This window comes from Streptomyces sp. NPDC033178, assembly GCF_055577685.1.
In genome coordinates, this window is record NZ_JBVIPT010000004.1 from 1 (window position 1) to 112,643 (window position 112,643).

Below are 112,643 nucleotides of genomic sequence, written 5' to 3' on the forward strand. Positions count from 1 at the left end.
TCACCCTCTCGGGCTTTCCTCCGGGCGCTTCCCTTCGGTCTTGCGTTTCCGACTCTATCAGACCGTTTTCCGATCCGATTTCCTCGGTGCTTTCCGGCCTTTCGGCCTTCCGGCGATGTTGACTCTAGCAGATCCTTTCGGGCCTGACTCCCTGTCAACAGGGTTTGTCTTTGCGGCTGTTGGGCCGTTCCGACGTCCCAAACGTTAGCGGATCCTCTCGGCAGTTCCTAATCGGGCTGCCGACCCCAAATCGAATTGAATTCGGGCACGCCGAATTCGTCCCGTTGGGGAGATCGTGTTGATGGTTTGGTGTGCCGCTTCTGCGGCGGAGGTGCTGTCGCAGAACCGTTACGGCCCCGTGGCAACTCGAAGAACCTTACGGACCGGCGAGGGGAGTGTCAAGTCTCCCCCGGGCGGCCATCCGGCAAACCAGCGGCGGGCAGGAAGTCCGAGCCGGGGCCGAGCCCCAACTCGGGCCTCAGTCAAGGTCGGTGAGCCTGCCGCCGGCGTCCGGCTGGGCGTGCTCCACGCGGCGAAGCAGCCGGGTCAGTACCTCACCCAGGACGCCGCGCTCGTCCGCGGAGAGGTCCTGGAGCAGGTCCTCCTCGAAGACGGAGGCAAGGCGCATGGCCGCCAGCCACTTGGAGCGCCCCTCTTCGGTGAGCTCGACGATGACCCGTACACGGTTGGACTCGTCGCGTTCCCGGGTGACCAGGCCCTCCGCGACCATGCGGTCGATGCGGTGGGTCATGGCGGCCGGGGTGAGGCCGAGGCGCTTGGCGAGGTCGCTCGGGCCCATTCGGTAGGGGGCGCCGGAGAGGACGAGGGCCTTGAGGACCTCCCACTCGGCGTTGCTCATGCCGAGGGTGGCGGTCTGGCGGCCGTAGGCCACGTTCATACGGCGGTTCAGGCGGCCTAGCGCCGAGACGATCTTCTCGACCTGGGGGTCGAGGTCCTGGAATTCGCGCTGGTAGGCGGCGATCTGCTCTTCGATCGTCGGCTCGCTGACGCGGGGGGTGTCACCCATGGCCGCAGTATGGCACGCGCTCGCTTGGCGTTGAAGTCCTTCGAGATGTACTGTTTAGATCCTAACTTTAGCTTCGAAGTCTTCACCTCTAACTCCTGAGGTAGACGTAAGACTTCTCCTACCAAGGCAGGTGAAAGTGACCAGGGCGATGGGCGCTGAGATGCGCCGGATCCATGTGGGCAACGCACTCAGCGCGTTCGGGCTTGGCTTTACCGTCCCGTATCTGTACGTCTATGTGGCGCAGGTACGGGATCTTGGTGCGATGACGGCGGGTCTCGTGCTCGCCGTCTTCGCCGTGGCCGCGCTCGTGGTGCTGCCGTTCGCCGGGCGGGCCATCGTCCGCCGGGGCCCGCTGCCGGTGCTGCTCGCCGCCCTGCTCACCGCCGCCGTCGGAGCGCTGAGCCTCGGGCTCGCGAGCAGCTCGACAACCGTGCTGCTGTCCGCGGCCGCGCTCGGTGCCGGTCAGGCCGTGATGCAGCCGGCGCTCGCGACGATGATCGTGGACTTCTCGTCGGCCGAGACGCGGTCGCGCGCCTTCGCCACGCAGTTCTTCCTGCAGAACCTCGGGCTCGGGGTCGGCGGGCTCATCGGCGGTCATCTCGTCGATGCCTCGCGGGCGAGCTCGTTCACGCTGCTGTTCTCGATCGAGGCGGCGATGTTCCTGCTGCTCGTCGTGGTCATGGTGACGGTACGGATGCCGCGTACGGCCAAGGTCGAGGCGGCTCCGGGAGGGGCCAGGGGCAGCTGGAAGCAGTTGCTCGGCAACCGGGCCATGGTGCAGCTGTGTGTGGTCGGCTTCGTGCTGTTCTTCGCTTGCTACGGGCAGTTCGAGTCGGGGCTGAGCGCGTACGGCGTCGAGGCGGCGGGGATCTCCACGTCCGCGCTCGGGACCGCGCTCGCCGCGAACACGGCGATGATCGTGGTCGCCCAGTTCGCCGTGCTGCGGTTCGTCGAGCGGCGGAAGCGGTCCCGGGTGATCGCCGCGGTCGGCCTGATCTGGGCCTTCGCCTGGGTCGTCGCCGGGTACGCGGGGCTCGGGCACGGCAGCCAGACCATGGCGACGGCCGCGTTCGTGTCGACGTACGCGCTGTTCGGGCTCGGGGAGGCGATGCTGTCGCCGACCGTGGCACCGCTGGTCGCGGATCTGGCGCCGAGCGGAATGGCGGGGCAGTACAACTCCGCCTTCGCCCTGGTGAAGCAGCTGGCGCTCGCGGTCGGGCCCGCGGTGGGCGGGCCCATGGGGGCCTCGCTGCATGCTCCGTACGTCGTGACGTTCCTGCTGTTCTCGCTGGGGATCACGTTCCTGGCGGTGCGGCTGGGGAAGCAGCTCACTCCCCTGCAGAATCAGCCGTCGCTGGCGAAGAGCCGGGTTGTCGCGCGGGGCGGGGCTTCGGCCGAGTCCGTGCAGACCGCTGCCTGACGGGCGTACGAGGCCTGAGGAACTGAGGACGGCCGTCACCACGGGTGTGGTGGCGGCCGTTCTGTGTTCTGTGTGGCGGTGCTCAGTGGATGGCTGTCACCAGGGTGGACGTGAACGGGAGCGTTGCCGTGCCGTCGGGGTTCGTGTGGTCGGTGAGGGTCGCGGCCACCGCCTCGGCAGCCTGCGTGAGGGCTTCCGGGCCGCCGGCGTCCTCGATGGCCTGGCCCCAGGGGACGGCCGAGAGGTGGCCGCGGGCGAAGGCGGCGAGCTGGGGCAGGGTGATGCCGAAGGTGACCTCATGGCTGACCACGTCGTGGAAGCCCGCGGCGGTGAGGGCGGCCGTCAGGCGTTCGGCGGGGCAGGAGAAGGCCATCGCGAAGTGCGCCTCAGCCTCCGGGCCTCCGTACTCGGTGATGGCACGGTGGTGGGCCGCGAAGTACGGGGAGCGGTCCCGGGCGGCCCAGGCGGTGGCGGCGAAACGGCCGCCGACGCGCAGGACCCTGGACGCCTCGACGAGGGCCGCGCCGAGGTCGGGGAAGAACTGGACGCCCTGCTGGCAGAGGACGGCGTCGAACGTGTCGTCCGGGTGGGGGAGGCGGTCGGCGGGTGCCACGGTGAACTCGATGTCCGGGTACATGCGGGGTGCCTTGGCGGCGGCCACCTTGAGCATGGCCTCGTTGAAGTCGGCGGCCGCGACATGACCCGTGGGGCCGACCCGGGCCGCTGCCGCGCGGGCCACGAAGCCGGTGCCGGAGGCCACGTCGAGGACCTGGTGGCCCGGACACAGGTCCACGGCGTCGAGCAGCGCCTCGACGAACGGCGCCATGATCGGTGCGCTGTACTCCTCGTAGCGCTCGGGAGCGCTGCCTTTGAGCTGAAAGCCCGTTTCGTCTGCCTGGGGTGAGCTAGCCATGGGTGAGCTACTAGCACCGCTGGGCGGCTCCGACCAGATGGCGCGCGGCCTGTGGGTCGGATGGTGCGCGGCCCGTGGGTCAGATGGTGCGCGGCTTCCGGGTCAGGTGGTGCGGGGAAGTGCGAACTCGCACCACACCGCCTTGCCGCCGCCCGGGGTGCGGCGGGAGCCCCAGTTCGAGGCGATGGTGGCGACGATCGCGATGCCCCTGCCGGACTCGTCGGCCGGCTCGGCGCGGCGGCGGCGCGGGAGGTGGTCGTCGCCGTCGGTGACCTCGACGATGAGGCGCCGGTCGGTGCGGCGGAGTCTGAGGCGCATCGGCGGGGTGCCGTGCTGGAGGGAGTTGGCGACGAGCTCGCTCGCGGCCAGTACTCCGAGGTCGTGCAGGTCGGTCGGGAAGCGCCAGCTGGTGAGGACGCCGGAGGCGAAGGCACGCGCGCGTGGGGCCGCTTCGACTCCGCCGAGCAGTTCCAGGGCGGCGTTGCGGAAGAGCTCGCTGTCCGGTCCCGTACGGGCGGGGTGCTGGAGGACCAGGACGGCCACGTCGTCGTCGTGGTCGGCGGTCACGCCCGCCGAGCGGACCAGGCGGTCGCAGACCACCTGGGGGGTGCCCGTGGCGCCGGCGAGGGCGCGCTCCAGGGAGGCGATGCCCTCGTCCAGGTCCGCGTCGCGACGCTCGACCAGGCCGTCGGTGTAGAGCACGGCGGTGGAGCCGGGGCCGAGGGGGATCGAGCCTGAGGCGTGCATCCAGCCGCCCGTGCCGAGCGGGGGGCCGGTGGGTTCGTCGGCTCGCAGGACCGTGCCGCTCTCGTCGCGGACGAGGATCGGGAGGTGGCCGGCGGAGGCGTACACCAGCCGGCCCTCGTTCGGGTCGTGGACCGCGTACGCGCAGGTGGCGATCTGGTTGGCGTCGATCTCCATGGCGAGGCCGTCCAGGAGCTGGAGGACCTCGTGCGGGGGCAGGTCGAGGCGGGCGTACGCCCGGACGGCCGTGCGGAGCTGGCCCATGACGGCCGCCGCGCGGACGCCGCGGCCCATGACGTCGCCGATGACCAGGGCGGTGCGGCCGCCGCCGAGGGTGATCACGTCGTACCAGTCGCCACCGACCGCGGCCTCCGTGCCGCCGGGGTGGTAGGTGGCGGCGACGCGCAGGTCGTCGGGCTCTTCGAGCTCCTGGGGCAGCAGGGAGCGCTGGAGGGTGACGGCGGTCTCGCGCTGCCGGCGCTCGCTGGCGCGCAGCCGCTCGGCGGCCTCGGCGTGGTCGGTCACGTCGGCGGCGAAGATCAGTACGCCACCCCCTTCGGGGGTGGCCGAGACCTCGACCGGTGTGCACGTGAACGTGTACGAGCGGCCGCCCGGGGCCTTGCGGGACTTGACCGTACGGGGCTTGGAGCTGCGCAGGACCTGGTCGAGGAGCGGCAGCAGGCCGATCTCGGCCAGCTCGGGCAGCGCGACGCGCGCGGGCTCGCCGGCCGGGCGGACGCCGAAGGCCGCCACATAGGCGTCGTTCACATACGCGAGGCGGTGGTCCGGGCCCTGGACCAGGGCGACGAGGGCCGGGATGCGGTCGAGGACCTCGCGGACCGGCAGCTCGTCGACGACGGGCAGGAGCGCGGCGTCGGACAGCCGCTCGGCGCGTGCCGCGGGCACGGAGCCCTCCGAAGGGAGCGCCGTCGGCGAATCCTCGGTCCGCGCTGCCGCGCGGCGCTGCGTTCCGGGGAGCCGGGCGCTCCAGCGCGTGAAGTTCACAGTGGGACAGGCCTCGTGGGTTTGAAGGGCAAGCGGTCGGCCCGCCCATGGTGTGGACCAGTGTGTCCGACCGGACCGACATCCGTCAGACGCGGGCGCGGCCGGTGGAGTTCCTGGGTCCGGTCAGGACGACCCCTTCGGGTTCTGAGGAGGCTTTCCACCGGCCGCGAGTTCGAACTCCGCACGGGGATGTTCGAGCGAACCGAGTGAGACGATCTCCCTCTTGAAGAGCCCCGACAGGATCCATTCCGCGAGCACGCGGGCCTTGCGGTTGAACGTGGGCACCCTGCTCAGGTGGTAGACGCGGTGCATGAACCAGGCAGGGTAGCCCTTCAGCTTGCGTCCGTAGACGAACGCGACGCCCTTGTGCAGTCCCAGGGAGGCGACCGAGCCGACGTACTTGTGCGCGTACGTCTCCAGGGGCTCGCCGCGCAGGGAGCGGGCGATGTTGCCGGCGAGCACCTTTGCCTGGCGCACGGCGTGCTGGGCGTTGGGGGCGGTCTCCGTGCCGGGTTCGGCGGCGGTGACGTCGGGGACAGCCGCGGCGTCTCCCGCGGCCCACGCGTGCGTGGTGCCGTCCACGGTCAGCTGGGCGGTGCACTTCAGACGGCCGCGTTCGTTCAGCGGGAGGTCGGTGGCCGCGAGGACGGGGTGCGGTTTCACGCCGGCGGTCCACACGACCGTACGGGTCGGGAAGCGCGCCCCGTCGCTGAGGACGGCGACGCGGTCCGCGCAGGAGTCGAGGCGGGTCTCCAGGCGTACGTCGATGTTGCGACGGCGCAGCTGGGTGACCGTGTACTTGCCCATGTCCTCGCCGACCTCGGGGAGGATTCGGTTCGAGGCCTCGACGAGGATCCACTTCATGTCGTCGGGCTGGACGTTGTGGTAGTAGCGCGCTGCGTAGCGGGCCATGTCCTCCAGTTCGCCGAGTGCCTCCACTCCGGCGTAGCCGCCGCCCACGAAGACGAAGGTCAGGGCGGCGTCGCGGATCGCGGGGTCGCGGGTGGAGGAGGCGATGTCCATCTGTTCGATGACGTGGTTGCGCAGCCCGATGGCCTCTTCGACGGTCTTGAAGCCGATGGCGTACTCGGCGAGCCCGGGGATCGGGAGGGTCCGGGAGACGGAGCCGGGGGCCAGCACGAGTTCGTCGTACGTGATCTGCTCGGGGCCCGTGCCCTCCTCCTCGGTGGCGAGGGTGGTGAGGGTCGCGGTGCGCTTGGCGTGGTCGATGGACGCGGCCTCGCCGATGACGACCCGGCACTGGTCGAGGACGCGGCGCAGCGGCACGACGACATGGCGCGGTGAGATCGAGCCCGCGGCGGCCTCGGGCAGGAACGGCTGATAGGTCATGTACGGGTCGGGCGTCACCACGACGATTTCCACGTCGCCCCGACTGAGCTCGGGTTTCAGCTTCCGCTGAAGCCCGAGAGCGGTGTACATCCCGACGTAGCCGCCGCCGACAACGAGAATGCGCGCACGTTCCTTCACTCACCCATGACGCACCGGCTACGGGAGTTTGTCCACAGGCCCGTCAATTTGTGTGACCGGGCGCCTGAGACGCGCATGGTTGGCCGATTTGCCGGAGTGCGGGGAAGCTTCGCAGGTCAGCGGGTGTGAGCGGGGTGGAAGTAGGGGGCGCAACCGGGACGTAAGCGGCCCGTAGTCCGATCGGGGGGCGCTCCGTGCGGAACCTGCCCCTTCTGAATTGACCCCCACTCAACTATGTTCGTGTGTCATCGGGGTGTAGGGGGATGCGCTCGACGGGTCCGTGCGGCAAGACCGCGCGGCGAAGGCTGTTCCGCTCGCTCCGGCTGTCAATGGCGGGGAGAGTCTCCGGGGGGAGACGTCATTACCGGGGGAACACATATGCACATTCAGGACTCTCAATGGTCTTCCGCGTCTGCCATCGGAGCGGGCGGCGCGATCAGTGCGGCGGCAACGAACGGACGCGGCGTGGGAGACCCGTCGCGCACGACGCCACTGCGCGTGGACGCACAGCGCAATCTGGAGCACGTACTTCGCGCGGCGCGTGAGGTCTTCGGCGAGCTGGGGTACGGAGCACCGATGGAGGACGTGGCGCGGCGCGCACGCGTCGGTGTCGGCACGGTGTACCGGCGCTTCCCGAGCAAGGACGTCCTGGTCCGGCGGATAGCCGAGGAGGAGACCTCCCGGCTGACCGACCAGGCGCGCTCCGCGCTGGGCCAGGAGGACGAGCCGTGGTCGGCGCTCTCGCGCTTCCTGCGGACGTCGGTGGCCTCGGGTGCCGGGCGGCTGCTGCCTCCGCAGATCCTGCGGGTGGGCGTCGGTGACGAGGGAGCCGAGGGCACGGTCCTCGACGAGACGCGGGTGCCGCAGCAGCGGTCCCAGCCACTCTCGCCCGAACTGCGGCTCGTGGAGCAGCGGCCGGCTCCCCTGCAGGAGTCCGTCGAGGTCGTGTCGATCGAGGACGACGCCGGGGCGGCGCAGCTGCTGGAGGTCGTGGGGCGGCTCGTGGACCGGGCGCGTGCGGCGGGCGAGCTGCGTGCGGACGTCACGGTGGCGGACGTGCTGTTGGTGATCGCCACGGCGGCGCCGTCGTTGCCGGACGCGGCCCAGCAGGCGGCTGCGTCAGCTCGGTTGCTGGACATCCTGTTGGAGGGGCTTCGGTCGCGGCCGGCTTGATGCGCCGGGTGCCTCCGGCGGGGGGCGGGTGTCTTCGGCGGGGCGGGTGTGGGTTCGTTGTCGGGTGCGGGGCTGTGGGGGGCTTGTCGCGCCCACGCGCCGGAGCCGCACAACGTCCCGGCCCCGCACCCCTTGACGGGCGCTTTCGTCAACCTGCCTGACAGGGAAGGTGGTTGAGTCTTCCCCGTTCGGGTGAACGGTAGTGCTGTGGTTCGGCAAGTCTCCACGGACGAGTGGTTGGTCCGTTCCTCCGGGTAACAGCGGTGGGTCCGTATGGCACTCTTTCCCGGTGTTCGGGTCCGAGTGTGCAGGCGGGGGCTTTCCGCGATGAGCGTTGACGGACGGGACGAGTCACCCGATGAGGGTGGCGCGGAGGCCGGTGGGCTGCCGTCGCCGCAGGTGCCGAGCCAGGGCGGCCGGCCGAAGGGCACCCCTGCCGGATCCCCGGAGGACGTGCCGGTCAGAAGCGCCACACCGGCGGTCGGCGTTCCGGAGGTCGGCGTTCCGCCGCAGCGGGAGCGGCGCGAGTGGCACGACAGCGGCGTGCTGCCGCCTCCGATCGAGTTGCCGCCCGCCGACGCCGAGCTGATCGAGCGGATGCGCTCGGGCGACGACACCGCGTACGAGGAGCTGTTCCGGCGCCACGCGGACGCCGTCCGCCGGTACGCGCGCACCTGCTGCCGGGACGCCCACACCGCGGACGACCTCACGGCCGAGGTGTTCGCCCGCATGCTCCAGGCCGTACGCGGCGGGCGCGGCCCCGAGCACGCCGTACGCGCCTATCTGCTGACGACCGTACGACGCGTCGCGGCGAGCTGGACCAAGTCGGCGAGGCGCGAGCACCTGGTCGACGACTTCGCCGTGTTCGCGGCGCAGGCCGCACGCGGCTCCGAGGTGTCGGACGACGACACTCTGGACCTGGGCGCCGACGTACGGGCGATGCACGAGGCCGAGCAGTCGATGGCCATGCAGGCGTTCCGGTCGCTGCCGGAGCGGTGGCAGGCCGTGCTCTGGCACACCGAGGTCGAGGACGAGTCGCCGAGCGAGGTCGCCACGCTCTTCGGGCTGGACGCCAACGGCACGCGCGTCCTTGCCAGTCGGGCCCGGGAAGGCCTCAAGCAAGCGTATCTCCAGGCCCATGTGAGCGTCACGCTCACCTCCGACGAGGAGTGCGCGCGCTATGCCGACCGGCTCGGCGCGTACGCCCGCGGCGGGTTGCGCACGCGTGCCGAGCGCGGACTGCGCAAGCACCTTGAGGAGTGCGCCAAGTGCCGGCTTGCGGCCGGTCAGATCAAGGAAGTCGCCAGCGGGATTCCCGCGATCGTACCGATCGCCGTCATCGGTTGGTTCGGTGCCGCCGGGTACGCGAAGGCGGTCGCCCTCATCGCGGGCGGGGCCGGCGCGGGTGCGGCCGGTGCCGCGGGGGCCGCGTCGGCGGCGGGCGGCAGCTCCGGAGGGGCCGGTGCCGGTGGCGGGGCCGCCGCCGAGGGGCTCGGGGCGCCCGCGAAGGCGGGCATCGCGGCCGGTGTCGTCGCGGCGGCCGTCGCCGCGGTGGCGCTCGCGCTGGCCGGTGACGAGGTGAAGCCCAAGGACCCCGTGGCCAGGCCGGATCCGTCCCCGCCCGTCGTCGAACCGCTCGTACCGTCGCCTTCACCGAAGCCCCCGAAGGCGGAGCCCGCACCGAATAGGCCGGTGCCGATCGTGGCGCCCTCGCCGCGTCCTACGCCGAGCCCCACCCCGACGCCCACCCCCAGTCCCACTCCGAAACCGACTCCCCCACCAAGGCCGACACCCACGCCCACCCCTCCACCGGCCCCGAAGCCTCCCCCTCCGCCCGCTCCCCCGGCAGTCTTCCAGTGGAACCAGCTGGAGTACGGCGTCACCGGCGACGGCACCGAGCCCGAGATGCGGCTCGGCGAGAGCAGCTGGGTCTGGCAGCGGTACGGCATGTCGATCGCCGACACGTCGTACGCGAACGGTGTCACCGTCCACGGCGCCTCCTCGGTCACCATCGATCTCAACCGCACGTGCTCCTCGTACGACGCGGTGGTCGGTGTCGACGACATGACGATGGGGCTCGGTCAGGTGCGGTTCTCCGTGTTCGCGGACGGGGCCCGGATGTGGCAGTCGGGGCTGGTGCAGGGCGGTCATGGCGCGGTGCCCGTGCATGTGGATCTGACCGGCAGGAAAACGATCCGCCTGGTCGTCGAGCCGCATTCGCCCTTCGACTCGGTGGCGTTGGCGGACTGGGCGGATTCACGGTTCCGGTGCCAGTGAGGTCCCGCGCCTCCGCCGACGCGACCGGCCTTCTGCGCCGGTGACCGGTGCCGGTGTCAGCGGCAGTCGCTGTCCGTGGTGGCGGCCGTGGCTGCCATGGTGGCCGTGACCGATGCCGCGACGAGCTCTTTCAGGACGTCGTCCGGGGTGAGGGTCGCGCCGATGCGCCGCTCGGTGTCGTACGCCGGCCGGCCCAGACGGGACAGGGCGACGGCCTCGACGCGGTCGAACTCCTGACTGTAGGGCAACGGGCGGGGGTGGCCCTGGCGCCATTGGGAGCCGGCAGCGAGGAACCGGACCACGCGCGCGTGGTCGTCGAGGTCGCTGAGGACGCCCGCCGCCCGCTCGGTCAGCGTGGCGAGGACCACCTCCGAGCACCGCGCGGACGTGGCCTCGCGCAGGGTGTCGGCCAGTTTGCGCAGCCCCTGTCCGGGGCTCGCCTCAACCACGGTGAGCAGCGCGCCGAGGCCGTTCAGCGCGGCGAGGAACTGAGCCGGCGGTGTGCCGCGGCCCATCTCCGCGCGGGCCTCCTCGTGCAGCTCGCGGGCCCGTACGAAGTCCTGGTCGTCGAAGGCCATCTGCGACCGCATGAGAAGGACGAACGCCCTTGAGTCCGGCACCGCGTAGCGATCGGCCGCGGCCGTCGCCTCGTCGAGTGCGGCCAGAGCCTCGGCCCGGTCCCCCACGTAGTAGGCGATCTCGCCGAGGCGGGCGATGAGGAACGGCGTCTCCACATACGCCCCCACCTCGACCGCGAGCCGCATGGCTTCCTCGAACTCGGTCTTCGCCTCGTCGAAACGGCTGCGGGCCATGGCCGCCTCGCCGCCCGCGCTGCTCACCTGGGCGAGCATCCAGCGGTCCCCCGTGCGCCGGGCGACGGCTCGTAGCTCCGCGAGGGTCTCCTCGACGCCCTCCATGCCTCCTGGGCTGTCCACGGCCACATGGACACAGAACAGGAGGGCCGCACCGATCTCCCAGTCACCGCCGTGCTCCCGGCAGTTGGCGAGTGACATCTCCATGTGGTGGCGGATGCCCTCTGTGTTGCCGAGAACGAACGCCATCAGCGGCCAGATGATGCCGGGGAACCGCGCCGCGTCCGGACCGCCCCGCGCCATGGCGGCCCGCACACCCCTGGCGTACTCCTGCGTCCGCTCGTCGTTCAGCGGGATCTGGCCGAGCTCCGCCCGAAGGAAGAGATCCAGCATGCGTAGTTTCATGCGGATCCGGTGCGAGGGGTGGTCCTTCTCCCCCTCGGGGTCGGCGAGGTAGGCCTCCATGGGGTCGACGGAGTCGAGGTCGGGCAGCCCTTCCGGGATACGTCGCGGGGAGGGGTCTCGGAGCTCGGAGATGTCGGAGGCATCGGAGGTGCCGGAGGTCTCGGAGGTGCCGGAGGTCTCGGAGGTCTCGGAGGTCTCGGAGGTCTCGGAGGTCTCGGAGGTCTCGGAAGAGTGTTGGTCGAGGGCCGTGCCCAGGCGCAGGGCCTGGTCCGTCCAGGTCGCGCCCTCCCGGCGGAAGTTGCGCAGCCACCAGAACCAGCCCATGGCGAGGACTATGGAGCCCATCTCCGGCTCGTCGGCGGCGACGAGGCTCCGGTGGAGTGCCGCACGGATGTTGTCCAGGTCGGACTCCAGGCGGCCGATCCACCGGAGCTGGTCAGCTGACCGCAGGAGCGGATCGGCCTCCTCGACCAGCGCGCAGACCCACGCACGGTGCCGGCGCTCGGCCATGGCACGCAGCTCGGGGGTCTCGGCGGCGCGCTCAGCCGCGTACTCGTGGATCGTCTCCAGCATGCGGTAGCGCATGCCGCTGGTCCCTCGGCTGCGGGGTGTCGCGACGACGAGGGACTTGTCGACCAGCGCGCCGACGATCTCGGCCACGGGTCCGGTGCACACGGCCTCGGCGGCGTCCAGGTCCCAGCCGCCCGCGAAGACGGAGAGCTCGCGCAGGACCGTCCGCTCGGGCTCGTCGAGCAGGTCCCAGGACCAGTCGACGACCGCGCGCAGGGTCTGCTGACGGGGCAGCGCCGTGCGGCTTCCGGAGGTGAGGAGGCGGAAGCGGTCGTCGAGGCGGTCGGCGATCTGGCGCGGGGTGAGCATGCGCAGCCGGGCGGCGGCCAGCTCGATGGCCAGGGGCAGGCCGTCGAGGCGGCGGCAGATCTCGTCGACAGCGGCGGGGTCGTGGCTGGCGTCGGCGTCCGGGTACGCCGCGACCGCGCGCTCCGTGAAGAGGCGGTGCGCCGGGTCGGGGAGCAGGGGCTCGACCGGGCGCACGGACTCGCCGGGCACGCCCAGGGGTTCGCGGCTGGTGGCGAGGATCGTGAGGCCCGGGCAGTGGGTCAGGAGGGTCTCGGCGAGCTCGGCCGCGGCACCGATCACATGTTCGCAGTTGTCAAGGATCAGAAGCTGGCTGCGCGGGGCGCAGTACTCGATGAGCAGGGCGACCGGGTCGTCCTGCTGCACTGTCATCTCGTGGGTCATCAGCACGGTCTCGCGCAGACCGAGGGCACTGACGACCGCGCTGGTCACCGCCTCCGGACGGTCGAGCGGGGCGAGCTCGGCCAGCCATGCCTGTGGATGCCCGGCGGCGGCTTCCTCGGCGAGACGGGTCTTGCCGGATCCGCCCGGTCCCGTGAGGGTGACGAGACGGACCCTGTGCAATTCGGAACGGATGGCGTCGAGTTCGGGTTCCCGGCCCACGAAGGAATTCAGGCGGGGGCGGATGTTGCCGGTGCGGTCGGCTCTGGTGGGGGTGGTGGGGGTGTACGGGTTCAGGGGCGGCGTCGGGCTCGGAGCGGCGGCCGGGGCTGCCGGCCGAGGTGTCAGCAGTTCCCCGTGCAGGGCTCGGAGTTCCGGGCCCGGGTCGGTGCCGAGACCGTCCGCCAGCGCACGGCGGGCGCTCTCGTACGCGGCCAGGGCGTCCGCCGTGCGGCCGGTGTCGCGCAGGGCCCTGATGAGGAGGGCGTGCAGGGGTTCGTCGTACGGGTGGGTCTCGGTGAGTTCCCTCAGCTCCGGTACGGCGTCATGGGCGTGGCCGTTGCGCAGATCCGCCTCCACGCGCGCGCGTGTCGCCTCCTGGCGGAGGGATTCCGGGCGGGTCGCGGCCGTCGTACGGTCCGGGAGGTCGGCCAGGGCCGGGCCGCGCCACAGGGCGAGTGCCTCGCGGAGGGTGCGGGCCGCTGTCTCCGGGGCTTCGTCCAGTCGCGCCCTGCCCTCGCGGACCAGGCGTTCGAAGACGAACAGATCCACGTCCTCGGGGGTGGCGGCGAGGCGGTAGCCGCCGGGCTCCGATGTGATCGCGTCCTTGCCGAGGGCTCGGCGGAGGCGGGCGACGAGGGCCTGTAGTGCGGCGGGGGCGGCGTGTGGGGGGCTGTCCGGCCAGACCTCGTCGATGAGGGTCTCCGGAGACGTGCTTCGGCCTGCTCGCAGGGCCATGGCCGTCAGGAGTGCGCGGAGGCGGGGGCCGCCCAGGGGCACGTCCTTGCCCTGGGCGTCCGTTGCCTGGGTGACGCCCAGGATTCTGTACCGCACGGGGCCATTGTCACCGGTCCGCCCCGGCAGGTCCGACCTTTTCGCCCCCCCCTGCCCCTACCCATTCCCGTCCTTTACCGGGGGCTCCGCCCCCAGACCCCGCATCGCGCTGAACGCGCTCGTCCTCAAACGCCGGACGGGCTGGGTGAGTGAGGGCTGGCGTAGGTGGGTGGGTTGAACGGGGGTGGGTGGGAGATCGGCCTGAACGGCCTCGTCCTCAAACGCCGGACGGGCTGAAGGTGTCGGCCCGGGCTGCGAAGTATTCAGCCCCTCCGGCGTTTGAGGAGCGGGGGTTCGGGGGCTGGCCCCCGAAAGGGACGGGAATGGGTAGGGGCGGCGGGGGCGAAATCCACCCCGCTACCCCCTCCGCGCCCCCGCCCCCAAAGCCCCCCGCTGAGGCCGAATCCCCGCAGGGACGGCCCTCTGACGGGCAGGCGTCCCCGTCCAGCAGGTCCCCCGGCGGTCCAGCAGGCGGCGGAGCCACAGCTCCAGGGACACGAGGTCCGCGAGGCCTTCCAGGGGGAGGGCCTCGCCGTCGGCCGCCGCCCGGAGGGCCTTGCGGACGACTCGGGCCTCGACCAGGCCCGCCTGGGCGAGGAGAGGCGTGTCGAAGAGGGAGACGAGGTCGTCCACGGCGACCCGGAGCCCCGTACGGGCCGCGGCCGTGGAGGACGCGTGGGACGGGGCACCCCAGCCGGGCGGGAGATCCGCCACGCCGGCGCCCTCCAGGACCGTACGGAGGATCGCGGCCCGCGCCCCTGGCTGCACCCGCAGCGCCTCGGGAAGGGCACGACAGGCACGTACGACCTGGTTGTCGAGGAACGGGGCGTGCAGCCGCTGGAAGCGGACCTCCGCGGCCTGTTCCAGGATCCGGAGGTCCGAGGCGTGGCGTGCCAGAGCTGAGCGAGCGCGGAAATCGCCCGGCCGCTGGCCCGGACCGACGCCGCCCCGGGTCGTCGCACCCGCCAGGCGAACCGATACTTCAGCGAGGGCCTCGCCGGTGAGCCAGCGCGCGGCGGGCCCCGGTCTGGCCCACGTGAGCGCGGCGAGCGACGCCCCCACGGCACCTCCCGGCTCCTCGAACCGCTTGTGCAGCAGCCGGTCGGCGAGTCCCTCTATGCCGACGAGATATGGCGTACGGGACAGCTTGCGTGCCGCGCCGTACACGCGCGCGGGGACCATGACGGAACCGTCGGCCTTCGCCAACGCCGCGACCGGGCGCACCAGATGACGTCGTTTGCGGTCCATGAGGAGGTCGGCCAGGCGGGCTGGGTGTGCGTCCAGGACCTGCCGCGCTCCGTAGCCCGTGAAGTGGTCCGCGCTACCCGAGGCCAGGCGTGCGCGGTGCCGGGCCGCCGTCACCAGGGAGGGACCCGGTTCGTCCGTCAGCGGGCCATCCAACTCGGCGTAGGGGAGGACCTCTTCGCCGCCCGCCACCACCACATGGTGCAGGCGCGGATTGGCCGCCAGCGTGCCCGCCCGCTCCAGCTCGGCCTCACGGCCCTTCACCGCCAGGTCGTTGAACGTGACCGCGAGGAGGCGTTCGCCGGCGCCCGTGCCATGGCCGAGGACGGTGCCCGGCGCGCCGGGCAGTCCGGCCGCGAGGAGGGCGAGCGTGCCCGAGGCGGGTCCTCCGGAGAGGTCGGCTCCGATGCCGGGCACGGGCATGCCGCGAGCGGCGCGCCGCTCGGCGGGGCCCATGCCGGGGACAGGACCCGGGTCTATGTCCGCCCCGGGTACGTGCCTGGGGGCGGCGAGTCGTGCGCGTACGGCCTCGACCAGGGCGTCGCGTACGGCGTTCACCGCGCTGTCGGGGTCGGTGGTCGCGGCCGCGACGGCGAGGGAGGCCACCTGCTCGTACCCGGCGATCTCCCGTGCCCCCGCGCGCAGGATCAGCGCATGCCCCGGCGGAATGCGCCGCACACCCTCGTACGGAGTCGAGTCCTGGAGCGCCGCCGGTACGTCGGGAGCGGCGAGCAGGGCCGCCAGGTGCCCGAAGTCGAGGTTGGCCTCGATGAGGTCGGCGAGGGGGAGGGCCGCGGTCGAGTACGCCGTGCCTCCCGCCCAGGGGGTGTAGAACACCGGCCTGACGCCCGCCAGATCGCCGCAGACCATGAGGCGGCGGCCCACCTGGACGACGGCCGTGTAACTGCCGGACCAGGCCGTCAGATGCCGAAGTGCCCCGCCGCGCGCGGCGAACAGGCCCACGCGCAGTTCCTCGTCGGAGGCTCCGCAGGTGCCGAGCACCGCCATGCGGTTCTGCTCGTCTGCCTTGACCACGCGCACCTCGTCGGGGCGCCAGTCACCGACCGCCCAGAGCGGATCGGGGTCGCCCCACAGGAGTTGGGACCCCACCGGGTGCACCGTCTCGCCGTCGCTGCCCGTCGCTCCCGCCGAACCGATCTCGGGCGCACGAGCGGCGGTACTGCTCCATCCCACCAACCACCGCATCGCCGCCTCCACAGGCTGTGGACAACCAGTGCACCGTACGAACCGGTCACCATGCTGCCACGAAGAATGCACCCGGGAGGGCCGGTGCGGCCGCTTGTGCTCCCCGGAGTGCGCCCCTGGGAGATGCCCGCGAAAAAGCGAACGCACGCGCGACGAGCGGCGATCGCACAGAATTTACCCAAGGACGACGACGTGAATGCGCCCCCGAAACGCTCCCCAAAAACACCTAACGCGCCCTCAAGTGCCATGGTGGGAGGGGTATTTGACCTCGGAAGACGGGGGCGATATTCAGCCAAATCGGTGATGGGCGAACACGCGTGCACACGCTCCGTACATGCTGTGCGCAACGCACAGTCCGGGAGGCGGAGTCCGCCTCCCGGACCGGTCCGCCGCCCGCGGGGATGGAGGCGGCGGCGTCCCCCAGCCCACTGGATCCAGTACAGCGGGCCGACCCACGCACGATCCATGGAAGCGCTCCCCCGATGGCCGGAGAAGAGCGCACGGACGGGCGCACGGCCACACAGCGGGAGCACGAGACGACGCTCTGTGCTTGCCCACGGGCCACAATCCCGCCATCCGGAACAATGCCCCTTAACGCTTGGGATGCGGCGAACTACCCTGTGTTTGCCTGTGTTTTCGCGGGAGGCATATTCCTGAGGGCTCGGCCACGTGCTTTTGCGGGTGGGGTTCCAGGGGTTGGCGCCCGGGAAGACGCAGCACGAATGCCGCTGGGCCACCACCCGCGCGGCAGCCGTCTGTGTCGAGGGGTGGCGCAATGTCCAGGGAGCAACGCGGGCCGAACGAAAAACTCGGCGCCGTTCTCGCCCTCGCGGGAATCAGCAACGCAGGACTCGCCCGACGCGTCAACGATCTTGGCGCTCAACGCGGGTTGACTCTTCGCTACGACAAGACGTCGGTGGCGCGCTGGGTGTCGAAAGGCATGGTGCCGCAGGGTGCCGCGCCGCACCTCATCGCTGCCGCCATCGGCCAGAAGCTCGGCCGCCCGGTGCCGCTCCACGAGATCGGCCTGGCGGACGCGGATCCCGCACCGGAAGTGGGGCTCGCCTTCCCTCGTGACGTGGGACAGGCCGTGCGATCGGCCACGGACCTCTACCGTCTCGATCTCGCCGGACGCCGGGCCGGCTCCGGCGGCATCTGGCAGTCGCTCGCCGGATCATTCGCAGTGAGCGCATACGCAACTCCCGCGTCCCGGTGGCTGATAACCCCGGCCGACAGCTCGGTGGCCCGGGACGCCGGCCCGCTGGAAGGCTCCGGAGCACCGCTGAAAGTCGGCCACAGCGACGTACAGAAGCTGCGGGAGGCCGCCGAGGACGCCAGGCGCTGGGACTCCAAGTACGGAGGCGGCGACTGGCGTTCGTCCATGGTGCCGGAGTGCTTACGAGTCGAGGCGGCCCCGCTGCTGCTGGGCTCGTACTCGGACGAGGTCGGCCGGGCCCTCTTCGGGGCCAGCGCCGAACTCACCCGCCTGGCCGGCTGGATGGCGTTCGACACGGGCCAGCAGGAGGCCGCCCAGCGCTACTACATCCAGGCCCTGCGCCTGGCCCGCGCCGCGGCCGACGTGCCCCTCGGGGGCTACGTACTGGCCTCCATGTCGCTCCAGGCGACCTACCGGGGCTTCGGCGACGAGGGCGTCGACCTCGCTCAGGCCGCCCTGGAGCGCAACCGGGGCCTGGCCACCGCCCGCACGATGAGTTTCTTCCGCCTCGTCGAGGCACGGGCCCACGCGCGCGCGGGTGACGCCCAGGCGGCCGGCGGCGCCCTGAAGGCCGCCGAGGGCTGGCTGGAGCGGGCCCGCGACGGCGACCACGATCCGTCCTGGCTCGGCTTCTACGGCTACGACCGCTTCGCCGCCGACGCGGCCGAGTGCTACCGCGATCTGAAGGCCCCGCGCCAGGTCCGCCGCTTCACGGAGCAGGCCCTGTCGAAGCCGACGGAGGAGTTCGTACGCTCCCACGGGCTGCGCCTGGTGGTGTCGGCGGTCGCCGAACTCGAGTCGGGCAACCTCGATGCGGCGTGCGAGCAGGGGGTGCGGGCGGTGGAGGTCGCCGGGCGCATCTCGTCGGCCCGCACGACCGAGTACGTGAAGGACCTCCTTCACCGCCTGGAGCCGTACGGGGACGAGCCGCGGGTGGTGGAGCTGCGCGAGCGGGCCAGGCCGTTGCTCATGGCACCGGCCTAGTGGGAAGCCCCCTTGGCGTCTGCGGGGCTGGGGTGGTCTTGGGGGTGCGGGTTGGATGTGGCTGGTCGCGCAGTTCCCCGCGCCCCTGAAGGGGCGCGCCCTGCGTGACCAGCGCCATGAACGTGACCGGACCACGCGCCTCCGGTGTCGTGACCGGGGCCACGCACGGCCGATGACCTGGCCGGGGCCACCTGGCTCCGGTGCTGGGCCGGCCCCTGCCATCCTGTGGGTTTGAGCGGGTTGTCAGTGGCGCAGTGCACTATCGGGGGTGGGAGTCGGAGGCTGGAGGTGGGGCGGGCAGATGGGGCGGAAGGTCGCTTACGACTGTGACGTGCTGGTGATCGGCGGCGGGATCGTCGGTCTGTCGACGGCGTATGCGATCACGCGTGCCGCGCCGGGCACGCGGGTGACGGTGCTGGAGAAGGAACCGGGCCCGGCCCGGCACCAGACGGGACGCAACAGCGGCGTCATCCACAGCGGGATCTACTACCGCCCGGACTCCCTCAAGGCCCGTTTCGCCGTGCGGGGCGCCGCCGAGCTGGTCAAGTTCTGCGCGGAGTACGGCATCGCCCACGCCGTCACCGGCAAGCTGATCGTCGCCACGGAGCGCGAGGAGCTGCCCCGCCTGCACGCACTGGTCCAGCGAGGCCGGGAGAACGGCATTCCGGTCCGCGAGCTGGGCGCCTCCCAGATCGCGGAGTACGAGCCCGAGGTGCGGGGCCTGGCCGCGATCCACGTGGCCACAACAGGCGTGTGCGACTTCGTCGGCGTGGCCCGCCGGCTCGCCGACGCGTCCGGCGCCCACATCCGGTACGACGCCGAGGTCACACACATCGACCGCCGCCGCGACCTCGGAGTGGCGGTCCGCACCCAGGACGGCACGATCATCCGCGCCCGGGTCCTGGTCAACTGCGCAGGCCTCCACTGCGACAGAATCGCCCGCCTGGCGGGCGACGACCCCAAAATGCGGATCGTCCCTTTCAGAGGCGAGTACTACACCCTGGCCCGCCCCTCCCTGGTGAACGGCCTCGTCTATCCCGTCCCGGACCCGGCCTTCCCCTTCCTCGGCGTCCACCTCACCCGGGGCATCGACGGAAGCGTCCACATCGGCCCCAACGCGGTCCCGGCCCTGGCCCGCGAGGGCTACGACTGGCGGACCGTACGCCCCCGCGAACTGGCGGAGACCCTCACCTGGCCGGGTTCCTGGCGCACAGCCCGCCGCCACTGGCGCTACGGAGCCGGCGAAGTACACCGCTCGGCGTCGAAGCACGCCTTCACCAACGCAGTCCGCCGCCTGCTCCCCGCCGCCACCCCCGACGACCTCATCCCCTCCGCCGCAGGCGTCCGAGCTCAGGCAGTCCTGAGAGACGGCACCCTCCTGGACGACTTCCTGATCCAGGAATCCCCCCGCACGGTCCACGTACTCAACGCCCCCTCCCCCGCAGCCACAGCCTCCCTTCCCATCGGCCGAGAGGTGGCAGCCCGAGCCCTCAGGTCCCTGACAACCACCTGAGCCCAAGAACGATCCGAACCCCACGGCCGAACGCGGACCACGGCGGCGGCAGAGGCACCCACGAACGGAAGGGGCCGTGCCGGTACGTCGAAGTCCGCCGCATACGGCTCCTCCAAAAAACGGTTCCTTCCAAACTCACAGCCGTACACCCGGCAAGCGGCGGACTCGACGTACCGGCACGGCCCCGACCCACGACGGCGCACACCGGCGCCGAACCCCCACACCGTAAAATCGACCTACTGTGTCTGACTCCTCCATGCCCCGAACCCCCCGACCGAAGGGCGAACCCCGCTTCCCCGACGGCCCCCGCCCCGACCCCGCCGGCTCCCACTTCGAGCGAAGAATCCGCAGCTTCCAGCCCCGCAGGAGCCGGGTGACCCAGGGCCAGGCGGACGCGCTCCAGCGTCTGTGGCCCAAGTGGGGCCTGGACATCGACGGCCGGCACCCCCTCGACCTCAAGGAACTCTTCGCCGCCGACATCCCGGTCGTCCTGGAGATCGGCTTCGGCATGGGCGAGGCCACCGCACAGATGGCCACCGAGGACCCCGCCACCGGCATCCTCGCCGTGGACGTCCACACCCCGGGCCAGGGCAACCTCCTGAACCTCGCGGACCGGGCCGGCCTGTCCAACCTCCGCGTGGGCAACGGCGACGCGATCATCCTGCTCCGCGAGATGCTGACCCCGGACTCCCTCGACGGCCTGCGGGTCTATTTCCCGGACCCCTGGCCCAAGAAGCGCCACCACAAGCGCCGTCTGATCCAGCCGGAGTTCCTCACCCTCGCCGCGTCCCGCCTCAAGCCGGGCGCACTGCTGCACTGCGCGACGGACTGGGAACCGTACGCCGAGGTCATGCTCGAAGTCCTCACCGCCCACCCGGACTTCGAGAACACCCAGCCGGACGGCGGCTACGCGCCACGCCCCGACTTCCGCCCCCTGACGCGTTTCGAGGGCCAGGGCCTGGACAAGGGACACGTGGTGAACGATCTGCTCTTCCGCCGCGTACCGCATACCGCGACCACGGGCAACTAGGTCGAACAACACATGACGCACGGTCCGAAACACACACCACACAACCCACACCACACACCACACACCACACACCACAAAAGGCACAACGCACGGACCGCACAGCCTGAAGGGGCCCGAAAGACGGAGCCACAACCCGCACCGCCCCCGAGCCCCGACAGGGTGCTCTCGCGGCCCACGCCCCTCCCTCGTTAGGGTCTTTGTCATGGCCACCGGTCCCCCGTTCCCACCGCACCCCGGCTTCCCTCCCGGCATCCCCGCCGGAGGCGCCGCGCACTGGTGGCAGCGCAAGTGGGTCCGCTACAGCGCCCTGACCACCCTGCTCGCCCTCTCCGGCCTCGTCATCCTGGCCCTGGTCCGCAGACAGACCGGCACCGAGGGCTTCCTGGTGGGCCTGGGCCTCGCCGTACTGCCCGTCCCGCTCCTCGTCGCCGCGTTCCGCTGGCTCGACCGGGTGGAACCGGGCCCCTGGCGGAACCTTCTCTTCTCCTTCGCCTGGGGAGCCTGCGCCGCCGCGCTGATAGCCATCGTCGCGAACAGCTTCGCGACGAGATGGATAGCGACGGCGACGGCGGACCCGTCCAGCGCCGACACACTGGGCGCGACGGTCATAGCGCCGATAGTCGAGGAGTCGGCGAAGGCGGCCGCGGTCTTACTCGTCTTCCTGTTCCGCAGGCGGGAGTTCACGGGAATCCTCGACGGCGTGGTGATAGCCGGCGTCACGGCGACCGGCTTCGCGTTCACCGAGAACATCCTCTACCTCGGCACGGCGTTCGGCACGGACCAGCTCAGCGGCGGCAGCGGCATCGCCTCCGTCACGGCGGCGACCTTCTTCGTACGCGTGATCATGTCGCCGTTCGCGCACCCGCTGTTCACCGTGCTCACAGGCATCGGCTTCGGCATCGCGGCGCTCTCCGCGGACCGCCACCAGGTCCGCCGCGTACTGCTCCCGATCATCGGGCTGCTGCTCGCGATGGGCATGCACGCGATGTGGAACGGCTCGTCGACGTTCGGCGAGTACGGCTTCTTCGCGGTCTACGCGGCCTTCATGGTCCCGGCCTTCGGCCTGCTGACCTGGCTGGTCATCTGGACCCGCCAGCGCGAGCTGGGCACGATCCGCTCCGAACTGCCCGCGTACGCGATGGCGGGCTGGCTCACGGCCCCCGAGCCGTTCGTCCTCGGCTCGATGAAGGCACGGCGGCTGGCCCGCGAGTACGCCACGCACCACGGCGGACGCGCGGCGGGCAGGACGGTCGCGGAGTACGAGGCGTACGCGACGTCGCTGGCGTTCCTGCGCCACCGGGGCCGCAAGGGCCGCGCGGGCGCCGACTTCGTCGTACGGGAACGGGAGCTGCTCCACGAACTGTGGACGCGCCGCGAACCGGCCCGCCCGGCTCTCCTGTACGCGGCCCGGGCGACGGCTCCGGCACCGGTGGCACCGCAGTGGCAGGGTTACGGCCACCCGGCACCGACGCCGTACACATACACGTACAACCCGTACCGCTCCTAGTGAGCGCGGCCCCACAACGCGACGCGACCCCAAAGACGCAACCGCAGCCCTCCCACGCCGGCCCGCCCCGACCTCAGCCGGAAGCCGAGGTCAGCCTCCCCAACTCCGCATCCGTGAGGACGAGTTCGGCCACACCCAGCAACGCCGGAAGCTGCTCCACCGTACGAGCGCTCGCGATGGGTGCGACGACGGTCGGCCGGGAGGCCAGCCAGGCCAGAGCCACGGTGGCGACCTCGGCCCCGCGCTCCCGCGCGACCTCGTCGAGCGCGGCCAGCACCCGCTGCCCCCGCTCCGACTCCAGATGCGCGCCCGCCGACCCGGCCCGGGCGCTGTCGACCACGGCACCCGCCCGGTACTTGCCGGTGAGGAAGCCCGAGGCGAGCGAGGAGTAGGGGACGACGGCCAGACCGGCCCGGGAGGCGACATCCCGGAGCGGGCCCTCGTACGAGTCGCGGGAGACGAGGTTGTACCGGGGCTGCAGCGCGACGTACCGCGCGAGGCCCTCGCGGTCGGAGAGGTCGAGGGACTCCTGAAGCCGCTCGGGGGAGAGGTTGGACGCGGCGATCGCGCGCACTTTACCGGCACGGACGAGCTCGTCCAGGGCCGTGAGGATCTCCTCGACCGGCACGGACGGGTCGTCGAAGTGGGTGTAGTACAGGTCGATGTAGTCCGTCTTCAGCCGCCGCAGTGACGCGTCGGCCGCGGCCTTGATGTTCACCCCGGACAGACCCTTGTACCGGGGGTGCGCACCGACCTTGGTGGCGACGACGACGTCGGCGCGGTTGCCGCGCGCGGCGAGCCAGTCGCCCAGGACGGTCTCCGACTCACCGCCCTCGTTGCCCGGCACCCAGGCCGAGTAGGTGTCGGCGGTGTCGACGAAGTTCCCGCCCGCGGCGGTGTACGCGTCGAGCACGGCGAAGGACTGCGCCTCGTCGGCGGTCCAGCCGAAGACGTTGCCGCCGAGGGACAGCGGGAAGACCTCGAGGTCGGACGAACCCAGCTTGCGGAGAGAAGTCATGGGTGGGTCAACGGCCGTACCGGACGGCCGTATTCCGCACCCGGGAACCTCTCGGGCCCGCCTCACGCTTCAGGCCCGCCTTACAGGTCGGGCCCGCCTCACGCTTCAGGCCCGCCCTACGGGGTGAGCCCCTTGCCGCGCAGCCACGCCATCGGGTCGATGCCGTCGCCGCCGCTGGTGTGGACCTCCAGGTGGAGGTGCGCCCCGGTGACGTTGCCGGTCGCGCCCACGCGGCCGATGATGTCGCCGGTGGCCACCTTCTGCCCGACGCTGACACCGATCGACGACTGGTGCGCGTACCAGACCTCCGTACCGTCGTCGAGCGTGAGGACCGTGCGGTAGCCGTACGAGCCGTTCCAGCCGGCCTCGGTGATCGTGCCGCTGTGAACGGCCTTGATCGGGGTACCCGTGGGAGCGGCGAAGTCCAGACCCGTGTGCTGGCCGGACGACCACAGCGCACCGGACTGCCCGAAGGTGGAGGTGATCGTGTACGAGGAGGTGGGCAGCGTGAACTGCTTGGCGAGCTCGGCGAGGCGCGCGGCCTCGGCCTTCTCCTTGGCCTCCTGGTCCGCCTTCTTCTTGGCGGCGGCGACCTTGGCCTCGGCGGCGTCCCGCTCCTTGGCGGCCAGCGTGGCGGCCTTCTTGGCGGCAGCGGCCTCGGCGGCCTCCTGGGCCTCGCGGTCCACCTGGTCCTGCTGCTGCTCGGCCTGGAGCATGATGCGGGCGCGCAGGGCCTCACCCGCGTCCGAGTTGCCCTGCTCGGCGTCGGCGGTCGTGAGGCCGACGGCGGTGATCGGGGTGCTGGAGCCCTCGGGGGCGTCGTCGTCCGAGAACGGCGAGCCGACGTTCGGCAGGTCGGGGATCGAGATCGACACCGGAGGCTTGCCGGTCTGCGCGGTGGCCATGCCACCCGCACCGACGGCGGCTATGACACCGACGCCCAGAACGGTCGAGCTACGGGCGAGTCCTCCGCCGCGCTGCTTGGAGACACGGTGCCGACCGCGGACGGGAAGGACGGTCTCCGCGCTGGGATTCCAGACCTCCCACGTCTCCTCGTCCTTACGAGCGCCGTAGGCGAAGGTGTCGGGCTTCTTGTCACCCGAGGACTCACCCGTCAACTCATTCGGCACGAACGAGGGTGTGGGGGCAGGCCGGTTGGACGCCACGTAGGCGCACTCCTTTCCTTCCTTCTCGCCTACCGGGTTAGCTGACGGGTTCGGAGCAGGAAGGTCTCCTACGCGCGTCAACCGCGGTGCGCTACACCGCGAAGACGTGCGATTCACCCCAAGTGATGGTTCCCCGGTTCCCTTGCGGAATTCGGCGCGTGCGCACGGAGCCGACTCTTGTGACGGCTGGGACGACCGCGCTGCGTTATCGAACGTTAATAGACCCGGGCACCGGATTCCAAGCTGTTCCTGATGATCGTTAAGCCTCTTGGCCTGGACTTACAGGTCATGAGCGGGGTAAATCGGGCGAGTTGATCGCCATTCAGGAACGGGAGTCTTGTTGATGGTGTGTCAGTTGTTGAGCGGAGGGATGCCGTTCGACTACCAGCAGTGATATGGGCCGCCGAGAGAGCGACGCATCTCACGCCCGCCGCACCCACGACCGCCGTGCAATCAGCACTCCCGCTCCCTCAGGACCGCCGCGCTCTCCCGACTGCCGCGCCCTCATGGCCGCCGCACCGCGAGCAGTGCCATGTCGTCGGCGGCCCCGCCCCCGGTGTGCCGCAGGACGTCGTCCAGTACCGCGGCGAGCAACTCGTCGGGCCCGGCGAAGACCCGCCCGGACAGATGCCGCGCCGGATCGAAGAAGACTCCTCGCCGGTCCCGAGCCTCGGACAGCCCGTCCGTGTGGAAGAGCAGCATGGTCCCACCCGGGAAGGCCTCCTCCTGCGCGCGGTCGGGCCAGGTCCCCAATTCCCCCGTCCCGAGCGGCAGCGCGGGCTCCGGCGCGGCGAGCGTACGTACCTCTCCGTCGCCGTACAGCAGAAGAGGCCCGGGGTGGCCGCGGTTCACGAGGCGTACGACCGGGGTGCCGTGCGGGATCTCGGCGAGCACGGCGGTGGTGAAGTCCTCGAGGACCGCGATGGTGTCGCGCCGGACACCTTCGCGCGCGAGCGCCCGCTCCAGCCGCTGCGCGACCGCCTCCAGGCTCGCCTCCTGTTCGGCGGCCTCCCGGAAGGCACCGATGAGTACGGCGACGACGGCGACCGCTCCCATGCCCTTGCCCCGTACGTCGCCCACGAGGAGCCGTACGCCGTGCGGGGTGTCCTGCACGGCGTACAGGTCGCCCCCGATGAACGCGCCCTCCTGCGCGGCCTCGTACCGTGCCGCGATCTCCAGGCCGCCGATCCGCGCCGCCGGTTCGGGCAGTACGGCCCACTGGGCGGCCTCCGCGACCTCGCGGGCGGTGGCGAGGCGCGCGTTGCCGCGGACCACGAGCCGGTTGATGCCGACGGCGAGCGCGGCGGCCGTGGCCACGGTGAGGACCTCGGTGACCGCGCCCGCGTCGAAGGCGAACCTGAGGTGCACGATTCCCATGCCCACGGTCGCCGCGATTCCCGTCCACACGGTGGCGCCGAGCGAGAAGAGGGCTGCGGCGATGAGCACCGCGGCCGTGAAGAAGGGAGCCGCGGTGAAGTCCTGCGGGGTGAGGAGGTCGTAGCAGACGCCCGCGGCGATCAGCAGCGCCGGCAGCACGCGGACGAGCGTGCGCTGGTACGAGGCGGTCCTCTCCACGGGCTCGACGCGCTCCGGCTCCTGCTCCTCCACCTGTCCAGGCTTCCGGGAGCGGGGACGGCGTGCGAGCGGGCGAGGACCGGGCGGGTGAGGACACCTGCCCGAACACCCGGGGAAGCACCTGAGGAGATGTACGGGAAACACCTGAGGCCGGAATCCTTGATCGGATTCCGGCCTCGGGCCTTCAGTAGCGGGGACAGGATTTGAACCTGCGACCTCTGGGTTATGAGCCCAGCGAGCTACCGAGCTGCTCCACCCCGCGTCGTTAAGACCACTGTACGCCATTCGCGGGACCCAAAGCACACGCGTTGATGTCGCCTGCGCTTCACCGGAGGTTTTGACACGAAATGTACTGATCGGCGGTACGGGTCGGCCGTACCGGCGGGAAACGGGCAGGTCGGCGACACCGGTCCGCCCGGCCCGTCAGCCGAGATGGCGGTTGGGGGCCTTCGCGTCGGCCTCGTACTCCGGCAGCACCAGGACGTCGGCGCCGGCCGCGGCCAGCAGCCCGCTGCCGTCCGCGCCCGCCACGAAGGTGTCCGGCTCCCGCCAGGCGGTCACGACCCTCCGTACGCCCGCGTCGAGGATCAGCCGGGCACAGGGCGCGGGCCGGGACGCGCGGCGGGCGCACGGCTCCAGGCTGCTGTAGACGGTGGCGGTCGCGAGCCGCGGGTCTCCCGGCCCGATCTTGGCGAGGGCGGCCTCCTCGGCATGGGACACGGGGTCGGACTCGCGGGAGTACCCGCGGGCCAGCTCCGTACCGTCGGCCGCGACGACGACCGCGCCCACGCTGAACGCGGTCCGCGAGGGCGGACACTCGGCGGCCAGTTCGCAGGCGAGCGCCAGCCAGCGGTGGTCGGCGGCGGAGGGTACGGTCCCGGTGCCGGGCGCGGTGGGGACGTACCGCATGAGGACGACGTCCCCCACGGGCCGCGTCTCGACCAGGCTCAGCCGGTTGCGGGGGCCGCCCGGGTAGTCGCCGGGCCCGAACAGCCGGGGCGCTTCCGGCTCACCCACGACCAGGGGCGCGAGGGCGAGCTGCAGTTCGTCGGCCAGGCCCTGGCGGAGGAGCTGAGTGTGGACGCGCCCGCCGCCCTCGACCATGAGCCGCCGTACGCCGCGCACGTCGTGGAGGTGGGTGAGTACGGCCCGCCAGTCGACGTCCGGGCCGACGGGGACGACGCCCACGCCGAGCCCACGCAGAGCTTCAGTGGCTCTCTCGGCCCCCTCGTCGGTCGTATAGACGATCTTCTCGCCGCCCGTGGACCAGAAGTTGGCGTCGGGGTCGAGGTCGCCGCTGCCGCTGACGGTGACCTTCAGCGGGTACTCCGGCCGTCCGCCGGCGACCCGGGCCGCGCGGCGCTCGGCGGAGTTGACGAGGAGCCGGGGGTTGTCGGCGCGCAGGGTGCCCGCGCCGACGAGGATCGCGTCGGACTCGGCCCGTACCTCGTCGACCCGGTCGAAGTCGGCCGGCCCGGAGAGCAGCAGCCGTCCGGGGCCGGTGTCGTCCAGGCAGCCGTCGAGGGAGACGGCGGCGGACAACAGGACGTAGGGGTGAGGCATGGACGCGCTCTCTTTCGGACTCTGGCGGGCTGTCGGGATGGCGGGCTCTTTCGGAGGCAGAGGCGGGGCTTGCCCGGACGGCGGCCTGGTGTCGCCCGGAGGACGGTCGAGGCTTGGTTCAAGTTTGAAACAAACCTACACTGGGGGTATGACGACCCGCTGGCTCACCCCCGAGGAGCAGCGCGCCTGGCGCGCGTACATCGCCGCCTCCCATCTCCTGGAGGACGCGATCGACCGGCAGCTCCAGCAGGAGGCCGGCATGCCGCACCTTTACTACTCCATCCTCGCCAACCTCTCCGAGGCGCCGGGCCGCAGCCTGCGCATGACGGACCTCGCGGAGAGCACGAAGATCACCCGCAGCCGGCTGACGTACGCGGTGACCCGCCTGGAGAAGGACGGGGCGGTGCGCCGTAAGGACTGCAGCATGGACAAGCGGGGCAGCATCGCGATCCTCACGGACGAGGGGATGGCCCTGCTGGAGCGCACGGCCCCCGGCCACGTCGAGACGGTCCGCGCCACGCTCTTCGACAAGCTCACGCCGGAGCAGGTGGGGCAGCTGGAGGAGATCTGCACGGTGATCGCACGGGGCCTGGAGGGCGACGACCCGCAGGCGGCACCGGACGACGTCCCGTGGCGGCGCCGGTCGAGCCCGTGCGCGGGAGGGCCGACGACGGGCGACGCGTGAGGCCGCAGCACGGGCACACATGAGCCGCACCACAACCACCACAACCACCAATATCCGTTGCTTCAACTTTAAAGCATGGGGTAGTGTCTCGATTCGAGGATCTGTTTCAAATCTGAAGCAGGTGAGAGATCGGACCGGGAGAACCGCATGCCCGACTACCCCGCCGCCACCCAGCGCTCGCGCGTCCGGGTGCCGCTGCGTTTCAACGACGGCTACAGCGTCGACGCCGAACTGGTCACCTTCCACGGCCTGACCGACGGCAAGGAACACGTGGCGGTGATCCTCGGCACCCCTTCGGCCACGCCCCTGGTCCGCCTCCACTCCGAGTGCCTGACGGGCGACGTCTTCGGCTCGTCCCGCTGCGACTGCGGCCCCCAGCTCCGCGAGGCGGTCGAGCAGATCGCGACCCACGGCGGCGTACTCCTCTATCTCCGCCAGGAGGGCCGGGGCATAGGCCTCTACAACAAGCTCGACGCGTACGCTCTTCAGGACGAGGGCCTCGACACGTACGCCGCGAACACGGCCCTGGGCCTTCCCGAGGACGCCCGCGACTACACGGCGGCGGCCCAGATGCTGACGGCCCTCGGCATCACGGAACTGGACCTCCTGTCCAACAACCCCGACAAGGCGAACCAGCTCCGCGACCTGGGCATCACGGTCGGCCACCGCGTCCCGACGGGCGTCTTCACCACGGCCCACAACGTCCGCTACCTCCGCGCGAAGGTCCTCCAGACCCAGCACACACTGCCGCTGGCGAAGCTGACGGCGGGCTGACCCCGGACCCCGCTCGCGGAAGGGGTGGCTCCGCGCGATCGCAGGGCAGAACAGTGACATGGGGGACGACAGCGAAGCTCAGCGCATCGCGGAGGACGGCAGACTCTGGCAGCACACGCTGCACGAGAACACGATGCTGTTCCAGCGAGGCAACCTCTTCCTGGTGGGCCAGTCACTCTTCGCCGTGGCCCACACGACACTCCTGGCCTCGGAGCAACACCTCGCGGCAGCCCGGGTCCTGGCCGCCTTCGGCCTCGTACTGGCCCTCACCTGGCTCTACGTCGGCCACCGACACCGCCTCTACTACCGCCACGTACAGGCGAGGGCGCTGGAACGCCTCCCCGACTACGCCGCCACCTGGACAACCTGGCCCGGCCGCAGACGGGGCATGTCGATCACCCTGATCGCGTACATCCTGCCTGGTCTGGCTGTGGTGATGTGGGGGGCGTTGTTGCTGATCACTTGAGCAGGCCGGGTGCGTGCCCCGGGACACGACTTACCCTGCGCCTCGGATGGTCCCGAGGCGCAGGGCTCCCTTGCCGCGCACGGTGACGATGAGCCCGCGCTCGCGCAGTTCCTGGGCGGCACGTCGTGCGGTGAGCCGCGCTACGCCGTATTCGTCGGCGAGATGGTTCTCCGAAGGAATGGGCCTGTCCGGTGCCAGCTCGCCAGAGGCTCTCCTCCGGGAGGGCGGGGCGCTTCTGTGCGTCTAGAGTCAACGCCTCGCATGGAGTCCGACGAGGGTGAAGACCGGCCATACGTAACCGGCCGCTTCGGGAGGAGAAGCGTGCCCGGTGAGGATCAACACTGTTCCTACGCCGAGACCCGTCAGGGTGAGTGTGACGGCCTGCCAGGTCAGATGCTGACGCTCACTACTGGCTTCTCGCCTACTGATTCATGGATCGAGACCTCTTCTTTCACGGACTGGGACTGGTCCAGAGCCCCCGCCGTGCCAGCCAAAGCACTCGGCGGGGGTCCTTTCTGCCTGCATCGGTGTTGGACCATCACCCCTTGAGATCTTTGGTGAAAAGCGCACGAAACACGAGGCAAGCCACGGACTGCGAGGTCGAGATGCGCAACCACCCCAAGCACTCCAGGAGTACCTCGTGATGGGCGACCGGTCGCGGTGGCGCGAGAGGACCAGCGGATCACCGCGGATGGCGGCCAGCGCTGCCGAGTTCACGCCGAAGCAGGCGAAGTTCCGCGAGTACATGGACCACTCCCAGGGCTGCCCGGACTGCGACTACGGGAACCGGCGGTGCGCTGTGGCGCAGGGGATCTGGGATGCGTGGCGGGCGCTGCCTCAGTAAACCCCCGCCCGTCCCTGTACCCCGTGAGCTCTGGGGGCGGGCGGGACCAGACCCCGGCCGGTGAGCGCGTCCGCCAGCCAGGGCCGCTCCACGTCCGGCCATGATCGTCTGCACTTCGGGCCAGCATCGGGCGAACCAACGATCTCTTCAGCTTCGAAACACACCGAAGGCCCAGGTCAGACTGACTCTGACCTGGGCCTTGTCGGTAGACCCTGTGGGACTCGAACCCACAACCAATGGATTAAAAGTCCACTGCTCTGCCAATTGAGCTAAGGGTCCGTGCGCCGGACCACGCCGGCGCACGCACCGACCCGTGTCGATGCAGGAACGAGCATAGCCCGACGTGGCCGGGACTCCGATCGGGTATCGGTGACCCGGCCACGTCGATGGAGCCCCGGCGGAGCCCCGGTGGGGCCCCGATGGAGCATCGATGGAGCACCCGTAGAGGAACGTAAGGCGCACAGCGCTACGGATCGACCGGATCCGGGGCACCCTTGCGAGCCGCCTCTCGGGCGTGGGTGCGTTCGTGGTCCGGGTTGAGGAACCAGTGGCGGGCCGAGGCGAACCACCAGGCCGCGGCGAAGCCGAGGACGGCCAGGACGGCGATGGGGGCGTAGTTGAAGGTCTCCCAGGTGACCGGGGAGACCTGGGGCAGCATGAAGAGGATCGTGATGACCGCGACCCACGCCACCGCCACCACGCCGATCGGGCGGGACCAGCGGCCCAGGTGCCACGGGCCGCGGTCGAAGGCCTCGCCCTTGCGCAGGCGCAGCAGCGTCGGGATGACGTACGCGATGTAGAGGCCGATCACGGCGATGGACGTCACGGCCGCGTACGCGGTCACGTTGATCAGGTAGGGCAGGCCGAGCACCAGCGCGCCCAGCGCCGCGAGCCACACCGCGGCGACGGGCGTACGGGTACGCGGGTTCACCGTGTGCCAGATGTGCGAGAACGGCAGGGCCCCGTCGCGCGAGAAGGCATAGATCATGCGGGAGTTGGCGGTCACGGACGCCATGCCGCAGAACAGCTGGGCGCCGATCACCACCAGGAGCAACAGCTTGCCCGCCGTCGCGCCCAGCGCATCCAGGAGGATCTGGGCCGGGGGGACCCCTGTCGGCGAGCCGAGGGCTCCCTCGTACGACTGGATCGCGAACGTGAAGCCCAGGAGCAGGACGAAGCCCGCTATCCATGATGTCCAGATCGATTGGACTATGCCCTTCGGGCCGGCCGTCGACGCGTCGTGTGTCTCCTCCGTCATGTGCGCCGAGGCGTCGTACCCGGTGAAGGTGTACTGCGCCATCAGCAGACCGAGCAGGACTACGTAGAAACTGCTGCCCCAGCCCGTGTTGTTCACGAACTCCGTGAACACGAAGGACGCCGACTGGTGCTGGTCCGGCGCGAACGTGAGCGCGCCCACGATGACCGCCACGCCCACCACGTGCCACCACACGCTGACGCTGTTGAGCAGGCCGACTATGCGTACGCCGAAGGTGTTCAACAGGCCGTGCAGGACCAGGATCCCGGCGAAGAGCAGGATCGTACGGCCCGGTGTGACCTCGAAGTCGAACTGCAGGTTCAGGTACGCGCCCAGGAACGAGGCCGCGCCGAAGTCGATGCCCGCGGTCACCGCGACCTGGCCGAGCACGTTGAACCAGCCCGTGAACCACGCCCAGGCCGCGGCCGTACGCGGCGGGGCGAGGCGGTGGGCCCAGAAGTACAGGCCCGCGGAGGTCGGGTACGCCGAACAGATCTCGGCCATTGCCAACCCGACGAACAGGGTCATCAGGCCGACCGCGACCCAGCCCCAGGTGATCACGGCGGGCCCGCCGGTGTTCATGCCGAACAGATAGAGCGTCAGGCACCCGGAGAGCACCGAGATGATCGTGAAGGAGACCGCGTAGTTGGAGAACGCCGACATGCGGCGGGCGAGGACCTGCGTGTAGCCGAGCTGCGCGAGACGTTCCTCGTCCGACAGCCCACTTGCCTTGGCGTCATCTGTCATGCCCCCAGCAATTCCCCTGCCGGGGGTACGACATGCGCCAGGCGATTGGCCAAAAATTGACGTGCCGTACACGCACATCGTCGCCCGTGCCCAGGCACGCGAAGGGGCCCGGACGACCGAGGTCGTCCGGGCCCCTTCAGTTGTTCAGTAGTCGCCGCTCAGGCGATGTCAGCCGTTGCGCTTCCAGCGCGGCTTGTCGTCGCGGCGCCCGAAGGACGGGCCCGAGCCGGAGCCGGCGCCGCGGTGGTCGTCACGACGGCCGTAGGGACGGTCGTGGCCACCGGAGCGGAAGCCGCCGCCCGAGGGACGGTCGCCCTGCCGGTCGCGGTTGAACGGGCGGTCGCTGCCCCTGTGACCGGCGGGACGGTCGTCGCGACGGAAGCCACCACGGTCCCCGCCACGGTCGCCACCGCGGTCGTCACGACGGTCACGGTTGAAGCCACCCGACGGACGGTCGTCACGGCGGAAGCCGCCACGGTCACCACCGGAGGGACGCTCGTCACGACGGTCACGGTTGAAACCGCCCGAGGGACGGTCGTCGCGACGGAAACCGCCACGGTCACCACCGGAGGGACGCTCGTCACGACGGTCGCGGTTGAAGCCACCCGAGGGGCGGTCGTCACGACGGAACCCACCACGGTCGCCGCCACGGTCACCACCGCGGTCGTCACGACGGTCGTCGCGGCGGAAGCCACCCGACGGACGGTCGTCGCGACGGAAACCGCCACGGTCGCCACCCCGGTCGCCACCGCGGTCACGGTTGAAGCCACCCGACGGACGGTCGTCACGACGGTCACGGCGCTCGTAGTTGCCGCGCTCGTCACGACGCTGACGCGGCTGCTCCTCGCGCGCGGCAGCGGCGGCTTCCTCGGCCACCGCCTGCTCGGCGACGGCAGCGGCGGCGGCCTCGACCACGGCAGCGGCCTCGGCGAGCGCGGCCTCCGGGTCCTCGCCACGCTCACGCGCGGCACGGGCGATCAGCCGGTCCGACTCCTCGCGCAGCTCGACGGCACGACGCTGCGCGCGCTCCAGCTGCTTGGTGAGGTCGGTGACCTCGCGCTCGGCCTGCTGCGCGGCGTTGCCCGCGGACTCGGCCTGGACCTCGGTCATCGACCGGGCACCGGTGATGTCCGCGACCTCGGGGTCGAAGCTCGTACCGCCCTGGATGATGTGGCGCGAGGCGTCGACGCCCGCGTCCTCCATCAGCCGGAAGATCTGGCGGCGCTGGTGCGGCAGGGAGAGCGAGACGACCGTGCCGGAGCGGCCCGCGCGGGCCGTACGGCCGGAGCGGTGCAGGTAGTCCTTGTGGTCACCGGCCGGGTCCACGTTCAGGACCAGGTCGATGCCGTCGACGTGGATACCGCGGGCGGCGACGTCGGTCGCGACGAGCGCGTTGACGTAGCCCTTCTTGAAGTCCTCAAGCACGCGGGTGCGGGCGCCCTGCGTCATACCGCCGTGCAGCGCGTCGGCCTTCACACCGGAGTCGCAGAGCTGCTCGGCGATGCGGTCGGCGCCCAGCTGGGTGCGGACGAAGATGATCGTGCGGCCCTTGCGGGAGGCGATCGCGGCGGTGACCGGCGCCTTGTCCTTGGGCTTCACGATGAGGATGTGGTGGGACATCGTCGTGACGTTGCCCTGGGCGCTGTCGACCTCGTGCGTGACCGGGTTGGTCAGGTAGCGCTTGACCAGCGTGGAGATCTCGTTCTCCATCGTGGCCGAGAACAGCATGCGCTGGCCGCCGCCCGGGATCTGGTCGAGCAGCTCGGTGACCTCGGGCAGGAAGCCCAGGTCGGACATCTGGTCGGCCTCGTCGAGGACCGCGACCTGGACGTTCTCCAGGGAGCAGGCGCCGCGGTTGATGATGTCGCGCAGCCGGCCCGGGGTGGCGACGAGGACGTCGACACCGCGCTCCAGCGCGTAGATCTGGTTGCCCATCGACGTACCGCCGCAGACGACCTTCATCTTCAGGCCGAGCACGTCGCCGTACGGCTGAAGGGCGTCCGCGACCTGCATCGCGAGCTCACGCGTCGGCGTGAGGATGATGCCGCGGGGCTTCTTCTTCTCGGTGTGGCCGCCGGAGAGCTGCGTCAGCAGCGGCAGGCCGAACGAGAGGGTCTTGCCGGAGCCGGTGCGGCCACGGCCGAGGATGTCCTTGCCGGCCAGGGCGTCCGGAATGGTCGCGGCCTGGATCGGGAAGGGGGCGGTCACGCCGTTCTGCGCGAGCTTGCGCACGACGCCCTCGGGCAGACCCAGGTCGCTGAAGGTGACCTCGGGAACCTCGGGGGCCGCGGACGCGGCAGTCTCGTCGACAGCGTCCCCGATGTTCTCGTTCTCGGGCACGACGACGTGATCAGTACTGGAAATGGACATGCGAATGCGAAACCTTCCGGAGTCTCGTACGGCACGCGCCCGTCAACTCCGTGATTTCGCAAACGACCGCCTCAATGCGGTCAGCCACGGCAAGGGAGAGTACGCGCCACACGGCGCGCTCTACTTGGCGCCGGGCAATGGGATCAAACGATCTACCACCATACGCACCCCCCACCCGGTAAGGCAAACCGGCTCCGAGAGGCTCCGGTCACACTGCCTCCGGGTCCTCCCGCCGAACCGAGGTGCACCCCCTGTGACCAGGCCCGTCGCGACCAGGCCCGTCGCGACCAGGACCGTTGCGACCAGGACCGTTGTGACCGGGCCCGTTCAGGCCTCGACACCGGCCTGGGGTGCCGGTTCCCGCCGCTCCACGAGCTGCGGCTCGGGCTCCGGGTGCGCCGAGGACGACGGCTCGGCGGTGGTCGGGTCGGGCGACGGAGGCGGCGGCTCCTCCTTGGTGGGCGTCGGCTCGGGGGCCGGCCGCGTGGGCGTGGGCTGGGCCTTTGTCGGCGAGGGCGCCCCCGGCTTGGGCTTCTTCCCGTCCTTGCCGTCCTTGCCCGGCTTGGGCGGAGCGGCCGTCCCGCTCTCCCCCGCGGACGGCGACGCCGACCCGGACGCCGACTCGTGGGGCTTCGCCCGACCGTGTTTTCCGTCACCCGCCCCGCGATAGCCGGGGCCCCCGCCGCTCACCGCGGACCCGCCGTCGGGCGCCTCACCGCCCCGCTGCCCGGCCGAGTGCGAGGGCTTCGCGTGGTCGCCCCCGTCGTCACCGACGCTCATGCAGCCGGCGGACGCGGCGACGGCCAGGGCGGCGGCGGCCAGACGGACGGGTACGTACTTGGCGCGCACGGGCAGCCACCTCCGGGCGGTGTGAGGAGTCCCCCTGCCCAACTCCCGCCGCCCGCAAGAAGACACGCGAACGCCCGAGAGACACGGGAGAACCGCCCGCGGACCGCGAGAGATATGTCACCCGCACCCGAGAGCGTGCGCCCGCTCGCCGTCCCCCACGTCCGAAAGCATGCGCCCACTCGTCGTCACCCACGTCCCAAGGCATGCCCCCACTCGTCATCACCCACGTCCCAAGGCGTGCACCCGCTCGCCGTCACCCACGTCCCAAGGCGTCCGCCCGCGGTTCGTCACCCGTACCCGAGCGCGTGCAGCCGTGCGTCGTCGATGCCGAAGTGGTGGGCGATCTCGTGGACCACGGTCACCTCGGTCTCGGCCACCACCTCCTCGCGCGTCGCGCACATCCGCAGCGTGGGCCCCCGGTAGATCGTGATCCGGTCGGGCAGCACCCCGGCGTACCACTCGCCGCGGTCGGTCAGCGGAGTCCCCTCGTAGAGCCCGAGCAGCTCGGGGTCGTCGGCGGGCGGCTCGTCCTCGACGAACACCGCCACGTTGTCCATCAGCCGCGTCAGCTCCGGCGGAATCCGGTCCAGCGCCTCGGCGACCAGTTCCTCGAACTCCTCGCGCGTCATCTCCAGCACAGGGCCATTGTCCGGTACCAAGGCCCGGGCGCCATGGGACGCGGCTACGGGAGCACACCCCGGGGCACGCCCGAGAGCGGGAGCCGCGCCGCATATCCGCCCCCACCTCTGGGCATACGGGACCAATGGCCCGCGTCCCCGCTGCCGCCACCGCTCTGCACCGTGTACGACGGGCTCCCCGCGCCCTCGTACGCCGCTACCGCGCTCGCCGCACACACCCCGTCGCCCCTGCCGTCGAACTCGTCCACCAACCGCACCCGTGGGCCCGCGCCCTGGGCCTCGTCACCGTGGTGCTGTTCGGCGCGTGGCTGGGCCTGCTGATCGTCGGGAACGTCCGGGCGCCGGTGGGCCCCATGGACACCACGATGACGTTGCGCCCCTCCCTGACGGGCGGCACGAAGATCAACGTCTCGCCGCTCGGCGCCCTGGAACTGCGCAGCCACACGGCCCCGCTCCGCCTCGACGTGGACGTCGACCAGCTCGACCCCGTCCGCTCCCAGGCCCTCGTCGACCACCCCGAACGCCTCTCCGGCCTCCAGGACGAGGTCGCCCAGGACGTCGGCGACGGCACCCTCGACCTGGCCGTACGGTCGGTCGTCGCCGTCGTCTCCGGCGCGACCGCCCTCGGCCTCGCGGTCTACCGCCGCCCACGCCGGGCCCTGGCGGCCGGCGGCCTGGCCCTGACCCTGCTGGCGGCCTCGGGAGCGACGGCCTTCGCGACCTGGAACCCCAACTCGGTCCTGGAGCCGAAGTTCTCGGGCCTGCTCTCCTCCGCCCCCTCGGTCGTCGGCAACGCCCGCAGCATCGTCAGCGAATTCGACGTCTACCAGAAGGAGTTGGCCCGCCTGGTGACGAACGTGACGAAGCTGTACGACGTCACGTCCACGCTCCCCGCCTACGCGCCCGACCCCTCCACCATCCGCGTCCTGCACGTCTCCGACATCCATCTCAACCCGGCGAGCTGGAAGATCATCGCCTCGCTGGTGAAGCAGTACAAGATCGATGTGATCGTCGACTCCGGCGACACCATGGACCACGGCACGGCGGCGGAGAACGGCTTCCTGGACCCGGCGTCCGACCTCGGCGCCCCGTACGTCTGGGTGCGCGGCAACCACGACGGCCGGGTCACCCAGAGCTATCTGGAGCGCATGAAGAACGTGCACGTGCTCGACGACGGCCGGGCCGTCTCGGTGGCGGGCCTGCGCTTCGCGGGCGTCGGCGACCCGCAGTTCACCCCCGACCGCACGGCCAAGCTGGGCGGCGACGAGTCGGAGGTGCTCGCGGGCGCCCGCCTCGCCTCCTCCCTGCGCGACCAGAAGGCGGCCGGCACCCCGGTCGACATCGCCATCGCGCACAACCCGACGGCAGCACGCCAGACGGACGGCGATGTGCCCCTGGTCCTGGCCGGCCACCTCCACCACCAGGAGATGGAGATCATGAAGTACGGCACCCGGCTGCGCATCGAGGGCTCCACGGGCGGCGGCGGTCTGCGCGCGCTGGAGGGCGAGGACCCCGCACCGATCGAGACGTCGATCCTCTACCTCGACCGCGACACCCGGCGTCTCCAGGCCTGGGACGAGATCAAACTGGGCGGTCTCGGACTCACCACGGCGGAGGTCAGCCGCCACCTCCCCAAGGAGAACCAGCCGGGCGCCGTCACCACCCCGGCCACCCCAACCCCTTCCACACCCACCCCGTAAACCGTTTTGGCGATCCCTCCCGACATCCCATATGCTTCTCACGTCCCCGACGCGCTGCAAGGCGCCCAGGCGGGCCGATAGCCCTCATCGTCTAGCGGCCTAGGACGCCGCCCTTTCAAGGCGGTAGCACGGGTTCGAATCCCGTTGGGGGCACCAGCTACTTGTATGGGTCGCAGGTCAGAGTCTTCTCTGGCCTGCGATTTGTTTTTCCCAGGCTTCGTCCCGTGACCTGTCCGGGAACCGACCCTCCGCCGTGCTCGGCGCCCTCGTCAGCCGTCGCCTCGTCCACCGGATGGGAGCCGGCCCCGTCCTGCTCGCCACCGCGACCGAGGGGATCGTCTGGGCCGCGGCCCCGGCGGCCCTGGCGACCGGATCGAGCGCGGTGGTCATCGTCATCGCCTTCGTCTCCGCGCTGTGGCTGCCGGTCTGGAACATCACCGTCATCACCCTGCGCCAGCTGATCACCCCGCCCCACCTCCTGGGCCGGGTGCACGCCACCGCCCGCACGATCAACCTGTGCACCATCCCCGTGGGAGCGGTGGCGGGCGGCCTCCTCGCCGGCTGGGCCTCCGACGTGTGGGGCGAAGGCACCGGGCTCGCCGCCGCCCTTGCGGTCGCGGGCCTGGTCACCGTCTGCGGACTGCCGTTCCTGCTGCGTACGGAGATCCGTCACATGCGCCGGCTGCCCTCCGGCGAGGAGACACCGTGATGACTGCCCCCGCGGGCCGGCGTCGCTGCCTGTCCGCCCACCTGACGATCCCGTCCGGCCGCCGTATCGACGCCGGGGGAATCGACATCACGACCGGGCCGTACACACAGCCGTCACGCGTCCGGGTCACGGGCTGCACCCGCCGTCGGGTCACCTGCCCCGCACCCAGCGCGTTTTCGGCCCACCGCTCATCCTCTGATACGCTGCTTCAGCGACGTCACCCCAGCTGACCAGCACCTCCACCCTCACCAGGAATCATCTTCCCGGCGTCGGCGGCAGACGGAATTACGTTGGGGGCACGCAACCCCGTGTGCGACACTGTTCGCACACAACAGCTTGGTCCTGTGGAGCAGTTTGGAGTGCTCGCCACCCTGTCAAGGTGGAGGCCGCGGGTTCAAATCCCGTCAGGACCGCTGAGATTCCTCGTGAATCTCTCGGCTGGGTAGCTCAGTTGGTACGAGCGACCGCCTGAAAAGCGGTAGGTCGCCGGTTCGACCCCGGCCCCAGCCACAGCACAGGCCCCGATCCCCGGATCGGGGCCTTGTTGTATGCCCGCGTTGTATGCCCGCACAAAAGCGTTCGCCCCTCGTTTCCCCGAGGTGAGATCCTGGAGGGCGTATGTCAACGACTCCTGCCCCCGCCTTCGGCGCCATCGCCCCCCGCCTGACCGAGCTGTCCCTGCGCGACGCGCAGCGGCTCGGGCGCAGGCTCGAAGGCGCGCGCAAGATCCGTAAGCCCGAGGCCCGGGCCGCCGTCCTCGCCGAGATCGAGGCGGAGGTCGCCAAGGGCGAGGCCCGCATGGCCGAGCGCCGCTCCCGCGTGCCCGCGATCACCTATCCCGAGCAGCTCCCGGTCAGCCAGAAGAAGGACGACATCGCGGCCGCCATCCGCGATCACCAGGTCGTCATCGTCGCCGGCGAGACCGGTTCCGGTAAGACCACCCAGATCCCCAAGATCTGCATGGAGCTCGGCCGCGGCGTCCGCGGCATGATCGGGCACACCCAGCCCCGCCGTATCGCCGCCCGGACCGTCGCCGAGCGCGTGGCGGACGAGCTCGACGTCACGCTGGGCGAGGCCGTCGGCTGGAAGGTGCGTTTCACCGACCAGGTGAACCAGGACGGCACCTTCGTCAAGCTGATGACGGACGGCATCCTGCTCGCCGAGATCCAGACGGACCGCGAGCTGTACGCGTACGACACGATCATCATCGACGAGGCCCACGAGCGGTCCCTCAACATCGACTTCCTGCTGGGCTACCTCGCCCAGCTGCTGCCCAGGCGCCCGGACCTCAAGGTCGTCATCACCTCCGCGACCATCGACCCCGAGCGCTTCTCCCGGCACTTCGGGGACGCGCCGATCGTCGAGGTCAGCGGGCGTACGTACCCCGTGGAGGTCCGTTATCGCCCGCTCCTCGAAGAGGAAGGCGACGACTCCGACCGAGACCAGATCACCGCGATCTGCGACGCCGTCGAGGAGCTCCAGGGCGAGGGCAAGGGCGACATCCTCGTCTTCCTCTCGGGAGAGCGGGAGATCCGCGACACCGCGGACGCGATCACGAAGAGGAACTACCGCTTCACCGAGGTACTGCCCCTGTACGCACGCCTCTCGCACGCCGAGCAGCACCGCGTCTTCCAGCAGCACACAGGCCGCAGGATCGTTCTGGCGACCAACGTCGCCGAGACCTCCCTCACCGTGCCGGGCATCAAGTACGTGATCGACCCGGGCACCGCCCGTATCTCCAGATACAGCCACCGCACGAAGGTCCAGCGCCTTCCGATCGAGCCGGTCTCGCAGGCCAGCGCCAACCAGCGCAAGGGCCGCTGCGGCCGGACCAGCGACGGCATCTGCATCCGTCTCTACTCCGAGGACGACTTCCTCGCCCGCCCGGAGTTCACCGACGCCGAGATCCTCCGTACGAACCTGGCGTCCGTCATCCTTCAGATGACCGCGGCCGGACTCGGGGACATCGAGAAGTTCCCGTTCATCGACCCGCCGGACCACCGCAACATCCGCGACGGCGTCCAACTCCTCCAGGAACTGGGCGCGTTGGACCCCTCCCAGAAGGACGCACGCAAGCGGCTCACGGACCGGGGCCGCAAGCTCGCCCAGCTGCCCGTGGACCCGCGGCTGGCCCGGATGGTCCTGGAGGCCGACAAGAACGGCTGTGTGCGCGAGGTCATGGTGATCGCCGCCGCGCTCTCCATCCAGGACCCGCGCGAGCGCCCGGCCGACAAGCAGACACAGGCCGACCAGCAGCACGCCCGCTTCAAGGACGAGACGTCGGACTTCCTGGCGTACCTCAACCTCTGGCGGTATGTGCGCGAGCAGCAGAAGGAGCGCGGCTCGTCGTCCTTCCGCCGGATGTGCAAGCAGGAGTACCTGAACTTCCTGCGGATCCGCGAGTGGCAGGACATCTACACCCAGCTGCGGACCGTCGCCAAGCAGATGGGCATCCATCTCAACGAGGACGACGCCCCCGACCAGCAGGTCCATCTGTCCCTCCTCGCCGGCCTGCTCTCCCACATCGGCATGAAGGACGTGAAGGAGGCAGGGGTCGAGAGCGGGAGGAACACCGGGAAGAACGAGTATCTGGGCGCCCGGAACGCCAAGTTCGCGATCTTCCCCGGCTCGGCGCTCTTCAAGAAGCCCCCGCGGTTCGTGATGTCCGCCGAGCTCGTCGAGACGTCCCGTCTCTGGGCCCGGGTCAACGCGAAGATCGAGCCCGAGTGGGTCGAGCCGCTCGCGGAACACCTGCTGAAGCGCACGTACAGCGAACCGCACTGGGAGAAGGACCAGGCCGCGGTGATGGCGTACGAGAAGGTCACTCTGTACGGCGTGCCGATCATCGCCCAGCGGAAGGTCAACTACGGGCGGATCGACCAGGAGGCCAGCCGCGAGCTTTTCATTCGCAACGCACTGGTCGAGGGCGACTGGCGTACGCACCACAAGTTCTTCGCGGACAACCGCAAACTCCTCACCGAGGTCGAGGAGTTGGAGCACCGCGCCCGGCGCCGCGACATCCTCGTGGACGACGAGACGCTGTTCGACTTCTACGACCAGCGGGTGCCCGAGCACGTCGTCTCGGGCGCGCACTTCGACTCCTGGTGGAAGCACAAGCGCCATGAGGAGCCCGAGCTGCTCGACTTCGAGCGGTCGATGCTCATCAACGAACGGGCCGGGGACGTCAGCAAGGACGACTACCCGGACACCTGGCGCCAGGGCCCGCTGAAGTTCCGGGTGACCTATCAGTTCGAGCCAGGTGCGGACGCGGACGGCGTCACCGTCCACGTGCCGCTCCAGGTGCTGAACCAGGTCACGGACGAGGGCTTCGACTGGCAGATCCCGGGCCTGCGCGAGGAGGTCGTGACGGAGCTGATCCGTTCCCTCCCGAAGCCGATCCGCCGGAACTACGTCCCGGCCCCGAACTTCGCCCAGCGGTTCCTGGACCGGGCGGTGCCCCTGCAGGAGCCGCTGACGACGACGATGGCGCGCGAGCTGAAGCGCATGGTCGGCGTGCCCCTCACGGCCGACGACTTCGACTGGTCCCGGGTCCCCGACCACCTGAAGATCACCTTCCGGATCGTCGACGAGCGGCGGCGCAAGCTGGCCGAGGACAAGGACCTGGAGGCCCTGAAGCTGCGCCTGAGGCCGAAGGCGCGCCAGGCGATCTCGCAGGCCGCGGCGGCGACGGCCGAGCGCGAGGGCGGCGGAGCCATCGAGCGGACGGGCCTCACGGACTGGACCATCGGCTCCCTCACCCGTGTCTTCGAGACGCGCCGGGCCGGCCAGCCGGTGAAGGCGTTCCCTGCCCTGGTCGACGACGGCGACACCGTCTCCGTACGCCTCTTCGACACCGAGGCCGAGCAGCAGCAGGCCATGTGGAAGGGCACGCGGCGGCTCATCCTGCGCAACATCCCGGTGAACCCTGCCAAGTTCGCCTCGGACAAGCTCACGAACGCGCACAAGCTGGCCCTGTCCGCGAACCCGCACGGTTCCGTCCAGGCCCTCTTCGACGACTGCGCGACGGCCGCCGCCGACAAGCTGGTCGCCGACTTCGGCGGCCCGGCCTGGGACGAGGAGTCGTACCGCAAGCTGTACGAGAAGGTGCGCGCGGAGATCGTCGACACGACGGTCCGTACGGTCAACCAGGTGCAGCAGGTCCTGGCCGCCTGGCAGGCCTGTGAGCGCCGCCTGAAGGGCGTACGCAGCGCCGTCCTGCTCGCGAACCTCACGGACGTACGGAAGCAGCTGGACGCCCTCGTGAAGCCCGGCTTCGTGACGGAGACGGGTCTGCGGCGGCTGCCGGACCTGATGCGCTATCTGGTGGCCGCGGACCGCCGGCTCCAGCAGATGCCGACGAACGTCCAGCGGGACACCAGCCGCATGGAGAAGGTCCACGAGATGCAGGACGAGTACGCGTGGCTCCTGGAGCAGATGCCGCAGGGGCGTCCCGTGCCCTCGTCGGTCCTGGACATCCGCTGGATGATCGAGGAGCTCCGGGTCAGCTACTTCGCCCACGCGCTGGGCACGGCGTACCCCGTCTCCGACAAGCGCATCGTGAAGGCGATCGACGCCGCTGTCCCGTAACGGCGCCTGCACAGTGGGTGAGTTCGCCCAGGGGGCTCACCCTCCTGTAGAGTCCTGTCTCGCAGCGCAACGCAAGATCCGCACTGCAAAACCTGGTCCTGTGGAGCAGTTTGGAGTGCTCGCCACCCTGTCAAGGTGGAGGCCGCGGGTTCAAATCCCGTCAGGACCGCAACAGGTGAAAGGCCCCGCATCCGCAAGGATGCGGGGCCTTCGTCATGCCCCGCCCCGGGCCACTCCCCCATGGGCGCACCCCCAAGAAACGCCCCGCATCCGGCAACAGAGCGCTTCGCCAACCCCACAGGGCCCCCGCAGCACACCCCGCACAACCTGGGCTTGACGCCGTCACATTCCCCCAGTACCTAAAAACCAGGGCCCAAGACACCCCATCGCACACCCCACCGGAGGTGACCATGGCGGCGACCGCTCGACATGAGACGCGAGCCCTGCTCCGCGCCCACCTGTCGGCCGCCTCCGGCTACCGCCATCTGACAAGGCACTGCCCGATCTGCCACCGACTCCTCCGGCTGGCCTCCGAGAGCGCTCCCTACGACCAGGAGAGCCCCGAGACCCCCTACGAGGACGAGACACCCTCCCCGGCGTGAGCGGACCGCATGACGCGCCCCGCACCTCAACTGCCCCTCGGGCGACGCCAGATGCGCACGGCCTCCCCTAGCGCAGAAACGCCATCCACAACAAGGACCATGACGTGTGATGGGTGTCACCGCATAAGTTTTCAAACCCGCGGTACTTACCCCTCACCTACAACTGGTCAATTTAATATGTGCAATTGCACCCTGCTCCGGGGCCACGCACAGCTGATCCGACAGGTCTCCCCAGACTGCGACAAGGCCGCTCACAGACAGGCCCCGCACCCTGTGCGCACCCCATGACCAGCACATGACCGAACACCGCCGGCACGCCATAGGCGCACCGTCGGCACACAAAAAAGATCGCACTGGACCCGGCGGAGTCCAGCGCGATCTACGACGCACCCTTGTTGCTTGTGGTTCTCGCTTGGGCGTGGACCCCGTTGGGGCAGGATCCGCGTCGCTTGGAGCTTGGGTTCGGGCAGTCCGACAAGTTAGGGGACCTGCCGAAATGCCCTGCTATGCAGTTGTTGTTCAGACTTCGCTGCGCTGCTGCGGGATGCCCGCGAGCAGGGCACGAACCTCGGCCTCGCGGTAACGGCGATGGCCGCCGAGCGTGCGGATCGAAGTGAGCTTGCCGGCCTTCGCCCACCGCGTCACCGTCTTCGGGTCCACGCGGAACATCGTGGCAACCTCAGCGGGGGTCAGCAGCGGCTCGGCATCAGGGGTGCGAGCGGTCATGAGCGGCCTCCTCGGGAGAACCGAACCTTCTCGGTTCATTCCTCTAAATTCTGCACCTTGACCCGCGTTGCCCGAAATGGCGGATGCGGGTCGAGTCGGTTATAGGACGAACGGCTTGTCCTCGGCACTACAACTACACCATCTGTCCAACCGCGTCGGCCAAACCGATGGAATTGCCCTCCCAGGTGTCCATCGGCGACGGAAGCCAATGGACCATGCCATAGCGGACAGTCACGCCGCTGTGACGATCAGTCACAGGGCGATCAGGAGTCAACAGACCCCCCATAGCGTGCAATGCTGAGATTCCACCCATACGTGGGCAGAAGGAGCCCTCCCCGGACTCCTTGTCCTATTTTGGCATGAGGAGGGGCGTTAGACGCAAGGTCCGCGTTAGTGCCGTCCGTCACGCTTACCCCGTACGACCCGGATAGGGACTTACGTCCTGTCAGAACCCGTGACGCACAGGGACCATCAGTCCCACAGGTCATCTCCCGCTCCGGCGGGCGAACCTACGACGCCGGTATGCGGACCTCCAGTATGCGGACTCTCCGCTTCAGGGTCCCGGCTTCAGGGGTCCTCGGCCTCAGTTCGCCGAGCGACGGTCCCGTACCGAGCGCCACCGCTCCACGAGCCGGCCGTACGCCTCGCCGGCGCCGGCCCCGTCGCCCGTACGCAGCGCCTCGATGCCCTCGGCGACGTCGGCCGCCGAATGGTCGCCGTCGAGCTCCCCGGCGGGCAGGACGTGCACCAGGCCGCCGTAGTCGAGCTCCACCAGCGAGCGCGGGTGGAACTCCTCCAGCCAGCGCCCGACGTCCACCAGGCCGTCGATGAGCGGTCCCTCGTCGAGGGCGTCCCGCAGCGTCCGCAGGCCTCGCGCCACCCGCCGCCGGGCCTGCACCATCGGCGTCCGGTAGCGCAGGACGGGCGGGTCCTCCGCCGCCCCGGGACCGTCCCCGGAGCCGGTGCCCTTGTCGTACTCGCGCTCCTCGTCCGACACCAGCACGAACCAGTTCAGCGGGACCTGCCAGGTCGACGTGCGGATCCAGGGCCGGGCGTCGGGGTTGCGGGTCAGCCAGCGCTCGTAGTCCTGGGTCGCCTGATGGCGTACGACCGCCGGGAGCACCGCCTCCAGGACCGGTGCGGGCAGCTCCTCGGCCAGGTCGCCCAGGGCCTGCCAGCCGCGCAGCCGGGTCCGCCAGGGGCACACGCACAGCACGCCGTCCACGTCCGCGACGAACGCGTCGCCGCTCTCGTGCACCGGCACCGGGATCGGCGGGGTGGGCAGCAAGTCGGCCAGTGACCGGCGCAGTTCGTCCTGGTAGGAGGGGCGGTCGGGCCGGCGCGCGTAGCGGGCCCAGTGGCCGCGCTCCGGCTCCGGGAAGGCCGCGAGCGGTTCGTACACGCGCAGATAGGACGCGTACGGGACGATCAACGAGGACACCTTGGGCACGCTTGCTCCCTCCCCCGCCGACCCGACGGAAAACCCGCGAAACCCGCTCACAGGAGTGCGGGAAAACACTGCAAATCGTCCCACGCCCCACCGTGACCGTACTCCGCGAGAGGGTGATCCTGACCACTGCGCGGATGGCGGTCGTGTCCAGGCTCTAATCTCATGCCACACAGACCTCCGCCACCCGTACGGAGGCCGTCCCAACCGCCGCTTCTTAACTGGGAGTCACCACCGTGACCGACGTAACCGGCGCGCCTGCTGATGTACTGCACACCCTGTTCCACTCGGATCAGGGCGGCCATGAGCAAGTCGTGCTCTGCCAGGACCGAGCCAGTGGCCTCAAGGCCGTCATCGCCATCCACTCGACCGCCCTGGGCCCGGCCCTCGGCGGCACGCGCTTCTACCCGTACGCGAGCGAGGAGGAGGCCGTCGCCGACGCGCTGAACCTCTCTCGCGGGATGTCGTACAAGAACGCCATGGCCGGGCTCGACCACGGCGGCGGCAAGGCCGTGATCATCGGGGATCCCGAGCGGATCAAGACCGAGGAGCTGCTCCTCGCGTACGGCCGCTTCGTGGCCTCACTCGGTGGCCGTTACGTCACCGCGTGTGACGTCGGTACGTACGTGGCCGACATGGACGTCGTGGCGCGCGAGTGCCGCTGGACGACCGGGCGCTCCCCCGAGAACGGCGGCGCGGGCGACTCGTCCGTCCTGACTGCCTTCGGTGTCTTCCAGGGCATGCGGGCCTCCGCCCAGCACCTGTGGGGCGACCCCTCGCTGCGCGGCCGCAGGGTCGGCGTCGCGGGCGTGGGCAAGGTCGGGCACCACCTGGTGGAGCACCTGCTGGAGGACGGCGCCGAGGTCGTGATCACGGACGTCAGACAGGACTCCGTACGGCGAATTCTGGACAGGCACCCGTCCCCGTCCGGTGTGACGGCCGTCGCGGACACCGACGCGCTCATCCGGGTCGAGGGACTGGACATCTACGCCCCCTGCGCGCTGGGCGGCGCCCTGAACGACAACTCCGTGCCGGTGCTCACCGCGAAGATCGTCTGCGGTGCGGCCAACAACCAGCTGGAGCACGCCGGCGTCGAGAAGGATCTCGCCGACCGCGGGATCCTCTACGCGCCGGACTACGTGGTGAACGCCGGCGGCGTCATCCAGGTCGCCGACGAGCTCCACGGATTCGACTTCGAGCGGTGCAGGGCGAAGGCCTCGAAGATCTTCGACACCACGCTGGCCATATTCGCACGTGCGAAGGAGGACGGGATTCCGCCGGCCGCCGCGGCCGACCGGATCGCCGAACACCGCATGGCGGAGGCACGCCGTCCCTGAGGTCCCAAGGGCCTCTCCGGGGCGTCTGGCGGGTACCCGTCGGCGGGTGTTGGAGAGAACTCTCACGTTCGTCGGCGGGTCGTTCGCCAAGAAGAGGTTAAAATCGCGGTTGACCAGCGGGGACAGGGCACCCCGAGGGTTCTGGGCTCAGGCGCGTCCTGCGGGCGACGTACCGTATGGGCGTGGGCTCAGGTACCGTGGAAGCCCTACGGACCGGTCTCTCCACGGAGAGCCCGTTCCAGATCATGAACGCGTGTCAAGACTCTGGGGCCGTCGAGCCCCGTATCCGAGGGGGTCGAGCCATGGGGCGCGGCCGGGCAAAGGCCAAGCAGACGAAGGTCGCCCGCCAGCTGAAGTACAGCAGCGGCGGGACTGACCTCTCGCGTCTGGCCAATGAGCTGGGCGCTTCGACTTCGCAACAGCCGCCGAATGGCGAGCCGTTCGAGGACGACGACGAGGAAGACGACCCGTACGCCCAGTACGCGGATCTCTACAACGATGACGAGGACGAGGACGACGAGTCCGGTCCCACGTCTCAACGCCGCGGCGCTTGACGCTCCAGCTGAGCTTGTCTTTCTAGCTGCGCTTCACCCGGTCCGGGTGCAGGATTCGCCGGACCGGGTTTTGCGCGTGTTCGCTCCGCGGGGTGCCAGGAAACTGCGGCCGGTTGTGAACCTGCGGGTTCGCTGTGGCCGGTCGCGCCCACTCGGCGGAGCTGTATATCGGCACAGCCCCGCGCGCCTAGCGGGGCGCGTAGTCGTTGATCAGGGCCGCGCCCGTCTCGTGGTCGCCCCGGTCCGTGATCTCGCCTGCCACCCAGGCTTCCACGCCGCGGTCCGCCAGTGTGGCGAGGGCCACATCCGTGGACTCCTCCGGGACGATCGCGATCATGCCGACGCCCATGTTGAGGGTCTTTTCCAGTTCCAGGCGGTCGACCTGGCCGGTGGTGCCCACGAGGTCGAAGACGGGGGCCGGGGTCCAGGTGGCGCGGTCGACGATGGCGTGGAGGCCGACCGGGATCACGCGGGCCAGGTTGGCCGCGAGACCGCCGCCCGTGATGTGTGAGAAGGCGTGTACGTCGGTCGTGCGGGTCAGCGCCAGGCAGTCCAGCGAGTAGATCTTGGTGGGCTCCAGGAGCTCCTCGCCGAGCGTGCGGCCGAACTCCGCGACGTGCTGGTCGAGCTTCAGCTTCGCGCGGTCGAAGAGGACGTGCCGGACGAGTGAGTACCCGTTCGAGTGAAGGCCTGAGGCCGCCATGGCGATCACGGCGTCACCCGTACGGATGCGATCCGCGCCGAGCAGCCGGTCGGCCTCCACAACGCCCGTACCGGCGCCCGCGACGTCGAAGTCGTCCGGGCCGAGGAGCCCGGGGTGCTCGGCCGTCTCGCCGCCCACCAGGGCGCAGCCCGCGAGGACACAGCCCTCGGCGATGCCCTTCACGATGGCCGCCACGCGCTCCGGGTGGACCTTGCCGACGCAGATGTAGTCGGTCATGAAGAGCGGCTCGGCGCCGCACACCACGATGTCGTCCATGACCATCGCGACCAGGTCGTGGCCGATGGTGTCGTACACGCCGAGCTGACGAGCGAGGTCGACCTTCGTGCCCACGCCGTCCGTGGCGGAGGCGAGCAGCGGGCGCTCGTACCGCTTGAGGGCGGAGGCGTCGAAGAGGCCGGCGAAGCCGCCGAGGCCGCCGAGGACCTCGGGGCGCTGCGTCTTCTTCACCCACTCCTTCATCAGTTCGACGGCGCGGTCGCCCGCTTCGATGTCGACGCCCGCAGCTGCGTAGCTGGCACCAGTTGTCTCAGACATGACGGTGAGAACTTTCGTGTCGTACTGCAGATGAGCAGGTATTACGGGCTGTCTACGGGCGACGGATCGCGTCGGCCGCGGCCGTGGCGGCGGGCCCGGCGGCCAGCTCGGTCTCCAGGAGCTGCTTGCCGAGCAGCTCGGGGTCCGGGAGCGCCATCGGGTACTCGCCGTCGAAGCAGGCACGGCAGAGGTTCGGCTTGTCGATGGTCGTGGCCTCGATCATGCCGTCGATGGAGATGTACGAGAGGGAGTCGGCGCCCAGCGAGGTGCCGATCTCCTCGATCGTCATGCCGTTGGCGATCAGCTCGGCGCGGGTGGCGAAATCTATGCCGAAGAAGCAGGGCCACTTCACGGGGGGCGAGGAGATCCGGATGTGGACCTCCGCCGCGCCCGCCTCGCGGAGCATGCGGACCAGCGCGCGCTGTGTGTTGCCGCGCACGATCGAGTCGTCGACGACGACCAGGCGCTTGCCCTTGATGACTTCCTTGAGCGGATTCAGCTTCAGCCGGATGCCCAGCTGGCGGATGGTCTGGGAAGGCTGGATGAAGGTACGTCCCACGTACGCGTTCTTCACGAGACCGGCACCGAACGGGATGCCGGAGGCCTCCGCGTAACCGATCGCGGCGGGCGTGCCCGACTCCGGTGTCGCTATGACCAGATCGGCCTCTGCGGGGGCTTCCTTGGCGAGGCGGCGGCCCATCTCGACACGGGAGAGATACACGTTCCGGCCGGCGATGTCCGTGTCCGGACGGGCCAGATACACGTACTCGAAGACACAGCCCTTGGGCTTCGCTTCCGCGAATCGGGAGGTCCGCAGGCCGTTCTCGTCGATGGCGACGAACTCGCCCGGCTCGATCTCGCGGACATAGGCGGCGCCGCAGATGTCGAGGGCGGCGGACTCGGAGGCGACGACCCAGCCGCGCTCCAGACGGCCGAGGACCAGCGGGCGGATGCCCTGCGGGTCGCGGGCCGCGTACAGCGTGTGCTCGTCCATGAAGACGAGCGAGAAGGCGCCCTTGACCTGCGGGAGGACCTTTCCGGAGGCCTCTTCGATGGTCAGCGGCTTGCCGTCGTCGTCGACCTGGGCGGCCAGCAGGGCCGTGAGCAGGTCCGTGTCGTTGGTCGCCGCCACACGCGGGGTGCGGCCCTCCTGCTTGGGCAGGTCGGCGACCATCCCGGCGAGCTCGGCCGTGTTGACCAGGTTGCCGTTGTGGCCGAGCGCGATGGAGCCGTGCGCGGTGGCACGGAAGGTGGGCTGGGCGTTCTCCCAGGTGGACGCACCGGTGGTCGAGTAGCGGGCGTGACCGACCGCGATATGACCTAGGAGCGAACCGAGGGACGCCTCGTCGAAGACCTGGGACACGAGCCCCATGTCCTTGAAGACAAGGATCTGGGAGCCGTTGCTGACCGCGATTCCCGCGGATTCCTGGCCTCGATGCTGGAGGGCGTAGAGCCCGAAGTAAGTGAGCTTGGCGACCTCTTCACCGGGAGCCCAGACTCCGAAGACGCCACAAGCGTCCTGGGGTCCTTTCTCGCCGGGGAGCAGATCATGACTGAGTCGACCGTCACCACGTGGCACACAACCGAGTGTAGGCGAGATCGACCACTGGTCCGAATTGGGGATCCAGGAGCCCTAATGGATCACTTCGCGGCGACCGCTTCGACGCCCGGGCCGTTTTCGCTGGTCAGCGTGAGCGTGCTGCCCTTCAGCTGGTATTTCACGGTGCCGCCGAAGAGCTTCAGGAGGGTCTTCTCGGTGTCCATGAGTGAGGCGGAGCACATCTTCCGGGTGGTGCCGGGCGCGCCCAGAGTGATAGTGCCGTCGCCGACCGTCGCCTTCGCGGTCACCTTGTTGCAGCCGAGCTGACCGCGGACGGTGCCGTCCTTGTCGAAGGTGAGGTGGACCTTGCCCTCGGCCTCGGAGGCCAGGGCCACTCCCGATTCGCCCCCTGCCGCACCCTTCGTCATCGTGGTGACGTTCCACTTGGTGCCGTAGAGCTCGGCGGGCTTGTCGGCGGTGAGGTTCACGGTGTACCCGTTCTCCGTGGTGAGCGTCAGCTTGTCGTCGTTGACCTCGGCCTTGAGCGTGCTGCCGGAGATGATGCCGCCGAGCCGGGACTCGAAGCCCATCGTCCCGTCGGCGGTGCAGGCCATCTCGGTCTTGAAGGTGTCGTCGCCGATCGTGATCGTGTCGCCCTCGATCTCGGCGGTGGCCCCGAAGTGGTTGCAGCCGTAGTTGCCGCCCACCTTGCCGTCCTTGCCGAACTCGATGTGGGCGCCGGCCGGGGCGTCCTGCGTCTTGCCGTCGGCCGTCACGCTCTCGACGTTCCACTGCTTGCCGGTGATCCCGGTGGCCTGGCGTGTGCCGACGGAACCGGAACCGGAATCATCACTGCCGCTTTCTGTTCCGCAGGCGGCGGTGGCGAGGAGCCCGGTGACGGCCAGGGCGCTGAGGCCGACCCGCGGGCTGAGGACGCTGAGGTTGAGACGCTGCGTGTGCATGCCGCTTTGACGGGGCGGGTGGGGTGCTTGGTTCCCTCACCGGGTAACGGCCGCGCAACGCCCGCCCCGTGGGCGGACGCCGGGGCCGACGCCGCCGTCAGCGCATAAGGGGAAGCAGTCCGCCCAGGTCGGCGCGTTCCCCGCTCGCGCTGACCTTCGCTTCGTCGAGGGCCGCCTTCCACTCCAGGCGCCCGGTCGCGAGCCGGATCCACGTCAGCGGGTCGGTCTCGACGACGTTCGGCGGGGTGCCGCGCGTGTGGCGCGGGCCCTCCACGCACTGCACGACCGCGTACGGCGGTACGCGCACCTCGGTGGAGGCGCCGGGGGCCTTCGCGGCGAGCGCGTCGGCAAGGAGGCGGGTGCAGGCGGCGAGGGCCTGGCGGTCGTACGGGACGTCGAGGCCCGGGACGGCCGCGTTGAGGTCGTCGGTGTGGACGACCAGCTCCACCGTGCGGGTGACGAGGTAGTCGGCGAGGGTCATGGAGCCCGTGCGGGCGGCGAGCAGGCGAGCGCCGGGGGCCGCCGCCAGGTGCTCGGCGAGGCGCTGCTCCGTGTGGGCATAGAGCGCGTCGAGGTCCGGGTTCGCCCGGGCCAGCTCGCGGGTGCCCTCGGCGATGTCGTCCGCCCTGGCGCCGGTCGCGAACGGCCACTCCAGCAGGGTCAGTTCCGCCTTCGCCGGTTCGTCCCTCTCCAGGTTCCGGCTGACGGTCTCGGCGGCCATCGTGATGTGCGCGGCCAGCTCCCGTACGGTCCAGTCGCCGAGCCTCGTCGGCCCGGCCAGCTGCTCGGGGGTCAGGCCGCGCACCGCCTCCCGTACGTTTCCGAACTGGGCGAGGACCGCCGCGCGGGTCTTCGCCGGGTCGTAGGTACGGGTGCGCTTCTTGGCCGGTGGCATGGCGGCGAGCCTATGCGCTCCGCTTGGAGGGGGGTACTTCGCCTGCGGGTTCGTCGTGGCTGGTCGCGCCGTTCCCCGCGCCCCTTTGCGGCGCCGCTGTGAACGATTCCTTGTTGGCCGGGACTCCGATTCCGCTCCAGGTGAAGGGGATTCCTTGGGCCGCGTCGAGGTCCGGGCCGTCCATCAGCTGGAAGTGCACGTGGGGCTCGGTGGAGTTGCCGGAGTTGCCGCAGCGGGCGATCTGCTGGCCCGCGCGTACACGGTCGCCCGGCTTGATCTTGAGTGAGCCCCGCCGCACGTGGGCGTACATCGCGTACACCCCGTCGCCGAGGTCGAGCACGACGTGGTTGCCGACGATCCAGCGCGCACCGCTGATCTCCCGGACCGCGCCTTCGATCAGCATCAAGTAGGCGAGCGCGGGGATGGAGTTGCGGCTGAGATGGTCGCGCATCCAGTCGCTCGCGTGCACGACGGTGGCGTCGGCCACGGCGAACAGTGGCTCGTCGTACGCGGGAAAGGCACTGCTGCGGCGGACGACCGGCCAGAGCTTGGCGAAGGCGGGTCGGCTCTTCCCGGACTCGATCGGCTCGGCCACGATGTCGATCGCGTACGTCTGCCCGTACGCGTGCGTGCCGTGGCTCGGCACCTTCGTGGCCGGGCTGTTCATCGCGGACCAGCGGCCCCTGACCGGCGGGTCCACCTCGACCGGCGGGCGGTCCGCGGCCTCGCGCCCGGGCCCGCTGCGGCTCACGGCCAGCCCGATGACGACGGACAGCAGCAGCGGCAGGAACGCCCACGTCCAGCCGATCGGGTAGCCGGGGACGAGGAGCTCCCCCAGGACCATGGCCAGGAAGGCCAGTTGAAGTATCCGGAACAGAATCATCGCGGTCTTGCGGATGGACATGGTTCCCCCAGTGGGCCGAAGCCGGCCAGTGGGCCGGAGCCGGAAGTCGTCGAGGCCTAGACCGGCTGAGCCGTGGTCAGCGCGACGAGAAGCGGGACCACACGGCTTCCCGGGATCTCGTAGCGGCCACGCCCCGCCTGTCGCAGCCAGCCCGCGGCGGTCAACTGCCGCAGGTGGTGGTAGATCTGGCCGCTCGTACCCACGTCGTCGAGCCCGGCCAGTTCGGTGGCCGTGCGCCGGCCGCCGACGATCTCGCGCAGCAGCCGCAGCCGCATGGGGTGCCCGAGCGCGGCGAACGCGTCGGCCGTCTCGCTCCAGTCGGCGTCGAGCAGCTGGTCGGTGGTCATGCCGTACTGCCACTCGTACCGCTCCTCGGTCGGCAGCCGCACCGAACCCGTGAACAGCACACCGCCGCCCTCGACATCGGCCAGCTGCGCCTTGAGCCCTTCGAGAGCCCAGAAGTCGCCGTCACCCGCACGCTGAGCGGGCTCACTGCTCTCCAGGGCGTCGAGACGCCGCTCCAGTTCCGCGACGCGCTGCTCCAGATCCATGATGCGAGATTACGTAATTACGTAGAAGTGGTCAATGGGTCGTGGTGTGCGCTCGGGCATGCCGAAGGCCCCGCCCGGATTCCGGACGAGGCCTTCTGGACGCGCCAACCACAGCGCCCCGATAGGGGCGCGGGGAACTGCGCGACCAGCCACGGCAAACCGGCAGACGAAGTACCCGCCCCCAGCGGAGCGTCTACGCGAGCAGCGCCGGGATCGTCCCCTCGTGGGCCGTGCGCAGCTCGGCCAGGGAGAGGGTGAACTCGCCCTGGACCTCGACCTCGTCGCCGTCCACGACACCGATGCGGGTGACGGGCAGGCCGCGCGCCCCGCACATGTCGTTGAAGCGGAGCTCCTCGGAGCGCGGGATCGCGACGACCGCGCGGCCCGCGGACTCTGAGAAGAGGAAGGTGAACGCGTCGAGCCCGTCCGGTACGACGAGACGGGCGCCCTTGCCGCCCTGCAGCGCCGACTCGACCACGGCCTGGATCAGACCGCCGTCGGAGAGGTCGTGCGCCGCGTCGATCATGCCGTCGCGGGATGCGGAGATCAGGATCTCGGCGAGCAGCCGCTCACGCTCCAGGTCGACCTGCGGGGGCAGACCGCCGAGGTGGTCGTGGACGACCTGCGACCAGGCCGAACCGCCGAACTCCTCGCGGGTGTCGCCGAGGAGGTAGAGCAGCTGCCCCTCCTCCTTGAAGGCGACCGGCGTGCGGCGGGCGACATCGTCGATGACACCCAGCACGGCCACGACCGGCGTCGGGTGGATCGCCACCTCGCCCGTCTGGTTGTAGAGCGAGACGTTGCCGCCGGTCACCGGGGTGCCCAACTGCCGGCAGGCGTCGGCCAGTCCGCGGATGGCCTCCGCGAACTGCCACATGACGGCCGGGTCCTCGGGCGAGCCGAAGTTCAGGCAGTCGGAGACGGCGAGCGGCTTGGCACCGGTCGTCGCCACGTTCCGGTACGCCTCGGCCAGGGCCAACTGGGCGCCGTGGTACGGGTCCAGCTTGGTGTACCGGCCGTTGCCGTCCGTGGCGATCGCGACGCCGAGGCCGGACTCCTCGTCGATGCGGATCATGCCCGAGTCCTCGGGCTGGGCCAGCACGGTGTTGCCCTGCACGAAGTGGTCGTACTGGCTGGTGATCCAGGACTTGGAGGCCTGGTTCGGGGAGGAGACCAGCTGGAGGACCTGGTCCTTCAGCTCCTCCGAAGTGGCGGGCCTGGCCAGCTTGTTGGCGTCGTCCGCCTGAAGGGCGTCCTGCCACTCCGGGCGGGCGTACGGACGCTCGTAGACCGGACCGTCGTGCGCGACCGTGCGGGGGTCGACGTCGACGATCTTGCCGCCGTGCCAGAAGATTTCGAGACGGTCGCCGTCGGTGACCTCACCGATCACCGTGGCGATGACGTCCCACTTGTCGCAGATCTCCAGGAACCGGGCGACCTTCTCCGGCTCGACGACCGCGCACATGCGCTCCTGCGACTCGCTCATGAGGATTTCCTCGGGAGACAGAGTCGAGTCGCGCAGGGGTACGTCGTCCAGCGTCACGCGCATGCCGCCGGAGCCGTTGGACGCCAACTCGCTGGTGGCGCAGGACAGTCCGGCCGCGCCGAGGTCCTGGATGCCGACGACCAACTTCTCGGCGAAGGCCTCCAGGGTGCACTCGATGAGGAGCTTCTCCTGGAAGGGGTCGCCGACCTGGACCGCGGGACGCTTGGACGGCTTGGCGTCGTCGAAGGTCTCGGAGGCGAGGATCGAGGCGCCGCCGATGCCGTCGCCGCCGGTCCTGGCCCCGTACAGGATGACCTTGTTGCCGGAGCCGGACGCCTTCGCGAGGTGGATGTCCTCGTGCCGCATGACGCCGATGGCACCGGCGTTGACCAGCGGGTTCCCCTGGTAGCAGGCGTCGAAGACGACCTCGCCGCCGATGTTCGGCAGGCCCAGACAGTTGCCGTAGCCGCCGATGCCGGCGACGACACCCGGGAGTACGCGCTTGGTGTCGGGGTGGTCGGCCGCGCCGAACCGCAGCGGGTCGACGACCGCGACCGGGCGGGCGCCCATCGCGATGATGTCGCGCACGATGCCGCCGACGCCGGTGGCCGCGCCCTGGTAGGGCTCGACGTACGACGGGTGGTTGTGCGACTCGACCTTGAAGGTGACCGCGTAGCCCTGGCCGACGTCGACGACGCCCGCGTTCTCGCCGATGCCGACGAGGAGGGCGTCCGACTGGGGGGCCTTCTCGCCGAACTGGCGCAGGTGCACCTTGGAGGACTTGTACGAGCAGTGCTCGGACCACATGACGGAGTACATGGCGAGCTCGGCACCGGTGGGCCGGCGGCCGAGGATCTCCACGACCCGCTCGTACTCGTCCTTCTTCAGGCCCAGTTCGGCCCAGGGCAGCTCGACGTCGGGGGTCTCGGCCGCGTGCTCGACCGTGTCCAGAGGCGTCCGGCTCATGCGTTGACCAGCTTCTTGAGGATCGAGGTGAAGAAGGGGAGGCCGTCGGTGCGGCCGGACCCGATGAGGGGCTCGACGGCGTGCTCGGGGTGCGGCATGAGGCCCACGACGTTGCCAGCCTCGTTCGTGATGCCGGCGATGTCCCGAAGCGAGCCGTTCGGGTTGAAGTCCACGTACCGGAAGGCGACCCGCCCCTCCGCCTCCAGCATGTCGAGCGTGTGCTCGTCGGCGACGTACCGCCCGTCCATGTTCTTCAGCGGGATGTGGATCTCCTGGCCGGACTCGTAGTCGGCGGTCCAGGACGTCTCCGCGTTCTCCACCCGCAACTTCTGGTCACGGCAGATGAAGTGCAGGTGGTCGTTGCCGAGCATCCCGCCCGGGAGGAGATGGGCCTCGGTGAGGATCTGGAAGCCGTTGCAGATGCCGAGCACCGGCATTCCCGACTTCGCCTGCTCAATCACGGTCTCCATCACCGGCGAGAAGCGCGAGATCGCTCCTGCGCGCAGATAGTCGCCGTACGAGAAACCGCCGGGCAGCACCACGGCGTCGACCTGCTTGAGGTCCTTGTCCTTGTGCCAGAGAGCGACGGGTTCGGCACCGGCGAGCTTGATCGCGCGCTGGGTGTCCCGGTCGTCGAGGCTTCCCGGGAAAGTGACGACGCCAATACGAGCGGTCACTTTCCTGCCTCCGCGACTTCCTCGACCTTGACGGTGAAGTCCTCGATCACGGTGTTGGCGAGGAAGGATTCCGCAAGTTCATGGATGCGGGCGAGGGCGGCTTCGTCCACCGGTCCGTCCACTTCCAGTTCGAATCGCTTTCCCTGACGTACGTCGGCGATACCTTCGAAACCGAGGCGCGGCAGTGCACGCTGCACCGCCTGGCCCTGGGGGTCGAGGATCTCCGGCTTGAGCATGACGTCGACTACGACGCGTGCCACTGGCACTCCCGGTGTGTGGTGCTGAGCAGGTTCGTTCAGACTACCCGTACAAAATTTCTACGCGGGTAGATTCGTAGGAATCTACGTGATGGCCATCACGATTCCGCATCGAGACGCTATCGACCGGGGATGAAGGGGCTACCTTCACGAAAAATCCTGGGAAAGATCCGGATCAGGACCCGGTCTCCTATTGCCTTGAGACACGCCAAGAGATTTAGTCGAGCTTCACATTGGATTGCCGGGCACTGTACAAAGGAATTGGCAATAGCCGATACTTTGCCCAATCGCCCATAAAAACAGCCGGACAGTCGGCATCTCCGCACGTCATCACGTGTCGCTGGAGAGGTGCCGCACGAAGGGACCGATATTCGTGGCGCAGCGTGTCGTAGTCACTCTCTTCGACGACATCGACGGCTCGGAAGCGGCGGAAACGATCGCCTTCGGTCTGGACGGCAAGTCGTACGAGATCGACCTGAATCAAGCCAATGCCAAGAAACTGCGTAAGGCGTTGGAGCCGTACCTGGAGGCCGGGCGCAAGCGGTCCCGGTCCGGCAAGGCGTACCGGCAGACCGCCGTCGCGCCCGATCCGGCGGCCGTTCGGGCGTGGGCCCAGTCCCACAAGATGGAGGTGCCGGCTCGGGGGCGGATCCCCAAGCGGGTCTATGAGGCGTTCAGCGCCGCGCAGTGACCCTCCGGGGGAGGCGGGGCTTCCGCGGGTCGGCTGTCGGGTGGGGGTTCCATCGGGCCGACGGCACCCACGCGGCGGAGCCGGACATCGGTACGGCCCCGCGCCCCTGACGGGGCCCGGGGCCCCCGGAAGCCTTCATCCGGCCCTGGGAGCAGCCGACTTGCGTAGTACCCCTGCTGATCAGCTAGAGTCTGGAGCACGCCGAGGGGCAAGGCCGAAAGGCCAGGTCCCGGGGTCACGCGGGTGTAGTTCAGTAGTAGAACATCCCCCTTCCAGGGGGAAGGCGCAGTGTGCAATTCCTGTCACCCGCTCTGCACTGCCGGTCTGGTCGGCGTTTTCGATCAGGTAGGCTGGTGCCTGCGCCGATCGGTGAGAGCCGGTCGGAGGCAAATGCGGACGTAGCTCAGTTGGTAGAGCGCAACCTTGCCAAGGTTGAGGTCGCCAGTTCGAACCTGGTCGTCCGCTCCAGTAAGTAAGGCCCCGGTCATCACGATCGGGGCCTTTCTCGTGTGCCCGGACCGTCTCCCTGGCTTCCGGGCCGTCCCTCTGACTTCCGGGCCGTCCCTCTGACATTTGTCATGTCCAGCGATGACAGCGCGCACTGCTCCCGCCCGTCGGCGGCGGGGAGGCTGGTCTCATGAACACGAACGAGCACGTGATCGAGGTCACGGATCTACGACGTGTGTACGGGGGAGAGTTCGAGGCGGTCCGGGGGGTGTCCTTCTCCGTCGGCCGCGGGGAGCTGTTCGCGCTCCTCGGGACCAACGGCGCGGGCAAGACCTCCACCGTCGAACTCCTCGAAGGGCTCGCACCGCCGTCCGGCGGCCAGGTGCGCGTCCTCGGCCGTGATCCGTACACCGAACGCGCCAAGGTGCGCCCGCACATCGGCGTCATGCTCCAGGAAGGCGGCTTCTCGTCCGAGCTGACCGTCGCGGAGACCGTACGGATGTGGGCGGGCTGCACGAGCGGGGCCCGGCCGGAGCGCGAGGCGCTGGCGATGGTCGGCCTGTCCCGCCGGGCCGCCGTGCGCGTGAAGCAGCTGTCCGGGGGCGAGAAGCGGCGGCTCGACCTGGCGTGCGCGATCCTCGGGCGGCCCGAGGTGCTCTTCCTGGACGAGCCGACGACCGGACTCGACGCCGAAGGACGCCAGGAGACCTGGGAGTTGGTGCGCGAGCTGCGCGAGTCGGGCACCACCGTGGTGCTGACCACGCACTACCTGGAGGAGGCGGAAGGGCTCGCCGACCGGCTCGCGATCCTGCACGCCGGGCGCATCGCCGTCACCGGCACTCCGGCCGAGGTGACCGCCTCCCAGCCGTCCCGGATCTCCTTCGAGCTGCCCGCCGGCTACTTCCCCGGCGATCTGCCGCCGCTCGCCTCGCTCGGGATCACCGGCCACGAGATGGAGGGCCGGACGATCCGGCTGCGGACGCTGGAGCTGCAGCGGGCCGCCACCGAGCTCCTCGTGTGGGCCCAGCGGGCAGGTGTCGAGCTGCGGGGGCTCGATGTCCGGTCGGGGTCGCTGGAGGAGGCGTTCCTGCGGATAGCCCGTGAGGTGTCGCAGACGTCGGAGATGACGGCGGAGAAGGAGCGTGTGGCATGAGCGCGGAGACTGTGACCAACACCGCACAGGCCGGTCCGACCGCGACCGCCGCACGGCGGATGACGGCCCTCGCGCGAGCCGAACTGACGCTGCTCGGACGCAGCAAGGCCACGTTCTTCGCGGCCCTGTTCGTGCCGCTGATCATGCCCTTCAGCCTTCGCGGGGCGGTCGAGGACATGGACCTGGCGGAGGCGGGGCTCTCGGTCGGCTCGGTCATCCTGCCCTCCGCCGTCGGCTTCTCCCTGCTCTTCGCCGTCTACAGCGCGCTGGTGAGCGTCTACGCCGCCCGGCGTGAGGAGCTGGTGCTCAAGCGGCTGCGCACCGGCGAGCTGCGGGACGTGGAGATCCTGGCGGGTGCCGCGCTGCCGTCGGTCCTGATCGGCCTCGTGCAGTGCGTGGTCCTGACGGTCGCGTGCGCGGCACTCCTCGACGTGGGAGCACCCGAGGCACCGCACCTCGCCGTCCTGGGTCTGCTGTTGGGACTCGTCATGTGGCCCGCCATCGCTGCGGTCGTCGCGAGCTTCAGCAGGAGCCTGGAGGGCGCCCAGGTCGCGGCGATGCCGTTGCTGCTCGTGTCCATGATGGGTTCCGGCACCTTCATTCCGTTCGAGCTCATGCCCGACCGGCTCGCCGCCGTCTGTGAACTGCTGCCGCTGTCCCCGGTGATCACCCTCATCCGCGGCGGCTGGACCGGAGACCTCGGCGCGTACGACGCCCTGGGCGCCATCGCCACAGCGGTGGCCTGGCTCGTGCTGTCGGTGTTTGCTGTACGGCGGTGGTTCCGCTGGGAACCGCGACACTGAGACGGCCGGGAACGACGACGAAAGACGGAGGCGGGTATGCGCGGGCCGGGGGCCTGGTGGCGGGCTCAGAGCACGCCGGCGAAGGTCGAGACGTACACCCGTTGGTCCTTCCACAGCTTCGCGCTGATCGAGGTGAGCTCTGTCGGGCTGCCGGCCTTCGCGCAGGTGGGGGTGCCACTCGCCCTCTGGATGTTCCCGCCGCTGACCGTGCACGCCCTGCTGGTGTCGGTGACCTCGTCACGGGCGCTCGACTGGACGTGCGGCCGCCGTGAGCAGCCCGTACGACTGATCGCGGCGCTCGGTGTCCTCACCGCGCTGCTCGGGATCGGCGCGCTCGCCGTCTCCGAGCACGGGCCGGCCGGCGAGGACATGGACACCGCGGCGGGCACGTTCTTCGTCGTGGTGGTGCCCTTCGGGATCGGCATGATGGCGCTCGGAATGCGTCGACGGCGCGTACTGGCACTGCTGAGCGGATTCGCCGCGGGTACCTGGGTCGCGGCGTTCCTGATCGGACGGCCCGCGGCCACCGCGGCCGCCACCGCGCTCGCGGTGCTGCTCATCGGCGGGGTCCTCTGCCTCACCTCCACCTTCTCGGTGTGGCTGCTGAACGCCGTGCTCGAACTCGATGCGGCCCGCGAGACCCGCACCCGCCTCGCCGTCGCCGAGGAACGGCTGCGCTTCGGGCGCGACCTGCACGACGTGATGGGCCGCAACCTCGCGGTGATCGCCCTGAAGAGCGAGCTGGCCGTCCAGCTCGCCCGGCGCGAACGGCCCGAGGCCGTGGAGCAGATGATCGAGGTGCAGCGGATCGCCCGCGAGTCCCAGAAGGAGGTCCGCGAGGTCGTACGCGGCTACCGCGAGGTCGACCTCGGCGTCGAACTCCTGGGCGCGCAGGGCGTGCTGACCGCTGCCGGGGTCGAGTGCACGGTGACCGGATCGGCATCGGAGCTGCCCTCGGCGGTCCAGTCGGCGCTCGGCTGGGTCGTACGGGAGGCGACCACGAACGTGCTGCGGCACGGGGACGCGGAGCGCTGCCGGGTGGCACTGGGGGTGGTGGGGGCCCGCGTGATCCTGACCGTGGAGAACGACGGGGTGGAGAGCGACAGGGTGCCGAGTACGCCCACCAGCAAGGGGTCCGGCCTCGCCGGGCTGCGGGAGCGGTTGTCGGCGGTGGACGGGACGCTGGAGGCGGGGCCGGTCGACGGTGACCGGTTCCGGGTGGTGGCCGAGGTTCCGCTGCCTCCGAAGACCACCTCCTCATCACCCACGTCGTCGCCGTCCACGTCACCCCCGCCGTCCTCCTCCCCGTCTCCCGCCCCGCGTCCCGTGAACGAAGAGGTCGCCCCATGACGCCCGTACGACCCATCCGGCTGCTGCTCGCCGACGACGAGCACCTCATCCGGGGGGCGCTCGCCGCGCTGCTCGGGCTTGAGGAGGACCTGCTCGTGGTGGCGGAGGCGGCCAGTGGGCCCGAGGCGCTGGCGATGGCCAGGGCCCACGAACCCGACGTGGCGGTACTGGATCTCCAGATGCCCGGGGCGGACGGTGTGAGGGTGGCCACATCGCTGCGGGTCGAACTGCCCGCGTGCCGGGTGCTGATCGTGACCAGTCACGGGCGGCCGGGGCATCTGAAGCGGGCGCTTGCGGCGGGTGTGCGCGGGTTCGTCCCGAAGACCGTCAGCGCACAGCGGCTCGCGGAGATCATCCGTACCGTCCATGCCGGAAACCGTTACGTCGACCCGGAGTTGGCCGCCGACGCGATCTCCTCCGGGGACTCGCCGCTGACCGCGCGCGAGGCGGAGGTGCTGGAACTGGCCGGCGACGGGGCACCCGTCGCGGAGATCGCCGAGCGGGCCGCGCTGTCACAGGGGACCGTACGGAACTATCTGTCGTCGGCCGTCTCCAAGCTCGGGGTGGAGAACCGGCACTCGGCAGTGCGTCTCGCGCGGGAGCGAGGTTGGGTATAGTTGCTCTCGCGCCACGGCGCAGCGCGGACGTAGCTCAGTTGGTAGAGCGCAACCTTGCCAAGGTTGAGGTCGCCAGTTCGAACCTGGTCGTCCGCTCAGCACGAAGAAGCCCCCGGTCATCGCGACCGGGGGCTTCTTCGTGCACACCGAGGACTCTCAGCTCCAGGTGGTGCCCGTGAGGCGTTCGTACGCCTCCACGTACTTGGCGCGGGTGGCGTCCACGACCTGCTGGGGCAGCGCGGGCGGCGGGCGCTCGCTCTTGCGGTCCCAGCCGGACTCGGCGGAGGTCAGCCAGTCGCGGACGAACTGCTTGTCGAACGAGGGCTGCGCGCGGCCCGGCTCCCACTGGTCGGCCGGCCAGAAGCGGGAGGAGTCCGGGGTGAGCACCTCGTCGGCGACGACGAGCGTCTCGCCGTCGAAGCCGAACTCGAACTTCGTGTCCGCGAGGATGATCCCGCGCTCGCGCGCGATGTCACGGCCCCGGCCGTAGACGGCGAGCGTCGCCTGGCGCAGCTGGGCGGCGGTGTCCGCGCCGACCTGGCGGGCGACCTCCTCGTACGAGACGTTCTCGTCGTGCTCGCCGACGGCGGCCTTGGTGGCCGGGGTGAAGATCGGGGCGGGCAGCTCCGAGCCGTCGGTCAGGCCCTCGGGGAGGGCGAGACCGCAGACGGTACGGGTCTGGTCGTACTCGACGAGACCCGAGCCGGTGAGGTAGCCGCGGGCCACGCACTCGACCGGGGCCATCCGCAGCGACTTGCAGACCAGGGTGCGGCCGGCCCAGTCGGCCGGGGCGCCGGGCGGGAGGTCGGTGCCGAGGACGTGGTTCGGCATCAGGTCGGCGATCTGGTCGAACCACCACAGCGAGAGCTGCGTCAGGACGCTGCCCTTGTCGGGGATCTCCGTGGGCAGCACCCAGTCGAACGCGGAGATGCGGTCGCTGGCGACCATCACGAGGTCGCCCGCCTCGTTCTGGTACAGGTCGCGCACCTTGCCGGTGTGCAGATGCACCAGACCCGGCACCTCGACGGGCTCGGGCTTTTCTACGAATCCGGACACGGTTCCTCCCCGTCTTTCTGGCCAACTGGGTCGATTCTCCCGTACGGGAAGAACCGGGCCGGCCAGGGGTCGGGTGTGAGGGTTCTCTACGGGTTCAGTTCTGAAGGTTTTCCACAGGGTCAACGGGCTCAGTCGCGTTTGCAGATGCGGTCCAGGAGGTTCGCCGTGGCGCGCTGGACGCGGGTGTCGATGTGGCCCGGGCGGTCCAGGGCCGGGGACCAGGCGAAGGTGCCGGCCGCGAAGACGAGGGCGCCGGAGGGGGCGCGGTACAGGGACGTCTCCTGGTGGCGGATGGCTCCCTCGGTGTCCCGGTACGGGGAGTGGGAGAGGAGGATGCGGCCCTGGTGCTCGGGGAGCGTGATGCGCGGGAAGTAGCGGTCGGCCTCGCCCGCGACCATGCCCTCCAGCTCGTCGCCGTCGTGGGCGCCGGTCGCCTCCCACAGCCAGTGGTCGGCGTTGCGGACGACCAGGGGGTGCGCCTCGGGGACCCGGCCCGCGTACTGGACGCCCAGGAGTTCCTGCTCGGGGCGGTCGACCTCACGCCACAGTGCGGGTTTGCCCGGGCCGCGGCGTTTTCGGCAGGTGAGCAGGCGGTCGGGGACGCCGGACGGGGACGGGCCCAGCTCCGCCTGCCAGTACATGGTGTTTGCGGAGAGGAAGACGAGGGACGTGCCGTGCTCGCGGGCGACCTCCACCGTGCGGCGCATGGTCGTCGACCAGTACTCGTCGTGCCCCGGGAAGACCAGGCCCCGGTAGCGGGTGGGGTCGACGCGGCCGGCGTGCAGGTCGCGGGCGTCGGCGTACGCGAGGTCGTAGCCGTAGCGCTCGGCCCAGCGGATGAAGTCGTAGGCGTGGCCGACGTGGAGGGGGAGGCCCGCGCCCGCGTACGGGCGGTCGAACGACACCGTCGTGGCGGCCTCGGCCTCGCCGAGCAGCCGGCCGTGCTCGTCCCACGCGTGGTAGAGGCTCGCGCCCGTGTGGCCGTCCTCCGGATACAGGTTGTACGCCTGCCAGGTGATGTCCGGGAGGAGAAGCAGCAGGTCGGCGGGGTGGTTGTCGCGGACCGTGAACGGGATGTGCGAGCGGTAGCCGTCGTCGGTGGTCAGCACGGCCACGTACGCGCCGATGCTCCAGTACGCCGGGATCTGCAGCCGCCAGGAGAGCCACCAGTGGTGGCAGGAGACCGTGCGGTCCGCGGTGAGCGGCGGCGGCTGGACGATGCCGGGGAGGCGGGGGCTGGTGGTGATCTTGCTGGCGCCGTCGCCGCCGTAGTGGCCGATGCGGTAGATGTCCACGCTGAACTGCTGCGGCGGGTCGACCGTGATGTGGAAGTCGATGGCCTCGCCGGGGGCGGCCGCGCCGGTGGAGGCGAAGCCCTTGATCTGCCGGTGGACGTCGTCCGCCGTGCGGGGGCCTCCGGCGGTCTGGCGGGGGGTGGGGACGCGCGGGCCGGTGGTTCCGTGGTGGTTGCGGTTGCGGTTGCCGTCGCCCGGGGATGCCGCGCCGGGGGGCGGGGCCTCCACGTACCACGGGACGACGTGGCCCGTGTCGTCGAAGTAGTGCTCACTGCCGCGCAGCCAGGGGACGGGGCCCTGTCCGAAGGGGTCCGTGACGGCATGCGCCAGCGCTCCCGACTCCCACCGGCGAATCTGCTCCGACCCCATACCGCGTTCCCTCCCTCGTGCCCCCGTCAGCCCCTGTCGGCCTTTGCAGGCCCTTGCCTTGTCAATGAGCGGACCCAGCACATCACATTACGCACGCGCTCCGTCACCGTTCGTCGCGAATTGCCTCCGGCGGTTGGGCAGGGGGGGCAGAGGGAGTGGGGTGCGGGTGGGTGGTGGTGTGCGGGTCGGTGGGGGCTGGGTGCGCAGTTCCCCGCGCCCCTGAAGGCGGGGCTGCGCCCCGGCCTTTCAGCCCGTCCGGCGTTTGAGGACGAGCGCGTTCAGCGCGATTCGGGGTCTGGGGGCGGAGCCCCCAGGGATGGGACGGGTAGGGGCGGCGGGGGCGAGGAAGGGCTTGGCCTCAAACCAGGCGGACCGGCTTCTCGGGGCGTATGCCCAGGTGGAGGAGCCAGGTGCGGAGGGGCACGGGGTCGCCCTCCTCGATGAGGCTCAGGACTCGGGGCCCGAGGTCCACGGACCGCTCGCCGTTGATGAGGAGCGACGGCCCGTCGAGCCAGTCGAGCCCCGGAGCCGCCCCGGCCGTGTCCATCGCCGCACAACAGACCATCGCGGTGACATGGTCGGCCAGCAACTCCCGCCCGGTCCGAGGCGGTTGCAGAGGAAAGAGCGGCAACGAACCGTCGTCCCAGAGCGCCGTGTCCGGACCGACCTGCCCGGCGGCCCCGGAGGGAGCGGCGGCCCCGGCAGACACCGCGGCCTCCTCGCGCGCCACCTCCGCACTCAACCCCGCCGCGAGCGCCGAACTCCGCTCGTTCTCCGGCCCGCCGTCCTCGTCTTCCTCGTACGCCGCGGCCGCGCGCCTCTCTGCGGCCACCGGATCCCCGAGGTCTCCAAGGGCCCCGGATTCCCGCGAATCCCCCGGCTCCCCGTCACTGAGGTGGTCCATCACCCGGGCCAAGGTCGGCCCCTCCGGATCCGAGGCCCCGGCGCCCGCCCCGGCCCCGGAGGGCCGGCTCACGCCGAGCGCGTCCAGCACCCGGTGCAACCGCGCCGCGTCCGTACGCCACTTCCGGTCCACGACCTCGTCCGGATACTCGTCCCAGTCGACCGGCGCCCAGTCGGGCCCGGTCTCGGCCGGTCCGCCGTGAAAGAGACGCGCGGCCAGCAGGGACGCCGCCTCGTCGATCGCGCCGGGCTCCTCCAGCAGGTCGCAGGCGGGCCGCTCGCCGAGCCGGGAGGCGAACCCCTCGGCAAGGCGGTCGCGCCGCGAGAGCTCGGTGAGGGCCGCGACCACGCCCGCGTCGAGCCGGGACGGCCAGCGCCCCATCCGCCAGGCGGGCAGCGCGACCCGGGTCAGCAGCCGGTCCCAGCCCGCGTACGCGAGCCCCACCTGTTCCTGGGCGACGATCCGCAGACCGTAGTCCACAGCCTGTGCACGCTCCGCGGCCGCGGAGGCGACACCCCGCTCCATCTCGGCGGCATGCCCGCGGCAACTGCGCAGCAGAAGCCGCGCCACCCAGCCGACCCCGCCGAGCACCGTCCTGGACAGGGGTCCACGAGGCTCCGAGGTCACGGCCACCGCCGCGTCGAGACCCCGGATGAAACGCCGGGCCGCGGCTATGTCGGGGTGCGCCGACGGTCCCGTACCGGCGACGACCGGTGCGAGGACGGCGCGCAGTTCGCCGACCCGCATCCACCACAGGAAGGGCGAGCCGATGACGAGGACGGGCGCGGCCGGCGTACGACGGTGGGCCGACGGGAGGACCCGGACGCCCGGTACGCCCTCGATCTCGTCGCGGGACTCCGGCCTGGGCTGGCCGTGGGCCGGGTGGGTGCGGTCCTCCAGCCAGCTGTCGCAGTCCGGGGTGAGCGCTATCGCGGAGGGCGCGGGCACTTCGAGGCGGTCGGCGAGGTCGCGCACCATGCGGTAGAGATCGGGCGCCGACTCCTCGGCGATGGTGACCGTGGGGCTCACGGCGGGCCGGGAACGGGCCACGACCAGCGCGATACCCGCCGCGGCGAGGAGGACGAACAGGGCGAACCCCGACACGATCCAGCGCGTGACGGCCCAACCGGGGCCGTCGATGTGGCCCGTCGACCCGCCGACGAGCAGCACGACGGCGACGGCCGCGGGCAGCAGGGCGACGGCCAGCGCCCGGCTGCGGACCCGCAGCACGGCGAGAGCCCGTGAGCGCGCGGCCTGCGCGCCCACCTCCACACCCATACCGGACACGACCGGTGTCACCCCCTACTGCCCGCCCGGCGCGTGCATACCCAGCCACTGCCGGCGGACGTCCATGGCGTTGCTCACTCCCCCACTGTGGCACCCACGACCGACATCGCAATGCCGGTGGGCCAAGTGCCGGAACGCTTGCGCCGCACCCTAGTTGGGGCCCCGGCCCTCGTCAGCCGGATGGGGCATCGGTCACTCGATGGAATGGCTTTGGGCAGAGGTGGCTGACGAAAGGGCCCCGGATCCTGTGCTGGATCCGGGGCCCGGGGTCGTTCTTCGATGCGTGTTGACGCAGGTGAAGGGACGTAACTGTCGGTTACGCCTGGGCCGCCCCCGCCACCTTCGCCGCGATGTCCGTACGGTGCTGGCCGCCATCGAGGCGGATTCGGTTGACCGCTTCGTACGCGCGTGCGCGGGCCTGGGTGAGGTCCTTGCCGCTGGCCGTGACGGAGAGCACCCGGCCGCCCGCGCTCACGACGGCGTCGCCGTCACGCCGGGTGCCCGCGTGCAGGACGTACGCGTGCGGGGCGTCCTGTGCCGCCACCTCGTCGAGGCCCTCGATGGGGTCGCCGGTGCGCGGGGTGTCCGGGTAGTTGTGCGAGGCGATGACCACGGTGACGGCCGCGTCGTCGCTCCAGCGGAGAGGTTCGAGGTCGGCCAGGGTGCCGTCCGCCGCCGCGAGGAGGATGCCGGAGAGGGGGGTCTTCAGGCGGGCGAGGACGACCTGGGTCTCGGGGTCGCCGAAGCGGGCGTTGAACTCGATGACCCGTACGCCCCGAGAGGTGATCGCGAGCCCGGCGTAGAGGAGCCCGGAGAAGGGGGTGCCGCGGCGGCGCATCTCGTCGACGGTCGGCTGCAGGACGGTCTGCATGACCTCCTCGACCAGCTTCGGGTCGGCCCACGGGAGGGGCGAGTACGCGCCCATGCCGCCGGTGTTCGGACCCTCGTCGTTGTCGAGCGCGCGCTTGAAGTCCTGCGCGGGCTGCAGCGGGACGACCGTCACGCCGTCGGTGATCGCGAAGAGGGAGACCTCGGGGCCGTCGAGGAACTCCTCGATGACCACACGGTCGCAGGCGTTGGCGTGTTCGCGGGCCCTGTCGAGGTCGGCGGTCACGACGACGCCCTTGCCGGCCGCGAGACCGTCGTCCTTCACGACGTACGGGGCTCCGAAGGCGTCGAGCGCCTCCTCGACCTCGTCGGGGTTCGTGCAGACGTACGAGCGGGCCGTGGGTACGCCCGCGCCTGCCATGACGTCCTTGGCGAAGGCCTTGGAGCCCTCCAGCTCGGCGGCCTCCTTGGAGGGGCCGAACACCGGGATGCCCGCCTCGCGCACGGCGTCGGCGACCCCGGCCACGAGGGGGGCCTCCGGGCCGACGACCACCAGCCCGGCGCCGAGCTCCGTGGCCAGCGCGGCCACGGCCTTGCCGTCGAGGGCATCGACCTGGTGCAGCTCGGCCACCTCGGCGATACCCGCGTTGCCTGGGGCACAGTGCAGCGCGGTGACGTCGGGGTCGAGGGAGAGAGAACGGCACAGGGCGTGTTCGCGGGCACCGCCGCCGATAACTAGGACCTTCACGGGGGTCAGACTAGCCGTCGTGTTTCGGGGGCGGGTCGGCGTGGGCTCGCCACTGCTCCCTACTACTTGTCGCCGCTCGTCACTACTACTGGTCGTTGCTCGCTACCACTGCTGGTTGCTGCTCGTCGCTACTACTCATTGCTGCTCGTCACTGCTCGTTCGAGAACTCCTCCACCACCGTTGCTCCCAGCTCTCTCACGATCAGTTCGTGGCCCGACAGGGCGGACTCGTCGAGGTCCGGATCGTCGTCCTCCGGGATGTCGTCCTCGGGGGAGATGGGGGGCGGCTCCGGCGCTGAGGGGCGGGGAGCTGGCGCGGGACCGGATGCGGGCGCCGCCTGGGACCGGGGTGCCGAGGAGGCGGGCCGGGGAGCCGGAGCCGACGGCTGCTGCGGGGCGGGGCGGGGCGCCGCCTGAGCCGGCGCGCCCCCTCCTCCATAACCCCCGCCGTAGCCGGACCCGGGGCCGGGCGCGGGCGGCGGTGCCGAACCGCCGGACGGGTCGACGACCGCCTCGACCTTCCAATGCACGTTGAACAGCTCGGTCAGCGCCTGCTTCAGCACCTCTTCGCTGCCGCTGCTCGCGAAGTTGTCCCGAGCGCCCGCGTTGACGAAACCGATCTGGAGAGTCGTGCCGTCGAAGCCGGTCACCTGCGCGTTCTGGCTGAGCAGGATCCAGGTGAAGCGGCGTCGGTTCTTCACCGCCTCCAGGATGTTCGGCCACAGCATGCGGGGGTCGGGGCCGCCGCCGGGGGGAGCGGAGGCGTACGCAGCCGCGGGGGCGGGGGCTTGAGCCTGGGACTGGGACTGGGACTGGGACTGGGGCTGGGGCTGGGACTGGGCGGCCTGGGCCGCGGGCGGACCGGGTGCGGCGGGTGGCTGTCCCCCGCCCGCCGGGGTGGCGGTCGGCCACCCGCCGGGCCGTCGGCCGCTGCCCGCGGCGGTCGCGGCGGGCCAGGCACCGGGGGCAGCGCCGGCCGCGGGGGCGGAGGGGGGAGCCTGGGCGGGCGGCTGTTCCGAAGCGGGGGCAGGCGTGGGCGCGGCCCCCGGGGAGGCTTGGGCCGACGTCGGGGCCTGGGCCGAGGAAGGGGCCTGGGCCGGTGTGGGGGCATGCGGCGCCGCGGAACCCGTAACTCCACCATGGCCCGTATCTCCACCGGGGCCCCCCGCTCCCCGTACCGCGGCGCGAGCCGCGGCAGGCCCGCCACCCGGCGGGACGGAGGGGCCGGGGGGAGCAGGAGGAGCGGAAGCAGCCATGCCGCCTCCCTGCATGCCGGTTGGCATACCGGCAGGCATCCCCGCCGGGGCCCCGGCCGGCATCGCGGCATGGGCGTCGGGCCCGGGCACGTACCCCATGGCGGGCGCGCCTGCCGCGGCCGCCCCCGTGAAGTTCACCCCGCGCTCGATCCGGTCGAGCCGGGCCATGAGGGACCGCTCGTCGCCGTACGCGGCGGGCAGGAGCACGCGCGCGCAGATCAGTTCGAGCTGCAGGCGGGGCGAGGTGGCCCCGCGCATCTCCGTCAGCCCTTCGTTGACGAGATCGGCGGCCCGGCTGAGCTCGGCGGCGCCGAACACTCCGGCCTGGGCCGTCATCCGCTCCACGACATCGACGGGAGCGTCGATGAGCCCCTTCTCACCGGCATCGGGCACGGCCGCGAGGATGACGAGATCGCGCAGCCGCTCCAGCAGGTCGGCGACGAACCGCCGAGGATCGTTTCCGCCCTCGATGATCCGATCGACGACCTCGAAAGCGGCGGCGCCGTCCCCCGCGGCGAAGGCCTCGACCACGGAGTCGAGCAGCGACCCGTCCGTATAACCGAGCAGCGAGGTCGCCATGGCATACGTCACACCGTCGTCCCCGGCACCGGCCAGCAGCTGGTCCATGACGGACATGGAGTCACGCACGGACCCGGCCCCGGCGCGCACGACCAGCGGAAGCACCCCGTCCTCGACGGGGCTGCCCTCGCGCCCGCACACCTCGCTCAGGTACTCCCGCAGAGTCCCGGGCGGCACGAGCCGGAACGGATAGTGGTGCGTACGCGACCGGATGGTCCCGATGACCTTCTCGGGCTCGGTGGTGGCGAAGATGAACTTGAGGTGCTCGGGCGGCTCCTCGACGACCTTCAGCAGCGCGTTGAACCCGGCCGACGTGACCATGTGGGCCTCGTCGATGATGTAGATCTTGTACCGGCTGCTCGCGGGGCCGAAGAACGCCTTCTCTCGCAGGTCACGAGCATCGTCCACGCCACCGTGCGAGGCGGCGTCGATCTCGATGACGTCGATGGAACCCGGCCCGTTCCTCGCGAGGTCCCGGCAGGACTGGCACTCACCGCAGGGCGTCGGTGTGGGCCCCTGCTCGCAGTTCAGACACCGTGCCAGGATCCGCGCACTGGTCGTCTTCCCGCAGCCACGCGGCCCGCTGAACAGGTACGCGTGATTGACCCGGTTGTTCCGCAGCGCCTGCTGCAACGGGTCGGTGACATGCTCCTGCCCGATGACCTCGGCGAACGACTCCGGGCGATAACGGCGGTACAGCGCGAGAGACGACACGCATACGAGGTTATAGGCGCCCACTGACAACGCGGACCGCCCGCCGGACTTCCCCGCTCCGCCCCACTGGCACCGGGCCGCACCCGCAGCTCCACCAGGGCCACGCCCTCGGCTCCGCCGGCCCCGCAAACGCAAGCGCCCCCCACGCACCCGCCAGAGCCAACCTACCCTTGCTGCCTTCCGGCCCTGGGGGAGTTCAGTCAGATAGCGCCACGTGAGGGGCTGCGCACACAGTACCCGATCTGAGCGGGGGGAACGAGTTCGCGAGCACTCCTCAACGTCTTGTATTGTTTGCCGCGGAGGATTCGCCTAGTGGCCTAGGGCGCACGCTTGGAAAGCGTGTTGGGGGCAACCCCTCACGAGTTCGAATCTCGTATCCTCCGCCAGTGCCTCACCGGGCACGATGTCGAAGGGCCCCACCGTTCGCGGTGGGGCCCTTCGACGGTTCTCAGCCCTCGTTGTCCTGCGTTTTTGTCCACAGCGGGTGTCTCCGGGGGTCCCCAGATGGCTTCGGCGATCTTCCGGGCCACGTCCTTGAGCATGGCGTCCGACACGTGGAGGTAGCGGACCCGCAGGCTTGCGGAGGTGCCCGGCTCCCACCCCATGATCTGATCAATGACCCGGGCCGGGACACCGAGCAATATGAGCACGGTGGCGGCCGTGTGCCGAGCGTCGTGCAGCCGGGCGTTCCGAACCCCCCGCGTCTTCCAGCAGACGCTTCCAGTAGTGATAGTCACTCCTCCGCCAGTGCCTCACCGGGCACGATTCCGAAAGGGCCCACCGCGAGGTGGAACCCTTCGATGCGTGGTTAACGGGGCTGCCGAACAGCCACGGAACGGTTGCCGTCATTCCAGATGTAGACACCGCTGGTACCTGCGCCGTACCAACTCTCCGGCCCGACCTCGGCCGTGAGAGACGGGTACTCGCTGATGTGATCCCAAACCTCGGCCGGGTCCACCTGCCTGTACGGCTGGTTGAACACCAGAGCGGGTCTGCCGGTGGTCCGCGAAAGCCACGTGGTCGTGTGGTCGTAGAACCCCGGCCTGCCTTGGCATTCCCTCTTGGCGCAGCGGCCCCTGCCGAGCCAGTGGAGTCCGGACGAACACCCCGTGTTGCCACTCTTGAGGTCGTGCCGGTCCGCCCAGTCCAACAGGTCCGCGCGCATCTGGACGTAGATGTTCGGGCCGTAGGGCCAGTGCACGCCGTCGGCGTCACGGTTGAGCACGCCCCGGGCGTGGTCATCCAGAGAGCTGATCAGTTCCTTCTGATCGGTGCTCTGGCAGCGCCAGCACCACCACTTCGCTTCTCCGATCCCGGAGCCGAAGAACAACCCCTGCCGGGACCGTCCGCATCCCTCGCAGTCGTACATAATCTTGTTCCTTCGCTTCTCGTCGGACCCGATTCGGTGCAGTGGGGAACGGATCAGGCGGTTCCCTCCCTGTAGAGGAGAGAGAACCGCAGAACCATCCGGCTCCCGGCGGTTCGGAGCCACCCAGTATCACCAGGTATGGCCTGGGCTTTTGTCTGAACTACCCAACCGCGCGGCCGTCCGGGGGCGTTCGTGGGGACTCAGGGAGCAGGTCAGAGGGGGGCGCGTACGGCGGTGAACGGTGGCGGCCGGCGATGCACTGGACAAAGGCCAGGACAACAGACGTTCCTGTTGGACGTCACCATCCGCGCTATCGGGGGTTATCGTGCGACCGAAGCCGCCGACGCGGAGCCGCTCGACGGATCAGCAGCGCACCGACCATCCACATGCGCCCTACCAACCCGTTCCATGCCAGCGTCACCCCGGAGGGTGGGACGTTCGCGCGGCCTGCCCTCAGTCCCATCTCCTCGCGAACTCGGCTCCGGCCAGCAGGTCGACGATCCGCACGATCGGATCATCGAGCCCCATGGCCACCAACACATCGGCGGGAAGGACTACGTACTTCCCCTTCTCCTTCGTGACACGGCAGGGGAAGCGGCCCGCCCTCACCAGTCCGCACGCCTTCGCTGCGTCGACCCCAAGGAGATCTGCCACCTTGCGGAGGGGCATTGGCTCGCCCAGCCACTGCGACAGTCGCCTTGCGCTCGGGTTCACTCGGCTTCCTTCTGCCGTCCGTCGAGTTCGTCGGACTCACCCCCGGGCACCTGCCCCGAACCCGAGGCGAGGAACGCGGCCAAGAGCCCGAGGCGGTGCAAGGTAGCGCCCATGCGTTCACCGCTGATGCGCTCCCCCAGCAAAGAGTCCACCTCACCGACGGCCTGGATGTCCGACTCGTTGCGGATGGGCGAGTAGTCGTCGTCAAGGAGGCTCGCACGGTCGCCAAGGCTGTGCGGATCCGTCGTACGCTCGGCCGGATCAGACCGCTCCACCGCCCAGCCGGCGGCATTGGCAGCCCGGATGACCTCATCACGGATGTCGTCGGCTTCAGCGGCCAGTGCCAGCCCGTACAACGCGCCGACGAGCATGGCTGACCTCACCTCTGCGACATCGACGCAGAGCCTCCTTGAGACTCTCGCGGCCGACTTCCGCAGGTAGGGGATGATGAAGTACAACGCGAGCAACTGGCCACGCTGAGCCAAGTTCGGCACGTCGCTTCGAGCATCGCGCCCCACGCACCGCCACAGCGCATCCCGCACAGCAGCATCAGCGGCATCCCGTGCCGCCGCTTCCTTCGCCTCCGAGAGCGTGAGGTGCTCGCCGATCGAACATCTCTCCCCGGGTACATGTGGACAGACCAACTGTCCACCGAGCAGCTGCGGAACCTTTAGCTCGATCGACCTGAAGACGTCTGCCGAAGGCAGCAGGGACATGGACTCTCCTCCTGTCGTTCCGTCAACGGCAGGAGGCTCACCACTGCGAAGGATAACCATCCTCATCCGACGCAGCATGCGCTGATGAGAGTGAACGGCACGCGGTGGCCGAGTGAAGCGGTACAAGTCGGCGATCACGCATGGGCAGGGCTCACGGATTGGCCATTGGCCTCCTTGCCCTACGGGTCACGGCAATTTGGTAGGGGCATTCACACCAAGAGTATGGTGCCTTGTATGGCAACCAAGAAAGTAACGGTGACGATCCCCGAAGATCTCCTGGACGAGATCCGCGCCGAGGCGGCTGAGCGGGGACTTTCGGCGTACGTCGCCGAAGCATTGCGATTCAAGCGCGATCGGGACCGGCTGCTGGAACTGGTCGACTGGCTGCAGGAGGAACACGGCGCGGTAACCGAGGACGAGCACGCGGCAGCACTCTCGGAGCTGGAAGATCTCGACGCCGAGCACGAGCGTCGCCTCACCGCCGGAGGACACAACGCCGGAGAGGCCGCGTGACCAAGCGAGCCAGTGAGCACGGGCAGCGGCCACTGCGCGCCTTCGTACTCGACTGCGAAGCCCTGTCCCTCGCTGTGCGTGGCGACCGGAAGATGATCGCCTGGCTCGATCTCGCAGCACGGGGCGAAGCCGAAGTAGTCACGTCGCCCATGACGCTGGTGGAGGCGTACGACGGCAGAACCACCGAGCAACGCTGGGACTGGGTGCTCTCCCGGCTCAAAGTCGCCGACATCGGGAAGGACGAGGCCCGCCAGGCCCGCCGACTCCTGTCCGACGCCAAGCTTCACGGCCACAAGTACGCGATCGACGCGGTGCTCGCCATCATCGCCCGACAGCAGAAAGGGCAGGTCACCATCTTCACATCGGACGTGGACGACCTGGAGAAGCTGGTTCCGGAATCGATCGTCGTCAAGCGAGTATGACCGGCGCCCTGGTCTCAGTTCTGGTCTCATTCGTCGCCGTCCGGCGCCGTCCGGCGCCGTCCGGCGCCGTCCACCATCCGTCCGATGGCCTACTCCACCCCAGGTCAGAACGCCCCCGTCCCGCCCCGAACCCGCAGACGAACATTTGGAAAGCGTGTTGGGGGCAACCCCTCACGAGTTCGAATCTCGTATCCTCCGCCAGTGCCTCACCGGGCACTAACGTCGAAGGGCCCCACCGCAAGGTGGGGCCCTTCGACGTTGTCCGTCTCAGGAGGGGTGGGATGGCCGAACAGCGGACTGTCGACTTCTGGTTCGACCCCGTCTGCCCGTACACGTGGATCAGCTCGCGGTGGATGGTGGAGGTCGCCAAGGTGCGGCCGGTGAGCGTTCGCTGGCGGGTGATGAGTCTGTCGGTGCTCAACGAGCACCGGGACGACAACCCCGAGGGCGAGTGGGGGGACTACATGTGGGCTCCGGTGCGCGTGTGTGCCGCCGTGGAGGAGCGGTTCGGTCAGCAGGCGCTCGGTGACCTCTTCACTGCGATGGGCACCCGATTTCATCTCCGGGGCGACTGGGGGAACCTCCCGGCGGCCCTTGCCGATGCCGGGCTGCCGGAGGAGATCGCCGAGGTCGCCGAGTCCACCGCGTACGACGAGGCGATCCGGTCCTCGCACGCGCAGGCCGTCGCCCTGGCCGGCGACGACATCGGGACCCCGGTGCTGTCCGTCGCCGGGCCCGGTGGCGAACAGGTCGGCTTCTTCGGTCCTGTCGTCTCCCCCGCGCCCACCGGAGAGGCGGCCGGACAGTTGTGGGACGGCTTTCTGCTGATGGCCACCGTTCCGGGCTTCTACGAGGTCAAGCGCACCCGTACCGAAGAGCCCCGGTTCGACATGGGCGACTGACGCGGCGCGGGCGTTGTCCCCCTGGCGAGCTACGCGTGAGTGACCACTGCGGGGTGACGATCCAGGGGCGCCGGATCCGTAGCGTCTGAGTTGTCGCCGCCGCACTCCGGCCGAGGACTTGGAGAGGAAGAGAAGGGTCATCGGGCGGAAGGCGTCTCGGGCGGGATTCGTCTCGTGCGGGATTCGTCTCGTGCGGGATTCGGTGATGCGGTGATGCGGTGCCATGCGCACCACTCCGTTCCAGCCCCCTGGTTTCCCCTGCCTTCCCTTGCCTTCCCCTGCCTTCCCCTGTCTTCCCCTGTCTTCTTGGAGGTCCTCGTGAACCGCATGCTCAAGACAATCGCCGTGGCCGCGACGTTCTGCACCGTGGCCGGCGCGGGCATCGTCGGTTACGGGGAGGCCACCGCCCAGGCGGCCCAGGGGCAGGCACAGGCACAGGCGGCGTCCACGACGACCGCGTGGCACGGGCAGGGGGACTCGTTCTCGGGGACGAAGAAGATCCGTGTCGGCGGTTACTCGGTCAACGTCTCGTGCTCCGGCCACTCGGCGGCCCGTAAGCCGGTGGTCGTCCTGATGGCCGGAGGGGGCGACGGGCTGGACACGATGGCCGGCCTGCAGAAGACCTTGAGCAAGAAGGCCAGGGTCTGCTCCTACGACCGGCTCGGCGAGGGTGAGAGCGACCAGCCGAACGGCACGCAGACCATCAACGACAGCTCCAAGATCCTTACGGGCGTGCTCGACCGGGTCACCGGTGACCGCCCGGTCGTGCTGGCCGGCCACTCGCTGGGCGGACTGATCGCCGCCCGGTACGCCCCCGAGCACCGGGACAGGGTCAAGGGCCTGGTCCTGATGGACGCCACGATCCCGGCCCTGACGGCAGGTATCTCGAAGGCGATCCCCGAGTCGGCCACCGGCATGGCGGCCGAACTGCGTGACCAGACCATCGCGGTGAACGAGGGCCAGAACCCGGAGAAGTTCATCATCACCGACGCCGAGGTCCGCTCCGCGGGGAACATCCCGGTGCAGATCATCAGGCACGAGTCCCAGTACGCCGAGGTCCCCGACTACGGGCCCGCCCTGGAAGATATGTGGGCCGAAGGCCAGGACCAGTGGCGCGCGCTCTCCGGCCGCAGCAGGATCAGCGTCGCCGCCGGAAGCGGTCACTACGTACACGTCGACCGCCCCGACATCGCCGTCAAGGCCATCCAGCGAGTCACCGCACAGGCCACGGCCCACTCGTAGTCGTCGAAGGGCCCCACCGAGAGCGGTGGGGCCCTTCGTCGTACGAGTACCTCGTCCAGCCCGCCCTGTCGTGGCAGTTGGCAGTTGGCAGTTGGCAGTTACTTCGGGTCGCGGTTGAACGATGCCTTCGACCAGAAGTAGCCCAGTACGGTCAGCGCCAGGGACCAGGCGAGGGCGAGCCAGCCGTTGTGGCCGATCTCGGTGCCGAGCAGCAGGCCCCGCAGGGTCTCGATGGCGGGCGTGAACGGCTGGTACTCGGCGATCGGCTGGAACCAGCCCGGCATCGCGTCGACCGGGACGAAGGCGCTGGAGATGAAGGGCAGGAAGATCAGCGGCATCGCGTTGTTGCTGGCCGCCTCGGGGTTCGGGCTGACCAGGCCCATGCCGACCGCGATCCAGGTGAGCGCCAGGGCGAACAGCACGAGCAGTCCGAACGCCGCCAGCCACTCCAGCACCGTGGCATCCGTGGACCGGAAGCCGATGGCCACCGCGACGGCCCCGACGAGGACCACGCTCATCACGCACTGCAGCACGCTGCCCACGACGTGTCCGACGAGTACCGAAGGGCGGTGGATCGCCATCGTGCGGAAGCGGGCGATGATGCCCTCGGTCATATCCATGGATACGGACACCGCGGTGCCGATCGTGGTTCCGCCGATCGTCATCAGCAGCAGACCCGGCACGAGGTACGCGACGTATGCCGAGCGGTCCGGACCGCCGCCGCCACCGATGCCCGCGCTCATCACGTCGCCGAAGATGTAGACGAAGAGCAACAGCAGTACGACCGGCGTGAGCAGCAGGTTCAGGGTGAGGGACGGGTAGCGCCGCACATGCAGGAGGTTGCGGCGCAGCATCGTGGACGAGTCGCGCACGGCGAGGGCGAGGGAGCTCATCGGACATCCTCCTTGGGCTGGCTGGGCTGAGCGGGACGGCTGGGCTGGGCGGGCACCTGGGTGCTGCCTGTCAGGGCGAAGAACACGTCGTCGAGGTCGGGGGTGTGCACGGTGAGTTCGTCGGCCTCGATGCCGGCCGCGTCGAGCCAGTCGAGGATGGAGCGCAGTTCGCGCTGGCTTCCGTCGCTGGGGATCTGGAGGGACAGTGCCTCGTCGTTCCGGGTGGCCTCGCTTATCGCGAGGGCGGCGGTCTGGTACGTGTCCGGGTCGTCGAAGCGCAGTCGTACGTGTCCGCCGGGGATGAGGCGCTTGAGTTCGTCGGCGGTGCCTTCGGCGGCGATCCTGCCGTCGTTGAGGACGGCGATGCGGTCGGCGAGTTCGTCGGCCTCTTCCAGGTACTGGGTGGTGAGGAAGACGGTCACTCCGCCGGTGACGAGTTCGCGGATGATCTGCCACATGTTGTGGCGGGAGCGGGGGTCCAGGCCGGTGGTGGGTTCGTCGAGGAAGATGATTCTCGGGTTGCCGACCAGGGTCATGGCGATGTCCAGGCGGCGTTTCATGCCGCCGGAGTAGGTGGAGGCGGGCTTCTTCGCGGCTTCCACCAGGTCGAAGCGTTCCAGGAGTTCGGCGGTGACCCTGCGTCCCTCCTGCTTGGACAGGTGGTGCAGGTCCGCCATGAGGAGCATGTTCTCCTCCCCGGTGATCAGGCCGTCCACCGCGGAGAACTGGCCGGTGACACCGATCGCCGCCCGCACCCCGTCCGGTGACGTGGTGACGTCGTGGCCCGCGACCTGCGCCTGACCGCCGTCGGCGGAGATAAGCGTGGAGAGGATCTTCACGGCGGTGGTCTTGCCGGCGCCGTTCGGGCCGAGCAGGGCGAACACGGACCCTGCCGGGATGCGCAGATCGATGCCGTCGAGGACGGTCTTGTCGCCGAACGACTTGCGCAGACCGACGGTGGAGACGGCGGCCGGGGACGGGTGACCGTCACCTTGCCTGGACGTGGGCATGACAGATGAAGGCATGGAGCCCTCCTGTTAGAAGGCTGAAGGGGCTGGGGGAATCAGAAGAGATGAGGCTGGCTGAGGCGCGGCGGGACGAGGCGGGGTGGCGCGGGCAGAGCGGGGCCAGGCGCGGCAGGGCGGTGCGAGGCGAGGGCGGTGCGGTGCGAGAGCGCTCAGGCCTTGGCGCGGAGGACGTCGATGTTTCCCCAGTTGGACCGTGCGCGGACCTTGACGGTCTCCTCGGTCTGCTCCGGGGCCTCGGACGCGGCAAGCGTGTTGCGTACGTGCCCGCGGTTGGAGCTGACGTCGAGCCAGGCGGCCGTGCCCTCGCGGATACCGACCTCGATGGCACCGTTGGAGGTCTCCAACTGGACGTTGCCGCGGGCGACTTCGGCGACGCGAAGGGAGCCGTTGGTCGTGGTGCCGACGACCGACGCCTCGGCGCGCGCGACGTCAATGGCACCGTTGGCACCGCTCATCCGCAGCTCGCCGGTCACGGCGCCGACGGTCGTGCTGCCGTGCGAGTTCTTCAGGACGGCGGGGCCGTCGACGATGCCGACGCGCACGTTGCCGGTGCTTGTGGTGATCTCGGCCATGCCCTCGACCCGGTCGACGGTGCTCGAACCGTGTGAGGCCTTCAGCTGCAGCGGGCCGGTGGTGTCGAGGCGGGCGTCACCCGCCGAGATCTTCACGCGGACCTCGCCGAGCCGGCCCTCGCCGATCATCTGGGTCCCGGCGCCGGTCATGTCGACGTTCGAGCCCGTGGGCAGCTCCACCGACACGTCGACCGTGCCGCCGCGCCCGAGGAGATTGGCCTTGGGCGTGGTGACGGTCAGGGTACCGCTCGCGTAGGAGACCTCGGTCTGGTCGGCCGTCCGTACGTCCAGGTCCTTCTTCGGGTCGCGGGGCTGCACGTCGACGACGGTGTCGAGGCGGTCGCCCGCGGTGAACCGGATGGAACCGGCGTACACGTAGGCGGTGACCGAGATCGGTTCGGGAGTTTCGAAAGAAGGCATGGCTGTCCCGTCCTCTTGAGTCCTTGGGCCGTCCCCGCTGGTGGGACGTGGTGTGGGTGAAGTGGTGCGAGCGAAGTGACGCGAGTGAAGTGACGCGGGCCCGGGCTAGCGCACCCAGCCCGTGATGCTCTGCCCGATGGTCTGGGTCTTCTCCGTCGTACGCGGCCGGGTGCCGCCGTCGACCGCGGCCGACACGGCGCGCACCAGCCACGCGTTGACCGACAGGCCCTCGCGGGTCGCGGCCTCCTCGGCCCGGGCCTTGAGGTGGGCCGGCATACGCAGGTTGACGCGGGCGGTGCCGCCCTCGTCGCCGTCGGCCGGGGCCGAGGCCCTGAGCGGTTCGACGGACTCGGCCGGCGCCGCGGAGGCGCCGCCGTCGGTGGGCGGCGGTGTCACCACGAAGTCGGGGTCGAGCCCGCGCAGCCGTACGTCGACCGAGCCGGGGGCGAGTTCACGGGTGATCTCGTCCGTCGCGGCGGAGAGCACGTTGAGCATGATCAGCCGGGTCGCCGACTCCAGGGGAGCCGTCAGCCTCTCCGCCAGCTCGCGGGCTTCGTCGCCACCGGCTTCGGCGGCCACCGCGAGCTCGCGGCGGAGGCTGTCGACATACGGGGTGAGGTCCATGACGCCATGATGGCACCACAATGGCGCCACGCGCAAGCCACGAGGCGACATCTCGCGATCGACAGCCAAAGCAATCCACCTGACCTGCGAAAACACAGTGGCACCTGTTGAGCGACTGTGGCACCAGGAGAGCTGACGCGCCCCTAAGGGCTGGAAATGGCTCCGCGTGGCACCGGATGGCGCCAGTCCGCACCACCCGGTGCCACCGAGAGACTGCCTTGCCCGTCGGCGTACGCCGCACCACCTTCCCTGCCCGTCCGCCTCCAGCGAGGCCGTGCCTTCGGATCCCGTCTCATCCACAGCCCCTGAACTGCGGGAACGCGGGCGGCCATCGCGTGGGGATCGAGGGTCGTGTCATGCTCTGGTCTCCATTCCAGTCCCTCGGACGCCCAGTCCCTCGGACGCCCAGTCCCTCGGAAGCCCAATCCCTCGGAATCCCAGTCCCTCGGAAGCTCAGCGCCGACATCGGCATCCGACCGATGACTTCCTGGTTGCCCGGTGCGCCGACGGCTCGTAAGGACCGCTCGTGACCAAGGCTCTCCCCGGCCCGCCACAGGACACCCGGGCCGCGCAGACGTCACCGACATCTCCGCCGATACGAATACCGGCCCGGACACCGGTACAAGTGCCGGTACCGATGCGGGCCTCACCCGGGTCCGCGATACCCGGGCCGGTCGCGCTCCCGCCGCGCGACCGGCGCCCCCGCCGAACCGGCCCGGCCGGCCGGTACGACCCGTATCTCCTCGCGGTCGCCCTCTTCGCCGCCTACACGGCTCTCTCCCTCGCCCGCTACCGGCACCTGGCCACCCGTTCCTGGGACCTCGGCATCTTCGAGCAGGCCGTCCGCGCGTACGCGCACCTCCAGGCGCCCGTCGTCGATCTGAAGGGGCCCGGGGCCAATGTCCTGGGCGACCACTTCAGCCCGGTGACCGCCCTCCTCGCCCCCGTCTACCGGGTCTTCCCCTCCCCTGTCACCCTGCTCGTCGCGCAGGCCGCGCTGTTCGCGCTGTCGGCCGTACCGGTGACCCGTGCGGCTGCCCGGTTGCTGGGGCGTCCGCGCGGGCTGGCGATCGGCCTCGCGTACGGCCTGTCCTGGGGCATCCAGCGTGCCGTCGACTTCGACTTCCACGAGATCTGCTTCGCGGTACCCCTGATCGCCTTCAGTCTTGAGGCGATCCTGGCCCGGCGGTGGCGCGCGGCACTGCTGTGGGCGCTGCCGCTGGTACTGGTCAAGGAGGACCTCGGGGTGACGGTGGCGGCCATCGCCCTCGTCGTCGCCCTGCGGTGCCGGCGCGACTCCCGGCGCACGATGCTGTACGCCGTCGCCGTGGCCGCCCTGGGCATCGCCGCCACCCTGGTCGTACTCGTCGTCGTCATCCCCGCCTTCAACACGGCCGGCGGTTACGACTACTGGACCAAGGTCGACGGCGGCTCGACCCTCCTGGACGGTACGGGCACCAAACTCCGCACCCTCGCCTGGCTGTTGGTGCCGACCACCGGGCTGCTTGCGCTGCGCTCCACGCTGTCCGTCGTCGCGCTGCCCACGCTCGGGTGGCGGTTCCTCTCCTCCGACGACCACTACTGGGGGACCGACTGGCACTACAGCGCGGTCCTGATGCCCGTCGTCGCACTCACCCTCGTCGACGCCCTCGCCGGTGCCCGGTACAGCCCGCGGCCCTGGCTGCGTACGTACGCGCACCATTTGCCCGCGGCCGTCGCCGCGGCCGCGCTCTCGCTGACGACCACGCTCCCGATGTCCGTGCTGGCCGAGCCCGCCGCCTACCGCAAGCCCGCGCGCGTCACCGCGGTCGAGCGTCTCCTGGACCGGATCCCGGACGGCGCGACCGTCGAGGCCGACATCCGCCCCAGCAGCCGCCTCACCTCACGCTGCCGTGTCCTGTGGGTGGGGGACACCCGCGGAATCACCCCCGAATACATCGCCCTGCAGAACCCCGACGACCGGATCCGCGACATCGAGGCACGGGCGCGGCAGCTCCACCCCGACGCCAGTTACTCGCTCGTCGGCACGACCGAGGGGTACGTCGTCCTCAGGCTCGACTCCTGAACGCGCCTTCCTCCGACTCCTGCGACTGCTCCTGCGACTGCTCCTGCGACTGCTCCTGCTCCGAGGAGTCCAGTACCGCGATCGTGCCCTGGGCCACGGCACACAGGCTCTCGGTGCCCCCGTCGTCCACGGTGGACAGGTCGCAGCGGCAGACGACTCGGGTGCGGCCGACCCGGACGACCCGCGCGTGGGCCCGCAGCAGTACGCCCTCGGCCGGGCGCAGATAGTCGATGGTGAAGCCGGCGGTGATCAGCCGGGAGTGGGTGGCCGCACCCGCGGCGAAGGTCAGCGCGTTGTCCGCGGCGTAACCGAGCACACCGCCGTGCAGGAAGCCGTACTGCTGGCGCAGGTCGTCGCGGATGTCCAGTTCGAGCGTCGCCTCGCCCTCCCCGAAGGACACCAGGCGGGCACCGACCAGGTTGCTGAAGGGCTGGGCCGCCAGCACCTTCTGGGCAGCCGCCAGATCCGGGATGTCACTCACACTGCACCTCGCCCTGCTTCACTTCATCTCACTTCACTAGTGAAGTGAGAATCCCGCGCAGCAGTCGGATCTGTCAAGATCTCCCCATGTCCGAGCCCGGCCCCGACCCCGGGGACATCCCCGACCCGCGCCTCTTCTTCCATCTCCAGCGAGCGGCCCACCAGTTGCGTACGACCGCGGACCGGCGCTGTCTGGCCGCCGCCGGGATCACCACGGCGCAGCTCGGCGCGCTGTTCGCCATGCGCGAGCAACCCGGCGTCACCCAGCGGGAGTTGGCCCGCACACTGGGGCTGCGCGAGTCCGCCGTCACCGCGCTCGTCACCCGGCTCACCACGGCCGGTCTCGTCACCAAGCAGGCGCACCCGCGCGAACACCGGGCCGTGACACTGGAGTTGACGTCCGAGGGGGCCGACGCGCTCCGGGCCGCCCAGCCCGAGATCGACCGCTTCAACGGCGAGATGCGGGCTCTTCTCGGCGAGGACGAGTTCGTACGCACCGCCGCGGCCCTCCGCCGACTCGCGCACTGGGAGCCCTGACCGGGGTCAGCGGAGGATCTTCACCCGGCGCGTCTCCGACACCTGGTCGATGTCCGAGGTGCGGATGGTGACCTTCATCGTCCAGGTGCCGGGGATGGGGAGGTTGAGGGACGAAGTGCCCCAGTAGCCGCCCTTGTTGGTGAGTCCGGCGTCGATGGGGCCGATCTTCTGGGACGCGAGGGTGAAGGAGAGGCGGATCTCGGGGACCGTGGCGATGCCTCCGTCGGGGCCGATGATGACCGCCTCGACCGTGTTCTCGCCGACGCGGCCCGGTTCCAGGACGATCTGGACCTTGCCGTGGCCGCCCGGGGTGCCGACGTCGAAGGGGATCAGCGTCGTCGACGCGGTCCGCTGACCGGCCGCCGCGGTCTCCTCGGCCGCCGCCGTCTCGATCTCGGCGCGCCCCGGCTGCGTACCGGTGAGAACCGTCGTGATGACCAGCACGACCACGCCCACGACGACCTCGGCCAGGACCGAGCGGCGCAGGGCACCGCGGCGGGTGCCGGGTGCCGATGCCTGCTCGGACTCGTTTTCCGGCTTCTCCTCGGACCCGTCGCCGGCGGCGGCCGACGTGGGCTCCCCGGCGTCCCGGCCGGAGCTGCCGGCCCCGGCGTCGGAGTCCACACCCCCGCCCGCACCCGCACGCGCCCCCACCGTCTCCAGCACCGGGACCCGCAACGGCTCCTCCGCGTCGGTCAGCCGGCCCGTCCAGCGGCGCGAGAAACCCGCCGCCGCCAGCAACAGGACCACCGCGCAGACCTTGGCGACCAGGATCTGGCCGTACGACGTGTCGAACAGCGCGTCCCACGAGCCGAGCCCCCGCCACGACTGGTAGACGCCGGTCAGCACGAGGACGGTGACCGAGGCGAACGCGAGGCGCGAGAAACGTGCCACGGAGGCCGCCGAGAGCAGCGCCTCCGAGCGGTGGAGCGTGGTGAGGAGCGCCGCGAGTCCGCCCAGCCAGACCGCCATCGCCAGCAGGTGCAGCACGGAGGAGGTCATCGCCAGGGGGACCTGGATCCCGGCGGACGCGTGCTCGGCGGCGGCCCAGGTGACCGCCAGACCGACGGCGAGAAGCCCGCCGACCGCGACCACGACCGGCTTCGGCCGCACTTCTTCTTTTTCCGTGCCGTGCGTCTCCGTGCCCGCCGCCTCCAGGCTCTCCGTCTCCGAGCTCTCCGTCTCTGACGCGCCCCGGACGACCGGCACGACCGGCACGACCGGCACGACCCGTACGAGGTAGACCGCCGCCCCCGCCAGCAGCACGAGCCGGGCCAGCAGGGCCCAGCCCGGCCTGCTGGTCAGGGTGTTCTCGATGAGTTCGGGGTCGAGGAGGGTGGAGGGGCCGGTGCCGCGCTCGTACGGGCCGCGTATCAGGAGGAGCGCGGCCGTCGAGGCGACGAGGACCCACCAGCCGGCCCGGACGAGTCCGCGCAGCGGCTCGGCGGAGGGCGGGCGGCAGACCAGGACGAAGGTGACCGCGCCGATGAGCAGGGCGACGGCGGCGTACGCGGCATAGCGGGCGATGTCGTAGAGCGCGCCCGAGGCGGGGTTCACGGCCGGCTCGGCGGAGACGGAAGCCGTGGTCTCGGACGGTTTGCCGATGGAGAAGGTGAAGGCGCCGGAGATGGGGTGGCTGTCCGCCGAGACAACCCGCCAGGCCACGGTGTACGTACCGTCGGCCAGGCCGTCGTCGAGCGGCACCCGGACGGTGTCGGACCGGCCGGACACGTGCTCGGTGTCGCCCGCGTTCACCCGGCGGTTCTCGGGGCTGAGGACGCGCAGCGAGTCGTCGGTGATGCCGACCGACTCGGTGAAGGTCATGGTGACCTGCTCCGGCGCGGACTTGAGGACGGTTCCCTCGCCGGGGCTCGTTTCCCGCACGGCCGAGTGGGCGGACACCGGGCCCGCACCGCCCAGCAGGAACAGCGCGCCCAGCAGGGCGACGAGGGCCGCTGCCCGGCGTGGCGCCGACACCCGTAGTACCCGTAGCACTCGGTGTATGCGGCGCACTCGGCCCACGTCGCCTCTCCCTGCTGCTCGTCCTGCTCGCACTGCACGTCCATGTACGTGTACGTCTGTGGCTGCGGTTGGCTGCCGTTGTCCCCGGCCGCGGCCTAGGTGAGAGTACGGATGTACGCGACACCTGGTTCAACTCGGCCCGCGCCCGCACCGGCCGACCACGCCCGCCTCGACACCGGCCCAGGCCCCCGCACCCGCGTTCACCACGTCGGCCGCGCCGACACCCCGCCGTCCACGACCAGGTCGTGCCCGGTGATCCAGGAGGCCATCGGCGAGGCGAGGAACACACAGGCGTCGCCCACGTCCTCGGGACGCCCCAGCCTCCCGGTGGGAACCGCCTGTTGCCAGCGCCGTACGCCGTCTGGCCAGGCCTCCGCAAGGCCCGCGCGGTCGATCAGCCCGGGCGAGACGGTGTTCACGCGGATTCCGTAGGGACCGTACTCCAGGGCCGCCGAGCGCGCGTGCGCGACGACGGCCGCCTTGGACGCGGAGTAGTGGGCGTGCAGGGGAGCGGGGTGTGTGGCCTCGATGGACGCGATGTGCGTGATGCTGCCCACAGGCCCACCGGACGAGCCCCGCCGGTCGCTCAGGTCGCTCGGGTCACCTAGATCACTCAGGTCACTCAGGTCACTCGGATCGCCCTGCCGCCTCCCGTCGCGCATCACCTCCACCGCCGCCTGCGTGCACGCGAACACGCTCGACACATTGGCGTCGACCACCGCCCGCCAGTCCCCCGCCGTCATCCCGGGCAGCTCCTGGACCGGCTGTACGGCCGCGTTGTTGACCAGGGCCGTCAGCCGGCCGCCGCACCGGTCGGCCGCCTCGCGCACCAGGCGGTGGCACTCGTCCTCGGCGGTCAGATCGGCGCGCAGGGCGACCGCGCGTCCGCCCGAGTCCTCGATGAGGCCGACGACTTCACGGGCGGCCGCCGCGTTCGTACGGAAGTGGACGGCCACGGCCGCCCCCGCCGCGGCGAACCGCAGCGCGATGCCCCGCCCGATACCGCCCGACGCCCCGGTGACGAGGGCGACCTGCCCGTCGAGAAGTCCGCGGCGGAGTCCGTCGCGGTGACCGTCCCGGTGTCCGTCGTCCGGGCCGCTCACGGGCGGCTCAGCGCGGCGATCCGCGCGGCCCGGTCCGGGTAGCGGGCGGTGAGTTCCGCCGCGTCCCCGTGCTCGTACCCCTCGTAGGTGAAACCGGGCGCCATCGTGCACCCGAAGAACGACCAGCCGGTGGCGGTCGCGACGCGCGCGCCCATCCAGGTGCGTGCGGGCACGGTGTACTGGAGGTGCTGGCCGCCGAGCACGTCGGGGCCGAGCAGGACCGTACGGGACGTGCCGTCGGGGGACAGGAGCAGCATCTCCAGCGGATCCCCCAGGTAGAAGTGCCAGGTCTCGTCGGCGGGGAGTCGGTGGAGCGCCGAGAAGTCATCGGGTTCCGCGGTCAGGAGGACCACTATCGCGGACCCCTCGGGGCGGCCGTCGGGCCGTTCGGGACCCGCCCAGGTACGGGCGAAGAGACCGCCCTCCTTGGGGATGGGCTCCAGCTTGTAGTGGGCGACAAGGGCTTCGGGAGTGATGTCATGGACCACCTGTCGACCATGCCCCAAAGGGAGTTGGCGATGCGACAACCGGACCGCGACGCGCGGAACACCGGGTGCCGCCCCGAGGCAGTCGTCACCCGTCGCGCCCCTGAAAGCCCGCGGCTTCCCTTGTCAGGAACGCCAGTTGGGCCTTCTTCGCCGGCAAGTGCACCTCCGGCAGGTCTATCTCCGGGAGCACGACCGGTGGACCGAGTACGAATCCCTGGCGGGTCAGGCGGGTGATCGCCTTCTCGTTGCGGATGTCGGGTTCGACCACGACCCGGCGCCGGGCGAGGACGCCCAGCACGTACACGGTGAACACGGTCAGCAGCGCCGAGCTGTACCCCGGCCGCTCGTCGCCCTCGCCGACGGGCGCGATCAGCAGATGGACGCCGATGTCGCCCGGCTCCACCTCGTAGCACTCGCTGACCCGGTCGGCCTCCGGCTCGTACGTCTGGAAGAGCGCGGCCGGCCTGCCGTCCAGGACGGCCAGGAAGGCGTGGTGGGTGTGGAGGGAGTCGAGATGCCGGTACGTCTCCAGCACCTGCTCCCTGCCGAAACCGCCCATGCCCCAGAACCGGGCGCGCTCGGCCGTCACCCAGGCGTGGAGCACGTCCAGGTCGGCGTCCGGGTCCACGCGCAGGACGCGGACCGTGCCGAGACCGTCGACGACCTGCTCGTGGACGGCCTCCCGGCTCCCTGCGTACGGCTCGGATGTCATCGTTCTGTCCTCCATGAGCTTGGTCCAGTCGGTCACTACGGGGACGAGATCTCCCCCGACCCACAAGGGGAGTTGATCGCGGTGGTGCGGTGAGTCCGGGACGCCCGAGGCACCGAACGGCACCACCCAGAGGCTGTTCTCGCGTCGCGCGACATCCCACACATAGCGGGCGGCGGGACCCCGAGCGGCCCGGTCGGTGAGCCCCGGCACCGCGGAGGTGCACAGCACGCAGTCGTGGTCGCCGGAGAGCCCGGGTTCCGTCCCGTCGTACGAGGGGTCCGGCAACGCCCGCCAGGGGGCGAGGCGGTGTGTGTCGCCCCATGTGCCCTTCGGCGGGTCCCCGGCCACCTCCTCCACGGCCGCCCTGACGGCCTCGGCACGGTCGATCCCGTACAACTCCTCGGCCCTGAGCAGGCTTTCGAGGGCGAAGGCCACGCGCGGGACGAGTGCGAGCCAGGGGCTGAAGACCTCGGGGTACAGCGGGGTTTCGGTGAGGCGGGCCAGGGCGGGGTGGGCCGCGAGGCGGCGTACGACCGCGCTCCGGACCGCCGCGTAGGCGGCCGCCTCCGTGCTGTCGGCGGCCATGTGGCGGTCCCAGTGGAGGAGCCGGTCGCGCAGGGAGGCGGCCTCGGGGGTGAGGTCGTCGAGGGCGGCGAGGTGGTCCAACAGCGGGGCGGCGGAGGCGAGATGGGTGTCCATGTGGAGGGCGGCCATGTCGTCGGCGGACCAGTCCCGCCGTGTGCCGAGGAGTGCGCGCAGCCGGGTGGCCCGGTGGGGCGGGGCGAACTCGACGCCGAGCGGGGTCGCCGGGCCGCGCTGGTTCGCCATCACCGCGATGCCGTCGTCGACCTTGCCGCGCGGCATCGGGGCGTACCAGCCGCGCCACTCGTGCCCGGGCTCCCAGGCGTTGACGATCCGCGTGCGGTTGTCCGCGCTCCGGACCGGGACCCTGCCCGCGACCCGGTGCAGGAGGCCGCCCTCGGTGTCGGCGGCCTGGACGACGTTGACGGGTTCGGCCCAGTCGTCGAACGCGCGGTCCACGTCGGCGACCCGGCGGGCGCGGAGGAGGGGGAGGAGGGAGGAGAAGCCGAGGTCCTCGGTGACGCGGGGCGGGTGGCGGAGGCTGAGGGGAGCGACCGAGTCGTCGGGTTCGCCGTCGCCGTCGGCATCTCCGTTGAAGATGCCGCCGTTGAAGATGCCGCCGTTGATGACGACCGGGCCGCGGTCGGTCTCGATCACCTCGACCTCGACGGGATCGCCGTCGGCCACCTCGATGACCTCGGTGTGCCGGGAGGCGGGGTGCCACGCCCCGTCCGGGCCGAGGGCCTCCACCCGGTCGCCGGCTCCGGCTCCGACGCCGACGCCAACGCCGACGCCGTCTTCGTCTCCGGCTCCGGTCCGCCGGAGCCGCTCCCGGTACAGGTCCTGGTAGTCGGCCATCGCGTTGGTGATCGCCCAGGCGACCGTGCCCGTGTGGCCGAAGTGGGCGATGCCCGGGACGCCCGGCACGGCGAGGCCGATGACGTCGAACTCCGGGCAGGACAGGCGGATCTGCTGGTAGACGCCGGGGGCCTCGATGTAGCGGTGGGGGTCGCCCGCGATGACCGGACCGCCGGTGGCGGTGCGCTCGCCGGTGACGAGCCAGCCGTTGCTGCCGGAGGTGCCGGGCCCGTCGGTTGCGAAGAGGCCGACCGCGTCCGGACCGAGATGGCGTACGACCTCCTCGCGCCACAGCTTGACCGGGAACCCGGCGAAGAGGATGTGTGTGGCGAGCCAGACGCCGAGCGGGGTCCAGGGTTCCCAGCGGCCGGGGACGAGACCGGCGGTCGTGAACTCGGGGGCGCGGCGGGCGCCTTCGGGCAGGCCCTGGTTGACCCCGTCGACGTACGCCCGGACCCAGGCGGCCGTCTCGGGGTCCCGTCTCTCCAGGGCGGTGAAGCAGCGTCTCCCGGTGTCGTCGAGCCGGGCCTGTCTCGCGAACCGGTCCCAGCCGAGCGCGTCCGGGCCGAGGAACGCGGCCGAGGTGCCACGCGCCCGGTGCCGTTCGACCTCCAGCTGCCAGGCGCGGTCGTGGGCGGTGGCCAGCCCCTGGGCGTGGGCGAGTTCACGCGCGTCGCCCGCGCGCAGATGCGGGACACCCCAGGCATCGCGGTAGATCTCGACAGTCACCCTGCGTCTCCCATGCGGTTTAGGTTAGGCTCACCTAAGTAAGGTGCGCCGGAATCGTACGTGAAGGGTGAAGACGTCATGGGGCAGGGTCACGGCTGGGAGGGCGCGGTCCTCAAACTGTTCCGGGGCAAGGACTTCGTGTTCACGGTCACGGGAGCGGAGGACGTCACCGAGCACTACCGCCGGGTGTGCCTCACCGACGGCGGCATGCTCGCGGCGACCGGGGTGCACCCGACGATGTGGGTGCGGCTGTGGTTCGACAACGCGGGCAAGCCGCATCAGCGGGCGTACACACTCGTGGATCCCGATCCGGCCGCGGGCACCTTCAGCCTGGAGTTCGCGCTGCACGAGGGGTGCGCGAGCGACTGGGCGCGGGCCGCGAGGCCGGGGGACACCATCGAGGCGACGGTCCAGGGCACGGGGTTCACGGACCCGGACCCGGCCCCGTCCCACGTACTGGCGATCGGGGACACGGCCTCCCTCCCCGCCCTCAACTCCCTCCTGGGCGCGGTGGGTTCGGCGCCCACGACGATCTGGTTCGAGTCGGCGGAGGGCCTGGACGGCCTGCCACTCCAGGCGGACCCCGACCACCACGACGTCCGTACGGTCCCCCGGCTCGACAAGGGCGCGCACCTGGTGGCCCAGGTGAAGGAGGCCGTGCCGGAACTTCTGAAGGACGCGGCCGACCCGTACGTCTGGATCGCCTGCGACACGGCGACGACGCGGGCGCTGGCCGCCTACTTCCGCAAGGAACTGGCGCTGCCGAAACAGCGGGTGACCGCGCTGGGGTACTGGCGCGCGGCCTGAGCGGCCACAGGGCACCCAGTTGGCACCCAATTGGCACCCGCTGCGATGACGCGCGGCCCGAGCGCTCGCTTGCGATGATCGGAGCATGGACGTCACGCTTCATCTAGCCCAGCAGCCCGAGGCCGACGAACTGCTCGGCCGCAGCCCGCTCGCCGCGCTCGTCGGCATGCTCCTCGACCAGCAGGTTCCGATGGAGTGGGCCTTCGCGGGCCCGTACACGATCGCGCAGCGCCTCGGCACGGACGATCTCGACGCGCACGAGATCGCGGCGCACGACCCCGAGGCCTTCGCGGCGCTGCTGTCCGAGAAGCCGGCCGTGCACCGCTACCCGGGCTCGATGGCGAAGCGGATCCAGCAGCTGTGCCAGTACCTCGTCGAGCACTACGAAGGGGACGCGGCGAAGGTCTGGGAGGGCGTGAAGACCGGCGAGGAACTCCTCCGCCGTCTCAAGGAGCTGCCCGGCTTCGGCGCCCAGAAGGCGCAGATCTTCCTCGCCCTGCTGGGCAAACAGCTCGGCGTACGCCCGAAGGGCTGGCGCGAGGCGGCCGGTGCGTACGGCGAGGAGAAGTCCTTCCGCTCGGTCGCGGACATCACGGGACCGGAGTCGCTGGTGAAGGTACGGGCGCACAAGCAGGAGATGAAGGCGGCGGCGAAGGCGGCGAAGGCTTCCGGCAAGTGAGGGCTTCCGGCGCGTGAAGGCCTGCGCCTGCGGCGCGTAGGAGGGGACGGCGGGGGAGGGGTCAGTCGGTCGGCCGTCCCGGGTGGCGGGGTGCCGGACGCCGGTCCGAGCATGGAGCATGGCCGAGGTACCGAGCGGAGCGCCCTGGGGGTCGGACGACGACCGGCGGGTCCACGCGGCCCGCGACCCGCACCGGCCGGAGAGGCCCGGCGGACCCGGAGGACCCGGAGGGCTCGGTGGACCCGGTGGACCCGGTGGCTCCGACGGTCCCGGAGGACCCGGTGGACCCGGCGGTCCCGGAGGGCTTGGCCGCCCCGGAGGACCTGAGAATCCTCTCTTCCTCCTCACGCGCACCGCCTGGCAGGCCGTACTGGCCGCCGGGGTCGCGACACTGGCGCTCGGCGTCATGATCCTGGTGTGGCCCGAGGCGACGCTGTTCGCGGCGGGGGTGCTCTTCGGGCTCTACCTGCTCTTCAGCGGCGTACTCCAACTGGTCTCCGCCTTCGGCACGCACGCGGCGACCGCTCTGCGGGTCATGGCCTTCATCAGCGGCGCCCTGTCGATCCTGCTCGGCCTGTTCTGCTTCCGCGGGGCGATGCAGTCGATCCTGCTGCTCGCGCTGTGGATCGGCATCGGCTGGCTGTTCCGGGGCGTGACACAGACCCTGGCCGCCGTGTCCGACCCGTCCGTCCCCGCCCGCGGCTGGCAGGTCCTCCTCGGCGTCCTCAGCTTCGTCGCCGGTGTCGTCCTGATCGTCTCCCCCTTCGAGTCGATCGCCGTCCTCACGGTGGTCGGCGGCTGCTGGCTCCTCGCCCTCGGCATCACGGAGACCATCACGGCGGTGCAACTGCGCAAGCGGTTCGCTGCGCGGGCGTTTTGAGGGGCTGGGGTCCTGGGGCTTCGGGGGATCGTGCGGGCCCGCACCCGAACAGATCAGCCCGCCGCAGGCGACCTCGTACGCCAAGAGGGCGGTTCTCGGGACGCGGCCGATGAACCACCCACCCGTACCGGGGACATGACCACTGATGACCCCCGACCGGTTCGCCCCGCGGCGCGAGCGCCGGAACCGTCGGCCCACCTGGCCACGGTTCCTCATGGCGCTCGCGGCCGTGCTGTGCGCGACGTGCACGGTGAGTGCCGTGGGCGCCCACACCGGAACCCGCACCGCACCACCGCCCGCGGTCTCCACCGAGTCCGGTCTCGAACACCCCCACGACCTCCTCGACACCGCCCTGCGCCCACCGGCCCGCCAGAGCCACCGCCGCCTCGCACGCCGGCTCCCCGCACGACCCCCGGCCCCCGCACACCCGCGCCCGAGGCCACGCGCCCACCCCGTACCTCCGTACGCCCCCACCCCGCGCGCCCAGCGCTGCATGGTCCTCCGCTGCTGACGGTCCCGCTCCGGACCGCTCCCCCTCCCCCCCAGCAGCACGAGAGGACCCCTCATGTCGAAGGACCCGTACGCGATCCTGCGTGCGCTCGTACGCGCCGAATCCCTCCGCAACGCCCCGAAGCCGACGCCGCCGCGTGACACCCGCCAGGTCACCCCGGCACCCGCTCCGGAGCAGCAGTCCCCGCGGAAGGACCACGAGCGCGACTGAGCCACCCGCCCGGGGAGGCGGACGTGTACCGCCTCCGCCTCCCCGGGCCCTCGGCGCCCGCTACCGCCTGCGCCGGGCCGTTCCGAAGACCGACCGGGTGATCTCACGGCCGATCTGCGTGCCCAGGCTGCGGGCCAGGGATTTGAAGACCCCGCTGCCGACGACCTGCTCGACGACGGAGGAGTCCTGGTCGTCACCCTTCCGCCCACGGCCCCGGGACGACGCCGGCTCCGAGGAGGGCTTGGAACCCGAAGGAGCCGAAGGAGCCGAAGTACCCGAAGAAGCAGACGGAGCAGGAGTCGAGGAAGCCGAGGAGACCGCGGCCTCCGCCTCCTTCGCCGTCAGCTTCTCGTACGCCGACTCCCGGTCGACCGCCTCCGCGTAACGCCCGTACAGCGGCGACGCCTGGACCGCCCGGTCGAGGGCGGCCGGCTCGACGGGAGCCATCAGGGACTCCGGCGCCCGCAGCCGTGTCGCCGCGACCGGCGTCGGCGCGCCCTTCTCGCTGAGGACGGTGACCACGGCCTCGCCGGTCCCGAGCGCGGTGAGGACCTCCTCCAGGTCGTACGGGGAGTTGGGGAAGGTCTTCACCGTGGCCTTGAGGGCCTTCTGGTCGTCGGGCGTGAAGGCGCGCAGCGCGTGCTGCACCCGGTTGCCGAGCTGGGCGAGGACATCCCCGGGCACGTCCTTGGGCGTCTGCGTGACGAAGAAGACGCCGACCCCTTTCGAGCGAATCAGCCGGACGGTCTGGGTGATGGCGTCCAGGAAGGCCTTCGACGCGTCGTTGAAGAGCAGGTGCGCCTCGTCGAAGAAGAAGACGAGCTTGGGCTTGTCCACGTCACCGACCTCCGGCAGGTCGTGGAAGAGGTCGGCCAGCAGCCACATCAGGAACGTGGAGAAGAGCTGCGGCTTGTCCTGCACGGCGGGCAGCTCCAGAACGGAGACCGTGCCCCGCCCGTCCCCCGCCACGCGCGACAGCTCGCTCGTGTCGAACTCCGGCTCCCCGAAGAACGGGCTCATCCCCTGCGCCTCGAACGCCGTCAGCGAGCGCAGGATCACCCCGGCCGTGGCCGTGGAGAGCCCGCCGATGCCCTTGAGCTCGGACTTCCCCTCGTCCGAGGTCAGGAAGGTCACCACGGCCCGCAGATCCTTCAGGTCGACCAGCTCCAGGCCCTTCTGGTCGGCGTAGTGGAAGATCAGGCCGAGCGACTGCTCCTGGGTCTGGTTGAGCTGGAGCACCTTGGACAGCAGGACCGGTCCGAAGCTGGTGATCGTCGCGCGTACGGGGATGCCGTGCCCCATGCCTCCGAGGGCGTAGAACTCGCACGGGAACCCGGCCGGCGTCCACTCCTGCCGGACCTCCCCGGCCCGCGCCCGCACCTTGTCGTTCTCCTGCCCCGGCGCCGAGATCCCGGAGACGTCACCCTTCACATCGGCGAGGAACACCGGCACGCCCTGCGCGGACAGCTGCTCGGCGACGAGCTGCAGGGTCTTCGTCTTGCCGGTACCGGTGGCCCCGGCGACCAGCCCGTGCCGGTTGAGCATCGGCAGCGGGATCCGGATCTGTACGTCCGGCAGGCACCGCCCGTCCCACAGCAGGGCGCCCAGATCGAGCGCGGGGCCCGTGAAGGCGTACCCGGAGGCGATTTCGAGGACCGGCCGCGGAAGCGCGGGAGCACCGCTCACGCCTTCGGGTGCCTTTGCCGGCGGCGCTTCGCTGTCAGTCATTTCAGACCCCTGTTCCCGGTTTGCCCAAGGCTGTCCTCGGCCCGCATTCGAACCGATCTTGAAAGGGTGATCTAGGAGAATTACCGGTTTGCCCCGATTTACGGCGTCATTTCCAGCGTCGCACTCCGCCACCATGGCTGCGCCCGGAAGCTCTTGACCGGTAGGCTTTCCGTGTGATCTTCAAGCGCATCGGAAACGGCCGGCCGTACCCCGACCACGGCCGGGAAAGCACCCGGCAGTGGGCGGACGTCGCGCCACGCCCGGTCCGCCTCGACCAACTGGTGACGACCAAGGGCCAGCTCGACCTGGAAACCCTGCTCGCCGAGGACTCCACGTTCTACGGCGACCTCTTCGCGCACGTCGTGAAATGGCAGGGCGACCTCTACCTCGAAGACGGCCTGCACCGCGCCGTCCGAGCCGCCCTCCAGCAACGCCAGGTCCTCCACGCCCGAGTCCTGGAACTGGACTGAGCGGACTCTCGGGGCCCGGTCCAGCCCAGCGCCCCTGCTTTTCTTGGGGGCGCGGGGAACTGCGCACCCAGCGACGACCGACCCGCACGTCGCAATCCACCGCACCTCCACCCACCCAGGGGCGCGGGGAACTGCGCACCCAGCCACGGTCGGCCCGCACCCCAAAACCCCGCCCCCCGCGCACCGTATTGGCCCTTTCGGGTTGGACTGACCCCCGGTCAATGATCATCTAGTAGGCATCGCCGCCCAGGCGCACTACGCTGCGCCCATGAGCATGCTGACTCCCCCTGGCATGGGCGGCCAGTACAAGATCACGGGGGACAAGTACCCGCGGATGCGCAGAAACCGAGGGCGCCGCAGAATCGCGCTCGCGGTCGTCGCCTCCGTCGCCGCGCTCGGGCTGATCGGCTGGGGAACGCTGCAGCTCATCGACGTCTTCACAGGCGGCGGCGACGAGGCTTCCGCGGCAGGTCCGGCCGCCGACTGCACGGCATCCCCCACGCCCTCCGCAAGCCCGGTCAAAGCCCTCCCCAAGCCCGGCCAGATCACCGTGAACGTCCTCAACGCCACCCCCCGCGGCGGCCTCGCCAAGGACACCGCCGACGAGCTGAAGAAACGCGGCTTCAAGATCGGCGACGTCGGCAACGCGACGAAGACGTACGACAAGAAGGTCAAGGGCGCCGGGATAGTCCTCGGTGCCAAGGCAGCCTCCGACGCCGCGCTCCCCGTCCTCGCGACACAGCTCACCGGCGCCGAGCTGAAGACCGACACCCGCGCGAAGCCCGCGGAGGTCGACCTCATCCTCGGCACGGCCTTCAAGTCCCTGACGAAGAAAGAGGACGCCGACAAGGCCCTGACCACGTTGGCCAGGCCCGCACCGACGCCCTCGGCGACGAAGAAGAGCTGCTAGCAAGTCCCGTACGGGCCCGCGCCCTGCATGAGCGCGGGCCCGCTACTCGGCCGCGCCGTACATCCGGTCCCCCGCGTCCCCCAGACCCGGGACGATGTAGCCGTGCTCGTTCAGGCGCTCGTCGACCGACGCGGTCACGACCGTGACGGGCGTGCCGGCCAGCTCGCGCTCCATGACCTCGACACCCTCGGGGGCGGCGAGGAGGACCACGGCGGTCACATCGTCGGCACCGCGCTTCATGAGCTCCTGGATCGCCGCGACGAGCGTGCCGCCGGTGGCGAGCATCGGGTCGAGGACGTACACCTGGCGGCCGGAGAGGTCCTCCGGCATCCGGGTCGCGTACGTGGACGCCTGGAGCGTCTCCTCGTCGCGGATCATGCCAAGGAAGCCCACCTCGGCGGTCGGCAGCAGCCGCACCATGCCGTCGAGCATGCCGAGGCCGGCCCGCAGGATCGGTACGACGAGGGGGCGCGGGTGGGACAGCTTGACGCCCGTGGTCGGGGACACCGGGGTCACGATGTCGACCTGCTCGGTGCGCACGTCCCGGGTGGCCTCGTAGGCGAGCAGGGTGACCAGCTCGTCGGCGAGCCGCCGGAAGGTCGGGGAATCGGTGCGGCGGTCGCGCAGCGTGGTGAGCTTGTGAGCGACCAGAGGGTGGTCGACGACGTGGAGACGCATGCCCACAAGGGTATCCGGGCGCCCGCCGCCCGCCCCTCGCCCTCCACCGACTCGTCCGATACCTCGCCCCGCCTTCGAACCACCTCCAAACCTCAGCTGGCATCAAACCGCCCGTCGGAGGGAAAGTGGGAAGGACCGACTGGGGGTGTTGCCCATGTCCGACCCGGAGCAGCGGAGCCGTGAGGACCCGGTGAGCGAGGCCGCGCGACGAAGGCGCCGCGCCCAGTTCCTGCGGGAGCTCACGGAGGCGCGCGAGCTGCGCGACCGGGTGCAGCCCCGCCGGGCCAAGACGGCCCGGCTGCGCCACGCCATGCGCATGCGCACATTCCGCTGGTAGGGCGCCGGTGGGCCACTGGTGGCCACGCCCGGCGCAGGTCCCGCCGCGGCGCGGGCAGGCCGCCCGCCCGCGGGACCCGCACCGGGCGACCCGCCCGACGATCACTCGGGCAGCCGCGTACGAGGCGGAGGTCGTGTCGGCGTACGATCCCGCTGTCGGTGGGTGCTGGGCGCCCAGGTGAGGCCGTACGGCGGCGTGACGCACGCGACACGGGAACGGACGCTGAGACGCGACCGGGACACAGCGAGCCGAAGACCTCTCCTGAACGCTCCGTTTCTGCCACGATTCCGAGTGGGCGGGGCTCGGCGCACGAGTTCCCCGCCCACAGCCTCCGCCGGGGGGACCCCCAACCGGCACGCCTATGACCAGTGGGAGAGTCACGGTGTACTTCGCCGCACTGCTCGCGCGCACCGAAGACGGGTGGGAAGCGAGCGACACAGAGCTCGACGATGTGGAGACCCTGTCGGATCTGACCGACCTGGCCCGCGAAGCCTCGGTCGACGACGACACGGTGCTCGTCTACATCGAGCAGGAGGACGCGTGGTTCGGAGTCGTCCGTGTGGACGGCGAGGAGGACCCTCGTATCTACGTCTCGGACGCAGCGGCCGCTGCCCGCAGTTCGTACGGCGAGATCCTCCTCACCGACGAACTGCTCGGAAGGGATCCCGGCGACGACGATGTCGCCGACCTGGACTCCCTCGACCTCGACGGTACGGAGGACGGTGAACCCGAGAACGAGGCCGACGACGACGATGAGGACGACGTCGGCGTCACCGCCAAGGGTGAGACCGTGCCGTCCGGACCCATCGGAGACCGCGAGGTCCTCACGGACCTCGGCGTGAACGAGAAGGAGCTGCTGGCCCTGGACAGCACCGACGCGCTCGGTGAGATCGCCGAGGTGCTCGGCGCGGCGGAGGTCCTGGAGACCGTCCGCTGACTCCCCCGAGCGCTCAGGAGGAACAGGACCCCGTACGCGACCGCTGGCGGGCGGCGATGCGGCTCGCCCTGGACGAGGCCCGGTCGGCCGTCCGGGGCGGGGACGTCCCCGTCGGCGCCGTCGTGCTGTCCCCGGACGGCACGACGGTCCTCGCCACCGGCCACAACGAACGTGAGGCGACCGGCGATCCGACCGCCCACGCCGAGGTGCTCGCGATCCGCCGGGCCGCCGCGGAGCTCGGGGAATGGCGGCTCACCGGCTGCACGCTCGTCGTGACCCTCGAACCCTGCACGATGTGCGCGGGCGCGATCGTGCAGTCCCGCGTGGACCGCGTGGTCTACGGCGCCCGCGACGAGAAGGCGGGCGCGGCCGGCTCCCTCTGGGACGTCGTACGCGACCGGCGGCTCAACCACCGGCCCGAAGTGATCGCCGGCGTACTGGACGAGGAGTGCGCCCGGCTGCTCACCGACTTCTTCCGCGACCGCTGATCCGGCCGCCGACGCAGCTGCCCGGTCGGGGGCCAAATACCGATTTCGGAGCACGGCCCAACGTGGGCTAGGATCTCTCTCGGTAGCGTGTCCGAGCGGCCGAAGGAGCTCGCCTCGAAAGCGAGTGTGGCGCAAGTCACCGAGGGTTCAAATCCCTCCGCTACCGCTTCTGAAGGGCCCCGTCGAAAGACGGGGCCCTTCGTGCGTTCCGAACTCGGCACGACACTCGGCACAACAACTCGGCACGACATGAAAGATCGTCATATCAACTGCCCGGGTTACACTCACCGCCGGCAACAGGGGTCCCAACAGGCGCAGCCGACAAGACAGCAGGCAGCAGGCACACGGGGAGGCCGCGATGGCGGTGAATTCGAAGAAGATCGCCGTCTACGTGCTCATCGTGTTCGCGCTGTACGTGATCATCACCGACCCAGCCAAGGCCGCCGACTACGTCCAGATAGGGTTCGAGGGCATTTCGAACGCCGCTCAGGCCGTCGGGGACTTCATGACGTGGATCGCCGACGGGGCCAAGAACTAGGAGTCCCCGTGATCCGCCATCTGGTCCTCTTCAAGCTCAACGAGGGTGTGGAGCGCGACGACCCGCGCGTCGTCGAGGGCGTCGCCGCCTTCCGCGCTCTCGGCGGACAGATCCCCGAACTGAAGTTCTGGGAGTGCGAGTGGAACATCACCGACCGGCCTATCGCGTACGACTTCGCGATCAACTCGGCGGTGGAGGACACGGACGCGCTCAAGCGGTACATCGAGCACCCCGCGCACCAGGCGGGCGTCGCACTGTGGCGGGAGTTCGCCACGTGGGTGATCGCCGACTACGAGTTCTGAGGCGCGCCCGGCGCACGCCCCCGGCCCCTCGCCTGAACGGCGGGGGGCCGTTTCGCGTCTCCTGCCCCGCTCGGAACCCGCCAGGAACCCTCCCCGGGCCCCAACTGACGCTCAACACGGAGTTATGCGGTGCTTGCACACAGTGCACATGTCTTGTGATGCTATGACCGCTTTTGACGGATGAGTTGACGGATGTTGACCGACCCAGAGGTGGAGTTGACCGTGCCGGCCAGTACTGCGCCTCAAGCACCGCCCCATGAGCCCCCGGCTCCACCCTCGGCCCCAGCCCAGGAGCGCCTTCCCGACACTCCGGAGGAAGGCCCGCAACGCCGCCGCGGGGCCGACACCCGGGCCCTCACCCAGGTACTGTTCGGCGAACTCAAGAACCTTGAGCCGGGCAGCCCCGAACACGGCCGGGTGCGGGCCGCGCTGATCGAGGCGAACCTCCCGCTGGTGCGGTACGCCGCCGCCCGGTTCCGGTCGCGCAACGAGCCCATGGAGGACGTCGTCCAGGTCGGCACGATCGGCCTGATCAACGCCATCGACCGCTTCGACCCCGACCGGGGCGTGCAGTTCCCGACCTTCGCCATGCCCACCGTGGTCGGCGAGATCAAGCGGTACTTCCGCGACAACGTCCGCACGGTCCACGTACCGCGCCGGCTGCACGAGCTGTGGGTCCAGGTGAACAGCGCGACCGAGGACCTCACGACGGCCTTCGGGCGCACGCCCACGACCGGCGAGATCGCCGAGCGGCTACGGATCACCGAGGACGAGGTCCTGGCCTGTATCGAGGCCGGACGTTCGTACCACGCGACCTCACTGGAGGCCGCCCAGGAGGGCGACGGCCTGCCCGGGCTCCTCGACCGCCTCGGCTACGAGGACCCCGCACTCGACGGCGTCGAACACCGCGACCTCGTACGGCACCTCCTCGTCCAGCTCCCCGAGCGGGAGCAGCGGATCCTTCTTCTGCGCTACTACAGCAATCTGACGCAGTCACAGATCAGTGCCGAACTGGGCGTTTCGCAGATGCATGTGTCAAGGCTGCTCGCCCGCAGCTTCGCCAGACTGCGATCCGCAAACAGGATCGAGGCGTAACCCTCAGGAGCGAATCGCCCCCAAGGCCTTTTCGCGACATTTCTGCGTTGAAAAACCGCCAGACCCCCCCTTTTCCAGGGCCTATTCACCCCTCCTGTGTCGACATGTCACTACAGCGTGTTGCCGACATGTGACATTCTTCCGCTGACGCGTTTGCCGCAGCCCCACCTCCGGTATTCAGGTGGAGGCTGCGTTCCTTCGACGGGAGCGTCCGCCGCGACCGTCCGCGACCCAAAGGGGGTGGCATGTCCGCAGACCAGGGCAGCTCGAAGGTGCTCACGCTCACGAAGAGCGAACCCGCGCCCGACGCGCTTCACAGTGTCGTTGCCGATGTTCCGGCCGTCCCGGCCGTGGAAGCCCCGGCCTTTCCCCCGACCTCGGAAGCCATCGACACCCGCACCCTGTCCCGCTCCCTGTTCCTGCGGCTCGCCGCACTCGACGAGAACAGCCCCGAGCGTGCCTACGTACGGGACACGCTCATCGAGCTCAACCTCCCGCTGGTGCGTTACGCCGCCGCGCGTTTCCGGTCGCGCAACGAGCCGATGGAGGACATCGTCCAGGTCGGCACGATCGGCCTGATCAAGGCGATCGACCGCTTCGACTGCGAACGCGGGGTCGAGTTCCCGACGTTCGCGATGCCGACGGTCGTGGGCGAGATCAAGCGGTTCTTCCGGGACACCTCGTGGTCGGTGCGGGTGCCGCGCCGCCTCCAGGAGCTGCGGCTGGCCCTCACCAAGGCCAGTGACGAGCTCTCCCAGAAGCTGGACCGCTCGCCGACCGTGGCCGAACTCGCCACCGTCCTCGGCGTGTCCGAGGAGGACGTGGTCGACGGCCTCGCGGTCGGCAACGCGTACACGGCGTCGTCGCTCGACTCGCCGGCCCCCGAGGACGACGGCGGCGAGGGTTCCCTCGCGGACCGCCTCGGCTACGAGGACACGGCGCTGGAGGGCGTCGAGTACCGCGAGTCCCTGAAGCCCCTGCTCGCCAAACTCCCGCCCCGCGAGCGGCGGATCATCATGCTGCGCTTCTTCGCCAACATGACCCAGTCGCAGATCGGCGAGGAGGTCGGCATCTCGCAGATGCACGTCTCCCGGCTGCTCACGCGCACGCTGTCGCAGCTGCGGGAAGGTCTGATCTCCGACTGAGGCCGGACGGAAGGGTCTCCGACCGGGGCCGGGCCGAGAGGTTCCCGACCGGGATCCCCACCGAGGGTTCATAATTGACGACCCGTCAGCCACACTGGCGTGATGCGCCGACGGATGGGTCACGAGTCGATTCGCGGTCGCCGAGGTGCCCTTGGGGGTGCCTCGGCGGCTGTCGTCTGCCTGGGGACGGTCCTCGCCGCCTGCGGGACCGGCGGCGGCAGCGAGGGTTACGTCGCCGTGCCACGCCCCGTGTCGTCCGGCGAGGCGGTGGCGCCCACCGGGGATGTGGAGTTGGTGCCGCTGGAGGGCGCCGGGGCGCCCGAAGGGGCGATGAGCGAGGGCAGTTCGGGGTCTCCGGGCAGTGCGGGAAGCGGGAGTGCGGGCGCAAGCACGGGCGGGAGCGGCTCGGCCGCGTCCGGGCAGGCCTCCGCGTCGGGGTCCGACGGCGGCGGTCGTACGACTCCGTCGACGGGCGTGGGCGACTCGGGTTCCGGCTCCGGATCAGACTCCGACTCCGGTGCCGCGAGCGGGAGTTCCGGTACCGGAGCGCCGGGCGGCGGCGCGGAAAGTCCCGCGAGCCCCTCCAAGCCCGGGCCCGCCGTGCTCGACATCGGCGACCCCGAGCGGGAGCCCGCCGACAAGCGCTGGTGCGAGAAGGTCACCGTCGGTTTCCACAACACCGGGGGCACCGCGGTGCGTTCGGGCACAGTGATCTTCGGGACGCACATCATCGGGGCGCTCGGGATCGACTGGGCGACCGTCGAGTCGGCCGAGAAGCTTCCCGCGCCGATCGCTCCGGGCGCGCGGGAAGAGAAGACCTGGACGGTGTGCGTCGACGCGTGGCGCGTTCCGCTGGGCATGCACGTCGAGACGCAGGACGTGTCCGTCCGGTTCGAGTAGAAGCAGGCGGGGGGCGCCTTGCGGTGCCCCGGCCTGCTTCAAGACCTGCGGAGGCCTACTTGAGCGCGAGCCAGGCGACGACGGCCACGACCGCGACGGCCACGATCACGCCGACGATCAGGCCGATGCGGGGGCCCGCGGGGGCCGCCTGCTGGCGGGTGCTCTGCGGGTCGTCGACGAAAGCTCGGAACATCTGGGTGCTACCCGCGGGGTCGTAGTTGCCCTCGGGGCCCTGGGTGTTTGCCATGGGCCTGGACTCTAGGTGGCGCCTCGGGTGAACGTCCACCCGGGTACCCCCTGGGGTCGCCCGTTGTCCGCGACCGGCCGCCACCCACCCGCAGCCGAAAACGAACCCACGCAACCCACCCCACCTGCAAGTTTACGTTCGCCAATACTTGCCTTTGCCAAGGTTTTAGGCCTCCGCCCACCATTTCATTTGCCTGCAGCAACCAACCGTTCTTATGGTTGCCTGAAGCAACAAACCAGGGAGGTGCGATGGCTGCTCGGCGTCAGTACGAGGAGCTGGCCCGGCAACTCAGTGCCATCGGTGCTGTGAAGCGGGGCCTGGGCCGGGTCCTCCCGCATGAGTGCCCGGCGGGCTCCGCCGCGGTGCTCACCCTGCTGGACCGGCACGGCGAGATGCGGATGAGCCGGCTCGCGGAGCTGCTCGCCATCGACATGTCGGTGACGAGCCGGCACGTGGCGCACGTGGCGGAGCGCGGCTGGATCGACCGGTCCCCCGACCCCGCCGACAAACGCTCCCGCATCCTGCGGCTCACCCCCGCCGGGCACGACATGCTCGCCGATCTCTCCGAGCGCTACATGAACGCGCTCGTCCACTACCTGGCGGACTGGTCGGACGACGAGGTCGACCAGCTCAACACCCTGCTCGGCCGCCTGCGCTCCAGCTTCGGCGACTGCAGGCCCGTACCGGCCGCACTCGCCGAACCGGCCGTACCCCCGCCACCGCCCCCGCCGTCACCCCTCGTCGAGCAGACAACCCGTACACCCGTATGACGCATCACAAGAAAAGGAAGCCCATGGCAACGACCACACCAACCGGTGTGCGGGGCTCACACGCCAAGCACGGAGGCGCCGGAGGCGCCGCCGACGGCGCTCCGATGACGCACCGGCAGATCATGGAGGCCCTCTCCGGACTGCTGCTCGGCATGTTCGTCGCGATCCTGTCGTCGACGATCGTCACCAACGCCCTGCCCGAGATCATCGGCGACCTGGGCGGCGGCCAGTCCGCCTACACCTGGGTCGTCACCGCCGCGCTGCTGTCGATGACCGCCGCGACGCCCCTGTGGGGCAAGCTCGCCGACCTGTACAGCAAGAAGGCGCTCGTCCAGATGGCGCTCGTCATCTACGTCCTCGGATCGGCCGCCGCGGGCCTCTCGCAGAACCCCGGCATGCTGATCGCCTGCCGCGTGGTGCAGGGCATCGGCGTGGGCGGTCTGTCCGCCCTCGCGCAGATCGTGATGGCGGCGATGATCTCCCCGCGCGAGCGCGGCCGGTACTCCGGCTACCTCGGCGCCACGTTCGCAGTCGCGACCGTCGGCGGCCCGCTGCTCGGCGGTGTCATCACCGACACCAGCTGGCTCGGCTGGCGCTGGTGCTTCTACGTCGGTGTGCCGTTCGCGGTCATCGCGCTGATCGTGCTGCAGAAGACCCTGCACCTGCCCGTCGTGAAGCGGGACGTCAAGGTCGACTGGGGCGGCGCGTTCCTCATCTCCGCCGCGGTCTCGCTGCTGCTGGTCTGGGTCACCTTCGCGGGTGACAAGTACGAGTGGGTGTCGTGGCAGACGTACGCCATGGTCGGTGGTGCCGTCGCCCTGGGGCTGCTGTTCGTGCTCGTCGAGTCGAAGGCCAAGGAGCCGATCATCCCGCTGCGGCTCTTCCGCAACCGGACCATCGCCCTCTCCTCCGTCGCCTCGCTCTTCGTCGGTGTCGCGATGTTCGCGGGCACGGTCTTCTTCAGCCAGTACTTCCAGCTGGCGCGGGACAAGTCCCCGACCATGTCGGGTGTCATGACGATCCCCATGATCGGTGGCCTGTTCATCTCCTCCACCGTCTCCGGGCAGATCATCACCAAGACGGGCAGGTGGAAGGTCTGGCTGGTCAGCGGCGGTGTCCTCATCACGGCGGGGCTAGGTCTGCTGGGCACCATCCGGTACGACACCGACTACTGGCGGGTGGCCGTCTTCATGGCGCTGCTGGGTCTCGGCATCGGCATGATGATGCAGAACCTGGTGCTGTCCACGCAGAACCAGGTGGCGCCGGAGGACCTCGGCGCGGCCAGTTCCACGGTGACCTTCTTCCGCTCCCTCGGCGGCGCGATCGGCGTCTCCGCGCTGGGTGCGGTGATGGCCAACCGGATCACCGACTACGTCAAGGACGGTCTGACCGGGATCGACCCCAAGTACGCGGCCGCGGCGGGCGGTTCGAGCAACAGCAGCATCCCGGACATGGACGCGCTGCCCGCGCCGCTGCGCACGGTCATGGAGAGCGCGTACGGGCACGGCATCGCGGACGTCTTCCTGATCGCGGGCGCGATGGCACTGATCGCCTTCTTCGTCACGCTGTTCATCAAGGAGGTCCCGCTGCGTACGTCGGGTGCGCTGGCGCAGGCCGCCGAGGCGCAGCCGGATGTCACGGCCGTCGCGGAGGCCGCCCCGGCGAGCGCCGGCGCTGCGGCCGTCTCGGCCGAGGCCGTCTCGACCGAGGCCGACGAGCGCGTCCCGAGCTGGGCCGTCGCGGACACCGGAACCGGCAACGGAACCGGTAGCGGCTCCGGTACTGAGGCCGGGCCCGAGGGCACCCAGCGGCTCGCGGCCGTCGCCACCGTGGCGGCCGGGGCCGGCGGCGCCTCCGGCAACGGCCCGGGCGGGGTCGCGGTGCGCGGATACGTCCGCGGTGCCGAGAGCGCGCCCGTCCCCCGGGCCGCCGTCACGCTGATCTCCCTCGCGGGCCGTCAGCTGGGCCGCTCGGTCGCGCAGGCCGACGGCGCCTACGCGGTGGACGCGCCCGGCACGGGTTCGTACGTGCTGATCGCCTCCGCGGACGGGTTCCAGCCGCAGGCCTCGACGATCGTCGTGAACGGTGAGCCGCTCGCGTACGACATCCTGCTGAGCGGCACGAGCGGACTGTCCGGCACGGTGAAGGCCGCCGAGAGCGGGAAGCCGGTCGTGGGCGCGATGGTCATCGTGACCGATGTGCGCGGGGACGTGCTGGCCACCGGGACCACCGGTGAGCAGGGCGAGTTCGCCTTCGCCGAGCTGGTGCCGGGCGCCGTGACCGTCGCGGTGAACGCCGCGGGGCACCGGCCGCGGGCCCTGCCCGTCGAGGTCGGCGGCACCGGGGTCACCCGGATCGAGGTCGCACTCACCGCGGGCGCGCAGCTCCAGGGCGTCGTGCGGGCACCCGGCGGACCGCTGGGCGACGCCCGGGTCACGCTCGTCGACGCGGCGGGCAACGTGGTCGGCACCGCCACCACCGGGGCCGACGGGGCGTACGCCTTCGCCGACCTGGACAGCGGCGAGTACACGGTCATCGCGACCGGCTACCCGCCGGTGGCCACGGCGCTGACCGTGAACGGCGGCGGCGTGGACGGCCACGACATCGAACTCGCCCACCCCGGCGAGTAGTCGAGAACCAGTTGAGAACCCCGGCCCGTGGTGCGTGCTCTTCAGCGGAGGCACGCTCCACGGGCCGGTTTCATTACGAGAGGTTGCTTGCCATGGGACTGACCGCGCGGATCCGTACGCGGGACGGGTGGGCCGTGTCGCACGCGGTCGTCACGGTGACCGACGGGACGGGCACACAGGTGGTACGCGCCGAGGCGGACGAGGAGGGCGGCGTACGGGATGCGACGGAGCTCGCGCCCGGGGCGTACACCGTGATCGTCACGGCCGTCGGGTACGCGCCCGCCGCGTCCAGCGCGATCGTGACGGCGAGCGGCCGGGCCACGATCGGCACCGTCACCCTCGCCCGGCAGGGCGGCACCGAACTGCCGCCGCCCGGCCCCTGGACCGTCGACCCGGCCCACTCCTCCGTGGGCGCCGTCGCACAGCACCTGGGCATCTCCAGCGTGCACGGGCGGTTCACGGAGTTCGCGGGCTCGATCGACATCGCGCCCGACGAGGTGGCCAAGTCCCGGGTGGAGGCGGTGATTTCAGCGGCCTCCATCGACACGGGCAACGCCATGCGCGACGGCCACCTGAAGTCCCCGGACTTCCTCGACGTCGAGCGCCACCCGCGGATCACGTACGTCTCGACGGGCCTGACCCCGGCCACCGGGACCGACCGCTGGACGGTCCACGGCGAGCTGACCATGCACGGGGTCGTACGGCCGGTCGACCTCGACCTGGCCTACCTGGGCACGGGCGCCGACCCCTGGGGCGGGACGCGCGCGGCCTTCCGCGCCACCACCGAACTGCGCCGCGAGGACTTCGCGATGAACTACAACCAGGTGCTCCAGGCGGGCATCGCGGCGATCGGTACGACGCTGAAGGTGGAACTGGACATCCAGGCGGTGCAGGGCGGGACGCTACCGTCGCTGTGAGGCCCGGCGGCCCGAGGCACCGCCGCGCCCTTGCGCCGGCCCGTTCGACGCCCGTCCCGGCGCCCGGTCCGACGCGCCGTCCGACGCGCCGTCCGTCGTGCGGGCCACCAAGTCGCCGCACAGGTCACGGAGTTTGATGTTCGCGTCCTGCGAGACGCGGCGCAGGGTGTCGAGTGCCGTCTGCGCGGTGCAGCGCTCCTGGGCCATGAGGATGCCGATCGCCTGGTCGATCACGCTGCGCGAGAGCAGCGCCGTGCGGACGTCCCCCGCCGAGGCCCGCTCGCGCTCGATGCGCAGAGCGGCGTTGATGGCGTCCGAGGCGCTCGCCGCATAGGCCCTGGCCGCGTCGCGGCTCTCGTGGAAGGCGCCCTCCGTCGTGGCGTAGAGGTTGAGGGCGGCATCGGTCTCGCCGTCGACCGCGAGCGGCACGGCCAGCACCGAACGGACTCCCTTGGAGAGCGCGTACGCGGCGTACGTGGGCCAGCGGTCCTCCTCGGACAGGTCGGGCGCGTGCTGCTCCGCGTCCGAGTCCGCCGCCCGGACGCAGGGTCCGTCGCCGTTCTCGTACTGACGCTGGTCGAGCCCGCTGGGCAGGCCGCCGGTGCCCGCCACCGTCAGCAGGCGCCCGTCGCGGCGCACGGTGATGCTGCACGCCTCGGCGCCCGCCACGGCGAGCACCGCACGATCCGTGAGATCGCGCAGCAGTGTGTCGAGGCCGCCGGTGCCGGCCAGCGCCTGGTGCAACGTGGCGGACTCCGGAGCGGTGGCACGCGGCTGCTGCTCGTCGTGATGGTCGGGCTCGGCGGGATCGGCTGAGAGTCTCATGGGGCTCGGGTATCCCGTCGGTGCGTGCTCACTCGCTGCTCCTGGCGTCGACGATCCGTCTGGCCAGGTCACGGAGCTTGACGTTCTCCCGCTGGGAGGTCCGCACGAGGCTGTCGAAGGCCTCCGCCGCGTCGATGTCGAGGCGCTCCATGAGGATGCCGGTGGCCTGGCCGATCAGGTCCCGGGTGCGCATGGCCTCGGTGAGCTGTTCTCGGGCGGTCGCCGAGTCGAACGCGATGCTGACGTGCGCGGTGAACAGCCGGCCGATCCGGGTGGCCGAGTCGTCGAAGGCGCGCGGCTTGGTCGCGTACGCCGTGAGGACGGTGAGCCGCTGGCGCTCGGCGCGCAGCCGGAGCGAGAGGACCGAGCGCAGTCCGAGGTCGGAGAGGGCGGGTTCGCCGTCGTCGTCGCCGGACGCGCTGTCCTCGATACGGGCGACCGGGGAGGTCCACAGCCGGGTCCAGTGCTGGTGGTCCTCGCCCGAGGCCAGTGCCTCGGCGGAGCGGACGATCTCGTCGGTCCAGGCGAGGGTCTGGCGGTGGGCCTTGCGCTCGATGACGGAGATACCGGCGTGTTCGGCGCCGGGAAGGATGTGCACGGCGAGCCGGACGGCGGTGCGCAGGGTGCTGCGGGGACCGGACGTCTCGTGCAGCTGCTGAGCCGCGACCGTCAGTGTCTCGGCCAGCTCAAGACCCCCGGGCAAACGGGGCAATTCAGAAAACTCGGACGCAGCCACCACGAACCTCTTCGGCATGCACGGCCCCGGATCCCGTCGTCGGTTCGACGACAGACCCCGGCAGCTGTGCGCAGGAGAGCTCCGCAGCACATTCCCGACTGCGAGCACAGGACGAAGAGCCACTTTAGCTGCTCTGTTGGGGTGAGGGCGCGGCTCTTCGTACGTGCTTCCGATCTCGCCCGCACGCGTGGTGCAATGGGCGTGCGGGTCAGGAAGCGGCCTCGTCGGAATCCGGACGAACGTCTGCCAGGTGAGTGCGATGACCTTCTTCCCGAACCCCTATGACCTGCCTGAATGCACCCTGCTCGGGTTTCCTTCGGAGATCGACCTGAGCAACGTCGATGTCGTCCTCGTCGGCGCCCTGGACGTCGTGGACGCCAGGAGGGACCGGCTGCGGCTGCTGGTCCTGGATCTCACCCGTACGCACTTCATGGACTCCCAGGGCGTCCGCGTGGTCGCCGGCGTCCGCGGGCGGCTGCCCCGGCCCGCCCAACTGCGCGTGGCGGCACGCCCGGACGGGATGGCCAGCCGTGTCCTGGAGCTGACGGGAATGCGCCGTGACGTGCCGGTGTACGACAACCTCGCGGAGGCGATCGAGTCCTAGGCCGAGTCCTGGACCGGGTCCCGGGCCGAGCGAGTCCTAGGCTGGGGGCATGGCATCGAACATCGCGACGAACACCTCTGTCTCCCTCGACGATCTGCTGGACTTCGTACGCCCCCGCCACCGCGCCATCCTGCTGACGCGCAGGTCGGACGGCGGTCCCCAGGGTTCCCCGCTGACCTGCGGAGTGGACGACTCGGGCCGCATCGTCGTCTCGACCTACCCGGAGCGCGCCAAGACCCGCAACGCCAAGCGCGACGACCGCGTCAGCCTCATCGTCCTGAGCGACGAGTGGAACGGCCCCTGGGTCCAGATCGACGGCACGGCCGAGGTGATCGACTCCCCCGACTCCGTCGAGCCCCTCGTCGAGTACTACCGCAACATCGCAGGCGAACACCCCGACTGGGACGAGTACCGAGAAGCCATGCTCAAGCAGGCCAAGTCCATCATCAGGATCACCCCCGAGAAGTGGGGCCCGGTGGCAACGGGCGGCTTCCCGGCAAGGCTGGCTCCACAGGAGTAAGCCCCTTCAGGGGCGCGGGGAACTGCGCAGTCTTTCGAGGGCGCGGGGAACTGCGCGGCCGGCCCCCGCCGACCCGCATCCACGAGCAACCCGCACCACTCACACCCCCCGCCCCTCCCCCCGCACCACCGACTCGATCCCCGTGATCACCAGATCGAGCGCAAAGTGAAAGTCCCGCTCGTACATCTCCTCCACCGTGTTGCCCCCACGAGCCCGCATGATCTCCTTGGACTCCTGGAGAACGTCGTCGAGTTCAGGAGCCTGCCGCAGCGTGCTCAGGGACTGCTGGAAGTACTCGTCAGGACTGAGCCCCGCATCGGCGGACCGCAGCGTGAAATGCCCCTCGATCGTGCCGAATCCGTACACGAACTGGAAGACGGCGGAGATGGCCCCGGTCAGCCGGTGCGTGGGCAGCCCGGTCCTGCGGATCACCTGCTGCACAGTGCGCGAGAAGGCGACCGACCTGGGCCCGATGTTGAGGAACGTGCCGACCAGCGGTGACGCCCACGGGTGCCGCACCAGAAGGGCCCGGTAGCCGGAGGCGATCGCCCGGAGCTGGTCCCGCCAGTCCTCGCCCGACTCCGGGTCCGGCAGCTCCAGTTCGCCGAACACCGCGTCGAGGGCGAGCTCGAGAAGATCGTCCTTGGTGTCCACGTACCAGTAGACGGACATCGCGGTCACGTTCAGCTCGGCGGCCAGCCTGCGCATGGAGAACTTGGCCAGCCCCTCCGCGTCGAGCAGCCGTACCGTGACCTCGGTGATCCGGTCCCGGTCGAGCGAGGACGGCTGCCCGCCCCGGGCACCGCCGCCCCGCGGGGCCTTGCCCTCCAACCAGACGCTGGTCCGCGCCGGACGCTCGGCCCGGTCGGCTGCCCTCACCATGGCGCACCTTCCTCGGAACTCTTACGGAGAGGGCGACCCGGCACACCGAGGTCCGCCCCCTCCCTGATGCTAAGCGGGCCTTACGCCGCGATCCTCACCGCGGAGTCCGAGTCTGCCCTCTCCGCCCGCCGGAGCAACGCCGCGGCCAGGAGTCCGCCGAGGAGTACGGCCACCGCGCCCACCAACTGGCTCGTCTCCAGACCCGAGGCGAACGCGTCCGTGATCCGCGCCCGCTCGTCCGCCGACTCCGCGGAGGCCAGCGCCGCCGGCAGCGAGGCCGCCGCGACCGTGATCAGCGCGGCGAAGCGGGAGTGGAGAACCGCGCCGAGGACCGCCACGCCGAGGCCGACGCCGAATTCGGCGAGCGTGCCGTTGACGCCCGCGCCCACGCCCGCCTTCTCCGGGGGAATCGCGCTCATGATGGCGTTGGCCATGGCGGGCATGGCGACCGAGATGCCCGCGCCCATGACGACCAGGCCCAGCAGCATGCCGCCGTAGCCGCCGTCCGTGCCGCCGCCGAGCAGGGCGATGGCGGCCAGGCCCGCCGACAGCATCGTCATGCCGAGGGCGATGGCGGCCGGGGTGCCCACCTTGGCGACGATCCGGGCGCCCACACCGGCGAGGTTGAGGGCCACGACGGACAGGGCCATCGGGGCGATGCGCAGGCCCGCCTCCAACGGCTCGTATCCGAGCACGAATTGGAGGTGCTGGGTGAGCAGGAAGAGGGAACCGCCCATGCCGAAGGCGACCAGGATCGCTCCGGCGACCGCGCCGACGAAACGCTGGTTGCGGAAGAAATGCATGTCCAGCATCGGGTGCGGGATGCTCAGCTCCCACCGGGCGAACGCGGCGAGGACGGCGACGCCGACCGCCCCCGACCCCAGGACCTGGAGCGACGTCCAGCCGTGCTCGGGGCCCGAGATGATCGCGTAGACGACCGCGGTCATGCCGATCGTGGAGAGCACCGCGCCGAGGAGGTCCGGGCGGTCGCCCTGGGGGTTCTTGGACTCGGGGACCAGTTTGAGCACGGCCACCAGGGCGAGAGCGGCCACGGGGATGTTGATCAGGAAGATCGCGCCCCACCAGAAGTGTTCGAGCATGACGCCGCCGAGCAGCGGGCCCGCCGCGAAGCCGAGGGAGTTGACCGTCGACCAGAGGCCGATCGCCTTGACCCGCTCGGTGTCGTCGAAGATCTGCACGACGACGGCGAGGGTCGTGGTCATCAGAAGCGCGCCGCCGACACCCATGCCCGCGCGGGCCGCGATGAGCTGGGTCGCGCTCTGGGCGAGCCCCGCGGTGAGCGAGCCGACGCCGAAGAGGACGAGGCCGGTGGCGAGCATCTTCTTGCGGCCGTAGCGGTCGGCCGCGCTGCCGGCGGTGAGCAGCAGGCCCGACTGGACCAGCGAGTACGCGTTGATCATCCACTG

General features: G+C 70.5%; 97 protein-coding genes, 11 tRNA genes, 1 other RNA gene, 2 pseudogenes and 1 riboswitch (1 of these 112 running past the window's edge). Of the genes and pseudogenes, 57 read left to right on the forward strand and 54 right to left on the reverse strand.

The window, feature by feature from the left end; translation table 11 throughout:
• Nucleotides 1–478: 478 nt before the first annotated feature.
• Nucleotides 479–1,027, reverse strand: coding sequence for a MarR family winged helix-turn-helix transcriptional regulator (locus tag ACZ5VQ_RS10650; protein WP_469104603.1), 549 nt, complete (start codon nt 1,025–1,027; stop codon nt 479–481).
• Nucleotides 1,028–1,175: 148 nt separating this feature from the next.
• On the opposite strand from ACZ5VQ_RS10650, the gene ACZ5VQ_RS10655 reads away from it, so the two are divergent.
• The gene (locus ACZ5VQ_RS10655) at nt 1,176–2,447 is read left to right on the forward strand and encodes an MFS transporter (RefSeq protein ID WP_362088348.1); all 1,272 of its coding nucleotides are present in this window, start codon (nt 1,176–1,178) and stop codon (nt 2,445–2,447) included.
• 82 nt (nt 2,448–2,529) lie between these two features.
• Here ACZ5VQ_RS10655 and ACZ5VQ_RS10660 read toward each other — a convergent pair whose 3' ends face one another.
• The 3 genes from ACZ5VQ_RS10660 to ACZ5VQ_RS10670 form a co-directional block, all read right to left on the reverse strand.
• A complete protein-coding gene (locus ACZ5VQ_RS10660; RefSeq protein ID WP_469104604.1) occupies nt 2,530–3,360 on the reverse strand; it encodes a class I SAM-dependent methyltransferase in 831 nt (276 codons plus the stop codon).
• A 102-nt stretch (nt 3,361–3,462) separates the two neighbouring features.
• Entirely contained in the window at nt 3,463–5,109 is a 1,647-nt protein-coding gene (locus tag ACZ5VQ_RS10665; RefSeq protein WP_307522848.1) for an ATP-binding SpoIIE family protein phosphatase, read from the reverse strand.
• A 123-nt stretch (nt 5,110–5,232) separates the two neighbouring features.
• The gene (locus ACZ5VQ_RS10670; RefSeq protein ID WP_469104605.1) at nt 5,233–6,597 is read right to left on the reverse strand and encodes an NAD(P)/FAD-dependent oxidoreductase; all 1,365 of its coding nucleotides are present in this window, start codon (nt 6,595–6,597) and stop codon (nt 5,233–5,235) included.
• Between the two features lie 378 nt (nt 6,598–6,975).
• Between ACZ5VQ_RS10670 and ACZ5VQ_RS10675 the strand changes: the two genes are divergently transcribed.
• A complete protein-coding gene (locus ACZ5VQ_RS10675) occupies nt 6,976–7,770 on the forward strand; it encodes a TetR/AcrR family transcriptional regulator (protein ID WP_469104606.1) in 795 nt (264 codons plus the stop codon).
• A gap of 327 nt (nt 7,771–8,097) precedes the next feature.
• Entirely contained in the window at nt 8,098–10,047 is a 1,950-nt protein-coding gene (locus ACZ5VQ_RS10680) for a sigma-70 family RNA polymerase sigma factor (protein ID WP_469104607.1), read from the forward strand.
• Nucleotides 10,048–10,103: 56 nt separating this feature from the next.
• On the opposite strand, the gene ACZ5VQ_RS10685 is transcribed toward ACZ5VQ_RS10680, so the two are convergent.
• Both ACZ5VQ_RS10685 and ACZ5VQ_RS10690 read right to left on the reverse strand, forming a co-directional pair.
• A complete protein-coding gene (locus ACZ5VQ_RS10685; RefSeq protein ID WP_469104608.1) occupies nt 10,104–13,574 on the reverse strand; it encodes a BTAD domain-containing putative transcriptional regulator in 3,471 nt (1,156 codons plus the stop codon).
• A gap of 357 nt (nt 13,575–13,931) precedes the next feature.
• Nucleotides 13,932–16,025, reverse strand: a complete 2,094-nt coding sequence (locus ACZ5VQ_RS10690; protein WP_469104609.1) for an asparagine synthase-related protein — start codon at nt 16,023–16,025, stop codon at nt 13,932–13,934.
• 775 nt (nt 16,026–16,800) lie between these two features.
• Here ACZ5VQ_RS10690 and ACZ5VQ_RS10695 point away from each other — a divergent pair.
• From ACZ5VQ_RS10695 to ACZ5VQ_RS10710, 4 genes are all read left to right on the forward strand, one after another.
• A complete protein-coding gene (locus ACZ5VQ_RS10695) occupies nt 16,801–18,225 on the forward strand; it encodes a hypothetical protein (protein ID WP_055612798.1) in 1,425 nt (474 codons plus the stop codon).
• A 301-nt stretch (nt 18,226–18,526) separates the two neighbouring features.
• Nucleotides 18,527–19,738, forward strand: coding sequence for an L-2-hydroxyglutarate oxidase (gene lhgO, locus ACZ5VQ_RS10700; RefSeq protein ID WP_469104610.1), 1,212 nt, complete (start codon nt 18,527–18,529; stop codon nt 19,736–19,738).
• Nucleotides 19,739–19,994: 256 nt separating this feature from the next.
• The gene (gene trmB / locus ACZ5VQ_RS10705) at nt 19,995–20,768 is read left to right on the forward strand and encodes a tRNA (guanosine(46)-N7)-methyltransferase TrmB (RefSeq protein ID WP_469104611.1); all 774 of its coding nucleotides are present in this window, start codon (nt 19,995–19,997) and stop codon (nt 20,766–20,768) included.
• A gap of 202 nt (nt 20,769–20,970) precedes the next feature.
• Nucleotides 20,971–22,275: a PrsW family intramembrane metalloprotease gene (locus ACZ5VQ_RS10710; RefSeq protein ID WP_469104612.1), complete on the forward strand. Its 1,305-nt coding sequence runs from the start codon at nt 20,971–20,973 to the stop codon at nt 22,273–22,275.
• 73 nt (nt 22,276–22,348) lie between these two features.
• On the opposite strand, the gene ACZ5VQ_RS10715 is transcribed toward ACZ5VQ_RS10710, so the two are convergent.
• The 5 genes from ACZ5VQ_RS10715 to ACZ5VQ_RS10735 all read right to left on the reverse strand — a co-directional run bounded on the left by ACZ5VQ_RS10715 (nt 22,349) and on the right by ACZ5VQ_RS10735 (nt 27,597).
• Entirely contained in the window at nt 22,349–23,293 is a 945-nt protein-coding gene (locus tag ACZ5VQ_RS10715) for an aldo/keto reductase (RefSeq protein WP_469104613.1), read from the reverse strand.
• Between the two features lie 116 nt (nt 23,294–23,409).
• A complete protein-coding gene (locus ACZ5VQ_RS10720) occupies nt 23,410–24,459 on the reverse strand; it encodes a M23 family metallopeptidase (protein ID WP_469104614.1) in 1,050 nt (349 codons plus the stop codon).
• 11 nt (nt 24,460–24,470) lie between these two features.
• Nucleotides 24,471–24,626, reverse strand: a riboswitch (cyclic di-AMP (ydaO/yuaA leader).
• A gap of 337 nt (nt 24,627–24,963) precedes the next feature.
• Nucleotides 24,964–26,067, reverse strand: coding sequence for a PP2C family protein-serine/threonine phosphatase (locus tag ACZ5VQ_RS10725; protein WP_469104615.1), 1,104 nt, complete (start codon nt 26,065–26,067; stop codon nt 24,964–24,966).
• Between the two features lie 155 nt (nt 26,068–26,222).
• Nucleotides 26,223–26,296 (reverse strand) — tRNA-Met (locus tag ACZ5VQ_RS10730).
• 161 nt (nt 26,297–26,457) lie between these two features.
• Nucleotides 26,458–27,597, reverse strand: a complete 1,140-nt coding sequence (locus ACZ5VQ_RS10735) for a dihydrofolate reductase family protein (RefSeq protein WP_469104616.1) — start codon at nt 27,595–27,597, stop codon at nt 26,458–26,460.
• 148 nt (nt 27,598–27,745) lie between these two features.
• Here ACZ5VQ_RS10735 and ACZ5VQ_RS10740 point away from each other — a divergent pair, with 148 nt between their 5' ends.
• From ACZ5VQ_RS10740 to ACZ5VQ_RS10750, 3 genes are all read left to right on the forward strand, one after another.
• On the forward strand, nt 27,746–28,282 hold the full coding sequence (locus ACZ5VQ_RS10740) for a MarR family winged helix-turn-helix transcriptional regulator (RefSeq protein ID WP_469104617.1): 537 nt from the start codon (nt 27,746–27,748) through the stop codon (nt 28,280–28,282).
• 147 nt (nt 28,283–28,429) lie between these two features.
• The gene (locus ACZ5VQ_RS10745; protein ID WP_307522864.1) at nt 28,430–29,056 is read left to right on the forward strand and encodes a GTP cyclohydrolase II; all 627 of its coding nucleotides are present in this window, start codon (nt 28,430–28,432) and stop codon (nt 29,054–29,056) included.
• Between the two features lie 58 nt (nt 29,057–29,114).
• Complete coding sequence (locus ACZ5VQ_RS10750) at nt 29,115–29,522, forward strand: RipA family octameric membrane protein (protein WP_469104618.1); 408 nt, start codon at nt 29,115–29,117, stop codon at nt 29,520–29,522.
• Nucleotides 29,523–29,552: 30 nt separating this feature from the next.
• Here the strand turns inward: ACZ5VQ_RS10750 and ACZ5VQ_RS10755 are convergent.
• Nucleotides 29,553–29,732 (reverse strand): annotated as a pseudogene (locus ACZ5VQ_RS10755) (GntR family transcriptional regulator); the annotation flags it as partial.
• Nucleotides 29,733–30,213: 481 nt separating this feature from the next.
• Between ACZ5VQ_RS10755 and ACZ5VQ_RS10760 the strand changes: the two are divergent.
• On the forward strand, nt 30,214–30,366 hold the full coding sequence (locus tag ACZ5VQ_RS10760; RefSeq protein WP_469104619.1) for a hypothetical protein: 153 nt from the start codon (nt 30,214–30,216) through the stop codon (nt 30,364–30,366).
• Between the two features lie 206 nt (nt 30,367–30,572).
• Here ACZ5VQ_RS10760 and ACZ5VQ_RS10765 read toward each other — a convergent pair.
• From ACZ5VQ_RS10765 to ACZ5VQ_RS10785, 5 genes are all read right to left on the reverse strand, one after another.
• Nucleotides 30,573–30,645 (reverse strand) — tRNA-Lys (locus ACZ5VQ_RS10765).
• Between the two features lie 187 nt (nt 30,646–30,832).
• On the reverse strand, nt 30,833–32,368 hold the full coding sequence (locus ACZ5VQ_RS10770; protein WP_469104620.1) for an amino acid permease: 1,536 nt from the start codon (nt 32,366–32,368) through the stop codon (nt 30,833–30,835).
• A 168-nt stretch (nt 32,369–32,536) separates the two neighbouring features.
• Nucleotides 32,537–34,738, reverse strand: coding sequence for a DEAD/DEAH box helicase (locus tag ACZ5VQ_RS10775; RefSeq protein ID WP_469104621.1), 2,202 nt, complete (start codon nt 34,736–34,738; stop codon nt 32,537–32,539).
• A gap of 327 nt (nt 34,739–35,065) precedes the next feature.
• Nucleotides 35,066–35,587, reverse strand: coding sequence for a hypothetical protein (locus ACZ5VQ_RS10780; RefSeq protein WP_469104622.1), 522 nt, complete (start codon nt 35,585–35,587; stop codon nt 35,066–35,068).
• A 287-nt stretch (nt 35,588–35,874) separates the two neighbouring features.
• The gene (locus ACZ5VQ_RS10785; RefSeq protein WP_055637702.1) at nt 35,875–36,225 is read right to left on the reverse strand and encodes a metallopeptidase family protein; all 351 of its coding nucleotides are present in this window, start codon (nt 36,223–36,225) and stop codon (nt 35,875–35,877) included.
• Between the two features lie 125 nt (nt 36,226–36,350).
• On the opposite strand from ACZ5VQ_RS10785, the gene ACZ5VQ_RS10790 reads away from it, so the two are divergent.
• The 8 genes from ACZ5VQ_RS10790 to ACZ5VQ_RS10825 all read left to right on the forward strand — a co-directional run bounded on the left by ACZ5VQ_RS10790 (nt 36,351) and on the right by ACZ5VQ_RS10825 (nt 43,823).
• Nucleotides 36,351–37,925, forward strand: coding sequence for a metallophosphoesterase family protein (locus tag ACZ5VQ_RS10790; RefSeq protein WP_469104623.1), 1,575 nt, complete (start codon nt 36,351–36,353; stop codon nt 37,923–37,925).
• A gap of 80 nt (nt 37,926–38,005) precedes the next feature.
• Nucleotides 38,006–38,081, forward strand: a tRNA-Glu gene (locus tag ACZ5VQ_RS10795).
• 136 nt (nt 38,082–38,217) lie between these two features.
• Complete coding sequence (locus ACZ5VQ_RS10800) at nt 38,218–38,634, forward strand: hypothetical protein (RefSeq protein WP_469104624.1); 417 nt, start codon at nt 38,218–38,220, stop codon at nt 38,632–38,634.
• A gap of 338 nt (nt 38,635–38,972) precedes the next feature.
• Nucleotides 38,973–39,047 (forward strand) — tRNA-Asp (locus tag ACZ5VQ_RS10805).
• Between the two features lie 23 nt (nt 39,048–39,070).
• Nucleotides 39,071–39,144, forward strand: a tRNA-Phe gene (locus tag ACZ5VQ_RS10810).
• Between the two features lie 108 nt (nt 39,145–39,252).
• On the forward strand, nt 39,253–43,221 hold the full coding sequence (gene hrpA / locus ACZ5VQ_RS10815; protein ID WP_469104625.1) for an ATP-dependent RNA helicase HrpA: 3,969 nt from the start codon (nt 39,253–39,255) through the stop codon (nt 43,219–43,221).
• A gap of 94 nt (nt 43,222–43,315) precedes the next feature.
• A tRNA-Asp gene (locus tag ACZ5VQ_RS10820) sits at nt 43,316–43,390 on the forward strand.
• A gap of 241 nt (nt 43,391–43,631) precedes the next feature.
• Complete coding sequence (locus ACZ5VQ_RS10825) at nt 43,632–43,823, forward strand: DUF6274 family protein (RefSeq protein WP_200396847.1); 192 nt, start codon at nt 43,632–43,634, stop codon at nt 43,821–43,823.
• Between the two features lie 519 nt (nt 43,824–44,342).
• Here the strand turns inward: ACZ5VQ_RS10825 and bldC are convergent.
• Complete coding sequence (gene bldC / locus ACZ5VQ_RS10830; RefSeq protein WP_027749187.1) at nt 44,343–44,549, reverse strand: developmental transcriptional regulator BldC; 207 nt, start codon at nt 44,547–44,549, stop codon at nt 44,343–44,345.
• Nucleotides 44,550–45,132: 583 nt separating this feature from the next.
• The gene (locus tag ACZ5VQ_RS10835) at nt 45,133–45,999 is read right to left on the reverse strand and encodes a DUF8083 family protein (protein WP_469104626.1); all 867 of its coding nucleotides are present in this window, start codon (nt 45,997–45,999) and stop codon (nt 45,133–45,135) included.
• A 233-nt stretch (nt 46,000–46,232) separates the two neighbouring features.
• Here ACZ5VQ_RS10835 and ACZ5VQ_RS10840 point away from each other — a divergent pair, with 233 nt between their 5' ends.
• Together ACZ5VQ_RS10840 and ACZ5VQ_RS10845 are read left to right on the forward strand one after the other, a co-directional pair.
• Nucleotides 46,233–47,333: a Leu/Phe/Val dehydrogenase gene (locus tag ACZ5VQ_RS10840; RefSeq protein WP_469104627.1), complete on the forward strand. Its 1,101-nt coding sequence runs from the start codon at nt 46,233–46,235 to the stop codon at nt 47,331–47,333.
• Nucleotides 47,334–47,635: 302 nt separating this feature from the next.
• On the forward strand, nt 47,636–47,887 hold the full coding sequence (locus ACZ5VQ_RS10845) for a DUF3073 domain-containing protein (protein WP_055613827.1): 252 nt from the start codon (nt 47,636–47,638) through the stop codon (nt 47,885–47,887).
• Nucleotides 47,888–48,074: 187 nt separating this feature from the next.
• On the opposite strand, the gene purM is transcribed toward ACZ5VQ_RS10845, so the two are convergent.
• From purM to purS, 9 genes are all read right to left on the reverse strand, one after another.
• Nucleotides 48,075–49,145: a phosphoribosylformylglycinamidine cyclo-ligase gene (gene purM, locus ACZ5VQ_RS10850; protein WP_469104628.1), complete on the reverse strand. Its 1,071-nt coding sequence runs from the start codon at nt 49,143–49,145 to the stop codon at nt 48,075–48,077.
• A 52-nt stretch (nt 49,146–49,197) separates the two neighbouring features.
• On the reverse strand, nt 49,198–50,724 hold the full coding sequence (purF, locus tag ACZ5VQ_RS10855) for an amidophosphoribosyltransferase (protein WP_362071075.1): 1,527 nt from the start codon (nt 50,722–50,724) through the stop codon (nt 49,198–49,200).
• A 62-nt stretch (nt 50,725–50,786) separates the two neighbouring features.
• Nucleotides 50,787–51,647, reverse strand: a complete 861-nt coding sequence (locus ACZ5VQ_RS10860) for an META domain-containing protein (RefSeq protein WP_469104629.1) — start codon at nt 51,645–51,647, stop codon at nt 50,787–50,789.
• A gap of 97 nt (nt 51,648–51,744) precedes the next feature.
• On the reverse strand, nt 51,745–52,542 hold the full coding sequence (locus tag ACZ5VQ_RS10865) for a maleylpyruvate isomerase family mycothiol-dependent enzyme (RefSeq protein ID WP_469104630.1): 798 nt from the start codon (nt 52,540–52,542) through the stop codon (nt 51,745–51,747).
• A 10-nt stretch (nt 52,543–52,552) separates the two neighbouring features.
• Nucleotides 52,553–53,446 carry a M23 family metallopeptidase gene (locus tag ACZ5VQ_RS10870; RefSeq protein ID WP_469104631.1) on the reverse strand — a complete coding sequence of 298 codons (894 nt, stop codon included), beginning with the start codon at nt 53,444–53,446 and terminating at the stop codon, nt 52,553–52,555.
• A 56-nt stretch (nt 53,447–53,502) separates the two neighbouring features.
• Nucleotides 53,503–53,997, reverse strand: coding sequence for an ArsR/SmtB family transcription factor (locus ACZ5VQ_RS10875; RefSeq protein ID WP_469104632.1), 495 nt, complete (start codon nt 53,995–53,997; stop codon nt 53,503–53,505).
• 193 nt (nt 53,998–54,190) lie between these two features.
• Nucleotides 54,191–56,449 (reverse strand): phosphoribosylformylglycinamidine synthase subunit PurL, encoded by a 2,259-nt coding sequence (gene purL / locus ACZ5VQ_RS10880; RefSeq protein ID WP_469104633.1) that lies wholly within the window; start codon nt 56,447–56,449, stop codon nt 54,191–54,193.
• Nucleotides 56,446–57,126: a phosphoribosylformylglycinamidine synthase subunit PurQ gene (gene purQ, locus ACZ5VQ_RS10885; protein WP_055613835.1), complete on the reverse strand. Its 681-nt coding sequence runs from the start codon at nt 57,124–57,126 to the stop codon at nt 56,446–56,448. The genes purL and purQ overlap by 4 nt, the downstream gene beginning before the upstream one ends.
• Nucleotides 57,123–57,386: a phosphoribosylformylglycinamidine synthase subunit PurS gene (purS, locus tag ACZ5VQ_RS10890; RefSeq protein ID WP_055613836.1), complete on the reverse strand. Its 264-nt coding sequence runs from the start codon at nt 57,384–57,386 to the stop codon at nt 57,123–57,125. The genes purQ and purS overlap by 4 nt, the downstream gene beginning before the upstream one ends.
• Nucleotides 57,387–57,756: 370 nt before the next feature.
• Between purS and ACZ5VQ_RS10895 the strand changes: the two genes are divergently transcribed.
• From ACZ5VQ_RS10895 to ACZ5VQ_RS10930, 8 genes are all read left to right on the forward strand, one after another.
• Nucleotides 57,757–58,074, forward strand: a complete 318-nt coding sequence (locus tag ACZ5VQ_RS10895) for a histone-like nucleoid-structuring protein Lsr2 (RefSeq protein WP_055613837.1) — start codon at nt 57,757–57,759, stop codon at nt 58,072–58,074.
• 239 nt (nt 58,075–58,313) lie between these two features.
• Nucleotides 58,314–58,385: transfer RNA gene (locus tag ACZ5VQ_RS10900), tRNA-Gly, on the forward strand.
• 81 nt (nt 58,386–58,466) lie between these two features.
• Nucleotides 58,467–58,542: transfer RNA gene (locus tag ACZ5VQ_RS10905), tRNA-Gly, on the forward strand.
• Nucleotides 58,543–58,711: 169 nt separating this feature from the next.
• Nucleotides 58,712–59,674, forward strand: a complete 963-nt coding sequence (locus tag ACZ5VQ_RS10910) for an ABC transporter ATP-binding protein (RefSeq protein WP_469104634.1) — start codon at nt 58,712–58,714, stop codon at nt 59,672–59,674.
• On the forward strand, nt 59,671–60,477 hold the full coding sequence (locus tag ACZ5VQ_RS10915) for an ABC transporter permease (protein ID WP_469104635.1): 807 nt from the start codon (nt 59,671–59,673) through the stop codon (nt 60,475–60,477). The genes ACZ5VQ_RS10910 and ACZ5VQ_RS10915 overlap by 4 nt, the downstream gene beginning before the upstream one ends.
• A 36-nt stretch (nt 60,478–60,513) precedes the next feature.
• The gene (locus tag ACZ5VQ_RS10920; RefSeq protein WP_469104636.1) at nt 60,514–61,827 is read left to right on the forward strand and encodes a sensor histidine kinase; all 1,314 of its coding nucleotides are present in this window, start codon (nt 60,514–60,516) and stop codon (nt 61,825–61,827) included.
• Nucleotides 61,824–62,444 (forward strand): response regulator transcription factor, encoded by a 621-nt coding sequence (locus ACZ5VQ_RS10925; RefSeq protein ID WP_200396861.1) that lies wholly within the window; start codon nt 61,824–61,826, stop codon nt 62,442–62,444. Before ACZ5VQ_RS10920 ends, ACZ5VQ_RS10925 begins: the two co-directional genes overlap by 4 nt.
• Before the next feature lie 23 nt (nt 62,445–62,467).
• A tRNA-Gly gene (locus tag ACZ5VQ_RS10930) sits at nt 62,468–62,540 on the forward strand.
• 60 nt (nt 62,541–62,600) lie between these two features.
• Here ACZ5VQ_RS10930 and ACZ5VQ_RS10935 read toward each other — a convergent pair.
• The 6 genes from ACZ5VQ_RS10935 to ffs form a co-directional block, all read right to left on the reverse strand.
• Nucleotides 62,601–63,500, reverse strand: coding sequence for a phosphoribosylaminoimidazolesuccinocarboxamide synthase (locus ACZ5VQ_RS10935; protein WP_362071093.1), 900 nt, complete (start codon nt 63,498–63,500; stop codon nt 62,601–62,603).
• A gap of 128 nt (nt 63,501–63,628) precedes the next feature.
• Nucleotides 63,629–65,164 (reverse strand): N,N-dimethylformamidase beta subunit family domain-containing protein, encoded by a 1,536-nt coding sequence (locus ACZ5VQ_RS10940; protein WP_469104637.1) that lies wholly within the window; start codon nt 65,162–65,164, stop codon nt 63,629–63,631.
• A gap of 358 nt (nt 65,165–65,522) precedes the next feature.
• Complete coding sequence (locus tag ACZ5VQ_RS10945) at nt 65,523–67,346, reverse strand: hypothetical protein (RefSeq protein ID WP_469105000.1); 1,824 nt, start codon at nt 67,344–67,346, stop codon at nt 65,523–65,525.
• Nucleotides 67,347–67,671: 325 nt separating this feature from the next.
• Nucleotides 67,672–68,931 carry a phosphoribosylamine--glycine ligase gene (purD, locus tag ACZ5VQ_RS10950; RefSeq protein ID WP_469104638.1) on the reverse strand — a complete coding sequence of 420 codons (1,260 nt, stop codon included), beginning with the start codon at nt 68,929–68,931 and terminating at the stop codon, nt 67,672–67,674.
• 148 nt (nt 68,932–69,079) lie between these two features.
• Nucleotides 69,080–71,479 (reverse strand): DNA polymerase III subunit gamma and tau, encoded by a 2,400-nt coding sequence (locus ACZ5VQ_RS10955; protein WP_469104639.1) that lies wholly within the window; start codon nt 71,477–71,479, stop codon nt 69,080–69,082.
• A gap of 128 nt (nt 71,480–71,607) precedes the next feature.
• Nucleotides 71,608–71,706: signal recognition particle sRNA small type (gene ffs / locus ACZ5VQ_RS10960), an RNA gene on the reverse strand.
• Between the two features lie 71 nt (nt 71,707–71,777).
• On the opposite strand from ffs, the gene ACZ5VQ_RS10965 reads away from it, so the two are divergent.
• Nucleotides 71,778–71,865 (forward strand) — tRNA-Ser (locus ACZ5VQ_RS10965).
• A 62-nt stretch (nt 71,866–71,927) separates the two neighbouring features.
• Here the strand turns inward: ACZ5VQ_RS10965 and ACZ5VQ_RS10970 are convergent.
• From ACZ5VQ_RS10970 to ACZ5VQ_RS10985, 4 genes and pseudogenes are all read right to left on the reverse strand, one after another.
• Nucleotides 71,928–72,217 (reverse strand): annotated as a pseudogene (locus tag ACZ5VQ_RS10970) (tyrosine-type recombinase/integrase); the annotation flags it as partial.
• Between the two features lie 70 nt (nt 72,218–72,287).
• On the reverse strand, nt 72,288–72,848 hold the full coding sequence (locus tag ACZ5VQ_RS10975) for a hypothetical protein (RefSeq protein WP_469104640.1): 561 nt from the start codon (nt 72,846–72,848) through the stop codon (nt 72,288–72,290).
• Nucleotides 72,849–73,301: 453 nt separating this feature from the next.
• Nucleotides 73,302–73,502, reverse strand: coding sequence for a DNA-binding protein (locus tag ACZ5VQ_RS10980; RefSeq protein ID WP_229829010.1), 201 nt, complete (start codon nt 73,500–73,502; stop codon nt 73,302–73,304).
• Between the two features lie 56 nt (nt 73,503–73,558).
• A complete protein-coding gene (locus tag ACZ5VQ_RS10985) occupies nt 73,559–74,278 on the reverse strand; it encodes a hypothetical protein (RefSeq protein WP_469104641.1) in 720 nt (239 codons plus the stop codon).
• A 234-nt stretch (nt 74,279–74,512) separates the two neighbouring features.
• Here ACZ5VQ_RS10985 and ACZ5VQ_RS10990 point away from each other — a divergent pair, with 234 nt between their 5' ends.
• The 4 genes from ACZ5VQ_RS10990 to ACZ5VQ_RS11005 all read left to right on the forward strand — a co-directional run bounded on the left by ACZ5VQ_RS10990 (nt 74,513) and on the right by ACZ5VQ_RS11005 (nt 77,357).
• Nucleotides 74,513–74,791 (forward strand): ribbon-helix-helix domain-containing protein, encoded by a 279-nt coding sequence (locus ACZ5VQ_RS10990; protein WP_375922959.1) that lies wholly within the window; start codon nt 74,513–74,515, stop codon nt 74,789–74,791.
• The gene (locus ACZ5VQ_RS10995; RefSeq protein ID WP_307028752.1) at nt 74,788–75,213 is read left to right on the forward strand and encodes a hypothetical protein; all 426 of its coding nucleotides are present in this window, start codon (nt 74,788–74,790) and stop codon (nt 75,211–75,213) included. The genes ACZ5VQ_RS10990 and ACZ5VQ_RS10995 overlap by 4 nt, the downstream gene beginning before the upstream one ends.
• A gap of 281 nt (nt 75,214–75,494) precedes the next feature.
• Nucleotides 75,495–76,115, forward strand: coding sequence for a mycothiol-dependent nitroreductase Rv2466c family protein (locus ACZ5VQ_RS11000; RefSeq protein ID WP_469104642.1), 621 nt, complete (start codon nt 75,495–75,497; stop codon nt 76,113–76,115).
• A 327-nt stretch (nt 76,116–76,442) separates the two neighbouring features.
• Entirely contained in the window at nt 76,443–77,357 is a 915-nt protein-coding gene (locus ACZ5VQ_RS11005; protein ID WP_469104643.1) for an alpha/beta fold hydrolase, read from the forward strand.
• A gap of 98 nt (nt 77,358–77,455) precedes the next feature.
• On the opposite strand, the gene ACZ5VQ_RS11010 is transcribed toward ACZ5VQ_RS11005, so the two are convergent.
• From ACZ5VQ_RS11010 to ACZ5VQ_RS11025, 4 genes are all read right to left on the reverse strand, one after another.
• Nucleotides 77,456–78,250: an ABC transporter permease gene (locus tag ACZ5VQ_RS11010; protein WP_469104644.1), complete on the reverse strand. Its 795-nt coding sequence runs from the start codon at nt 78,248–78,250 to the stop codon at nt 77,456–77,458.
• Nucleotides 78,247–79,275 (reverse strand): ATP-binding cassette domain-containing protein, encoded by a 1,029-nt coding sequence (locus ACZ5VQ_RS11015; RefSeq protein WP_469104645.1) that lies wholly within the window; start codon nt 79,273–79,275, stop codon nt 78,247–78,249. Before ACZ5VQ_RS11015 ends, ACZ5VQ_RS11010 begins: the two co-directional genes overlap by 4 nt.
• Nucleotides 79,276–79,427: 152 nt before the next feature.
• A complete protein-coding gene (locus ACZ5VQ_RS11020) occupies nt 79,428–80,270 on the reverse strand; it encodes a DUF4097 family beta strand repeat-containing protein (protein ID WP_469104646.1) in 843 nt (280 codons plus the stop codon).
• A gap of 105 nt (nt 80,271–80,375) precedes the next feature.
• Nucleotides 80,376–80,894 (reverse strand): toxin-antitoxin system HicB family antitoxin, encoded by a 519-nt coding sequence (locus ACZ5VQ_RS11025; RefSeq protein ID WP_469104647.1) that lies wholly within the window; start codon nt 80,892–80,894, stop codon nt 80,376–80,378.
• Between the two features lie 637 nt (nt 80,895–81,531).
• Between ACZ5VQ_RS11025 and ACZ5VQ_RS11030 the strand changes: the two genes are divergently transcribed.
• On the forward strand, nt 81,532–82,959 hold the full coding sequence (locus ACZ5VQ_RS11030) for a DUF2079 domain-containing protein (RefSeq protein ID WP_469104648.1): 1,428 nt from the start codon (nt 81,532–81,534) through the stop codon (nt 82,957–82,959).
• Here ACZ5VQ_RS11030 and ACZ5VQ_RS11035 read toward each other — a convergent pair.
• Complete coding sequence (locus ACZ5VQ_RS11035; RefSeq protein WP_469104649.1) at nt 82,943–83,440, reverse strand: PaaI family thioesterase; 498 nt, start codon at nt 83,438–83,440, stop codon at nt 82,943–82,945. The genes ACZ5VQ_RS11030 and ACZ5VQ_RS11035 overlap by 17 nt on opposite strands.
• Before the next feature lie 86 nt (nt 83,441–83,526).
• Here ACZ5VQ_RS11035 and ACZ5VQ_RS11040 point away from each other — a divergent pair, with 86 nt between their 5' ends.
• Entirely contained in the window at nt 83,527–83,976 is a 450-nt protein-coding gene (locus ACZ5VQ_RS11040) for a MarR family winged helix-turn-helix transcriptional regulator (RefSeq protein ID WP_469104650.1), read from the forward strand.
• Nucleotides 83,977–83,982: 6 nt separating this feature from the next.
• Here ACZ5VQ_RS11040 and ACZ5VQ_RS11045 read toward each other — a convergent pair whose 3' ends face one another.
• From ACZ5VQ_RS11045 to ACZ5VQ_RS11060, 4 genes are all read right to left on the reverse strand, one after another.
• Nucleotides 83,983–85,953 (reverse strand): copper resistance CopC/CopD family protein, encoded by a 1,971-nt coding sequence (locus ACZ5VQ_RS11045; protein ID WP_469104651.1) that lies wholly within the window; start codon nt 85,951–85,953, stop codon nt 83,983–83,985.
• 245 nt (nt 85,954–86,198) lie between these two features.
• On the reverse strand, nt 86,199–87,101 hold the full coding sequence (locus tag ACZ5VQ_RS11050; RefSeq protein WP_469104652.1) for an SDR family NAD(P)-dependent oxidoreductase: 903 nt from the start codon (nt 87,099–87,101) through the stop codon (nt 86,199–86,201).
• A complete protein-coding gene (locus tag ACZ5VQ_RS11055) occupies nt 87,098–87,577 on the reverse strand; it encodes a cupin domain-containing protein (protein ID WP_362071908.1) in 480 nt (159 codons plus the stop codon). The genes ACZ5VQ_RS11050 and ACZ5VQ_RS11055 overlap by 4 nt, the downstream gene beginning before the upstream one ends.
• 97 nt (nt 87,578–87,674) lie before the next feature.
• Nucleotides 87,675–90,470, reverse strand: coding sequence for a GNAT family N-acetyltransferase (locus ACZ5VQ_RS11060; RefSeq protein WP_469104653.1), 2,796 nt, complete (start codon nt 90,468–90,470; stop codon nt 87,675–87,677).
• A gap of 78 nt (nt 90,471–90,548) precedes the next feature.
• Between ACZ5VQ_RS11060 and ACZ5VQ_RS11065 the strand changes: the two genes are divergently transcribed.
• From ACZ5VQ_RS11065 to ACZ5VQ_RS11085, 5 genes are all read left to right on the forward strand, one after another.
• Nucleotides 90,549–91,277 (forward strand): siderophore-interacting protein, encoded by a 729-nt coding sequence (locus ACZ5VQ_RS11065; RefSeq protein WP_469105001.1) that lies wholly within the window; start codon nt 90,549–90,551, stop codon nt 91,275–91,277.
• An 85-nt stretch (nt 91,278–91,362) separates the two neighbouring features.
• Entirely contained in the window at nt 91,363–91,956 is a 594-nt protein-coding gene (locus tag ACZ5VQ_RS11070; protein WP_469104654.1) for an HhH-GPD-type base excision DNA repair protein, read from the forward strand.
• 118 nt (nt 91,957–92,074) lie between these two features.
• The gene (locus ACZ5VQ_RS11075) at nt 92,075–92,836 is read left to right on the forward strand and encodes an HdeD family acid-resistance protein (RefSeq protein WP_469104655.1); all 762 of its coding nucleotides are present in this window, start codon (nt 92,075–92,077) and stop codon (nt 92,834–92,836) included.
• A gap of 145 nt (nt 92,837–92,981) precedes the next feature.
• A complete protein-coding gene (locus ACZ5VQ_RS11080; RefSeq protein ID WP_469104656.1) occupies nt 92,982–93,347 on the forward strand; it encodes a hypothetical protein in 366 nt (121 codons plus the stop codon).
• 54 nt (nt 93,348–93,401) lie between these two features.
• The gene (locus ACZ5VQ_RS11085) at nt 93,402–93,557 is read left to right on the forward strand and encodes a hypothetical protein (RefSeq protein ID WP_362071129.1); all 156 of its coding nucleotides are present in this window, start codon (nt 93,402–93,404) and stop codon (nt 93,555–93,557) included.
• A gap of 60 nt (nt 93,558–93,617) precedes the next feature.
• Here ACZ5VQ_RS11085 and ACZ5VQ_RS11090 read toward each other — a convergent pair whose 3' ends face one another.
• Nucleotides 93,618–95,285 (reverse strand): helicase HerA-like domain-containing protein, encoded by a 1,668-nt coding sequence (locus ACZ5VQ_RS11090; RefSeq protein WP_469104657.1) that lies wholly within the window; start codon nt 95,283–95,285, stop codon nt 93,618–93,620.
• Between the two features lie 173 nt (nt 95,286–95,458).
• Here ACZ5VQ_RS11090 and ACZ5VQ_RS11095 point away from each other — a divergent pair, with 173 nt between their 5' ends.
• Both ACZ5VQ_RS11095 and ACZ5VQ_RS11100 read left to right on the forward strand, forming a co-directional pair.
• Complete coding sequence (locus ACZ5VQ_RS11095; protein WP_003999914.1) at nt 95,459–95,755, forward strand: type II toxin-antitoxin system VapB family antitoxin; 297 nt, start codon at nt 95,459–95,461, stop codon at nt 95,753–95,755.
• A 292-nt stretch (nt 95,756–96,047) separates the two neighbouring features.
• A complete protein-coding gene (locus tag ACZ5VQ_RS11100; protein WP_362071910.1) occupies nt 96,048–96,665 on the forward strand; it encodes a LytR C-terminal domain-containing protein in 618 nt (205 codons plus the stop codon).
• Nucleotides 96,666–96,707: 42 nt separating this feature from the next.
• Here ACZ5VQ_RS11100 and upp read toward each other — a convergent pair whose 3' ends face one another.
• A complete protein-coding gene (gene upp / locus ACZ5VQ_RS11105) occupies nt 96,708–97,343 on the reverse strand; it encodes a uracil phosphoribosyltransferase (RefSeq protein WP_469104658.1) in 636 nt (211 codons plus the stop codon).
• Between the two features lie 154 nt (nt 97,344–97,497).
• On the opposite strand from upp, the gene ACZ5VQ_RS11110 reads away from it, so the two are divergent.
• From ACZ5VQ_RS11110 to ACZ5VQ_RS11150, 9 genes are all read left to right on the forward strand, one after another.
• On the forward strand, nt 97,498–97,680 hold the full coding sequence (locus ACZ5VQ_RS11110) for a hypothetical protein (protein WP_469104659.1): 183 nt from the start codon (nt 97,498–97,500) through the stop codon (nt 97,678–97,680).
• 382 nt (nt 97,681–98,062) lie between these two features.
• Nucleotides 98,063–98,617: a tRNA adenosine deaminase-associated protein gene (locus tag ACZ5VQ_RS11115; RefSeq protein ID WP_469105002.1), complete on the forward strand. Its 555-nt coding sequence runs from the start codon at nt 98,063–98,065 to the stop codon at nt 98,615–98,617.
• Nucleotides 98,618–98,673: 56 nt separating this feature from the next.
• Nucleotides 98,674–99,105 carry a tRNA adenosine(34) deaminase TadA gene (gene tadA / locus ACZ5VQ_RS11120; RefSeq protein WP_469104660.1) on the forward strand — a complete coding sequence of 144 codons (432 nt, stop codon included), beginning with the start codon at nt 98,674–98,676 and terminating at the stop codon, nt 99,103–99,105.
• Between the two features lie 81 nt (nt 99,106–99,186).
• Nucleotides 99,187–99,271, forward strand: a tRNA-Ser gene (locus tag ACZ5VQ_RS11125).
• A gap of 192 nt (nt 99,272–99,463) precedes the next feature.
• Nucleotides 99,464–99,643 carry a hypothetical protein gene (locus ACZ5VQ_RS11130; protein ID WP_055618264.1) on the forward strand — a complete coding sequence of 60 codons (180 nt, stop codon included), beginning with the start codon at nt 99,464–99,466 and terminating at the stop codon, nt 99,641–99,643.
• An 8-nt stretch (nt 99,644–99,651) separates the two neighbouring features.
• Entirely contained in the window at nt 99,652–99,945 is a 294-nt protein-coding gene (locus ACZ5VQ_RS11135) for a Dabb family protein (protein WP_055618263.1), read from the forward strand.
• A gap of 192 nt (nt 99,946–100,137) precedes the next feature.
• Nucleotides 100,138–101,040 carry an RNA polymerase sigma factor SigF gene (locus tag ACZ5VQ_RS11140; protein ID WP_200396884.1) on the forward strand — a complete coding sequence of 301 codons (903 nt, stop codon included), beginning with the start codon at nt 100,138–100,140 and terminating at the stop codon, nt 101,038–101,040.
• A 245-nt stretch (nt 101,041–101,285) separates the two neighbouring features.
• Nucleotides 101,286–102,185, forward strand: a complete 900-nt coding sequence (locus ACZ5VQ_RS11145; RefSeq protein ID WP_055618261.1) for an RNA polymerase sigma factor SigF — start codon at nt 101,286–101,288, stop codon at nt 102,183–102,185.
• Nucleotides 102,186–102,287: 102 nt separating this feature from the next.
• Nucleotides 102,288–103,085, forward strand: a complete 798-nt coding sequence (locus ACZ5VQ_RS11150) for a hypothetical protein (protein WP_469104661.1) — start codon at nt 102,288–102,290, stop codon at nt 103,083–103,085.
• Nucleotides 103,086–103,140: 55 nt separating this feature from the next.
• Here the strand turns inward: ACZ5VQ_RS11150 and ACZ5VQ_RS11155 are convergent, their stop codons facing one another.
• Entirely contained in the window at nt 103,141–103,332 is a 192-nt protein-coding gene (locus tag ACZ5VQ_RS11155; RefSeq protein WP_055618259.1) for a hypothetical protein, read from the reverse strand.
• A gap of 248 nt (nt 103,333–103,580) precedes the next feature.
• On the opposite strand from ACZ5VQ_RS11155, the gene ACZ5VQ_RS11160 reads away from it, so the two are divergent.
• From ACZ5VQ_RS11160 to ACZ5VQ_RS11170, 3 genes are all read left to right on the forward strand, one after another.
• Nucleotides 103,581–104,102, forward strand: a complete 522-nt coding sequence (locus ACZ5VQ_RS11160) for a MarR family winged helix-turn-helix transcriptional regulator (protein WP_469104662.1) — start codon at nt 103,581–103,583, stop codon at nt 104,100–104,102.
• Nucleotides 104,103–104,206: 104 nt separating this feature from the next.
• Nucleotides 104,207–106,732 (forward strand): MFS transporter, encoded by a 2,526-nt coding sequence (locus ACZ5VQ_RS11165; protein WP_469105003.1) that lies wholly within the window; start codon nt 104,207–104,209, stop codon nt 106,730–106,732.
• 92 nt (nt 106,733–106,824) lie between these two features.
• The gene (locus ACZ5VQ_RS11170) at nt 106,825–107,649 is read left to right on the forward strand and encodes a YceI family protein (RefSeq protein ID WP_469104663.1); all 825 of its coding nucleotides are present in this window, start codon (nt 106,825–106,827) and stop codon (nt 107,647–107,649) included.
• Here ACZ5VQ_RS11170 and ACZ5VQ_RS11175 read toward each other — a convergent pair.
• Together ACZ5VQ_RS11175 and ACZ5VQ_RS11180 are read right to left on the reverse strand one after the other, a co-directional pair.
• Entirely contained in the window at nt 107,635–108,474 is an 840-nt protein-coding gene (locus tag ACZ5VQ_RS11175) for a GAF and ANTAR domain-containing protein (RefSeq protein WP_469104664.1), read from the reverse strand. The two genes, ACZ5VQ_RS11170 and ACZ5VQ_RS11175, sit on opposite strands and share 15 nt — an antisense overlap.
• A gap of 28 nt (nt 108,475–108,502) precedes the next feature.
• Complete coding sequence (locus ACZ5VQ_RS11180) at nt 108,503–109,228, reverse strand: GAF and ANTAR domain-containing protein (protein ID WP_362071146.1); 726 nt, start codon at nt 109,226–109,228, stop codon at nt 108,503–108,505.
• Nucleotides 109,229–109,469: 241 nt separating this feature from the next.
• On the opposite strand from ACZ5VQ_RS11180, the gene ACZ5VQ_RS11185 reads away from it, so the two are divergent.
• Nucleotides 109,470–109,814: an STAS domain-containing protein gene (locus ACZ5VQ_RS11185; protein WP_469104665.1), complete on the forward strand. Its 345-nt coding sequence runs from the start codon at nt 109,470–109,472 to the stop codon at nt 109,812–109,814.
• 49 nt (nt 109,815–109,863) lie between these two features.
• A complete protein-coding gene (locus ACZ5VQ_RS11190) occupies nt 109,864–110,334 on the forward strand; it encodes a PPOX class F420-dependent oxidoreductase (protein ID WP_143643410.1) in 471 nt (156 codons plus the stop codon).
• Between the two features lie 99 nt (nt 110,335–110,433).
• Here the strand turns inward: ACZ5VQ_RS11190 and ACZ5VQ_RS11195 are convergent, their stop codons facing one another.
• Together ACZ5VQ_RS11195 and ACZ5VQ_RS11200 are read right to left on the reverse strand one after the other, a co-directional pair.
• Nucleotides 110,434–111,216, reverse strand: a complete 783-nt coding sequence (locus tag ACZ5VQ_RS11195; protein ID WP_469104666.1) for a TetR/AcrR family transcriptional regulator — start codon at nt 111,214–111,216, stop codon at nt 110,434–110,436.
• A gap of 80 nt (nt 111,217–111,296) precedes the next feature.
• Nucleotides 111,297–112,643 carry the 3' portion of an MFS transporter gene (locus ACZ5VQ_RS11200; RefSeq protein ID WP_469104667.1) on the reverse strand. Its footprint extends 153 nt past the window's final position, so only the last 1,347 of its 1,500 coding nucleotides appear in the window; its start codon lies beyond the right edge, outside the window — the gene reads right to left on this strand; its stop codon occupies nt 111,297–111,299.

What these genes read in the sequence shown, in the direction of transcription:
- ACZ5VQ_RS10650 (WP_469104603.1), bottom strand. Translation starts at nt 1,027, where the DNA reads ATGGGTGACACCCCCCGCGTCAGCGAGCCGACGATCGAAGAGCAGATC.
- ACZ5VQ_RS10655 (WP_362088348.1), top strand. Translation starts at nt 1,176, where the DNA reads ATGGGCGCTGAGATGCGCCGGATCCATGTGGGCAACGCACTCAGCGCG.
- ACZ5VQ_RS10660 (WP_469104604.1), bottom strand. Translation starts at nt 3,360, where the DNA reads ATGGCTAGCTCACCCCAGGCAGACGAAACGGGCTTTCAGCTCAAAGGC.
- ACZ5VQ_RS10675 (WP_469104606.1), top strand. Translation starts at nt 6,976, where the DNA reads ATGCACATTCAGGACTCTCAATGGTCTTCCGCGTCTGCCATCGGAGCG.
- ACZ5VQ_RS10680 (WP_469104607.1), top strand. Translation starts at nt 8,098, where the DNA reads ATGAGCGTTGACGGACGGGACGAGTCACCCGATGAGGGTGGCGCGGAG.
- ACZ5VQ_RS10690 (WP_469104609.1), bottom strand. Translation starts at nt 16,025, where the DNA reads ATGCGGTGGTTGGTGGGATGGAGCAGTACCGCCGCTCGTGCGCCCGAG.
- ACZ5VQ_RS10695 (WP_055612798.1), top strand. Translation starts at nt 16,801, where the DNA reads ATGTCCAGGGAGCAACGCGGGCCGAACGAAAAACTCGGCGCCGTTCTC.
- lhgO (WP_469104610.1), top strand. Translation starts at nt 18,527, where the DNA reads ATGGGGCGGAAGGTCGCTTACGACTGTGACGTGCTGGTGATCGGCGGC.
- trmB (WP_469104611.1), top strand. Translation starts at nt 19,995, where the DNA reads ATGCCCCGAACCCCCCGACCGAAGGGCGAACCCCGCTTCCCCGACGGC.
- ACZ5VQ_RS10710 (WP_469104612.1), top strand. Translation starts at nt 20,971, where the DNA reads ATGGCCACCGGTCCCCCGTTCCCACCGCACCCCGGCTTCCCTCCCGGC.
- ACZ5VQ_RS10715 (WP_469104613.1), bottom strand. Translation starts at nt 23,293, where the DNA reads ATGACTTCTCTCCGCAAGCTGGGTTCGTCCGACCTCGAGGTCTTCCCG.
- ACZ5VQ_RS10735 (WP_469104616.1), bottom strand. Translation starts at nt 27,597, where the DNA reads ATGCCTCACCCCTACGTCCTGTTGTCCGCCGCCGTCTCCCTCGACGGC.
- ACZ5VQ_RS10740 (WP_469104617.1), top strand. Translation starts at nt 27,746, where the DNA reads ATGACGACCCGCTGGCTCACCCCCGAGGAGCAGCGCGCCTGGCGCGCG.
- ACZ5VQ_RS10745 (WP_307522864.1), top strand. Translation starts at nt 28,430, where the DNA reads ATGCCCGACTACCCCGCCGCCACCCAGCGCTCGCGCGTCCGGGTGCCG.
- ACZ5VQ_RS10750 (WP_469104618.1), top strand. Translation starts at nt 29,115, where the DNA reads ATGGGGGACGACAGCGAAGCTCAGCGCATCGCGGAGGACGGCAGACTC.
- ACZ5VQ_RS10760 (WP_469104619.1), top strand. Translation starts at nt 30,214, where the DNA reads ATGGCGGCCAGCGCTGCCGAGTTCACGCCGAAGCAGGCGAAGTTCCGC.
- ACZ5VQ_RS10770 (WP_469104620.1), bottom strand. Translation starts at nt 32,368, where the DNA reads ATGACAGATGACGCCAAGGCAAGTGGGCTGTCGGACGAGGAACGTCTC.
- ACZ5VQ_RS10775 (WP_469104621.1), bottom strand. Translation starts at nt 34,738, where the DNA reads ATGTCCATTTCCAGTACTGATCACGTCGTCGTGCCCGAGAACGAGAAC.
- ACZ5VQ_RS10790 (WP_469104623.1), top strand. Translation starts at nt 36,351, where the DNA reads ATGGCCCGCGTCCCCGCTGCCGCCACCGCTCTGCACCGTGTACGACGG.
- ACZ5VQ_RS10800 (WP_469104624.1), top strand. Translation starts at nt 38,218, where the DNA reads ATGGGAGCCGGCCCCGTCCTGCTCGCCACCGCGACCGAGGGGATCGTC.
- hrpA (WP_469104625.1), top strand. Translation starts at nt 39,253, where the DNA reads ATGTCAACGACTCCTGCCCCCGCCTTCGGCGCCATCGCCCCCCGCCTG.
- ACZ5VQ_RS10825 (WP_200396847.1), top strand. Translation starts at nt 43,632, where the DNA reads ATGGCGGCGACCGCTCGACATGAGACGCGAGCCCTGCTCCGCGCCCAC.
- bldC (WP_027749187.1), bottom strand. Translation starts at nt 44,549, where the DNA reads ATGACCGCTCGCACCCCTGATGCCGAGCCGCTGCTGACCCCCGCTGAG.
- ACZ5VQ_RS10845 (WP_055613827.1), top strand. Translation starts at nt 47,636, where the DNA reads ATGGGGCGCGGCCGGGCAAAGGCCAAGCAGACGAAGGTCGCCCGCCAG.
- purM (WP_469104628.1), bottom strand. Translation starts at nt 49,145, where the DNA reads ATGTCTGAGACAACTGGTGCCAGCTACGCAGCTGCGGGCGTCGACATC.
- ACZ5VQ_RS10860 (WP_469104629.1), bottom strand. Translation starts at nt 51,647, where the DNA reads ATGCACACGCAGCGTCTCAACCTCAGCGTCCTCAGCCCGCGGGTCGGC.
- ACZ5VQ_RS10865 (WP_469104630.1), bottom strand. Translation starts at nt 52,542, where the DNA reads ATGCCACCGGCCAAGAAGCGCACCCGTACCTACGACCCGGCGAAGACC.
- ACZ5VQ_RS10870 (WP_469104631.1), bottom strand. Translation starts at nt 53,446, where the DNA reads ATGTCCATCCGCAAGACCGCGATGATTCTGTTCCGGATACTTCAACTG.
- ACZ5VQ_RS10875 (WP_469104632.1), bottom strand. Translation starts at nt 53,997, where the DNA reads ATGGATCTGGAGCAGCGCGTCGCGGAACTGGAGCGGCGTCTCGACGCC.
- purL (WP_469104633.1), bottom strand. Translation starts at nt 56,449, where the DNA reads ATGAGCCGGACGCCTCTGGACACGGTCGAGCACGCGGCCGAGACCCCC.
- ACZ5VQ_RS10910 (WP_469104634.1), top strand. Translation starts at nt 58,712, where the DNA reads ATGAACACGAACGAGCACGTGATCGAGGTCACGGATCTACGACGTGTG.
- ACZ5VQ_RS10915 (WP_469104635.1), top strand. Translation starts at nt 59,671, where the DNA reads ATGAGCGCGGAGACTGTGACCAACACCGCACAGGCCGGTCCGACCGCG.
- ACZ5VQ_RS10920 (WP_469104636.1), top strand. Translation starts at nt 60,514, where the DNA reads ATGCGCGGGCCGGGGGCCTGGTGGCGGGCTCAGAGCACGCCGGCGAAG.
- ACZ5VQ_RS10925 (WP_200396861.1), top strand. Translation starts at nt 61,824, where the DNA reads ATGACGCCCGTACGACCCATCCGGCTGCTGCTCGCCGACGACGAGCAC.
- ACZ5VQ_RS10940 (WP_469104637.1), bottom strand. Translation starts at nt 65,164, where the DNA reads ATGGGGTCGGAGCAGATTCGCCGGTGGGAGTCGGGAGCGCTGGCGCAT.
- ACZ5VQ_RS10945 (WP_469105000.1), bottom strand. Translation starts at nt 67,346, where the DNA reads ATGGGTGTGGAGGTGGGCGCGCAGGCCGCGCGCTCACGGGCTCTCGCC.
- ACZ5VQ_RS10975 (WP_469104640.1), bottom strand. Translation starts at nt 72,848, where the DNA reads ATGTACGACTGCGAGGGATGCGGACGGTCCCGGCAGGGGTTGTTCTTC.
- ACZ5VQ_RS10985 (WP_469104641.1), bottom strand. Translation starts at nt 74,278, where the DNA reads ATGTCCCTGCTGCCTTCGGCAGACGTCTTCAGGTCGATCGAGCTAAAG.
- ACZ5VQ_RS10990 (WP_375922959.1), top strand. Translation starts at nt 74,513, where the DNA reads ATGGCAACCAAGAAAGTAACGGTGACGATCCCCGAAGATCTCCTGGAC.
- ACZ5VQ_RS11000 (WP_469104642.1), top strand. Translation starts at nt 75,495, where the DNA reads ATGGCCGAACAGCGGACTGTCGACTTCTGGTTCGACCCCGTCTGCCCG.
- ACZ5VQ_RS11005 (WP_469104643.1), top strand. Translation starts at nt 76,443, where the DNA reads ATGCTCAAGACAATCGCCGTGGCCGCGACGTTCTGCACCGTGGCCGGC.
- ACZ5VQ_RS11010 (WP_469104644.1), bottom strand. Translation starts at nt 78,250, where the DNA reads ATGAGCTCCCTCGCCCTCGCCGTGCGCGACTCGTCCACGATGCTGCGC.
- ACZ5VQ_RS11015 (WP_469104645.1), bottom strand. Translation starts at nt 79,275, where the DNA reads ATGCCTTCATCTGTCATGCCCACGTCCAGGCAAGGTGACGGTCACCCG.
- ACZ5VQ_RS11020 (WP_469104646.1), bottom strand. Translation starts at nt 80,270, where the DNA reads ATGCCTTCTTTCGAAACTCCCGAACCGATCTCGGTCACCGCCTACGTG.
- ACZ5VQ_RS11025 (WP_469104647.1), bottom strand. Translation starts at nt 80,894, where the DNA reads ATGGACCTCACCCCGTATGTCGACAGCCTCCGCCGCGAGCTCGCGGTG.
- ACZ5VQ_RS11030 (WP_469104648.1), top strand. Translation starts at nt 81,532, where the DNA reads ATGCGGGCCTCACCCGGGTCCGCGATACCCGGGCCGGTCGCGCTCCCG.
- ACZ5VQ_RS11040 (WP_469104650.1), top strand. Translation starts at nt 83,527, where the DNA reads ATGTCCGAGCCCGGCCCCGACCCCGGGGACATCCCCGACCCGCGCCTC.
- ACZ5VQ_RS11065 (WP_469105001.1), top strand. Translation starts at nt 90,549, where the DNA reads ATGGGGCAGGGTCACGGCTGGGAGGGCGCGGTCCTCAAACTGTTCCGG.
- ACZ5VQ_RS11070 (WP_469104654.1), top strand. Translation starts at nt 91,363, where the DNA reads ATGGACGTCACGCTTCATCTAGCCCAGCAGCCCGAGGCCGACGAACTG.
- ACZ5VQ_RS11075 (WP_469104655.1), top strand. Translation starts at nt 92,075, where the DNA reads ATGGCCGAGGTACCGAGCGGAGCGCCCTGGGGGTCGGACGACGACCGG.
- ACZ5VQ_RS11080 (WP_469104656.1), top strand. Translation starts at nt 92,982, where the DNA reads ATGACCCCCGACCGGTTCGCCCCGCGGCGCGAGCGCCGGAACCGTCGG.
- ACZ5VQ_RS11085 (WP_362071129.1), top strand. Translation starts at nt 93,402, where the DNA reads ATGTCGAAGGACCCGTACGCGATCCTGCGTGCGCTCGTACGCGCCGAA.
- ACZ5VQ_RS11090 (WP_469104657.1), bottom strand. Translation starts at nt 95,285, where the DNA reads ATGACTGACAGCGAAGCGCCGCCGGCAAAGGCACCCGAAGGCGTGAGC.
- ACZ5VQ_RS11100 (WP_362071910.1), top strand. Translation starts at nt 96,048, where the DNA reads ATGGGCGGCCAGTACAAGATCACGGGGGACAAGTACCCGCGGATGCGC.
- upp (WP_469104658.1), bottom strand. Translation starts at nt 97,343, where the DNA reads ATGCGTCTCCACGTCGTCGACCACCCTCTGGTCGCTCACAAGCTCACC.
- ACZ5VQ_RS11110 (WP_469104659.1), top strand. Translation starts at nt 97,498, where the DNA reads ATGTCCGACCCGGAGCAGCGGAGCCGTGAGGACCCGGTGAGCGAGGCC.
- tadA (WP_469104660.1), top strand. Translation starts at nt 98,674, where the DNA reads ATGCGGCTCGCCCTGGACGAGGCCCGGTCGGCCGTCCGGGGCGGGGAC.
- ACZ5VQ_RS11130 (WP_055618264.1), top strand. Translation starts at nt 99,464, where the DNA reads ATGGCGGTGAATTCGAAGAAGATCGCCGTCTACGTGCTCATCGTGTTC.
- ACZ5VQ_RS11140 (WP_200396884.1), top strand. Translation starts at nt 100,138, where the DNA reads ATGTTGACCGACCCAGAGGTGGAGTTGACCGTGCCGGCCAGTACTGCG.
- ACZ5VQ_RS11145 (WP_055618261.1), top strand. Translation starts at nt 101,286, where the DNA reads ATGTCCGCAGACCAGGGCAGCTCGAAGGTGCTCACGCTCACGAAGAGC.
- ACZ5VQ_RS11150 (WP_469104661.1), top strand. Translation starts at nt 102,288, where the DNA reads ATGCGCCGACGGATGGGTCACGAGTCGATTCGCGGTCGCCGAGGTGCC.
- ACZ5VQ_RS11155 (WP_055618259.1), bottom strand. Translation starts at nt 103,332, where the DNA reads ATGGCAAACACCCAGGGCCCCGAGGGCAACTACGACCCCGCGGGTAGC.
- ACZ5VQ_RS11160 (WP_469104662.1), top strand. Translation starts at nt 103,581, where the DNA reads ATGGCTGCTCGGCGTCAGTACGAGGAGCTGGCCCGGCAACTCAGTGCC.
- ACZ5VQ_RS11165 (WP_469105003.1), top strand. Translation starts at nt 104,207, where the DNA reads ATGACGCACCGGCAGATCATGGAGGCCCTCTCCGGACTGCTGCTCGGC.
- ACZ5VQ_RS11170 (WP_469104663.1), top strand. Translation starts at nt 106,825, where the DNA reads ATGGGACTGACCGCGCGGATCCGTACGCGGGACGGGTGGGCCGTGTCG.
- ACZ5VQ_RS11175 (WP_469104664.1), bottom strand. Translation starts at nt 108,474, where the DNA reads ATGAGACTCTCAGCCGATCCCGCCGAGCCCGACCATCACGACGAGCAG.
- ACZ5VQ_RS11180 (WP_362071146.1), bottom strand. Translation starts at nt 109,228, where the DNA reads ATGCCGAAGAGGTTCGTGGTGGCTGCGTCCGAGTTTTCTGAATTGCCC.
- ACZ5VQ_RS11185 (WP_469104665.1), top strand. Translation starts at nt 109,470, where the DNA reads ATGACCTTCTTCCCGAACCCCTATGACCTGCCTGAATGCACCCTGCTC.
- ACZ5VQ_RS11190 (WP_143643410.1), top strand. Translation starts at nt 109,864, where the DNA reads ATGGCATCGAACATCGCGACGAACACCTCTGTCTCCCTCGACGATCTG.
- ACZ5VQ_RS11195 (WP_469104666.1), bottom strand. Translation starts at nt 111,216, where the DNA reads ATGGTGAGGGCAGCCGACCGGGCCGAGCGTCCGGCGCGGACCAGCGTC.